Here is a 112,598-nt window from a genome sequence, read left to right as displayed (position 1 = left end):
CGTCGATGCCGCGGCAGGACGTCCGGTATAACGAACGCGCTGATGCTTGGCATCGATATGCGCCAGAACCCATTCCAGATAAGGATCGATAAAGGCCCAGGCACCCATGTTCTTGGGTTCTTCCTGACACCAGACCATTTCCGCATTGCGGAAACGGGACAGTTCCGTGATCAGCGCCTTGGCCGGGAATGGATAAAGCTGTTCCACGCGCAGCAGATAGACATCGTCAATACCGCGCTTCTCGCGTTCTTCGTAAAGGTCGTAATAGACCTTGCCGGAGCACAGGACGACCCTGCGGATCTTCGAATCCTTCTGCAGCTTGATGACCTGATCCTTCAGGAGCTGAGCATCATCCCACAGCAGACGATGGAACGAGGAATCGCCCGTAAAATCACTGATCGACGAGACAGCACGCTTGTGGCGCAGCAGTGATTTCGGCGTCATCAGGATCAGCGGCTTACGGAAGTCACGCTTCATCTGGCGACGCAGAATATGGAAGTAGTTAGCGGGCGTGGTGCAATTTGCCACCTGCATGTTGTCTTCAGCACACAGCTGCAGATAACGCTCGAGACGGGCCGAGGAATGTTCCGGACCCTGACCTTCATAGCCGTGCGGCAGAAGGCAGACGAGACCGGACATACGCAGCCACTTGCGTTCACCCGACGAGATGAACTGGTCGAACACCACCTGTGCGCCGTTGGCAAAGTCGCCGAACTGGGCTTCCCACAGGGTCAGAGCGCGGGGATCGGACAGCGAATAACCATACTCGAAGCCAAGCACGGCTTCTTCCGAAAGCATCGAGTTGATGACTTCGTAGATTGCCTGACCCTTTTGCAGGTTGTTCAACGGGATATAGCGCTGTTCAGTTTCCTGATCGTAGAGAACCGAGTGACGCTGGCTGAATGTGCCACGCTCGACGTCCTGACCCGACAGACGGATCGGATGACCTTCGATGGCCAGCGAACCGAATGCCAGAGCCTCGGCCATCGCCCAGTCGAAACCTTCGCCGGTTTCCACCATCTTGGCGCGGTTGTCCTGGAAGCGCTGGATTGTGCGGTGCACGTTGAAGCCAGCCGGAACTTCTGCAAGCTTTTTGCCGATTTCCTTGATCGTCTTCAGCGGAAGACCGGTCTTGCCCCGACGCTGTTCGTCAGCATTGTCAGCCGTACGCAGACCGCTCCAGGCACCATCCAGCCAGTCAGCCTTGTTGGGCTTGTAATGCTGACCTGCCTCGAATTCCTGTTCGAGATTGTCGCGCCATGCGGCCCGCATCGCGTCCACTTCGGCTTCAGTCAGCAGACCTTGCTCGATCAGCTTGGCGGAGTAGAGCTGGACCGTTGTCTTCTGACCACGGATGGTCTTGTACATCAGCGGCTGCGTGAACGCAGGCTCATCACCTTCGTTGTGACCAAAGCGGCGATAGCAGAACATGTCGATGACGACGGGCTTGTGGAACGTCATGCGATATTCCGTGGCAATCTTCGCCACATAGACCACAGCTTCAGGATCGTCACCATTGACGTGGAAAATCGGCGCCTCGATCATCTTCGCCACATCGGATGGATAAGGCGAGGAACGCGACAGGCGCGGATTGGTGGTGAAACCGATCTGGTTGTTGATAATGAAGTGCACTGTTCCGCCGACGCGGTGACCGCGCAGGCCCGAAAGGCCAAGGCATTCGGCAACCACGCCCTGACCTGCAAATGACGCATCGCCATGCAGCAGCAGCGGCATGATCTTGGCACGCTCGGAGAGCGGCACCATGTCGTCACGCTCACGTCCGGCAAGAATGTCCTGCTTGGCACGAGCCTTGCCCATCACGACCGGATTGACGATTTCCAGATGGGACGGGTTGGCTGTCAGCGACAGGTGAACCTTGTTGCCATCGAACTCGCGATCTGACGACGCACCCAGATGGTATTTCACGTCGCCCGAACCTTCAACGTCATCCGGCGCGTAGGAACCGCCCTTGAATTCGTGGAAGATCGCGCGGTGCGGCTTGCGCATGAACTGGCTGAGCACATTGAGACGGCCGCGATGCGCCATACCCAGGACAATTTCCTTGAGGCCCATGGAGCCGCCGCGCTTGACGATCTGCTCCAGCGCAGGGATCAGCGATTCGCCGCCATCCAGACCAAAACGCTTCGTGCCCTTGTACTTGACGTCGATGAACTGCTCGAAGCCTTCGGCCTCGATCAGCTTCGACAAAATGGCCTTCTTGCCTTCAGCGGTGAAGGCAACGCCCTTGTCGGGACCTTCGATGCGTTCCTGAATCCAGGACTTTTCCACTGGATCGGAAATATGCATGAACTCAACGCCGATGGTCGAGCAGTAGGTGCGCTGCAGGATGTCGAGCATCTGCGGGATCGTCGCGTATTCGAGACCCAGCACATTGTCGATGAAGATTTTGCGATCATAGTCCGCAGGCGAGAAACCATAGCTCTCTGGCGACAGCTCGTTATAGTCTTCCTTGACTTCGGCCAGACCCAGCGGATCAAGCTTGGCGTGCAAGTGACCGCGCATGCGGTAGGCGCGGATCATCATGATGGCGCGTACGGAATCGCGCGCCGCGTGTATGATGTCTGAATCCGATACTTTAGCGGCAACCGGTGCAGCGGCACCATTGCCAGTCTTGGCCTTCAGCTTGTCGGTGATGTGTTTTTCAACTTCACCCCAGTTGCCGTCGAGTGCTGAAACCAGCTCGCCATTACCGGCGATCGGCCAGTTTGGCTTCTCCCAGGATGCGCCCTGCGCATTCTTGATGACATCGGCTTTGGTATCATTGAGATTGACGAAGAATTCCTGCCATTCGGGATCAACCGACGTCGGGTCCTTCTCGTACTGGGCGTGCAGTTCCTCGATATAGTGGGCGTTGCCACCATAGAGAAATGATGTGAGCGCGAAAATGTCGTTGGCCTGTTCTTGACGTGCCATGTGTCTGACCGGAGCACCCGCTCCGTCTCCTTTGATGAGAGCGCCCGGGATCGTCGTGACCCGGGAACACTCTGGGTTGAGGTTCCCGGCCCTTGCCGGGAAATCCCCGTCGAATGATCAGGGCGGAAGCCGCCCCGATCGATCTTAGATTTCAATCAGGGCAAAAAACTGCCCTTCACCGGTTTCAGCCCTTGAGGACTTCAACCAACGTCTTGCCGAGCTGTGCCGGTGATGGCGAAACACGGATGCCTGCCGCTTCCATGGCAGCGATCTTGTCTTCCGCGCCGCCCTTGCCGCCCGAAATAACCGCGCCCGCATGGCCCATGGTGCGTCCGGGAGGAGCCGTGCGTCCGGCAATGAAACCGGCCATTGGCTTCTTGCGGCCGCGCTTGGCTTCGTCAGCAATGAACTGGGCAGCATCTTCCTCGGCCGAACCGCCGATTTCGCCGATCATGATGATCGACTTGGTCGCTTCGTCAGCAAGGAACATCTCCAGAATGTCGATGAATTCGGTGCCCTTTACAGGATCGCCGCCGATACCCACTGCAGTTGTCTGGCCGAGGCCTTCATTTGTCGTCTGGAACACTGCTTCATAAGTAAGTGTGCCGGAGCGGGATACAACACCCACCGAACCCTTCTGGAAGATATTGCCCGGCATGATGCCGATCTTGCATTCTTCAGGAGTGAGAACACCCGGGCAATTCGGGCCGATCAGACGCGATGCGGAACGGTCGAGGCGAGCCTTGACGCGAACCATATCGATGACCGGGATGCCTTCGGTGATGCAGATGATCAGCGGGATTTCCGCGTCAATCGCTTCGATGATGGCTTCAGCGGCACCTGCCGGCGGCACATAGATCACCGATGCGTTGGCACCGGTGCGGTCCTTGCCTTCGGCAACCGATGCGAAGATCGGCAGCTGGGCGCCAGCACCGGTCGGCAGCTTGCCTTCCCAGGTCTCGCCGCCCTTTTTTGGGTGAATACCGCCAACCATCTGGGTGCCGTAATAGGCCAGAGCCTGTTCGGTGTGAAATGTACCGGTCTTGCCAGTCAGGCCCTGAACGAGAACCTTGGTGTCCTTGTTTATAAGAATAGACATGCCTCAGTTCCCCTTCACAGCCTTGACGATTTTCTGCGCCGCATCATCGAGATCGTCCGCAGAAACGACATTCAGACCGCTTTCATTGATGATCTTCTTGCCGAGTTCGGCATTGGTGCCTTCAAGGCGGACAACCAGCGGCACCTTGAGACCCACTTCCTTGACCGCAGCGATCACACCTTCGGCAATCACATCGCACTTCATGATGCCGCCAAAGATATTGATCAGGATACCCTCAACCGCTGGATCGGCGGTGATGATCTTGAATGCAGCCGTTACCTTCTCCTTGCTGGCGCCGCCGCCAACATCGAGGAAGTTTGCAGGTTCTGCACCATACAGCTTGATAATGTCCATCGTTGCCATGGCGAGACCGGCACCGTTGACCATGCAGCCGATATTGCCGTCGAGGGCCACATAGGCGAGATCGTACTTGGATGCCTCGATTTCCTTGGCGTCCTCTTCCGAAGTGTCGCGCAGTTCAACCACGTCCGGGTGACGGAACAGAGCGTTGCCATCGAAGGAGACCTTGGCATCGAGAACGCGCAGACGGCCATCTTTCATGACGATCAGCGGGTTGACTTCCAGCAGGCTCATGTCCTTCTCGGTGAAGGCCTTATAGAGGATCGGGAACAGCGTCTCGCCGTCCTTGCGGGCTTCACCTGTCAGGCCGTAAGCGTCGCTGATCGTGGCGATATCCTGTGCAGTAACGCCCTTGTCCGGATCAATCGCCACGGTGATGATCTTTTCCGGCGTGTCATGCGCTACGGCTTCGATGTCCATGCCGCCTTCCGTGGAAACCACGAAAGCCGGACGGCCAACCGTACGGTCGACGAGGATCGAAAGATAAAGCTCGCGGTCAATGTCCGCGCCGTCTTCGATGTAGAGGCGGTTGACCTGCTTGCCAGCCGGGCCGGTCTGCTTGGTTACAAGCGTGTTACCCAGCATTTCTTTGGCGTTGGCGACAACTTCCTCGACCGACTTGGAAAGGCGAACACCGCCCTTTGCATCCGGGCCGAGCTCCTTGAACTTGCCTTTGCCGCGGCCGCCCGCATGAATCTGGCTCTTCACCACATAAAGCGGGCCGGGCAACGTCTTTGCCCATTCTTCCGCCTGTTCGACGGAGTAAACGGCAACGCCGTTGGCAATCGGCGCACCAAAAGAGTGCAGCAGACGCTTGGCCTGATATTCGTGAATATTCATAAGTTAACTTCCTCTACGAAAAATCCGGGCGTGAACGCTGGATCGTTTCAGAACGTTTCGAGCCGCCTTACTTAAGGTTCGGTGCGATTGCGATACAGGCTTCACAGAGACCGGCAACGGAAGCCACAGAGGCCTCGAACTGCTTCTCTTCTGCTTTGTTCAGGTCGATTTCGATGACGCGCTCAACGCCGCCGGCACCGATAATAACAGGCACGCCGACATACATGTCCTTGACGCCGTATTGGCCAGAGAGGTGCGCTGCAACAGGCAGAACGCGCTTCTTGTCCTTCAGGAAGGCTTCAGCCATCTGGACGGCGGAGGATGCCGGTGCGTAAAAGGCCGAACCGGTCTTCAGCAGACCGACGATTTCCGCGCCGCCATCACGGGTGCGCTGAACAATCTGGTCGAGCTTTTCCTGGCTGGTCCAGCCCATCTTGACCAGATCCGGCAGCGGAATGCCGGCAACAGTCGAGTAACGGGTCAGCGGCACCATCGAGTCGCCGTGACCACCGAGAACAAATGCAGTGACGTCTTCAACCGAAACCTTGAACTCGTCAGCAAGGAAATAGCGGAAACGGGCGCTGTCGAGGATGCCTGCCATGCCAACAACCATGTTCTTCGGCAGGCCGGAAAACTTCTGCAGGGCCCAGACCATCGCATCAAGCGGATTGGTGATGCAGATGACGAATGCGTTGGGGGCGTATTTCTTGATGCCCGCTCCAACCTGTTCCATGACCTTGAGGTTGATGCCAAGCAGGTCGTCGCGGCTCATACCGGGCTTGCGCGGCACACCTGCAGTGACGATGACCACATCCGAACCTCCAATTGCCGCATAGTCATTGGCGCCGACAAGCTTGGCATCGAAGTCATCCACCGGTGACGACTGGGCGATGTCGAGCCCTTTGCCCTGAGGCGTACCTTCTGCGATGTCGAAGAGCACAATATCACCGAGCTCCTTGAGTCCGATCAAATGTGCCAATGTGCCACCGATCATGCCTGAACCGATGAGGGCGATTTTGTTACGTGCCATGCTGGTTACTTCCCTGATCTGAAGTCTGGACGGACGCCAAAGGACATCGACGACGTTGGGCAGAGCCCATGACCATGCGCCTTTGCGTTGGGACGTTCGAATATTCCTCTTTCAAAAATAACTCAACCAAAAATTTTCACCTCAATAAATTCAATCGTTTAGATTTGATGGGATTTACGTAAACGTCAATTGAATTTAGCTTGGGGAAGGATTTTCTGGCGTTATCTAACATAGGCAACATATCAAAATGATGAAATAAGGGCGACCCGTATCACAGTCATTTGATAGCAGTTCAGGCCTCTGCCGGTTTCGGCTGGCCCGGAGCTTCCGTTGCTTCGGCCAGGTAATCCTCGCTCTGCATTTCAAAAAGGCGAGAGGCGGTGCGGTCAAACTCAAATGCTTCCGTACCAAGCTTCGCCTCATAGAGCTTATCTGGCGAAGCCGCTGCGGAAATCACCGCATGCACATGATGATCATACAAGATGTCGATCAAAATAATGAAGCGCTTCGCCTCATTGCGTCTGGCGTAATCGAGAATCGGCACATCATCGATAAAAATGGTCTGATAGCGCGATATAATGGCGGCATAATCCAGTGCACCAAGCGGCTTTGAGCAAAGATCGGCAAATGTGAACCGCGCCACATGCCGCGCGGCCTGCGGAACAATAACATTGCGCCCTTTCACCTTGAAACTGTCCGATGCCACCGCGGCACCATCGGTTGCGGCGTGCCAGGCATCATCCATCTTGCGCGTTGCTTCCTCACCCAGTGGCGAGAGATAGACGGGCATCCGGTTCAGCTTTTCCAGCCTGTAGTCGGTACGCGCATCAAGATTGACCACATCGACATGCACTTTCAGCAGATCGATGAACGGCAGGAACAGCTGGCGATTGAGCCCGTCGCGATAGAGATTGTCCGGCTCCACATTCGACGTGGCCACCAGAACCACACCGCGCTCGAACAGCGCCCGGAACAGTCGCGACAGGATCATCGCGTCGGCGATATCCGTCACCGTGAATTCATCAAAACACAACACCCACGCCTGCTCCGCCAAAGCATCGGCCACCGGAGGGATCGGATCATCCTGTTTGGTCTCGCCGTTCTTGTGCGCCTTGCGGTGCGCGTTGATGCGCTCGTGAACATCGGCCATGAAATCAAGAAAATGCGCGCGGCGCTTACGCTTGGCCGGAACGAGCTGGTGAAACATGTCCATGAGCATGGTCTTGCCGCGCCCAACCTCGCCAAAGATATAAAGACCCTTGATCACTTCATGCCGCGGCGACCGGCGGCTGAATAGCCAGCCCAGTGCACTCGATTTGGTGGCTAGACGCTTGGTCGCGAGCTCCCGGATCAAACGGTCAAAACGGTCGGCAAGCTGTCGTTGCGCTGGATCCGCATCGATATCCCCGGCCTGCACGAGCGAATCATAGCGCTCACGCACGGAGGGAAACACTTTCAGATTATCGTGCGACATGCGGACTGCAGTCTCCGGACGTGTGCAGCGGCAAAACTTCGCTGCACACTCCCATGTTTGGACTTAACGCGACAGGCTCACATTCTGTCCGCCGGAGGTCTGGCCGTCAAAACGCGAGGACCCTGATGAATAGAGCCGTGCGACTGTGCCGCCTGCTGCATCGTAAAGGGTAAGTTGCTTGCCGCTCACGGCCCAGGATGAAAGATTCGCGAGTTCACCCGGGCAACGTAGTGGACCGGCGCGATAACCCTGACCGAACTTTGTCTGCGGCGTCGCAATCTTGCAAGTCTGGCCAGCCAGCGAAGCATTCCACACACCTGCAACACTGCCGGCCGTAACATCAGGAGCATTCGCTGGCGGCAGCGACGCAACCTGAGTGCCCTGTGCACCGGGCGCAGCGCCATTACCGGTCGTTGGTGCGGTCGGAAACTGGCTGGCTCCGCCGGGTGGTGGCAGCTGGCTTTGTGTCACCGATCCAGATGGCGCAGACTGCAAGGGCGCTGGCCGAGGTGTCACGCGGTCCATGCCATCGTTGTCAAAGCGTGTACTCTGGCATCCTGCCAGAACCATACCGACAGCGGCAACGGCCAGCAAATTGACGTTCAAAGTCCCCATAGTCTTACTCTCCATCTACGCATCAAACAGAAAAAATGCGATTCGACTTGGCATTGCAGACCACGATACAAGGGATATCGCGGTCAAATTTCAACCCGCCAGGCGGCAAAACAGGCCTGTTTCCGGCTTGTCACCTTGGCAGAAGCAACAAAAACTCCCTGAACTGGCAATATCGCCACAGTATCCAGAGTCATTTCCGTTTGGCCGGAAGCCACATACTCACGCAAGTGAACCATTTTAAGGTGAATAAAGTCTTATGATGGCAATACAGGGTGATGACAGAAATGTGTGAAGTGCCCCATTGAAGTCCGTTAGCGGGAAAGGTATTTCTTGATAATGACACTCATAAATAAAACACCTCATAGAATCCGCCACGAAACCCGCCTACGCCTTCTGGAGGTACAGGACGTCAAACATCTGACGCCGCTGATGGTGCGCGTCACCCTTGCTGGCGACCAGCTGGAAGGGTTTGTCAGCGCCGGATACGGCGACCATATCAAGATTTTCTTTCCTCCTGCCGGAAGCGGGCCGATTGTTCCGGTTCTGGGCCCTGATGGCGTCAGCTTTCCTGAGGACAAACCACGTCCGGAAATGCGGGACTACACACCGCGCGCTTATCATCCTGCAACCAACACCCTTGATGTGGATTTTGTGCTGCATGGCGACGGGCCAGCATCCACATGGGCGGCACAGGTAAAACCCGGCCAGCAGATTGTCATCGGCGGACCACGTGGTTCGATGATCATTCCCGATGCCTATGACTGGTATTTCCTGGCCGGAGACGAGACGGCCCTCCCCGCGATCAGCCGACGTCTGGAAGAGTTGCCGGAAACGGCGCGGGTTGTCGCGGTGATCGAAGTTGCCGACAAATCTGAGGAACAGAACCTCAAGACCAGCGCCAGGGCCGACATAAAGTGGGTTCACCGCAATGGAGCGGAAGCGGGCAACAACGACCTTCTGCTGCGTACAGTTGAAAGCCTGACCTTGCCCGAGGGTGATTGCTACGCCTTTATTGCTTGCGAGAGCAACATATCGAAATCGATACGCAATTTTCTGGTCGAACAGCGCAGCCTGAACAGCGAATGGGTGAAGGCGGCCGGTTACTGGTTGCGTGGTGTGGCTGACGCTCACGAACCACACTGACAACAAGGCATTGTTGCTTTGAAATGGCTGGGATAGGGTCGCCATCTTCCGTATGAAGGAGCAGATCATGTCCCAGTCGCATAACACCCGCATCGTTCTGGCCTCACGTCCACAAGGCCGTGTGAAACCGGAAAACTTCCGCATAGAGGAACAGCCCATCCCCGTTCCCGGTAGCGGCGAACTGCTCCTGAAAATCCTGCTTCTGTCACTTGATCCCTATATGCGCGGCCGCATGGACGACGCGAAATCCTATGCCGCGCCCGTCGCCGTAAACGACGTCATGGAAGGTGGCACGGTTGCCGAAGTCGTGAAGAGCAATCACCCTGATTATGTCGCCGGTGATATCGTCCTCTCCCATTCCGGCTGGCAGAGCTATGCCATTTCCAATGGCGTTGGCCTGCGCAAACTCAACTCGGAGGCGGCGCCGCTTTCCACCGCCGTTGGCATTCTTGGCATGCCAGGCTTCACCGCCTATACCGGACTTTTGACCATCGGCCAGCCAAAACCCGGTGAAACGGTTGTCGTGGCTGCAGCCAGCGGCCCGGTTGGCGCAACCGTCGGCCAGATCGCTCGAATCAAGGGAGCGAGAGCCGTGGGTATTGCCGGAGGACCGGACAAATGCGCCTTCATCAAAAATGAACTTGGCTTCGACGTAGCTATCGATCACCGCGCACCCGACTTTGCCAACCAGCTGAAAGACGCTTGCCCCAACGGAATCGATGTCTATTTCGAAAATGTCGGCGGCCCGGTCTGGGATGCTGTTTTTCCGCTTCTCAATACCTTTGCACGCATACCGGTCTGCGGTCTAATCGCGCAGTATAATAGCCTCGATCTATCCGGCAATGATCGTCTGCCAGCCCTCATGCGCGATATTTTGAAAAAGAGTCTGACTGTGCGCGGCTTTATAAACAGAGAATTCGTCGATCAGCGCCCCGCTTTCTTCGAAGCCATGAATGCCTGGCTGCACAGCGGTGACGTGAAATACCGTGAGGACATTGTCGATGGACTTACCAATGCGCCCAAAGCTTTCATTGGCCTGCTCGACGGGCATAATTTCGGCAAGCTGGTGATCAAGGTAGCCTAATCGGTGGCCAGCGCGCGTGAATGACGCAGCTTTGACAAGGCTTTGCAGTGGCTGGCACTGGCAATTCTTCACCTTTTCCGCCATATAAGCCCTCTATCGACATGAAAACGGCAATACAGGCTGACGGAAGCATGGCAGAGCGCGCACAATTTGCGAAGATGAACGGGCTTGGCAACGAAATCATCGTTGCCGACATGCGTGGCCGTGTGGATCATATTCTTCCAGCCGCTGCCATTGCGCTGGATCACGATTCCGCCACCAAATTCGATCAGATCATGGCCATCCACGCCCCGCGCCGGCCCGACACAGAGGCATTCATCGAAATCATCAATTCCGACGGCACGCAGGCCCAGACTTGCGGCAATGGCATGCGTTGCGTTGTTCAGGCTCTAGCCTCCGAGACGGGCAAGCGCGAATTCACCTTCGAAACCATTGCCGGAATTCTGACGGCCCACGAACATCCGGATGGCCTTATATCTGTCGATATGGGTAAACCACGTTTCGACTGGCAGGAAATCCCGCTGGCCGAACCTTTCCATGACACGCGGCAGATCGAGCTGCAGATCGGCCCGATCGATGCGCCGGTGCTGCATTCTCCATCGGTTGCAAGCATGGGCAATCCGCACGCGATCTTCTGGGTCGATCAGGATGTCTGGACCTATGACCTGGAACGTTTTGGCCCGCTTCTGGAGAATCACCCGATTTTCCCCGAACGCGCCAATATCTCGATTGCCCATGTGACCAGCCGGAACGCGATTACTTTGCGCACGTGGGAGCGCGGCGCTGGCCTGACCCGCGCGTGCGGCTCGGCCGCCTGTGCCTCGGCCGTTTCAGCCGCCCGCACTGGCCGTACGGAACGAACCGTGACGGTGACCGTTCCCGGTGGCCCGCTCGTAATCGAATGGCTCGAAAATGATCACGTCCTGATGACTGGTCCAGCTGAATGGGAGTTTTCCGGCTCATTTGACCCTGCCACCGGCGCGTGGCAGCGCGATGAGAGCCAGCCTTCACAGGGAGTTGCCTGATGGCGGTTGATATTGTCACCTTTGGCTGCCGCCTCAACACCTACGAATCCGAGGTGATGAAGCGCGAAGCCGACGCCGCCGGACTTGGCACGCTGGAAAACGGCGCGATCATTTTCAACACCTGCGCTGTCACCAGCGAAGCTGTACGGCAGGCGCGGCAGGCTATCCGCAAGGCACGCCGCGACAATCCACAGGCACGCATTATCGTCACCGGCTGTGCCGCCCAGACCGGTGCTGATGAATTTGCCGCCATGGATGAAGTCGATCTCGTTCTCGGCAATGAAGAAAAGTTAAAATCCAACTCCTACCGCATGCTGCCGGATTTCGGCGTCAACCAGTTCGAAAAAGTCCGCGTCAACGACATTATGGAAGTGCGCGAAACCGCCTCCCACATGGTTGATGCCATCGAGGGCCGCGCACGCGCCTTTGTTCAGGTGCAGAATGGCTGCGATCATCGCTGCACCTTCTGCATTATCCCATATGGCCGCGGTAATTCCCGCTCGGTGCCCATGGGCGGCGTTGTCGAGCAGGTCAAGCGTCTGGTCGGGAATGGCTACAATGAAGTGGTTCTGACCGGCGTCGACATGACCAGCTATGGTCCCGACCTGCCGGGCTCCTTGCGTCTCGGCAAACTCGTCAAGACCATACTCGGTCAGGTGCCGGATCTGAAGCGCCTGCGCCTTTCCTCGATCGATTCCATCGAAGCCGATGAAGATCTGATGGAAGCACTCGCCAACGAGAGCCGCCTGATGCCGCATCTGCATCTTTCATTGCAGTCGGGCGACAACATGATCCTGAAACGCATGAAGCGTCGCCATCTGCGCGAGAATTCCATCGAGTTCTGTGAAAATGTCCGCAAGCTCAGGCCCGACATTGTGTTCGGCGCCGATATCATCGCCGGCTTCCCCACAGAGACCGACGAGATGTTCGAAAATTCCATCCGTATTGTCGAGGAATGCGGCCTGACACATCTGCATGTCTTCCCGTTCAGCCCGCGCGAAGGCACACCCGCTGCCCGCATGCCGCAGCTAAACCGTCAGATCGTCAAAGCCCGCGCTGCCCGATTGCGTGCCGCAGGCGATGCGGCGTATCGCTCTCATCTCGACCGTCTTGTCGGTTCGAGCCAGCGGATACTCGTCGAACGCGAGGGGCTTGGCCGATCCGAAGGCTTTACTCTTGTCGGCATCGAAGGCGGTGTGCCTGGCGAAATCATTGAACGGCCGATCAGCGGGCATGACGGCGACAAGCTGCTGGCCGCCCACAGCGACCGGCGCGCAGCGTAAACAGAACAAGCAAAGCAGCATTCATGGCTCTGGGTTTTATCAAAAAGATATTTTCTTTCGGCAAGAAGACTGTCGAAGAGGTGCCCGCGGAAACGCCAATACCTGCATTGGAAGCACCAGCGCTGGAAGCACCGGTCCATCAGACAACTGAGCAGGTCTATGAGGATACAACTGCACAGGAAGCCCTGACTGTACCAGCACAGGTTGAGCTCATTGAACCGGAACCAGTCGAAGCTGAACATATTGATGAGCCTGCGCCCGCAGTTGAAACGGTCATTGAACAGCCGGCAGAAACAGAGATTCTCGTTGAGGCTGAACCGGTTGTTGTTGAGCCTATCGCTGTTGAAGAATCCCCACCTGTTGTCATCGATCCAGAACCGGAGCCCATCGCGGAACTGCCGCAACAGGAGGCGCCGAAACCAGAACCGGTCGTACCTGCAGAACCGGAAACTGCATTGCCTGAACTCGAACCGGTCATCCCGCCGGTCGAGGAAGAGTACCCCATTCCGTTGAACGTTGCGGAAGAGCCGTTCGAACAGACTTTGGCTGAAGTCCTGACACCGCCTGTCCATGTGCGGGAACCCGAGCCTGCCGCCATCGATGTACCCGCGCCTGTTGAGCCGATTGCGCCCACAAAACCTGCCTCATCAAAAGTAACCGTCACCAAAACGGTTGAAGAGAAGAAGGTTGAAGACGCCGTTGAGGTCGAACCGGAGAAGCGACTCTCCTGGTTCGAGCGCTTGCGCAAAGGCCTCTCGCGCTCCTCCCAGCAGCTTGGCGACTCCATCGGCGGTATCTTTACCCGCCGCAAGCTTGATGAAGACACGCTGCAGGATCTCGAAGATGTGCTGATTCAAGCCGATCTTGGCATGGAGACCGCCATCCGCATCACCGGTTCCTTGAGCGCCACCCGTTATGGCAAGGATATCAGTTCGGAAGAAGTCAGGGCCATCATGGCGACGGAGATCGAAAAGGTGCTTGGGCCGGTTGCCAAACCGTTGGAGCTGGACCTTTCGCACAAGCCGCATGTCATTTTGGTTGTCGGCGTCAATGGTACGGGCAAAACCACCACGATCGGCAAGCTTGCAGCCAAACTCACAGCTGGCGGTCTCAGCGTTATGCTGGCAGCAGGTGACACCTTCCGCGCCGCCGCCATTGAACAGCTGCATATCTGGGGGCAGCGCACCGGCGCTCCGGTTGTTTCCTCCAAGCTCGGCGCCGATGCTGCGGGTCTTGCTTTTGATGCATGGCAACAGGCCAAGGAAGCCGGAAGCGACGTCCTGATCATCGACACGGCCGGACGTCTGCAGAACCGGACTGAATTGATGGACGAGCTTGCCAAGATCGTCCGCGTTCTAGGCAAGATCGATCCGGAGGCACCGCATACGGTGCTGCAGACACTTGATGCCACCACCGGCCAGAATGCACTCAATCAGGTCGAGATTTTCAAGAACATCGCTGGTGTCAACGGTCTGGTCATGACCAAGCTGGATGGCACGGCACGGGGCGGCATCCTCGTTGCCATTTCAGCCAAACACAAATTGCCAGTCTATTTCATCGGCGTGGGCGAGCAGGTCGAAGATCTCGAACCCTTCGCCGCCAAAGATTTTGCCAAAGCCATCGCAGGAGTTGCATGATGGACCAATCCGTATTCGAACGGGATCCATCGGACCCGGCCCACAAGACCGTCAATCCCTTGCTGAAATTGGCAATCGAGATGGGGCCCCTGATGGTATTCTTCTTTGCCAATGCCCGCGGTGAATGGCTGATCGAGCGTTTTCCCGTTCTGGCCCATATTGGCGAGCCGATCTTTCTTGCCACCGCCCTTTTCATGGCAGCAACAGTGGTGGCCCTTGTCGTGTCATGGATCATGCTGCGCAGTTTGCCGATCATGCCGCTCATCTCTGGCATCGTGGTGCTGGTGTTTGGCGGTCTGACGCTTTGGCTTCATGACGAAAACTTTATCAAGATCAAGCCGACCATTATTAATGCGCTGTTCGGCGTCATTTTGCTTGGCGGCCTCTATTTCGGCAAATCTCTGCTCGGCTATGTCTTCGACAGCGCCTTCAAGCTCGACGCCGAGGGCTGGCGCAAGCTCACCATGCGCTGGGGCATATTCTTCCTGTTTCTCGCCATATTGAACGAAGTGGTCTGGCGTAGTTTTTCGACGGATTTCTGGGTGGCATTCAAAGTCTGGGGCACCATGCCCATCACGCTGCTCTTCACGTTTGCACAGATGCCGCTGGTGATGAAACACTCGCTTGAACCTCTGGTCGACAAAGGCACGGCGAACAAGAAAAAGTAAGCGTTTCCCCCGCCACAATTGGGCTGAAAAGAACCGCAATTCCAGACAAATCGCGACGAAATCCCGCCGCGATCCAGGAACAAATATCGCGCTGACGGCAATCCCATTCCGAAAGAGCGCGCGCCATGAAAACGGCCCTCATTGTCATGACCCTGATGGGCTGCGACTGCGATGCAAAAATCTGCGAATACATCAAGACAACAGATGCCGGCTGGACAAGCGTGGAGAATTGTCGTGCCGATCTTGAAAACCAGATCCGCAAAACAGCTGGTGTGGACTATCCGTTGATAACGGCAACCTGCACCATCAAGGCTAAGCACCCATCGACGCTGGTCGCCCGGTCCTTTGCCATTCCCGAACCTGCACCCGACCGACCGATGGATACGATCGCGCTTGGCACTCCGGTCGATGTGCCCGTCACAGTCGGCAAAAAAACCTCGTTCGGCTACCGCATGATTGCTGTACCGTTGACCCATGCCTATGACAGCACGGCAGATGCCGCCTCGCGCGCCGCCGGGTGGGTTCGCCGCTATGCCATGCTGGACAGCGAATAAGCGTTTAAGGCTTTAGCGCTTTTTCAATGGCGGGCATCAAATCATCCCGGATCGAGGCTTCACTGAATGGCCCTACGTGCTTGTACAGAATGGTACCGTCACGGCCGACAAGAAATGTCTCCGGCACGCCGTAGACGCCCCATTCGATGCCGGCACGACCGCTTGCATCGATGCCCACCAGATCAAACGGGTTGCCAAGTTCGCCAAGGAATTTCAGCGCATTTTCATCCTTGTCCTTGTAGTTGAGACCGGCAAGGCGGAAACGCTTGTCTTTTGCCAGTTGCATCAATAGCGGATGCTCGGCACGGCACGGCACGCACCAGGAGCCGAAGATGTTCAGGAGAGTGAGCTGTCCTTTAAAAGAAGCAGGCTCGATTCCAGGAACCGCCTGTCCATCCTTGGTCAATCCGGACAGTGCCGGAAGTATCAGGTTTGGCGCTGGCTTGCCGATCAGAGCCGAGGGAATGACGCTTTCGTCCCGACCAAGCGCGAGCTGAAAGGCGAAGATGCCGGCCAGAACTACAAACAGCAGCAGGGGCAGGAAGGCAGACAGCGAGATACGTCGGCGCGGCGCCTGTTCAATCGTGTCTCGTTCACTCATGATGCGTTTTCCGTTCGCGCTTCAGAGCGGCGACGAACACCGCGCGTTTCCAGTTCCTGCAAAGCACGGCGCTGGGTTCGCTGATCAATCAGTATCCAGGCGACAAGGGCCACAAGGACAATGATGGATGCACCATAGGACGCAAGAACAAAACCGGTATGGGTCATCATTGTGTCCCCCTCCGCTCTGCACTACGGGCTGCGATACGGCGCATGGCCACCACGCGCCGGCGCCAGATTTCATTGCGCATAGCCATCATATGAAGTGTGAAGAAAAGCAGCGTGAAGCCGATCGCCATGACCAGTAGCGGCCAGAGCAGTGACGGATGAATGGTCGGCCCGCCCATGCGAATGACTGAGGCCGGCTGATGCAATGTATTCCACCAGTCGACAGAGAACTTGATAATAGGAATGTTGATAAATCCGACCAGCGTCAGAATTGCCGTCGCTTTGGTGGATTTTGCCGGATCGTCCATCGCACGCGTCAGTGCAATGATACCGAGATACATCAGGAACAGCACGAAAACCGAAGTCAGCCGTGCATCCCAAACCCACCACGTGCCCCACATGGGCTTGCCCCATAAAGAGCCTGTGATCAGAGCCAGGGCGGTAAAGGCGGCACCAATTGGGGCCGCCGCCTTGGCCGAGACGTCCGCGAGCGGATGCCGCCAGACCAGCGTTCCGATCGCAGAGATGCTCATGATCGTGTAGCACATCATCGACAGCCATGCGAAAGGCACATGGATGAACATGATCTTGACGGTCGATCCCTGCTGATAATCATCTGGCGCCTGAAATGACATCCACAATCCGGCCGCCAGAACCAGTAACGTGATACCGGCAAGCCACGGCAGGACGATACCCGCAAAATTAATGAACCGGGTTGGATTGGCCAGGTCGATCCAGCGGCCAGCTTTTGAAACTGCTTCACTCATAGTGATTTCTTAGCTTCCCGGGCGCTTTTTCGCAATTCACCATCGCATGATCCTCCCTAGCCCGAAAAGATCGTGCGCCGCGCTATCTATGTCAATCGGCCGACGATTTCAGTGCTGCCGCTGCTGCCAGTGGTCCAATGACCGTAAAGAACAGCGTAATTGCAATGAGTATAAGAAAGGGCGCGACAAATGGCGCAGGGTCTTCCACCGCGCCATAGGCCGCCGACACCCCGAAAATCAGCACCGGAATGGTGAGTGGCAGGATAATGACGGACACAAGCAAACCGCCACGCGGCAACGCCACGGCGACCGCCGCACCGACTGCTCCGATCAGCGTAATTGCCGGTGTGCCGACGAGCAGCGTCAGGGTTGTGGCGCCGATGGCGGAAGGTTGCATGTTCATGAAAAGCCCGAGTAGCGGCGAGGCGACAACAAGCGGCAGTACACTGGTTGTCCAGTGTGCAAGACATTTGACGAGAACGGTCAGAGCGAGCATATACCGCTCCGAGGCCATGACGAGCAGATCGAGAGAACCATCATCGCGATCCGCCTGAAAAAGACGATCAAGACCCAGCAGAGTTGCCAGCAGCGCGCCGATCCACAACATCGCGGGTCCGATTCGCCCCAGAAGTTTGAGATCCGGCCCGACACCGAATGGCACAACCGCGATAATCGCCAGAAAAAACAATATACCGACGAGCATGCCGCCACCGGCGCGCAGGCCCAATCTCGTATCACGGAGAAAGAGAGACAACATCAGGATCGGGCCTCCCAGCGTCTCGTACGGACGTGCCCGTTTCCTCCCATCACGAGCTCCTGTGGGTTGTCCAGCCCCAACGGCAGATGGGTCGCAGCAATCACGATACCTCCGCCTTTAAGGTGGTCACGCATCAAACCGGCGAATTGTTCTTCGGATGTCTTGTCGAGACCCGCCGTCGGCTCATCCAGCAGCCAAACCGGACGGTAGCTGATGAGAAGCCGCGCAATGCTCGCACGCCGTTTTTGTCCAGTGGAGAGATACGCAAAGGGCAAATGACCGATATCGCCCAGCTGGACACGCTCCAATGCTTCGGCAACCGTGATATGGGCAATCCCATGGAACAATTGCCAGAAGCGTAAATTCTCTTCTACGGTCAGAACCGGTTTCATGGCATTGAGGTGACCAAGGTAGTGACAGGCAGCATCAACGTTCTCGAAACCGGCTGGTGCACCGTCAAGCCTGATATGGCCTTCCGTCTTTTCCAGAAGTCCTGCAATGATTCGCAGCAGAGTCGATTTACCGGCACCGTTCGGTCCCGTAATCATCAACGCCTCTGTGCCAGAAAGGGCGAAGTTGAGCCCGGAAAATAAAATCTCCCCGCCCCGCCCCCCTGCCAGATTTTCGGCGACTAACCGCATGAAGTTCCCGCTCTTATTGATTCCGGACTGGCGCCCGGAATGACGTATGTGCATTTCGACGCAGCCCGTAATTTTGACGAATGTCGGTCTGGCACAGATCGATGAAAATCTCTATATACCAATCAACCATGCCAGCGGTCGGTGTGGAAACCATTTTTGGCCGATCTCCAATACGGGCGCCTTCTAGGACCTGTAGCGGGACGGACAGCGGAAATGACTGCACCCGCACCTTAGCGCGTCCTTGAAACGCGGCAAAGGCGTTCGTCCCGGGTGTAGGCCTGTAGCATAAGGACGACGCAACATGTCTCAAATTGACAGTTTCAAATGCCGTAAAACCCTATCCGTAGGGGACAAGGAATATGTCTATTACAGCTTGACCGAAGCTGAGAAAAACGGCCTCGAAGGCATTTCCAAACTTCCTTTCTCCATGAAAGTCCTTCTCGAAAACCTGCTTCGCTTTGAAGACAACCGCTCGGTTTTCAAGAAAGACATTGAAAACGTAGCTAAATGGCTTGTCGATCGCGGCAGCGCCGGCGCGGAAATCGCCTATCGTCCGGCCCGCGTTCTCATGCAGGACTTTACCGGCGTTCCGGCAGTCGTGGATCTTGCTGCCATGCGTGACGCCATGGTCAATCTTGGCGGCGACCCGGAAAAGATCAATCCGCTCGTCCCGGTTGATTTGGTCATCGATCACTCCGTGATCGTCGATGAATTCGGCAATCCGCAAGCTTTCAAACGCAACGTGGATTTGGAATATGAGCGCAATGGCGAGCGTTACCGCTTCCTGAAGTGGGGCCAACAGGCATTCAAGAACTTCCGCGTTGTTCCGCCCGGCACCGGTATTTGCCATCAGGTCAATCTGGAATATCTGGCCCAGGCTGTGTGGACCAACGAAGAAGACGGCGTTACCGTTGCCTATCCTGATACCTGTGTTGGCACTGATTCGCACACGACTATGGTCAATGGCCTTGGTGTTTTGGGTTGGGGTGTTGGCGGCATTGAGGCGGAAGCTTCCATGCTTGGCCAGCCGGTCTCCATGCTTTTGCCTGAAGTCATTGGCTTCCGCCTGACCGGTAAGGTCAAGGAAGGCGTAACGGCTACCGACCTTGTGCTCACTGTCGTTCAGATGCTGCGCAAGAAGGGTGTCGTCGGCAAGTTCGTTGAGTTCTTCGGACCCGGCCTCGAAAGCATGACCCTGGCTGATCGTGCCACCATCGGCAATATGGGTCCGGAATACGGCGCAACCTGCGGCTTCTTCCCCATCGACCGTGAAACCATCAACTACATGCATATGTCGGGCCGCGACGAAGACCGTCTGGCACTGGTCGAAGCCTATTCCAAAGCTCAAGGCATGTGGCGTGAACCCGGTTCGGCCGATCCGGTTTTCACCGATACGCTGGAACTCGAACTCAGTACTGTAGTCCCGTCGATGGCCGGACCAAAGCGTCCGGAAGGCCGCATCCCGCTGGAAGGCATTGCTACCGGTTTCCACGAATCGCTGCAGAAAGAATACAAGAAGACCTCACATCTTGATGTCCGCTATCCGGTTGAGGGCGAAGACTACGATCTCGGTCATGGCGACGTTGCCATTGCGGCGATCACCTCTTGCACCAACACCTCGAACCCAAGCGTGCTGATTGCTGCCGGTCTTCTTGCCCGCAACGCGGCTGCCAAGGGTTTGAAGTCCAAGCCTTGGGTCAAGACTTCACTGGCTCCCGGCTCGCAGGTTGTTGCTGCCTATCTTGAAAATGCTGGCCTGCAGGTTGAACTCGATAAGCTCGGTTTCAATCTCGTCGGCTTTGGCTGCACCACCTGCATCGGCAACTCGGGTCCGCTTCCTGCGCCGATTTCCAAGACCATCAATGATAAGGGACTGATCGCTGCGGCTGTTCTTTCCGGCAACCGCAACTTTGAAGGCCGCGTCTCGCCGGACGTTCAGGCGAACTACCTGGCATCACCACCACTGGTTGTTGCCTACGCTTTGGCTGGTTCGGTTACCAAAGATCTGACCACTGAGCCGCTGGGCGAAGACCAGAACGGCAATCCGGTGTTCCTCAAAGACATCTGGCCGTCCTCGCACGAGATCCAGGAATTCATCACCAAGAACGTCACCCGCAAGCTCTTTTCGGAAAAGTATGCGGATGTATTCAAGGGCGATCAGAACTGGCAGGACGTTAAGGTACCGGCTGGACAGACCTACGCATGGGACGACAATTCGACCTATGTGCAGAACCCGCCGTACTTTGTCGGCATGGGCAAGACACCCGGCACGGTCAACGATATTAAGGGCGCCCGCATCCTTGGTCTCTTCGGCGACAAGATTACCACCGACCACATTTCGCCGGCCGGTTCGATCAAGGCGGCCTCGCCAGCTGGCAAATACCTCACCGATCACGGTGTGGCACCGCTGGACTTCAACCAGTACGGCACGCGCCGCGGCAATCATGAAGTGATGATGCGCGGGACCTTCGCCAACATCCGCATCCGCAACCACATGCTCGGCGAAAACGGCCGTGAAGGCGGTTACACGATTCATTACCCCTCGAAAGAGGAAATGCCGATCTACGATGCGGCCATGCAGTACCGTTCCGAGAGTGTCCCGCTGGTCATCTTTGCCGGTATTGAATACGGCAATGGTTCGTCACGCGACTGGGCAGCCAAAGGCACCAACCTTCTCGGTGTTCGCGCGGTGATTTCCCAGTCCTTCGAGCGCATCCATCGCTCGAATCTGGTCGGTATGGGCATCGTGCCGTTCGTTCTGGAAGACGGCACAAGCTGGCAGTCGCTTGGTCTTAAGGGTGATGAGACGGTTTCGATCGAAGGTCTTGCCACGATCCAGCCGCGCCAGAAGACCCATGCCACGGTGACTTTCGCCGATGGCAGCGTCAAGCAGGTTCCGTTGATCTGCCGCATCGATACAATCGACGAACTTGAGTATCTGAAGAACGGCGGCATTCTGCAGTACGTTCTTCGCGATCTCGCTGCATAAATCAGCGAAACCTTGAGAAAACTGAAGGCCGCCGGGCAACCGGCGGTCTTTTTTGTGCGGTTTTGCCGATGTTTATACAGTTTTACCTGTAAACGTGATCGAATTCACCTCAAAGTGACTTCCTCTTGATATAACGCATCCCTATCAATTGTCTGGCAATTACTCTCATACAAGATCGAAGAAGAATTCGGGAAGAAAGCTCGCACCCTTGACCCTGCCCACTCTGTTCAAAGCCGTTCTGATCGCCGGTCCGCTTGTAGCGGCTGCAGCGTTCGCTTGCCCGGTTTATGCTCAGAATGTCGGCCAGAAACCGGATGGTGTTGTCGAGCTCTACACCTCGCAGGGCTGCGGCTCGTGCCCTCCTGCCGACGCCGTGCTCAAGCAGCTGGTTGCGGAAGGCAAGATCGTAGCTCTCGCCTTTCATGTTGATTACTGGGATTATCGTGGCTGGATTGACAATCTTGCGTTACCCGAAAATACCGCCCGCCAGAACGCTTATCGCAAGGCTCTCGGCCTGACCGGAGTTTACACGCCACAGGCGATACTCAATGGCCGCGAACATGTGAATGGTCAGGACGGCACGAAGATCCGTCGCCGAATCGACGAGATGCGCAATGGCGATTCTGGTCTGACAGTACCCGTCTCCATCGAAAAAACGGCGCCAGATCGGCTGATCATCAATATCGGCGAGGGTCCAGGAGCAAAAAATCCGGTGCGCGTTCTGCTTGCATATTTCAATAAGGAAACGATTGTATCCATACCGGACGGCGAGAACGGCGGACGCAACGTCAGTTACGCCAACAGCGTACGCGCCATGGAGACGGTCGGTATGTGGGATGGCAAGTCACAGAAGATCGAAATTCCGCTCACCGAGATCGCCAGCAAGAAAGCTTCAGGCTGCGCCGTTCTTTTGCAGGAAATGCTGGGTGAAGGCAAACCGGGCCCGATCATCGGCGCCTCAATCATGACAAAGCCTTGATTCGAAAGAGTATTCCGTAAAAAAGAAAAAAGGCTGGTAGAACCAGCCTGAAGTCTTGGGGCTTGTTGTCATTGGGAGACTGAATGGTTCGGCCAGAACAACCCGTTTGGGCGGGGGGCTTGGGGTATCGGACTGCTCAAGACCGAACCGTCTCAGACAACGGGCAGAAGGTGGGTCTGGAATCCGGCGGCAATGCGTAGGCAAAGTGGCGAAAATGTGATCCCCTATCACCAATCGAAACACCGCGTATTGCTTCGTGAAAACGGTGCTTGGATAACGATTTTATGTTCATTTGCAGGGAGCTTCTCACATACAGTCTTGTAAATAACAGCGGAACAGGTCACCCTTCTGTCATCCAATTGTCATGCAGCGAATCTTGAAGGCGGATTGATTGATGGACAGCAATGCAGGTGGCGACGAATCGCAACAGCAGGCAAAACTCATTTCACTCTCCAGCGCACGTGATCTCCCGGTTACTTTCAACCGGCGGGAACTTGATCAAATCCTCAGAATATATGGCTTCATGGTCTCGTCAGGCGAATGGCGTGATTATGCTATTGACCATTTAAACGATCGCGCTGTTTTCTCGGTGTTTCGCCGCACCAGCGAAGTGCCCATGTATCGCATCGAGAAAAATCCGCGACTGGCCCGCAAGCAGGGTGCCTACAGTGTCATTGCCGCCAGTGGCCTGATCCTCAAGCGGGGTACGGAACTTGACCGGGTTCTCAAGGTTTTCGATAAATCCTTGCGTATCGTGAAGAGCTGAGGAACCGTCACAACCGAGAGTACCGGTCAGCTTCTCAGAGGAGCTGGTCCTGGTAGGGTAGCCGTTCCGCCGTTCATCTCCAGCTGCATAAGAACCGTGTCGAGCCAGCAGCCGTGCTTGAAGCCAGATCCTTTGATCGTACCGGAAGGTTTGAAACCGCAACTCGTGTGCAGACGCACCGATGCCGAGCCATCATGACCATCTCCGATGACTGCAATGAACTGGCGAAAGCCAAGTGCAGTGCAATCAGTGATCAATCGCCGCAGCAGCGCCTTGCCGACGCCTTTTCCCTTGGCCTCCGGCGAAATGTAGATCGAATCCTCGACGCTCCACCAATAGGCCGGACGCGTGCGGAAATAGCTGGCATAGGCATAGCCACAAACCACGCCATTGATCTCCGCCACTGTATAAGGGAAGCCATCACTGGTGATCGCATGAAACCGGCGCGTCATCTCGGCCAAGTCAGGCGGTTCGATTTCATAGGTGGCGGTGCCATGCAGAACGGCATCGCGATAGATTGCGGTAATGGCCGGCAGGTCGGCGGGCTGGGCCGGGCGAATATGGATACTGGTCATGGGGGTGCGATCGATCTGCAAACATGGGATTGTACGTCTGAATACAACGCCGGCAAGAAAAAGGGCAGCGTTTCCGCTGCCCTTTTTTATTGATTCACGTCATCCAGGATCAGTTGCGGTTGCCCAGGAACTGCAACAGGAACATGAACATGTTGATGAAGTCGAGATAGAGACGCAGCGCACCCATGATTGCCTTGCGGCCGTAGGTGTCTGAGTTGTCGCCTTCGTAGTACATTTCTTTGATGCTCTGCGTGTCATAGGCAGTCAGGCCAGCGAAGACCAGAACGCCGATAGCAGAGATTGCAAACTGCAAAGCACTCGACTGCAGGAAGATGTTGACCAAACCTGCCAGTAGAATGCCGATCAAGCCCATGAACAGGAATGAACCCATTCCGGAGAGATCACGCTTCGTTGTGTAACCATAGAGCGACAGCGCACCAAATGATGCAGCCGTGATGAAGAACGTCTGAACGATGCTTCCGGATGTGTAGACAAGGAAGATCGATGACAGTGAAACGCCAACAAGCGCCGCATAAACCCAGAATGTTGTCTGGGCAGCCGAAACACTCATTTTCTCAATGCGGAAGCTCAAAAAGAACACGGCGGCGAGCGGTGCCAGCATAACAACCCAACGCAGTGGCGAGCCGTAAAGCGCCACGCCAAGACTTGTCAGCATCTTGCCATTCGGCAACTGAGCGGCGGCAAGCGATGCGTCATTGGTGGTTGCGAGATAAACGATTGCAAGCGCGGCAAGACCGGTCACTGCGAGACCGATCCCCATCAGATTGTAGACCTTCAGCATGTAGCTGCGTAGACCTTGATCGATCCCCGCGTCCACACGCACTCCGGCCGATGTACGGGCCTGGATGTTGCGATAGTCAGCCATGGTTTTCCTCATTGCTTCGTCCCGTCGGGTGTCGGGGGTGATTCCCAGGCGCCGCTGGCGGGACCCCAGCATGCCTTGCTGCGAATTATGGGGATTCATGCTGGCGATAACAAGAGCATATCAACTCAAGATTGCGTGTTTCATCCCCAAACAGCAGTAAAATACCCTCATATTACGCTTTTTTAACGATTTCAGAGCGTTCGCAGTATCGGCGCAGCTTTTTGACCAAGAATTCTCCACGTTCCTGCAAGGCCGAACCCGACCGTCAGAACCAGCGCCAGAACCAGCGTTGAAACCGCCACTTCCGGCTGAAACGATGCGGGCAATTTCATAACGCGCACGATCACATACCATGAGGCCATGCCGCCTGCGAAAAGGGCGAATGTCGCCGTTGCCAGACCAAGGATCACATATTCGTAGCTGAAAGCTTTGATAAGCGTCCGCCGCGTCGCGCCGAGGGTTTTCAGCACTACGGCGTCGTGCACGCGAGCGCGATTACCTGCCGCAAGCGCTCCGCCAAGCACCAGAATGGAGGCGATCAACGCCACAGACGCTGCAGCACGGATCGCCACGGCCAATTGGCCCACAAGTTCATTGGCAATAGAGATTGCATCCTTGACCCGCACTGATGTGACCGCCGGGAAGGCACGCGTCACATCCCGCATCACAGTGGCTTCCTGCTGCGTCGTCGCAGACGGGTCGGTTAAAGTGGCAAGCCAGGCATGCGGTGCTCCGGCAAACGCATTGGGTGAGAAAACCATGACAAAATTGATGGCCAGCGATTCCCATTCGACTTGGCGAAAATTGGCGATCCGAGCCGTAATATTGCGGCCCAGTGCGTTGACTGTAACGGTATCACCAAGCTTGAGGCCAAGATTACGGGCTTCCTCGGCTGAGAATGATACCAGCGGCTCGCCCGTATAATCCGCAGGCCACCAGTTGCCCGCCGTGAGGACAGAGTTTTCCGGTATGTTCCTAGCATAGGTAATACCGCGATCACCACGCAACACCCAGGCGCCTTCCGGCGGGATGGTCAGTTTGCCAATATCCGTACCGTTGAACGCAACGATACGTCCACGCAGCATCGGCGCGCTGACAATTTTGCCCTGGGGCGCAGCCTGTTGCAGGAGGGTGGTGAACTGATCAACTTGCGTGCTCTGAATATCGACAAAGAAGAAATTCGGCGCCCGCTCCGGCAAATTACCGGCAAGCTGCTGACGCAAGCTTCCATCTATCAGTGCCAGCGTCACCAGCAGTGTCAATCCCAGCCCAAGAGACAGGACAACCGAGGGTGTCAAGGCACCGGGCCGGTGGATATTGCCGATGGCAAGGCGCAGCGCTGTTGAGCGAACTCTAGGTGCCCGGCGCGCCAGCCACTGCACGAGAGCAGAAACGGCGCGCAGTACGAGAAATGAGAAAGCGACGGCGCCAATGAATGTAACGGCAATGCGCCTGTCATATGCGAAGAACACCGCCAACACGCAGAGGATCGCAACAAGTCCGACCGCAACCGCGATATAAACCGGCTTCGGCCAGCCCCGTTGATCAAATCCCTGTTCACGGAACAAAGCCGTCGCCGGAATGTCCCGCGCTCGGCCGAGAGGCAGAATGGCAAAAGCCAGCGTGGTCAAAAGGCCGAACAATGCGGCCCATGCCAATGCGCCGGGATAGAAACCGCCCTTGGCCGCGATGGGAAGCACGCTCTGCAGCGCATAGCCCGCGATGTAAGGAATGATGGCCGCCAGAACCAACCCTGCGGCAATGCCGATAAGGGCAATCAGCACGATCTGAATGAGATAGACCGCGATGACAAACCAGCCCGGAGCACCTAATGACTTGAAAGTCGCGATAACACCGCGCTTGCTGTCGAGGTAAGCACGCACCGCGTTGGCAACACCGACGCCACCCACGATGAGCGACGTCAATCCAACCAGGGTCAGAAACTGTGAGAACCGCTCAACATTCGCACTGAGCGATGGTGCTGCATTGTTACGGCTGCGGATAGTCCAGCCTGCCTGCGGGAATTTTGTTTGAGCTTCGTTGCGAATGGCGGTGATATCAGCCTCACTGGCACCAGCCGGAAGCGCCACCTTATAGCTGTGCTCGACAAGACTGCCCGGCTGAACCAGCCCTGCCGCTCGCAATCCTTCAAGTGACACCAGAAAACGCGGCGCAAACCCAAAACCGTCGGACAAAACATCCGGCTCGTTGTTGATCACGGCCCGCAATTCGAACGTGGCTGATCCAAGCAGCACCCTGTCACCGAGCTTGAGATTGAGCCGGTCGAGAAAAATTTGTGCAACAGCTGCACCAAATACACCGTCTTTTTCGCCTAGGAGTGCGCCCCTCTCCAGCATTGGCGCCGTATCGAGGGACCCGTAGAGTGGATAGGCGTTGTCTACCGCCTTCACCTCCACCAGAGATTGATCTGAACCGTCCGCCAGACGTGCCATGGAGCGCATGTTGGCACTGGTGGCAACGCGGCCCTTGCTTTCGACAAAGGCACGTTCATCCGGATTGACTTCACGCTGATTGAGTTGAAAGCGGATATCGCCGCCCAGAATGCTTTGTCCCTGCGTGGAAATGCCCGATGTGACCGAATTGGCGACAGAGTTAACCCCACCAATTGCCGCCACGCCAAGCGCGATGCAGGCAAGGAAAATGTAGAAGCCCGATAATCCGTTTCGCATCTCGCGAATGGCGAAACGCAACGCCAATCTCAAGGATGGCGATCTGGCAGAGCTGGCCGCACTCATGCGGTTTTCTTCAGTTGCGGGGCATCTTCATCCGCCTCGATCAGTCCGGAACGAACGCGAATTTCGCGATCGCAGCGGGCCGACAGCGCCGGGTCATGGGTAACAAGAACCAGAGTAAGACCCAGGTCTTTCTGTTTCTGGAACAAGAGATCGGCGATCTGCCGGCCGGTCGTCGTATCAAGATTTCCCGTCGGCTCGTCTGCGATCAGGATTTTCGGCGACGGTGCAAGCGCACGGGCAATGGCAACACGCTGCTGTTCACCTCCCGATAATTCGCCAGGATAATGGGTTACCCGGTCTGCCAGACCAACGGCCGCCAACTCGCGCTCGGCAATTCCGAACGCGTCAGGATGTCCCGCCAATTCCAGCGGAACGGCAACGTTTTCGAGCGCCGTCATGTTGGGAATGAGATGAAAGGACTGGAAAACAATCCCGATATTCTTGCCGCGAAATGCTGCTGTCGCATCTTCGCTCATCGTCTCCAGCTTTTGCCCCGCAATCTCGACCGAGCCGGAATCGATCCGTTCAAGCCCGGCAAGCACCATCAGCAAGGTCGACTTACCAGAGCCTGACGGGCCAACAATTCCAACCGATTGGCCGGCATTGATGGCAAGAGAAATGCCTTTGAGCACGTGCACGGAGGAGGCACCTGAGCCAAGTGTCAACTCAATGTGATCGAGCGTGATGACGGATTTAGTCACGAAAGCGGATCCTTTACGATATGGTCGACACTGACTTTAGTCGTGTCCGGTCAGATATGGGTACCCGAAGATGATATTCAAACCATTGATAAAGATCATTGTGTCGCTCGGCCTTGTTGCCCTGCCATCCCTGGCTTTGGCCAATCAAAATGCCGTGTCCGCTCATGCGCTGTCAGTTGTCGGATTTGGCGATAGTCTGATGTCAGGCTTCGAACTTCCGGTGCAGGATTCGTTTACCGCACAGCTGGAAAAATCCTTGAAAGACAAGGGTGTCGATATTTCGATCGCCAATGCTGGCGTTGCCGGCGATACCACGACAGGCGGTCTTGCGCGCCTTGACTGGTCCGTACCTGATGGCACTGATCTGGTCATTCTCGAGCTCGGCGCCAATGACGCCTTGCGAGGTATCTCGCCTGAGATCAGTGAGAAGAATCTGGCCGATATGATCGAGAAGCTGCAGAAGCGTAAAATTCAGGTCATTCTTGCCGGAATGCTTGCTCCGCCAAACATGGGCGGCGATTATGAGCAAAAGTTCAATGCAATCTTCCCGGATCTCGCCAAAAAATATGATGTCCCGCTCTATCCATTCTTCATGGACGGCATCGCGACAGAGACATCACTGCTGCAGGCTGACGGCATGCATCCGACAACGGAAGGCGTCGCTGTCATGGTGAAGGGTTTTCTTCCCATCATGCAGAAGACGATTAAACAACCAACGGTCACATCGGATACATCCGACAGCGCCGATCAGTAAACCGTAGAGCCCGGGGCAAACAATGGTTGCCCCCGGGGCAACACAGGTCGTGGGCCTACCTGATCATCCAGAAGCCCTTAACTTCAAGGGCAAACCATTCATATTGTTGTCATCATCACACCACATCTAGCGTGTCTTATTTGTCGCGGCGCAAAAGAATGTGAAATTGTGCCTTGCTCTTGGACTCATTCAATGATTCCCTGAGGTTACAACTCGATTCGGGGAGGATGCCTTATGCCGCGTCTCTTTACTGCCCTCGAGATCCCGAGGGACGCTGCTCTCTCACTGTCGCTCTTGCGCGGTGGTTTGCCCGGTGCCCGATGGATCGATGTCGAAAACTATCACATCACTCTGCGCTTTATTGGTGATGTTGAAGGCCACGTGGCTGACGAGGTCGCCAACGCGCTTGACCGTGTCAGGCGGCCGGAGTTCACGCTGCAGCTTTCGGGCGTCAACGCATTCGGCTCCAAGAAGCCCCACAGTGTTTTTGCGGCCGTTTCGCCCTCCCCTGATATTCAGGCACTGCATGGAGAGATCGAGCGCATTTGCCAGCGGCTGATGCTCCCGGCGGACCCTCGGAAATTCACCCCGCACGTCACCCTGGCGCGGTTGCGCAATGCCCGCAACGAAGAAGTGGCGCATTATCTCGCCTCACGCGGCAATTTTTCCACCATGCCCTTCACTATCGGGCGCTTCGTCCTGATGTCATCTCGCGATTCCGTGGGCGGCGGCCCTTATATCGTCGAAGAAGCCTGGCCACTGGAATCAGCACGTACCTATCAGAAGCGTTTCGAGAGGCCCCTGGAAGCCTTGAGGACCATCAGGTAAACCCGCTCGAAATCGACCCCGGTGCCGTAATAGGGATCGGGGATCTGGTTGTTCTCACCCAATGCAATCGTGCTTAACAGCCCCGTTTCTGCCGTTGCATTGGCTGGACGCCGCAGCTCGATCGCCGTCACATTGGCGCGATCCATCCCGAGGATCAGATCAAAATTCAGGAAGTCCTCAGGCTTCAGCTGTCGGCAGCGCTGACCTGAAATATCAATTCCGTGTTTCTCTGCTACAGAAACCGAACGGTCATCGGGCGCTTCGCCAGTGTGATAGCCATTGGTTCCGGCGGAATCAATCCGAACACTCTCTGCCTTTCCCTGTTCCGCAAGTACGGACCTGAATACACCTTCCGCCAGCGGCGAGCGGCAGATATTGCCGAGACAAACGAAAAGTACGGAGCGAAGCGGATGGGTTTTCATGGATCGTTACACTATGGTTGGTGAGGAACAGCTCGAACGTTTATGAGGAAACACACCATGGCACGCAATCGCTTAAAAGCCGAAGACCTCCACACGACTCTGCAGGAACTCACGGGCTGGTCGAAGACGGACGGTCGCGAAGCCATGAGCAAGACCTTCAAATTCAAGGATTTCAATGCCGCCTTTGGTTTCATGACCCGCACGGCGCTCGTTGCCGAGAAGATGGACCACCATCCGGAATGGTTCAACGTCTATAACCGGGTCGAGGTTACGCTTGCCACCCATGACGCCGACGGCATAACTGAACTTGATATTGCAATGGCCCGGGCCATGGACCACTTTGCTGCCCTCGAACGATAATCTGGGCACAACTCTTGTACCAGCGACCGACTCTTACCATGTTTTTCTTCGAGCCGGAGTTTATCAATCTGGTTCAACAACCCTGAAGGAAGAGGAATGGACGACGTCAAAATTGGTGAAATTCTGCAGCCCGGCAGTGAATATGAACAGCGCTCCCGCGAGGAAACTGTGCGTGCACGGTTCTGGAAGACTGCGCGCAGAGCTGCCAAATCCGTCCCTTTTCTTGACGAAGTCATTGCAGGCTATTACTGCGCCCTTGACCCTTCAACGCCCTTCCGGGTACGCGGCACCCTGCTTGCTGCACTTGCCTATTTTGTCATGCCGTTCGACGTCATTCCCGACTTCATTTTTGGCCTTGGATTCACCGATGACGTGGCAGTGCTGATGGCTGCGTTGAACGCCATCCGCAACCATATCACCCCCGCACACCGTGAAGCAGCAAAGAAGGCAATCGACGATCTCGACAGAGGTCATTGAGCCTGAATCCGTTGGAATCGGGCTGACTGGCGGCTGTTTTTGCATCACATCCCTGTGATGGGTGGAATTGTCAAAGTGTCGCCGCTTTTGTTGGGCTGGAGTTGCGTCGTGGGATTTTGCATAAATGACGTGATCTTCTCGCTTACAAAAATCGCTTTTTTGACCCTGTCTTCACCGTTTGGTAACCCAGATTAAGTCAAATTAAGAGAAAGCGAACTGGACAGTAGGGCTTAACGGCCCTTGCCGGTTCATAAGTTATGAAGTGAACGATAAAACTGGTAGGTAACATGTTTGGAAAATCAATCGTAGCGACCTCTGTGCTCATGCTTGGGCTGGCAGGGACGGCTCTTGCCCAGACCCCAAGTCAAATCAGCCAGTTTAACGCGTGGGGTGCCTATAGCTATCAGCAGGGGAAAGGCAAAGTTTGCTATGTCCTGTCGGTTCCTGTGGACAAGCAGCCTGCGAAGATCGATCACGGAGATAACTTCTTCATGGTCAGCCAGAAGCCTGGACAGAACGTAAGTTTTGAGCCGCAGTTCAAGGCGGGATATGATCTTCAGGTCAATTCTAAAGTCACCGTCAACATTGATGCGCGCAGCTTCTCCATGTTCACCAATGGCAGCCATGGCTGGATGGAAAACGCCGCGGAGGAGCCGCAGCTCGTTGCAGCTCTTCGCACTGGCCATACCATGTCCATCAATGCTGTTTCCAAGCGTGGAACCAAAACCAGCTATACCTATTCACTCAAGGGTGTATCGGCCGCACTCAAGGCAATAGCGACCTGCAAATAGGCCTATTGGCTCTTCCCCTATAGAAAGGCCGGACAGAACCTGTCCGGCCTTTTTTCATGTGGAGGTGACGGAACGGCCAGAACGTGTTATGAGCCGCGCTTCACGAAAGAACGTTAGAAAATACAATGTCCGTTTTGTCTGAGACACAGTCCTTTGCCCGGGATAAATCCCGTGATGCCATGCTTGCCGCCATGAATGGCAAGCCAACACTGATTGGCCTGTCGCGCGCCGAGATGGGCGAAGCGCTGGCAGAAATCGGTGTGGCCGAGCGTCAGGTCAAGATGCGTGTTGCCCAGCTTTGGCACTGGCTCTATGTGCGTGGCGTCTCGGATTTTTCTGACATGCTCAACATTTCCCGCGATATGCGGGAACTTTTGGACCGGCATTTCACGATTGCCCGTCCGGAGATCGTTGAGGAACAGATTTCCACCGACGGTACCCGCAAATGGCTTTTCCGGTTTCCGCCGCGTGGTGCAGGTCGTCCCGTTGAGATTGAAACAGTCTATATCCCCGAAGAGGGCCGCGGCACCCTTTGCATATCCAGTCAGGTCGGCTGCACGCTGACATGCTCCTTCTGCCATACGGGCACACAAAAGCTGGTTCGCAACCTGACTGCCGAGGAAATCCTCTCGCAGCTTCTGATCGCACGCGATCGGCTTGGTGATTTTCCGGATCGCGGCACCCCAGACGGTGCTATTGTTCCCGCTGAAGGGCGCAAGGTTTCAAACATCGTCATGATGGGCATGGGCGAGCCGCTGTATAATTTTGAGAATGTGAAGAAGGCGCTGTTGATTGCCTCCGATGGTGATGGGCTATCCCTGTCGAAGCGCCGTATTACCCTGTCCACCTCTGGCGTTGTGCCGGAGATTTACAAGGCAGGCGAGGAAATCGGGGTCATGCTGGCTATCTCGCTGCATGCGGTGAATGACGATCTGCGCGATATGCTCGTGCCGATCAACAAGAAGTATCCGCTCAAGGACCTGCTTGATGCCTGCCGTGCCTATCCCAGCCTGTCAAACTCCAAGCGGATCACCTTTGAATATGTGATGCTCAAGGGCGTCAATGACTCGCTGGAAGATGCCAAGGAACTGGTACGCATGCTCAAGGGCATTCCGGCCAAGATCAACCTCATACCGTTCAACCCATGGCCCGGCGTTAACTACCAGTGCTCGGAATGGGAACAGATCGAGAAATTTGCCGACTACGTCAACAATGCCGGTTATGCCTCGCCGATCCGCACACCGCGCGGTCGCGATATTCTGGCAGCCTGCGGGCAGTTGAAGTCTGAATCCGAGCGGATGAAGAAAACGGAGCGTTTGGCATTCGAGGCGGCCATGATCGCCGGGCACGGCGAAGATTGAGCCAGATCGCCTTCTATATCTTCCGCTTTACGCTGATCGTTTTCGGTTTCCTCTGCGCTATTTTCGCCGCATCGCTGTTTCTCAATCTTCTGTGGCTGGGCAGCACGGAAATGATCGGAAGCGACGGCCCATTCCTGTATTCCACAGTTCCGGTCTTTGCGGTGATGATCGGCTATAGTGTCTTCATTCCCGCTTGCATTCTTATCCTGTTTGCGGAGCTGACGGCGTGGCGGGACTGGCTGTTCTATGCCCTAGGTGGTGCAGCAACTGCCGTTGTCATCATCGTCTGGAAGTGGCGGCCGCAGACCGAAGATATCGATACATTTGCAGCCATTCTCGCCACCGGTGTGGTGGGTGGCTTTGTCTACTGGCTTGTATCGGGCCGCAGTGCCGGACTGACCCTACCGGCCCGCCCTACGGATCCGCGCACGTAGCGCTATTTTGCCTGCGCCATCAGGATTTTTGCGGCAAAGGCCGAGAACACGCCGGCGAACAACCAGTCGGTCACCCGCGTTACAGTCGGATTCTTTCGCAACAGCCCAGCAAACCGGTCGGCCGCGACAATCATCGGCGTGACCACGGGCAACGACAGCGGGATGAACAGCAGCCCGAGAAAGAACAGCTTTCCCGGTGCATGCGGATCACTTGCCGAAACGAACTGCGGCAGAAACGTCATGAAGAACAGGATGATCTTCGGGTTGAGCAAATTGATACCGATGCCAGTAAGCCAGTTCTGAAACAATGTATGGGTCGGACCACTCTTCTTTTCCGGAGAGAAGGCCGATCCTTTGCGGATCGCCTGAAAGGCAAGCCAGACGAGATAGCCGGCGCCGACAATCTTGAGGACGAGGAACGCTGTAGGCGAAGCAATAATCAATGCGGAAAGGCCAAGCGCGACCATTGTTGTATGCACCACAATCCCGCAATTCGCGCCCGCCAGACAGGCGAAGCCTGCAGCTTTGCCTTCGGAAAGGGCACGGCCGACGAAAAGCGTCATATCAGGTCCGGGTGTGATCGACAGGACGAAAGTAGCAATCGCAAATTGCACAATGATTGGCCAATCCGGAATGAAGGTCATGGGGTGCTCCGTCTAGAAAACGCGCGGAAACTAACGCGGAAGCAATGTTTTGACCACCGCATTCTGAAGGCTCTGAAAAGATTTCCGTGCGCGTCAGGCGCAGCGCCTTAAGTTATGGCCCGTTGTGAAACCACCATACGCTGCACAAGCCCGCGTAGCTGGGCAAGCGCAGGCGCGGGATGAGACTGGCGCATGGCTAGGAGCAATGGTGCTATAAGTTTCGAACTGCCGGCAACAGCTCTGTAGACAATGTCCTCGCCACCAAGCCGTTGCATGGAGGCTGGCACCAGCGAAATACCATACCCGGCTGCCACCAGACTGAGTGTTGCAGTCAAACGCGGCGCTTCCTGTGCCACGACAGGACTGAACCCTGCCTCACGGCATGCCGTCAGGATTGTATCGTACAGACCCGGTCCCGCAGTGCGCCGATAAAGAATGAATGGCTCCGTGGCCAATTCTGTCAGCAGCAGCCGTGATCGGGTATCGATTGCGAACCGGTGTCCCACTGGTAGCGCCACAAGCATCGGTTCTTCCAGCAGGGCATCAATCCGCAAACCCGGCGTGCGCCCGACCGGCGACCGAATAAAGGCAGCATCAAGCCGCTCATGCATCAGCGCATCCACCAGTTCGGCCGTCCCAGCTTCCTCCAGGGTAACAGAAACGTGCGGCAGGCTTTCGCGGAAGGCGCGCAATGCTTTCGGGACAAACGGATGAAGGGCCGCCGAACTGGTGAATCCGACGGCCAGACTTCCCAGCTCACCACGCGCAGCACGGTGAACCAGATCCGTAACACCATCGGCGCGGGCAAGGATGATCCGCGCCTCCTCGAGCAAGACTTTTCCCGCTTCTGTCAGCTGCACACCGCGCGGCAAGCGGTGCATCAGCAACACACCGAGTTCCGCCTCAAGCCCTTGCAGCAAACGTGTCAACGGTGGTTGTTGTATACCTAACCGCTCGGCGGCACGGGTAACATGGCCTTCTTCAGCCAGAACGATAAAAGCGCGGAGACGGCGCAGATCAATCAATGTCATACCTTAAAAGTATCAAAATTACTAAAACCATGCATTGGAAATCATAGTATTCCGGGCGTATTCTGCCAATACACTCCTTTCCAATATTTCTTGCGAGGTATCGCCCAATGTCCGGAAATCTGCCCTCCTCCTGCTGCCGTAATGGAGATGCGTTATGAGCTGGTCTGCCGAACAATATGTAAAGTTCGAAGACGAACGCACCCGCCCTGTTCGTGACCTGCTTGCAGCGGTCTCCCGCGATGACGCCCGATCAGTCATTGATATCGGTTGCGGACCCGGTAATTCCACCGAAGTCTTGATCGCGCGTTTTCCCAATGCAGCGGTCACGGGAATGGACAGCTCGGAAGACATGGTCAAAGCGGCTCGCGTGCGGCTCCCCGAAGTCGCGTTCGAAGTGGCAGACATCGCAAACTGGAACGGCACCGGGCCATATGATGTCATCCTTGCCAATGCGGTCATTCAGTGGCTTCCGGATCATGCCACGCTCTTGCCGAATCTCGTCGGCAAACTGACAACCGGTGGCAGTCTCGCGATCCAGCTACCCAACAACCTTGATGAGCCGACACACCGGTTGATGCGCGAGATCGCTGCTGACGGTCCGTGGGCGACCAAACTGGTCGGATCGGCAACCAAACGTGCACCACGCCAAAGCGCGGAATGGTATTATCGCACGCTTCGGTCGATTTCCGCCAAGGCAGATGTCTGGCAGACTACCTATTATCACCCGCTCGCAGACGGCGCGAATGGTGTGGTCGAATGGTTGAAGGGCACCGGTCTGCGGCCGTTCCTCGATCCTCTGGATGAAGCGGAACGTATCGCCTTCCTAGAAAGATATACCGCCGCGGTCGCACAGGCCTATCCGGCTTTGCCCGATGGCACAGTCCTGCTGCCCTTTCCGCGTCTTTTCATGGTGGCAACCCGGTAAGATCAAGAGGCCAATCAGCGGAAGCAAACATCAATGGCGGCCAATTGGCCGCCATTTATTTTGCAGCATCAAAATACCGACATTGAGCAGCCTTAATTAAATACTTTTCACCGGTCAGTTGAAAAACCCTCTCTGTAATGACGCTGCAATCATTGCACGCCAGAAGAGACCAGTGTTTCAGCCCAGAGAACCGTATGGTCTATTATCGAACAACATCTGCTGCATGCGGTAAGGCACCATACGGTTTTGGCGCTTGGAGCCAGCCGGCTCTTGCCCTTAGTCTGGCAGCATTTTGGGCAGCTTTGGCCATTATGTTCAACCGCGCGTCGGAGATAGACAAGGCCGTTACCTCTTTGTTTTTTCTCACTTCCGATTGTGTGACGACCGTTGGTAACGGTATTTGCGGTGATTTTCCTGCAACATCAGTTGCCTTCTTCAAGACTTTACGGAGAGCCTTTTATGCGCTTCCCATCGTGGCGGCGTCAGTGGTCGTTACGATTGCCCTGCGCGATCTTGCTTCCGGTTTGCGCTGGAACCATCAGAGAATCCGTATTTCAACGGTAGCCCTCGTCACGCTGGCTGTAGGGCCAGGGCTATTGGTCAATGCGTTCATGAAGGAGTTTATCGGAAGGCCCCGGCCAGCCAACACTTGGCTTTTTGGCGGTGAGCACCCTTTCGTGGCCGCGGCTGAGTGGTCGCATGCCTGTCAGCATAATTGCTCCTTTGTTTCCGGAGAGGCTGCGGGCATCGCCTGGCTGGTCTGCCTGCTGCCGCTCTGGCCGCATGAATTGCGAAAAAAAATGGCGTGGCCGATCGCCGGCATCATCATCGTGACCGATATCCTGCGGGTTGCATTCGGCCGCCACTATCTTTCCGATGTCGTGCTCGGTTCACTCTCCACCGTAGTTGTTTTCTGTATCCTGACTGCGTTGTGTGAAGCATGGTCAACGCGTAAGTACGGCCCGGCCGGTTCGTCCGGCGCTTAATGATCAGATTCACCATGCCATGCAAAGCCTTGGATCGCTACGATGAAACCCTTCTGACACCATGCGTCGAACACAGTGTTCAACGGGCTTATAACCAGAGGTAACCGCCCCTATATTCAGCGCTCCCGAGCAGCTGTTTTGCTCCTTTCAGGTGTGGATAGTCATGAAGAAAATCGGTTTCCTTTCGTTTGGTCATTGGGCGCCTTCACTGCAATCGCAAACACGTTCAGCAGGAGATGCCCTTCTTCAATCGATTGACTTATCCGTTGCCGCCGAGGAACTTGGTGTGGACGGCGCTTATTTTCGGGTCCATCACTTCGCCCGGCAACTCGCCTCACCGTTCCCACTATTGGCAGCAATTGGAGCGAAAACCCAAAACATCGAAATCGGCACAGCTGTCATCGATATGCGTTACGAGAATGCATTCTATATGGCCGAAGATGCAGGTGCGGCAGATTTGATCTCGAACGGCAGGTTGCAGCTTGGACTCAGCCGGGGCTCACCGGAACAGGTCATCGATGGCTGGCGCTATTTCGGCTATCAGCCGGAGGAAGGCACCACAGATGCTGACATGGGTCGTCAACACGCAGAAGCTTTCCTCGGCCTGCTCAAAGGCGAAGGCTTTGCTGAACCCAATCCGAGGCCGATGTTTCCCAACCCGCCCGGTTTGCTGCGCCTCGAACCACATTCTGAGGGCCTGCGAAAGCGTATCTGGTGGGGCGCAGGCTCCAACTCCACAGCCATCTGGGCGGCCAAGTTGGGCATGAACCTCCAAAGCTCCACATTGAAGAATGATGAGTCAGGCGAACCATTCCATATCCAGCAAGCTGCGCAAATACGCGCTTATCGACAGGCATGGAAGGAAGCGGGCCATAATTGGACACCGCGCGTTTCAGTCAGCCGCAGCATTTTCGCACTGATGAATGACCGCGACCGCGCCTATTTTGGAAATGCTGGCAGGGACGGAGATTCAATTGGCCATATTGATGAAAATACAAGAGCCATTTTTGGCCGCAGCTATGCAGCAGAGCCCGAAGCGCTCGTAAAAGAACTTGCTCAGGATGAAGCCATCAAGGAAGCGGATACGTTGCTGTTGACGGTGCCAAACCAGCTAGGCGTCGATTACAACACACATGTCCTTGAGGCGATCCTGAAGCACGTTGCCCCTGCTCTCGGATGGAGGTGACCGGACGCGCTGATTATAATGGGAGCTGATGGAGCATCACCCCCTGCAAAAGCTGATCTTGCCAACATTCCCTCAACTGATAAAAGAACCCCCATCTTCAGCAAACGATAGCGGGACTGCACAGCGGTCAGGGAAACAGAATGAACAAGTGGAAAGACGTCAAGAAAGTCGTGCTGGCCTATTCGGGCGGTCTCGATACATCGATCATCCTCAAATGGCTACAAACAGAACTCGGCGCAGAAGTTGTCACCTTCACCGCTGATCTGGGTCAGGGCGAAGAGCTGGAACCGGCGCGCAAAAAGGCCGAAATGCTGGGCATCAAGGAGATCTATATCGAGGACGTGCGCGAAGAATTCGTCCGAGATTTTGTGTTTCCGATGTTCCGCGCCAATGCCGTCTATGAAGGCGTCTACCTGCTCGGCACGTCCATCGCCCGCCCACTGATCTCCAAGCACCTCGTTGAAATCGCCGCGCGCACCGGCGCTGATGCCATCGCCCACGGCGCGACCGGCAAGGGCAACGATCAGGTGCGTTTCGAGCTTTCCGCTTATGCGCTGAACCCGGATATCAAGGTGATCGCGCCATGGCGTGACTGGACCTTCAAGTCACGCACGGATCTCATCGAGTTCGCCCGCGAACACCAGATCCCTATCGCCAAGGATAAACTCGGCGAAGCACCTTTTTCAGTCGATGCCAATCTTCTGCATTCCTCTTCGGAAGGCAAGGTTCTGGAAGACCCATGGCAGGAAGCCCCGGAATATGTGCACCAGCGCACCATTTCGCCAATGGATGCACCTGACAAGGTCACGGAAATCGAGATCGCCTTCGAAAAGGGTGACGCTGTCGCCATCGATGGCAAACCACTGTCACCGGCAACGCTGCTGAAAACCCTCAATGATCTCGGTCGCGACAATGGTATCGGCCGTCTTGATCTGGTCGAGAATCGTTTCGTCGGCATGAAGTCGCGCGGCGTTTACGAAACTCCGGGTGGTACGATCCTTCTGGCTGCGCACCGCGCCATGGAATCGCTGACGCTTGATCGCGGTGCAGCCCACCTCAAGGATGAATTCATGCCGCGCTATGCGGAACTCATCTACAACGGCTTTTGGTTCTCGCCTGAGCGCGAAATGCTGCAGGCGATGATCGACAAGAGCCAGGACGATGTGGAAGGCACGATCCGCCTCAAGCTCTACAAGGGCAATGTCATGGTCTCCGGCCGCAAGTCGAAGAAGTCGCTCTATTCCGACGCGCTGGTCACCTTCGAGGATGATCGCGGCGCCTACGACCAGAAGGATGCGGCAGGCTTTATTCGTCTGAACGCTTTGCGTTTACGCACGCTGGCAGCACGCAGGCGCAACAGCTGATCCAGCAATACGGACACGAAACGGGGCGCAAGCCCCGTTTTTGTTTGGGCGTTTGCTTTCCGACAACGCTTTCGGCTGGCAATTGACTTGTGGTCGTCCTGTTGCCGCCTTAGATGTTAGGTCAGAGTTCATCCCTCATGACGGAGTCTTCCCCCATGTCCTCACAGAAAACGGCCATCAACCCCGCACTGACGGACTGGACCGGACCACTTGGGCTTCCTGATTTCACTGCCTTTACCGATGATGACTTTGCTCCAGCCTTCGATGCGGCACTCGCAGCTGATCTTGCCGATGTTGATGCTATCATCAACCACCACGAGGCGCCGACCATAGAGAACACACTGAAGGCTTTGCAACTATCCGGCGAAGATCTGGATCGCGTCTCTTCCATTTTCTGGCTGCGTGCCGGCGCGCACACCAATGACACGATTCAGGCCCTCGAACGTGTCATCGCTCCCAAGATGTCGCGCCACTATTCGTCGATCATGATGAACCCGCAACTTTTTGCCCGTATCGATTCTCTATACGAGCAACGGGACTTCCTTGGCCTTGATGCGGAAACAGACCGCGTTCTTGAGAAAACCTGGAAAGGTTTCGTGCGCAGCGGTGCCCGGCTCGATGAGCAGGGCAAGATCCGCCTTGCCGATATCAACGAGAAGCTCGCCGGACTTGGCGCGCAGTTCGGCCAGAATGTTCTCAAGGACGAATCCGATTGGGCATTATTCATAACCGACGAAGTACAGCTGCAGGGCTTGCCGGATTTTGTCCGCACGGCCATGCGGGGCGCGGCCGAGGAACGTGATCATCCCGACGCGTGGGCTGTCACACTGTCTCGCTCGATCATAGAACCATTTCTCTCCTTCTCCGAAGACCGCTCACTGCGTGAAAAGGCGTTCCGCGCCTGGGCGGCGCGCGGCGAAAATGGCGGCACAACCGACAACCGCGCTATCGTTGCTGATATGGTCTCGTTGCGCGCGGAAAAGGCCAAGCTGCTAGGCTATAACAGCTTTGCCGCCTACAAGCTTGACGACACCATGGCCAAGACACCCAAGGCCGTCATGGACCTGCTTGAGCCGGTCTGGGACAAGGCCCGCAATCGCGCGGCCGAAGAGGAGGCCGATCTGGAGCGGCTGATCGCAGCGGAAGGCCGCAACCACAAGGTTGCACCATGGGACTGGCGTTTTTATGCGGAGAAGCTGCGCAATGAACGCTTTGCTTTCGATGAGGCCGAACTGAAGCCTTACCTGCAGTTGGAAAAGATCATCGAGGCCTGTTTCGACGTCGCTACCCGCCTGTTCGGTATCCGATTCGAGGAAAAGACCGGCATTCCCACATGGCATCCGGATGTACGGGTCTGGGAAGTGCAGAATCCGGACGGCAGCCGCCGTGGCCTTTTCCTTGGTGACTATTTCAACCGGCAATCCAAGCGCTCAGGTGCATGGATGAGCGCGTTGCAGTCACAGCATAAGCTCGACGGCGGCCAGAAGCCGATCATTTACAACGTCATGAATTTTGCCAAACCGCCCAAGGGTGAGCCGGCGTTGCTCTCATTGGATGGTGCTCGCACCCTCTTCCACGAGTTTGGCCATGCCTTGCATGGTCTTTTGTCCGATGTGACATGGCCAGCTGTATCCGGCACCTCGGTGTCGCGCGATTTCGTCGAACTGCCATCGCAGCTTTACGAACATTGGCTGACAGTACCGGAAGTGCTGGAAAAGTATGCCGTTCACTGCCGCACTGGCGAGGCGATGCCCAAGGCATTGCTCGATAAGGTGCTGGCGGCCGACAAGTTCAATGCTGGATTCAGCATGGTGGAATTTGCCTCATCGGCACTCGTCGACATGGCTTTCCATGCGGACGGCACACCGCCAACCGATCCGATTCAGTTCGAGGCAGACACGTTGAAAAGCCTGTCCATGCCTGATGCCATCATTATGCGCCACCGCACACCGCACTTCACCCACGTCTTCTCCGGCGATGGCTATTCCGCCGGGTACTATTCCTACCTATGGTCGGAAGTACTGGATGCAGATGCATTCAAGGCGTTTAAAGAGACTGGTGATGTATTCAATGCCGATCTCGCCAGGAAGCTTAAGCAGTACATTTATTCGGCTGGCGGCAGCCGAGATCCGGAAGAGCTGTACAAGGCTTTCCGCGGCAAGATGCCAACGCCCGATGCGATGATTGAAAAGCGCGGTCTTGCCTGACGCCACAGAACCCGCCGCGCTGAAAAGCACGGCGGGTTTTCCATGTCAGTAAATCAGGCCTTGGCGAAGGCCAGCAGATCCTTGTTGAGCTGATCCTTGTGGGTTGTTGCCAGACCGTGCGGCGCCCCCGGATAGATCGTAAGCTTCGAACCCTTGACCAAAGTCGTGGCAATCTTGGCGGAGTCGTCAATGGGGACGATCTGGTCGTCATCGCCATGGATGAACAGGGTCGGGATATCAAACTTCTTGAGGTCTTCAGTGAAGTCGGTTTCCGAGAAGGCCTTGATGCAATCGAGTTCGTTCTTCAGCCCGCCCTGCATGCCCTGAGCCCAGAATGCATCACGCACACCTTGTGAAACCTTGGCACCCGGCCGGTTCGCACCGTAGAATGGTGCCGTCAGGTCCTTGAAGAACTGCGAGCGATCGGCCGTGACACCGTCGCGGATACCGTTGAACACCTCGATTGGCAGACCACCAGGATTGGCAGCGGTTTTCAGCATCAGCGGTGGAACCGCACCAACCAGCACAGCCTTGGCCACACGCTTGGTGCCGTGGCGGCCGATGTAGCGGGCAACTTCGCCGCCGCCAGTCGAATGACCGACCATGATGGCCTCTTTCAAATCAAGCTTCTCGAAGAGTTCGGCCAGATCGTCTGCATAGGTATCCATGTCATTGCCATTCCATGGTTGGCTGGAACGGCCATGGCCGCGACGGTCATGGGCAATAGCACGGTAGCCATTCGAGGCGAGGAATACCATCTGGTCTTCCCATGCATCGGCATTCAGCGGCCAACCATGGCTGAATACGACTGGCTGTCCCTTGCCCCAGTCCTTGAAATAAATCTCGGTTCCATCCTTGGTGATAAACGTGCTCATGGCCTTGTGTCCTTTCGCGGTTTCCCTGGATTTGGTTTTGCTGCTCTTGTCTGTTGCGTCTGCGTCGCCGACCTTGAGGCTGACAGCTGCGGCGAACGCGGCGGTGGCTGTCAGGAAGGAACGGCGTGTTGTCAGTCCGGTCTTGCTCATGGTCTTCATTCCTGTTGCAACGCCCGGGTGTCTTAGTTGATCGAGAGGCGAACGTTCAGATTGCTGCGCGTAGCTTCCGAATAAGGGCAAACGATGTGCGCGCCATCAACGATCTCGCGGGCGACGGCTGCATCGATACCCGGAAGTGACACGGCCAAAGCCACGTCAAGGCCAAAGCCCTTGCCATCGTCGCGCGGGCCGATGCCAACTGTGGCTGTGACTGACGTATCATCAGACAGCTTGATCTTTTTCTGCGAAGCAACAAACTTCATTGCGCCGATAAAGCAGGCGGAATAGCCAGCAGCAAAGAGCTGCTCGGGATTTGTGCCATCTGCGCCGTTGCCGCCCAATTCCTTTGGCGTCGACAATGTCACTTTCAGGCGGCCATCTTCGCTCGATGCAGTGCCGTCACGTCCGCCAGTTGCTGTCGCTTTGGTTGTGTAGAGAATGCTCATGGTAGGCTCCTTGGGTTGAGTTAGGTTGTTCGATGCACATTAAATTGCACACAATTAAATTGTGCGCAATAGGAAATTACGTATGAGTTATGAAAAATTAAATGATGCGCAATTTAATTGCATTGTATGTTATATGGGGGAACACAGACGGAGTGATGACAATGGAAAAGACAGCCGCAAACAATCAGGAATCGCTGCTCAATCTGGAGAACTTCCTGTGCTTTGCCATCTATTCCACCGCCAATGCAGTGACGCGGGCCTATCAGCCTCGGCTCGCCGCGCTTGGTCTGACCTATCCGCAGTACCTTGTAATGGTGGTCCTCTGGGAACGGGAAAACCAGACCGTCAAGGCAATTGGGGAAAAACTCAGCCTGGATTCAGGCACGCTGACCCCTTTGCTGAAACGGCTCGAGACCGCAGGATTGATCACCCGCCGCCGTGATACGGTGGACGAGCGTCAGGTTTTAATCGCCCTGACTGCCGAAGGACAGGCAATGCGGGCGAAGGCCGAGGCGGTACCCGTCGCCATGGGGAAGGCTTTCGGCTGCACTATGGATGAGGCGACGGGGCTGAGAGCGGAACTGATGACCATGCGGGACAATCTGCTGGAGAGCATCGAAGAGGCGAAATGACCGGATAGGTCAGGCCGCCTTCTCCAATGGTAATTGCATGCGGATCCGGGCACCGGACCACTGCCCGATCAGGATATCGACGCGTCCCTCGTGCAGCCGGGCAATCTGTCGGGTGAGGTTAAGCCCAAGTCCGGCGCCGCTGGAACGCGGGCGCAAACGGTAGAAGGGCTCGAACACATGTTCATGCTCCTCTTCGGGGATGCCGGGCCCTTCATCGCGCACTTCGATACCACCGGAGTCGTCAACCAGAACGGTGATGTTCCCCGTGCCGTCACAATGTTCAATTGCGTTACGGATCAAATTGGCGACAGCTTGCTCGATCTGCAAGTTGTTGACCCGTGCGTAGACGGGTTTCAATGCCGGTTCAAACGAAAGATCGTACCCAGCAGCAATGGCCAATGGTGCAAAATCCGCAACGAGCCGACCCGTCAGTTCGACCAGATTGACCACCTCGCCCGGCCCCACGGGCTGATCCAGCAACTGCCGGTCGAGCAACTGCTGCGCCAGATGCGAAAGGCGCTCAATATCCTGCAGCAGACGCGCGCTTTGCGGATCCTCGGTCAGAAGTTCCGCGCGGGTACGCAGGATCGCAATGGGCGTGCGCAGCTCGTGGGCAGCATCAGTCAGAAAGCGGTTGTGCTGGTCATACCCTTGGCCAAGCCGGGCAAGTGCGTGGTTGAATGCCTGGACCAGTGGTGTGATTTCCAGCGGCACCTGTTCGATCGGTAATTGCATGGCGCGGTTATTGATGTCGATACGCCCCGCCTGAGTGGCTGTAGCAACCAATCCCGCCAAAGACCGGCGAACGACGGCCGGTGTTGTCACCAGTGTTGTCACGCCCATCACAATGATGATCGGCAGAAGCAGCGCTACAACAACAATGATAAGGACGGGAACAACCCTTATCCAGGCGGTCGTGCCGTCCGGATTTCGAGCCATATCGACTTGCATGTCGATATTGATTTCCAGACCCTCGTTTTCATCACGAGATGCCCGTGTCGAAGTGATGACCTGTATGGGACCAGCCCTGGTGTCAATCTTTGAGACGACGGCCTCTGGACGCAGATCCCCTTCGCGAAAGCCGAGCGTGGCATGGTCTACAGCTTTCAACAGATCGCTGGTGTCGTTGGCATAGCCGACAGGAATATCGCCCTGTTGCACGGCTTCACCGTTTGAATCGCGGGCAATGTACCAAAGCTTGGGGAACTCTTCACGAAACGCCTTCAATTCTTCTGTTTCATGCACGATCAGCTTGCCATTGGCATCTCGATCAATTGCGCTCTTGAGAATATCCACTGCGGCCTCGTTGTCGACGAGCAGCTTGGGATTGGCAACCCACAACACCAATGAGAATAAGCCAATAAAGATGAGCAGTGTCGCCGCCTGCAGCAAAATGAGCCTGCGCACCAGAACCCATTGCAGTGAACGCGGGCGAGTTTTCTTCATCCGGTTGCCCGCAACAGATAGCCAAGATTGCGTATAGCCCGGATCTCGACACCCGCGGCCACGTCTTCCAATTTACGCCGCAGACGCGATACATGGGCATCAAGGGCGTTGGAGCCAATTTCATCATCCATGGCATATACGGATTCTTCGAGCGTCCCGCGCAATACCGTTCGACCGGGCCGGCGGATCAATGTCTCAAGCACCAGCCTCTCCCGCCGCGGCAATTCAAGCGGTTGATCATCAATCAACGCCTCACGATGGCGGAAGTCATACGTCAGTCGGCCAACGACAGTCTGCTCCGCACGCAACGTGACCGGCCGCCGGTGCAATGCGCGCAGTCGGGCCATCAACTCTTCCGTTGCGAAGGGTTTGACCATGTAGTCGTCGGCTCCCGCGTCAAGTCCGGCGACACGGTCGCTCAGACTGCTCATGGCAGTCAGTATAATTACCGGAGCATCGACGTGCAGCGCCCGCAACCGCGGAATGAGGCTTAAGCCTTCGCCATCCGGCAATCGCCGGTCCAGTACTACGGCGTCGTAGGGGCCGAAATTTGCCATGGCCTCGGCATCGGCCAATGTCGACACATGATCGACGACCACATCGCGACGCTCCAGCGCGGCCTTCAGGACCGAAGCCATTTCTGGCTCGTCCTCAAGCAGCAAGATGCGCATTCAAATTCTCCGTTCGTAGAAAGTCGGCGCATTGGCCGATTGTGGCGGTAAAATCTCTATCATGCCTTGCAGCTAAAAACAGCGTCGCTCATTCGGCGCAGCCGCCAGAACAGGATCACTCACATTCCAGTTTTGGTTTGCGGAAATTGGTTATGTACCAGCGACCACCGGATGACCGCGCATAGAACGTGTAGAAACATTCCTTCTGCTCGACATAACCGGGTGTTTCAGTTTCGATAAACCGCCTGCCATGCCTTGTATCGCGGACCTCACCAGTGGATGTCCCGGACACCGCATTGGTCGAAATCTTGCGCCACTGATACGCGCGCTCCCCGTTTCCAAGCTCCAGAACTTCTGTTGGCGGGCCGTAATCGATAACAACCGATTCAAGCGGCTGACCGATATAGTTTTTCATGATATCGGATGCACATCCGGCCAGAGCCACTGCTGCGATCAGAAACACGGCTGCGACCGCCCGCTTGTGGGCATTGCGCATGAACATGTGGAAAACCCCCATCAATAAAATTCATGCTCGGAACTAGGCTGCGAAGATTGCACCGACATTACCGGAGGGTTACAGCGATATGACCTCGGCTTCACAAATCATTGCAGGCCGTATTGGCTGGCAGAAAATTTCGCAGAAAGCTTTCCTTCTTTGCTGAACTTGCGCTAAGGAACCGCCATCCCTTTCAAACGCTCCTAGAGGTATTCCCGAAATGGCATCGAAAAAGCTCCTTCTTCTTCCCGGCGATGGTATCGGACCAGAGGCAATGGCCGAAGTCCGCAAGATTATCGCCTATATGAATGCGGAACTCAAAAGCGGATTCGAACTGGAGGAAGGTCTTGTCGGCGGTTGCGCCTATGATGCCCACGGCAAAGCGATTTCCGATGCTGATATGGCCAAGGCTATGGCTGCCGATGCCGTTCTCTTCGGCGCCGTAGGTGGTCCAAAGTGGGACAGCGTTCCTTACGACGTGCGTCCGGAAGCTGGTCTCCTGCGCCTGCGCAAGGACATGGAGCTCTTCGCAAACCTGCGTCCTGCCATCTGCTATCCTGCACTTGCCGACTCCTCTTCGCTCAAGAAGGACGTTGTCGAGGGCCTCGATATTCTGATCGTGCGCGAATTGACCGGCGGCGTCTATTTCGGCGAGCCAAAGGAGATCGTTGATCTCGGCAATGGCCAGAAGCGTGGTATCGATACGCAGGTCTACGATACGTACGAGATCGAACGTATTTCGGGTGTTGCCTTCGAGCTGGCGCGCACGCGCCGCAACAAGGTTACATCGATGGAAAAGCGCAACGTCATGAAATCAGGTGTTCTGTGGAACGAAGTCGTTACCGCCAATCACAAGGCGCGCTATTCCGACGTCCAGCTCGAACACATGCTGGCGGATGCCGGTGGTATGCAGCTGGTGCGCTGGCCCAAGCAGTTCGACGTGATTGTCACTGACAATCTCTTCGGCGACATGCTGTCAGATATCGCCGCCATGCTCACGGGTTCACTCGGCATGCTGCCATCCGCCTCCCTCGGCGCTCCGGATGGCAAAACCGGCAGCCGCAAGGCACTTTACGAGCCGGTACACGGTTCCGCTCCGGATATTGCCGGGACAGGCGCTGCCAACCCGATCGCCATGATCGCATCCTTTGCCATGTGCCTGCGCTATTCTTTCAACATGGTGGAAGAAGCCGACCGTCTGGAAGCCGCGATTGCCGGTGTACTTGGCGATGGCATACGCACAGGCGATATCATGTCGGAAGGCAGCACCAAGGTCGGCACAACCCAGATGGGCGATGCAATCCTGGCCAAGTTCAAGGCACTTGCTGCCTGACCGCGAGAATTTGGACAAAGAAAAGCCCGGCGCGATTGCTCGCGCCGGGCTTTTTGTTGAGCGGCTGATTACTTGATGTCGTTCAGATCTTCACCCTTGGTTTCGCGGACGAAGATCAGGCCGATCACCAGCGTCATGGCTGCAATGACGATGGGGTACCACAGGCCATAGTAAATATCGCCCTTGGCCGCACTCATTGCGAAAACGATAGCCGGAACCAGGCCACCGAACCAGCCGTTGCCGATATGATAGGGCAGCGACATGCCGGTATAGCGGATACGGGTCGGGAACATCTCGACCAAGATCGCAGCAATCGGACCGTAAACCATCGTCACGTAGATCACGAGCACGAACAGGATCGCGATCGTCATCGGCCAGTTCACGGCTTTAGGGTCAGCAACCACGCTGAACAAGCCGCCATTGGGCACAGTGTAAACCGCCATATCAGTGGCACCGGCTGCCTGTTCTGCCGTGATCAGCTTCGCCTTGACGAGATCCGCAACCGGCGTGACAGCCTTTTCACCGGCACGAACAGCTGTTGCATCAAGGTTGAGCTCAGGATTGGCTTTGATGAAGCCATCCAGTTTCACATCCGGCACCTTCGCAGCAGCCCGCACCAGCGGGAAACCGGCCTTCTGCAAGGCAAGGTTGAGATCGTGCGTCAGCACGGCATTCTTGGCTGCAGCATCCGGACCGGCAGCAACAGCGTCGTAGGATGGGATGAGCGTATCACCGAGCTTGATCGTGGCTGGCTGTCCGGCAGGACCGCTGACCACTTCGTATGGTACCGAGCTCTTCGACAGGAACGATGTGGCAATATCGCACGAGCTGGTGAACTTGGCTGTACCGACCGGATTGAACTGGAATGTACAATCGCCGGGTGCTGCGGTTACCGTTGCACGTACCGTTGCTTCAGCCTGTGCCAGTGCCGGATTGGCAGCCTGCGTCAGACCCTTGAACAGCGGGAAGTAGGTAAGGATTGCCAAGGCAAGACCGGCCATGATGATCGGCTTGCGGCCGATCTTGTCTGACAGCCAGCCGAAGAAGACGAAGAAGCCGGTACCGAGCAGCAGCGCAATGGCGATCATGATATTGACCGTCTGGCCGTCCACTTTCAGCACGTTCTGCAGGAAGAACAGCGCATAGAACTGGCCGGAATACCAGACAACGGCTTGACCGGCGGTGAGGCCGAACAGGGCGAGCAGGGCAACCCGGGCATTCTTCCACTGACCAAATGCTTCCGTCAGCGGCGCCTTGGAGCCCTTGCCCTCCTCCTTCATCTTCTTGAAGGCAGGTGATTCACTCAAGGAGAGACGAATCCACACGGAGATGCCGAGCAATACGAATGATAGAATAAAGGGAATGCGCCAGCCCCAGGCAGCAAAAGCTTCCTTGCCGAGCCAGTTTTGCACAATAAGAACCACGACCAGTGATAGGAACAGACCGAGCGTCGCCGTTGTCTGGATCCATGACGTGTAATAACCACGCCGGTTCTTTGGTGCGTGCTCCGCCACATAAGTGGCCGCACCGCCATATTCACCGCCGAGTGCCAGTCCCTGTAGCATGCGCAGGGCGATCAGGATGATCGGTGCCGCGATGCCCCAAGTACCGGAGCCAGGAAGAATACCGACCAGGAAGGTCGACAGACCCATGATCAGGATGGTGACAAGGAACGTATATTTGCGCCCGACGAGATCGCCGACACGACCAAACACCAGCGCTCCGAACGGACGGACGAGAAAGCCTGCCGCGAAGGCCAGCAGCGCAAAGATATTGCGGGTTGCCTCGGGATATTCACCGAAGAAGGCTATGCCGATAAAACCAGCCAATGCACCGTACAAGTAAAAGTCGTACCATTCGAAAACAGTCCCGAGCGAAGAAGCGAAGATAACTTTCTTCTCTTCCCGCGTCATACCCCGGCTGGCATCACCAGCCACAGAAGTGGTCGCCATTTCATTTCCTCCCAGAAAACAGCATCTACGCCAGAGCGTCCGCGCCCCAAGGTCCGGTCACGCTCTTTAGTTTTGTCACTGCGTATGATCTGTCCGCCAAGCCCAGGCAATCAAACCGACCATACGCCGGTGAATGTCCTCCGGAACTCCCCCCAAAGGTCATGCACCCCATGCACCATCCAAGTGTTGAACAAATATTTCAGAAAGCAAAGACCGGTTTTTACGACGAAAGTTTAAAATTGTGCGTAACGCGACATATTCTTCTCTTTTGAATGGACAATTGACTCTTTTTGGAAAGCCGCTACAAGCGTGGCAGGTTAAGGAGACGCCCCCGTGAGCAGCGAATCAACTGCACACTTTTTGACGAGCGGTTCCGGCATTCATGCCGGATGCGCAGGCGCGTCTGTTCTTTCCACCAAAATGCCGGCCAAAACGACCACCAAAACGGTCTGATTTCCCTTGGCCTGCTCGCCCCCTCCCGGGTCCGGCCCGGGGGAAAAGACCCGCAGTGGCCAGCGGGTTTTTTGCAAAGAGCGGTGAGGGACAGGAGATAGCACAGATGAGTTTCAAGGTTGCGGTTGTAGGCGCCACGGGCAATGTGGGCCGCGAAATGTTGACAATACTGGAAGAGCGCGGCTTTCCGGTCAGTGAAGTTGTGGCGCTTGCCTCGCGCCGGTCACAGGGAACCGAAGTGTCGTTTGGCGACCGCACGCTGAAGGTCAAAAACCTCGAGACCTATGACTTTTCCGACACCGATATCTGCCTGATGTCGGCGGGCGGCAACGTCTCGAAGGAATGGTCGCCAAAGATCGGCGCGCAGGGTTGCGTCGTCATCGATAATTCCTCTGCATGGCGCTACGATTCAAACGTGCCTCTGATCGTGCCGGAAGTAAATCCGGACGCAATTGTCGGTTTTACCAAGAAGAACATCATTGCCAACCCGAACTGTTCCACAGCGCAGCTCGTCGTCGCCCTAAAGCCGCTGCACGACAAGGCGAAGATCAAGCGTCTCGTTATCGCTACCTACCAGTCGGTTTCCGGCGCTGGCAAGGACGGCATGGATGAGTTGTTCCAGCAGTCACGGGCGGTGTTCGTTGCCGATCCGGTGGAAGCCAAGAAGTTCACCAAGCGGATTGCCTTCAACGTCATCCCGCATATCGACGTGTTCATGGAAGACGGCTACACCAAGGAAGAGTGGAAGATGGTCGCCGAGACCAAGAAGATGCTCGACCCCAAGATAAAGCTGACAGCGACATGTGTCCGTGTACCCGTCTTCATTGGCCATTCGGAAGCTGTCAACATCGAGTTTGAAAGCCCCATGAGCGCAGAAGAGGCCCGCGAGATTCTCTCCAATGCACCTGGCTGTCTGGTTATTGATCGGCATGAAGATGGCGGGTACATCACGCCCTACGAAGCTGCTGGTGAAGATGCCACCTATATCTCGCGTATCCGCGAAGACATCACAGTCGAGAACGGTCTGTCGCTTTGGATTGTTTCGGACAACCTGCGCAAGGGTGCGGCCCTCAACACCATTCAGATCGCTGAACTTCTCGTCGCACGCGGGCTGATCCAGCCAAAGCAGCTTGCGGCCTGAAACACGCCACATCCTTAAAATTGAAAAGGGCGCAGTTTCTGCGCCCTTTTTCATTGAGCCAATCGACAGTATCGATGCGCTCTATTCCATAATTGACCACAAATCAGGCCCAGGGATGCCTTTCGGCATTGGCTGCCTCGAAACTGTCAATCTTCGACGCCTTTTCCATGGTTAGGCCGATATCATCAAGGCCATTCAGCATGCAATAGCGGCGGAACTCATCAAGATCAAAGCTGATTTGACCGCCATCCGGACCCCTGATTGTTTTCTCTTCCAGATCGATCGACAGCGTCGCGTTGGCACCGCGCTGCGCATCATCCATCAACTTGTCCAAATCCTCGTGGCTGACGCGGATTGGTAGGATACCGTTCTTGAAGCAATTATTGTAGAAAATGTCGGCAAAACTGGTCGAGATGACACAGCGGATGCCGAAATCAAGCAGCGCCCAAGGTGCGTGCTCACGACTGGAACCGCAGCCGAAATTATCGCCGGCCACCAGAATTTGCGCCTTGCGATAGGCTGGTCTGTTGAGGACGAAATCGGGATTCTCCGAACCATCGTCATTGTAGCGCATTTCGGCAAAGAGCCCAGTACCAAGTCCCGTGCGCTTGATCGTCTTCAGGTAATCCTTCGGAATGATCATATCCGTATCGATATTGATAATCGGCAACGGGGCGGCAACGCCGGTCAGCTTGGTAAACTTGTCCATAATCTCTGCCTATGGTGTTCGGTAAAGTCGGTATGTTGGCTTTACACCAGCTTGACGGTGAATCAAAGACTTTCCCCCTGTGGCAGATTGGGGCAGGCCAAAGCATGCTATAGCACTTGTCTTGGCTTGCCGTTCAATGCAAAAAAGTGACATGCGTAAAACCTTTCGCCCTCGCCGCTCTGTGCTCTACGTTCCCGCCTCGAATGCCAAGGCTCTCGCCAAGGTTGCAAGTCTTGATGCTGATGCGGTTATTTTCGATCTCGAAGATGCCGTCGCCCCAGATGCCAAGGACGACGCACGCGAAGCTCTGCGCCACTACTTCCGCGCCAATCTCTCAAGCAAGGCGGAACGGATCATCCGCATCAATGCGCTTGCGAGCGAATGGGGTGCTGAAGATCTTCTGGCCGCCCGCGCCTGCAAGCCCGATGCGATCCTGTTACCCAAGGTGGAGACACCACAGGATATAACCGGTGTCACCGAAATACTCGAAGAAACCGACGCATCCGAGAACGTTCGGCTGTGGGCAATGATCGAGACGCCGCGCGGCATTCTTAACGCGGACGAGATTGCTGAATTGGGCTTGCGCTCCACCGGCCGCCTGGACTGTTTCGTTGTTGGTACAAACGATATCGCCAAGGAAACGGGCACAAGCGCCGGTGATAACCGTGCCTATCTTGTTCCATGGCTGATGCAGATCGTTCTTTGTGCCAAAGCCGGAAGGCTGGATGTGATCGATGGCGTCTATAATGACTTTGCCGATATCGACGGTTTCACGGCAGAATGTACCCAAGGTGCGAAAATGGGTTTTGACGGTAAAACGCTGATCCATCCTGCGCAGATCGGTGCTGCGAACGGCGCCTTTCAGCCTGATGACGTTGCCATTGCCGATGCAAAGTCGATCATCGCTGCATTCGCCCTTCCGGAAAATGCAAACAGGGGCGTGATCGCCCTGCATGGGAAAATGATTGAGCGCCTGCATCTTGCCAACGCAGAGAAGATCATGGCCAAAGTACAAATGACAGGAGACAGACTATGAAACTGTACCGCTTCTTGACCGGTCCCGACGATGCCAGCTTCTGTCATAAGGTGACGGCAGCCGTGAACAAAGGCTGGCATATCTATGGTTCACCCACCTATGCATTCAATACCGTGACGGGCGTCATGCAGTGCGGTCAGGCGGTCGTGAAAGACGTCGACGGCGTTGATTACGAACCGGGGATTAAGCTCAGCGATTATTGATCCGCAACACCATTCAGGATCAGGCGCTCTTTGAGTTTTTGATATTGCTGTTCCGAGGTATCCACCATGGCATCTTCGCGCGAGGCTGGCTGGTCCTGGAAAGGAATGGGCCGGTCAAACTGGCTGATGGTAAGGTCCCATCGCACACCATCGATCAGATTGTAGAAATGCGTCCCGCCGTGCGTCTTGGTTTTCAGAATCAAGCCACCAAAGTAATCCTGAACCACAAGAGATGTGACACTGCACTGTCCCTTGGCGGGGTTTTCATGCGTCCATGAGCTTGAGCTTTCAAGACTCCACGCCGTTTTCAATACCTGATAGAGCTCAACAGGGGTTGGATAATCCGTCAAGTCACGCCTCCTCACGAATCAGAAAGAGTTGATGGAGAACGCATAACAGGGGTGTGCTGAAAACCATACACCGTTTTCAACGCATCTTTTATTCCACACTCGCCTCGATCCGATCCATATCCTCATCCGACAGGCCGAAATGGTGACCGATCTCGTGGATAAGAATGTGAGTCACGATATCCCCCAATGCTTCCTCATACTCCGCCCAATAATCGAGGACAGCACGACGGTAGATTGTGATGGTATTCGGCTTCTCGCCAGTTTGAAGTGAGAACCGTTCGCCTATACCCCTGCCCTCAAACAAGCCCAGTAAGTCAAAGGGCGATTCGAGTCCCATGTCCTCGACAATCTGGTCATCGGGAAATTCGGACACCTGAATGGTGATATCCATACACAAGGCGCGAAAATCTTCTGGCAAGTGCGCATAGGCCTCAATTGCGAGTGATTCAATCTCGCTTAGGGCAGGCGACAGGCGGTTCGCCCAATCTGCGGTTTGGTTACTTCTGGCCATTCAAACTCCTGGAGCACGTCACGGCCTCATATAGTGCTTTTGTGTCCATGATGCGAGCGCCGATACATCAGCCGCGAGTTGGCACCAACAACCGCTCCATCCGCCGAAAGCTCTCGGCCAGAACTGTCGGATCCTTCAGGCCATGAGCGAGCATGATGCCGCCCTGCCATTCGGCGAGCGCATTACGGGCGGTTCCCAGTGCAGCTGAAGGACGCAGCCCTGTTCGCCCGAGTTCCCGACCAATGAATCCGATGAGGAGACTGAAGACTTCTGCCGCTCGTTCGGCCGCTTCCGGCGATTCGTGGCGGAAATCCCGTATTCCCAATGCAATTGGACATCCATTTTCGACACGGCTTTTCAGGGAATGTACCAGCTTTTCAATGAGCAATAGCAGCCGTTTGCGCGGATCCTGATCCGCTTCGACAATTTCCGTCAGCATGTCTTCGGTTTCAGCCACAAAAATATCGGCAACCCCGCGCGCTAGCTCGGCCTTGGTCTTGAAGTAGTAGTAGATATTGCCGAGCGGGATGCCGGATTCTGTTGCTATATGAGCAAGACTTGTCACCGTGAAACCCTGACGCCAGAACAACCCGGCTGCCGTAGCAACGAGAATATCGCGCTTGTCGTTTCGTTTGGCCATGCAACCACTCCGAAGTATCAGTTGTTTAACTGACTCGCATTCTGGCAGTTTCCTGGAAAATTTGCAGAAAAATAACTACTCTTCGATTGTCCGCGCTTCGGATGGCAGCATGATCGGGATCCCATCCCGGATGGGGTAGGCAAGATGAGCCGATTTTGAAATCAGCTCCGACCTCTCCTGATCGTAAACAAGCGGTCCCTTGGTCAGCGGGCAAACCAGAAGTTCAAGCAACTTCCGATCAATAGCGGGTTCGTGTTTTGGTTCGATCACAGGTCGTTCCTTCAGAGTTACTGCAGGTTCGACTGAAAGTCGTCCTGATCTTTGGCCAGCATGATTTCGGTGATCGCAATCAAAGTCTCGGCTCTGGTTTTCAAATCAGCTGCTTCCAGTAGGGCCTGCTTTTCCGCAGCGCCAAAGGGCGACATCATGGCCAATGCATTCACCAAGGTTTCATTGCCCGCCCGGGAAATTCCGTCCCAATCCGCTTCAAGACTATTGGCATCAAGATAAGCCCGGAAAACGCGCAGAAGCGCAATTCGGTCCACTTCTGAATCATCGGCTTCGTCTAGGTCGGCCAGAAGCGGCGCAATCTTGCATTGACGGAACGGCATCCGGGTGGAGAGTTCCTTGACAATCCGGAAGCGGCAAATGCCTTGCAATGTGATCAGCAATCGCCCATCGCCTGTCTCGGCGAACGACGTAATACGCCCAAGGCATCCGACCTCGCATAATTCATCCGCGTCTTCGTCGCTCTGATCAAGGCGTGGCTGGATCATGCCAATCACCCGCTTGCCACTCAAAGCCGCGTCCACCATGGCCAGATAACGCAGTTCGAAGATGTTCAACGGCAACTGACCGCCTGGAAGCAACAGTGCTCCTGATAGCGGAAAAATCGGCACACTTTCCGGAATATTGTCCAGCGTCCGATAACGAACATTTCCTGCTTGCATTGCCAGCTCCGGTGATTGATCCAGCCCGTTGAGGGGGGGGGTCAATCGCTATTGTGCCCTATTTCACTCAGGAAAACAGCAGTGAAGACAGTTTTCGGCGCGCGGAGAGTGAAGCTGGGTCAGCCGGGCCCCACGCTTCGAAAAACTGTAACAACTGCTTGCGGGCGCCATCATCATTCCATGCACGATCGGCTTTCATGATGGCGAGAAGATGATCTGCCGCCTCGTCCCGCTGTCCGGTGGCGTTCAGGATCATGGCGAGATCGTAACGCGCCTGATGATCTTTCGGGTTTTCCTTGAGCTGTGCCTCAAGTGCGACAGGATCCCCGAGCTTGGTCACTTGATCGGCCAGGGCAATCTTTGCTTCTGCCGCACGCACGCCCGCATCTTCCTTCTTGTCCGCAGGAACCTGCTCCAAAACAGCCTTGGCCTGATCCAGATCACCCAGTTCAATCAGGCAATTTGCCAATCCGGCAAGTGCCACGACATGATCAGGCACCTCACCAAGAACGGCCGAATATATCTGTATTGCCTGTTCCGTGTCGCCTGCGGTCACCGCCTGGCCAGCCGCATCCAACGCCGATTGAATAGCCTCATCCTTGCCACCCTCCGGTGAGGCAATGCGATCGATGAACTCCTGTACCTTGGATTCCGGCAAGGCGCCCATGAAACCGTCGACAGGCTTACCGCCAGAAAAGGCGATCACAGCCGGTATCGATTGAATACCCAATTGGCCCGCTATGGACGGATGCTCATCAATGTTCATTTTAACCAGCTTCACGCGCCCACCCGCTGCGTTGACAACCTTTTCGATGATGGGTGTCAATTGCTTGCACGGACCGCACCACGGGGCCCAGAAATCCACCAGAACCGGTTGATTTTTTGATTCAGCAATTACATCAGCGGAGAATTCCGCGGTAGTCGTATCCTTGATCAAGGCGCCAACAGGCTTTGCGGGCGTAGGTGTGGCTGCGCTCCCGTAGGACACAGTTGTCGTGCCAGGCGCGCTGCCATAGCCGCCACTGAACGGGTTGTCTGTATTACTCATGAAATTTCTCCCGCATCCGCTGGTCAGCAAGTTCGCCTCGGCTGACTCTTAGCCTGCACTCAGGTTGGGTTCGTTTCGTCAATTTTCAAGATCAGAGGCTCATGCCCGGTTGCCTTGAGAAAACGTAGAAGGTCGTCCCGTCCGATGGATGTTGTCGCATCATTGCTCAACGGATGCGCATTGATGATGTCATTGCGCATAAGATCTTCGTCAAGCACCAGTTTCACCTGGTGCTCGTCGTCATTGATCACACCCAGAACACTCACGGAACCAGGAACAAGGCCAAGATACTCCAGCAGCTTTTCCGGCTTTCCAAAGGATACGCGGCTTGCCGCACCAATCTTCGTATGAATGGTCTTAAGATCGACCTGTGCCTCCTCTCCAACGGTAACAAGGAAGAAATTGTCTTTCTTGTCTTTAAGGAAAAGATTCTTGGTGTGGGCACCGGGAACCTGTCCGCGCAAATCCTGTGCCTCGGCGACGGTGAAAACCGGTGCATGGCGAATCGTTGACACATTGATCCCGAGATCGTCGAGTTTCTGCATCAGCTCGTCGTATGTCTTGGGCATTCTGGTTCTCACAACACCGGTGATCAGGAAATGTACTTTTCTTGTCCTAATAGCTTCGGCGCACGCTCTCAAGCGAAAACCCAATGATATCGCCATTAAAGGCGTGTTCAACCTTAAGGCAAACGCAACCATTCGAGAATTTTTTTGATTATCGTCATAAAGTCGAAAATTCACTGTTGCAATTGGCCCATGCTTGGGTCATATAGGCCCCGCTTCGCAAGACAAACTGGCGCATGCGGGAGTAGCTCAGGGGTAGAGCACAACCTTGCCAAGGTTGGGGTCGAGGGTTCGAATCCCTTCTCCCGCTCCAGTTTTTTTAATGATTTGAAGTATTTAAAAAGGCGTCCTTCGGGACGCCCTTTTAATTTGTGAAGCGAGCGACCAAATAGCTACCAGCCCGATTAGGTGGCCATGAGCTTGCCCCAGACGCGGGATCCGCCAATTTCTTTAGACCCGCGCGGGCACGGCAAGGTCTGTCGCCTCAAGTTTAAAGGGATGATCTAGTTGTACGTGTTCGGTCCGACCGCAGCAAATTCCCATGTCTACGGATCGACCCCAGTGTTCAATTCGCCATGTACTCGCAATGAAATGACCACCCGTAGTATACACGTCGTCTATCAAGACAATTCGTCCAGCTGGAAACTGGTACTCCTGAACCAGATGCGGAAACAACAGTTCGGGCCTTCGCGAATCGCCATCAGTGCTCCTAGGGCGCGCTGTATCCCACTTCAAATACGGTGCCACGACGGTAGGCGTGCTGCATGCTACCTTGATTGCCTGGGCAATGACCGCTGTTCGAAATGTATTAGGGCCGCCTACAACAGTTGAACTGTTAGGAATTGGCACTAAGACTGTGTTACTGTCGCAATTGGATGAACCATCAATTATGGTCGCAGCCCAAGCGCCGAACCATTTAAGCGCGTCGTCTTTGTTTGCTTCTTGAATGCGAACTGTTTTCCCGGAGATAGAGACGTTCGTGTAACCGTTTCCAACGGGATGACCTTTCACGGCCTTGACCAAAAGAATTGCATTATAGTCGGAACCACGCATGTGTCCGACGCCTTCAGTCAGGTATTGAGCCTTGCAATGGATTTGCATGTTATGCGTTACTCTAACGATTTGCGATCCGGCTTGTTATGTCGGACACCTTATCGAGAGGAACACAGGTTTCGTACTTAAGGAAGTTTGTCGGCCAAGTTAACTTAGAGTCATCAACAACAGAACGCGCGATAAACAACCATCTGCCTAACTTAGTGCAAGCAGCGGCCTGATGGAGTGTCCCTGAAGTGTCCGATGCTTCCATTACAACAGTCGCATCAGCGATAGTCGCCATCAGTTTATTTCTTAGAGGGAAGTTTGTGCGGAACGTCGGTTCCCCTACTTCAAACTGAGATAATAGGAGGTGTCGTCTGTAAATTTCCTCTTGAAGCGGCGCGTTCTCCGAGGGTGACGCGCGATCTAGCGGCGTACCGAGAACCGCGATAGTGCTTCCGCCAGAATCTATCGCAGTCTGATGCGCAACAGCGTCAACGCCATAGGCGAGCCCAGAGACAACTACCACGCCAGCCTTAACTAGCTCCCGGGCTAATCGTTGTGTTCTCAATCGGCCCGCGTCTGAGACCTGACGCGTTCCAACAATTGCAACACACGGCCTCTTCAACAGCGACAGGTCGCCCGTAAAATAAAGCTTCATATCCGCGATAGCGCGATCTGCCGCCTGTTTTTCGAGGAAGCTCATCTGTCGCTTTTCGGGAAATCTGCCCGTATCCTCCAGCGCATCCGACAACATCACTGTAGAAATATTATCAGGAGGGCTATAACATTTGCTGGCTGGAACTTTTGATTTTTGGTCGTCCAAATCGTTCCACCCGCGTGATGCTTTCAATTGAGATGCATGCATATCGTCATCCTTTGACGAGTCGGAATGGTTGCCTTTCGATTGTGCCCTTTTAATCCTCCAGCGTCAAGAGAAAAATGCTTTATGAGTCAATGGCTTAGTCACGCAAAACGGAGTCATTTATCAATAAGATAGCGGCGTTTCTTGAATCTAAACTCCCAGCAGTGCACAAGCTATTTTCTGCAAACCCTCGTAGGACGCACCCATAATGAAGTTACAGGATTTTTCCATTGGCACCGAATTCCTGACCGCAACTGGCCGCTGGCGAGTAACTGATGTTGGCACGCGCGTTATTGTGGCGATCAAGTTGGATAATGGCGACCCAACATGGAACGAAGGGCCGCCATACGCAAAAGCTGAGATTGTATTCGATGAAACGGACTTTGGCGGCTGCGAGCCTTTGTGAGTGAATGCAACGGACGGTAGCGCGGCGCGCATCAGCCTCTAGTTTTTGAACGAGTTGCTTCGACAATGAATTGGTCCAAGTCAGACTTCCGGTAAAAAATCTTCTTTCCGAGCTTCAGGTAAAGTGGACCACCGCCATATGTCCGCCACCGGGCTAGTGTGCTGGCCGACAAATGTAGATAAATTGCCCCCTCAGCCGGTGTCATAAGTTCCCTCCCGGCGTCTGTCGGTTCTCCGCTCATGCGAAGGAACTCAGGAGCAGATGCACGTCGTCTTCGGCCAACATCAGGTGCAACCCAACGTCCGTCCGCATCATGTATCCCAATTTTTCGCGGATACCTTCAAGCGAATCCACACTGTATGAAAGCAGGGCCTCACGGGCACGGTACTCGCGCACGCAAAGTCCGTCGAAGTATTCCGCCGCAATAGGATCATAGGCCGGGTCATTCGGGTCAGCCTGAGGGCAAAGATTTTCCAGTTGCGAGTATATGGACCAATGTTCTGCTATCAGAAGGGTGAGCGGCGAAGCTTTCGCTTGCGACGCGCTAGCGGTGCCAACGGCTAACAGCGCTACTGCAGGGATCAAATTGAAAAACGTGCGGCGTGTGGTATTAATGGACGTAGCCATAATCGAACCTCATATGTTCGGTTTCGGTAAGACCGTGCAAGTTGCTGCAAACAGCTTGTGCGGTCGTTTTGAATTAAGATCAATATTGGTGGAAAGTCAAAACTAAACACCAGTTCATATTACTTTATTTGTAGACACGTTTGCACTATGTAAACTTGAGTTATTATTGACAGTTATTTTGATGAAAATAGTCAACATGTTTACAACTTGAAAACATTCACTAATTCCGAAATTTTACTTTTGGCGTGACTGCCGCTGCAATATCACCGCGAATCATCTGACAACCCGACGGTGCGCGGGCCGGAACTACAAAGCCAGTGATAAGTAATTCAGCTTCCACGTTAAGCGCATCATTAATGATCGCTAGAACCTCGTGGGGCAGCTTCCGGACATAGAGCGCGCCGGTGCAGATACCGTAAGGATGGTTGACCTCGAAATTTACTAGAGTCCCGGTAGGGTGCGCGCCGTCGCTCGGCGATGTCGGTACAAGTGGCATGAACACGTCATCGACTACGACACGCACGGCACCCTGACCAATGTTGAATACGTCAGCGACGTCTCGCATAATCGCACCTAATCCGACAGAACTGACAGCGACTGTTGTCGCGCTGCTTCTGTGTGATTGCGTAATGCGGCTTCAACGGCCGCTTGCGTATCCGCAGGCGTTCCCTGTGCGCTCTGCACAACGATTGAACCGACATGCGTGCTTGCGTCGATAGATTGTGGCTGATGTACAAGGAGGGGCGACGGGGCAACGAAATTCGTCGCTTGGACAGTGCCAGCCTGCACGACACCGGTTTCAACAGTGCCAGTAGGCCCAGCTGTTGGGATTGGCGACGGCATCGATATGCTGGAGCCAATCGTTGCAGCGCTTGCGCCGACGGTTCGCGCAAGCGAATCTATCTCGGGCGATAGTGTTGCGCCCGATGCGCCGGTAGTCGTGACATTGAAACCGAGGCTTGTCTTCAAACTATCCGGCAACCATCCTATCAGGTCGTTTACGCTGTCCTTGAACCAAGAAACTACGCTTCCCCACATCGATTTAAGACCGCCGAGGAATGAGCCGATGGCATTCGCGCCGACTTCGAACAGCTTCAAGCCTAGCTCGGTACTGAACCTTTGGTATTCATCCATAAGGCTTTGAATCCAGCCCTGTACGGCGACAAGGCCCGAATTCATTCCATCGACAAAGGACGTGACAAGCTTCGTACCCTCATCAATCAAGCTGATGCCAGTGAAATACTCAAAGATTGCGTCAATGGCACGGGCGATATGTGTAGCAGGCGCAAACTCAACCAGTAGCTTTGTTATACCTTGGATAAACCCACCATCAAATGCCGATGTGATCGAAGCCCAAACACCAGTCAGATAGGATTTGAGCCCTTCCCACGCGGCTGAAATCCCGGCGACGACAGAATCCCAATTCTGATAAAGCATGTAGCCAGCGGCGACTAACGCGGCGATACCGGCGAGCATCCAGCCGATGGGAGTAGATAGGATTACAATTCCAAGGTTTACGAATGCGAGGCCAATCGTGGCAAGGGCGGAAATCAACGGCCCGCCGATCCACAATGCTATTCCAAGCATCGTCGCCTTGAATGGGCCGCCGACGAAGTCGACCACCGGACGTATCGCAGCAAGAAACGACGAGAAGCCTTCTGAGACACCCGCCAATTGAACGCGAATTTCAGATGCGGGGTCCGCAAGGTCACGCATAAATTTCGTGAGCCGCTTCACCCATTCGCCGATAGTGGAACGAATAAGCATTTTGTTCGCGTCGTACCATTCGGTAACGCCGAGAACCGCATCGTTGAATACCGGTAACAGTTGTACGGCAATGAACGTTTTCAGACCATTGAGCTTAATTAAAAGCCGGTCGATGTTGTCGCCGAAATCACCACTTAGATCGGCGGCACGTTGGCTCATGATGCTACCGGAGTCTCGCGCTTCGTTCAAAAGGTCGTCCAACCCTCTGCTACCGCTGGACAGCATCTTGACCATATCAACGCCGGACTTACCGAAAAGCTTGAAAGCCAACTGGTTACGTCGCAACGGGTCTTCGATCTTGGCAAGCTTCTTCATTGTCTGGTCCAAGACCGATTCCATGGGGCGCATTTTCCCGTGTGCATCCTTCAAGGAAACGCCCAGGCTCTTGAAGCCGATGGCTAGTCCCTTGTTGCCCCGGCTAGCTTCAGCGGCATTAATGCCGAGCTTTTGTATACCCTTGGCGAGGCTTTCACTTTCGACGCCAGATATCTTGGCAGCATATTGATATGCCTGCAGTTGTTCCGCGCCGATGCCTAATTTGAAACCAAGTTCCGATATCGCCGCACCAGTGTCAGCGACGCCTTTCACCATGCCAAACAGCGCGACGCTGATAGCGCCGCCGCCGACACCAATCATGCCAGCGAACAAGCCGAGTCGACCTGTTGTCCGCCCCAATGCAGATCCGAGACTGGTGATCCGATTGCCCAAATTGCCGACCGCCTTACTGATACGGTCGATACCAAGTCGGTTTGAAAGTGCAGCCATGCGGGCGGCGATGCGGCGGATACCGGCGGTGACGCGGTCAACAAGCGTAAGCTTGATTTCTGCAGTTGCCACTTGAGTCGCCATATTATGTGCCCTCCATGTTTATTCGCTAGAGAGCCGCCGCTTGCGACCAGAGGCCGTCGATTTCATCCGCCGATATATTGATCGCCGAACCAATCAAATCAAACAGCTGATCGGTACGCGAGTATTCCATCACGTTGACCCGTTTGCTCTTTGCGATTGTGCGGTCCGGCTCTGGTAGCGCTTCAATTGCTGCATCGATCTGGCTACGCAAATCAATTTGTTGCTGCTGCCCGTGAAGGTCAATAATCGCCTCAACACGCCACTTGGCTAAAGGGGGGAATAACTCTTCCCGCGTCAGCGGACGGGCAACTATCGCCGACCCGCTCCAAAGCTTGCCTAGTGCACTTTTTGCAGGAACACCATTTGCAATGGCGACTGAGCCAGGAAGATAACCAAAACTCTCATCAATGCCGAGGATTAGATAGCCGGGAACCTGTGATTGCGATGGGTCTTGCTCCATAGAGACAATCGTGCCCGCCCCATCCAGAGCGATATAGAAAGCACAGGAATATTGTGCAACGAGTTCTTGCCATAAAACACCGTTCGCATCGTACATCGCGATAACGGTTGTGCTGGAGATGACGTTTCCGTCACCATCCAGTGTGTCAAAGGTCTTTGGCCTTGCTTCTAACTTCCCGAAATTATGCATAGGAGTTTCCTTAGAATGGGAACGCTGCGAACCAGCCAACATTCGCGATGTACAACTGTGGCTGCCTGCTCGTTATTGTGACGCGCCAAGGCTCAGTCTTATTCATACCGGTGATGACATACGCCGAGTTTTCAATTGCTGAGCCCTGCCCGTCTTGGCCCATATTCATTAGGACTTGAACGGCACCGGCCATGCGTGATGCAGTGACAGCCTCATTGCGGCGGGCAATGGCGCGATCCTCAATCACGTTGCGGATGTGACCGCTTTGCGCAAATTTGTAATCCAGATGTGCGACGTTGAAGGGTCGTAGGTAATTATCCGCCCCCGAACCGATTGCATTCAACCCGACGAGATAAATGGTCGGCGTACCTTGATCTTGATACTCCGTTCGAAACAATCGCGCGGTGATGTCGCCCGAACTGTCGCGCACTGGAACCGTGCCACCGGTGGCAGCTACTGTGGGTACACCATAACGGTACTGCGTCCACACGTTGTAAACCTGCGATTTGTCCGCATTGTAAACAAACAGGCCATTCAGCGACCAGTTAGCGTGTAATGAGAACAAATCACCGCCATTACGCGCGACAAAAAGCGGATCGAGATAGGCTTTGAGCGCTGCCTTGATGTTGCCCCAGGTTGTCCAAAACGCGGTGGATGCACCCGCAAGGACGCCCGCGAACCGGTCGCCGTCGGCTGGAGTCGCAACACCATTTGCTCCCGCTAGCGCTGCACCAACAGTCGCTGTCGTAGTCAAGGCTGGTAGCTGTGCAACAGGTACTTTAGCCGATGCATCCAACCCCGGATAACCGCCCGCCGCTCCTTTTTGCGAAATAAGTTGACGATCCGTCAACGCCTGACTCAAGCCTTGGATATCGGTTATGGCATGCTGATGAGAACCAAGGGCCGATGACGCCGCCTGCGCAACCCATAATCCACTAGGCGTCTTGACTAAAACATATCCAGTCTGTGCGTCATTCGCGCCGTCGACGTCCGAAAGATCGTCCAACTTAAATACCCGGTCAGACGGCATCTTGTTTTCAAGCGCCAAGGACAAACCTTCGATGTCAGGTATTTGGTGATGATGTTCGGCCGGAGCTTTCCCGTTCAGCCCTTCCAATACCTGGGCGATGTCCCTATCAATCATAAGCGTCGCATATCGCGACTTCATGATAGCCTCAGTTACGCTTTCGGACGGATTGGCATTTTCATCCACTATCGGATAGTGACGATTATCGGTTGCGAGTGCCATTTGAAGCGTTCCTTTTTTGGGTATCTTGCGATTGTTTTGAACGTTTCATGACGACTTCGAAGCCCATAGATTTTGCGAGCGCGCAAAGATGGACAAGCGTTGGGGAGCGGAACCCTGATTGCCATGCGTACATAGTGTTCATGCTGACGCCGGAATGCTCTTCTAGGTCTATGAGCTTAACTTCGCGGCGCTTGCGTTCATCATTGAGTTTGCCAATGGCCACAGGATAATCGCTCAAATCAAACTCGGCGGTATCTATCTCAGATGGATCAAATGGCTTGCCGGGCAACTCACGCATGACGGCGACCGGCAGCGCGGCGTTCGTATTCAGTCCTAAGCTCAATCCATCGATAAACGGGATATCCCGCAATCTTTAGAAACCGAATAGCCTTGGTGATATCTATTCGACCAGTTGGGTCAAGTGGGAGTGGCAATAGCTGAGTAGTCAGAAACTTTCTTGATACACCAAGGAAGCGGGCGAACTGAAAAGGTGTCATTCCGATTTGATTGGTGCGCAGTTGATTAGCGCACAAGCGACTACTCGGCTTTATCACCGAAAAGTCAGCAACCACGGAACGTTTGATTGCAGTTTGATGATCATCAGTATTCACGTTGCATACTCCGCATAACAATAATTGATATCTGTCGCTAGATAAAGCTTGCGCGGCCGCGTCCCCCGCATAGGCACACCGTCGTCGGAGTACCTTTTAAATTCATAACTCATTGAATTTATTACTTATTGACCTTTTTGTCCTGAGGGTTCTCGGGAAAGCCTTTAAAGGATGGTGGCCCGCTCCGCATGATTGGGGATTGCACGGTACTAAGGCGGCGACGTCTCCGCATGCGCTTTGCCGGTGGCAGCGCTGCGGTCTGTGCCTGTGTTAAAGAGGCAAGCAAAGATCGGAGTATTTTCATCTGAAAACCCGCCCTGATTTCGATTTATTGGTATTACGACCGCCGGTAGCGTGCCAACGTACCGGCGGTCGCTCGGGATTACTCCCGACCCTGTGTCCAAGCAGGGAATTCATTGTGCTACAGCTTTCTTCCAGCATGCCTTGATCTGGTCAGCGCTTAGTTTTGACCGGCCGCCAGTTGCTGACGCAGTCGGTGCGGATCCGCTAGGAGCAACATCGCTGTGACCTTCACGCTTTAGTGCTTTCTTCCAAGCGGATTGCGTCTGTTCTTTTGAGAGAGTTTTCATAATCGTGACCTTGTGTGGACTTGTTGCCGAGTGGTTGCCGGCATCTACTTTCCCAAGAAGTTCATTTAACTTCGCTTCGTCGCGCCGTGCTTGGGCAGGCGATGGCTCAGGGTGCTTTTTCTTCGCGACGACTGGCTTACCGGTGTTGGCGGCATTCTTGGGCTGAGGTTTCAGCTTAAGTTGACGCCGCGCGTTGAAAGTAGCGTTAAGCTCCATTGCTGCGAGCGCGGTATCGCCATGCCGCAAAATCAGTTCTGCCATTCGTCGCGACATGGTTACAAATCCTCATCGTGCGCTAGGAAGGCAGCGGCGGCGGCATCCGCGCGGCGGGCCAATCGAATACCGACCTCGGCTGCTGTGCGAATGTAACGTTCTTCCGCACGCTCCAGAGTCAAGATTTCTGCGTCAAGGTCGGCGAGCTTCTTTGCCCTATCAACCGCGCTGATACCATTCCGAGTGCCAGCCGCCGATGCGCGTGCGATTAACGCTTCTCTCATTGAGGCCCTAGCGGCCGGAATAAATGCACAAATCGCGCCAAGCGTCTTGTCGGCACCACGGACCACGGTTGCCCCGGAAGGCAGGCCCATGACAGTGATAGAGAACAGTTCTGCAAACCTTTCGCCCAAGTTTGAGACAGGCGTTGCACTAACCAGCAACGAATCTGACCAATCAACGCCGCGTGCTGCGGCATCAAGCATCGCATCAATACGCACGACAGCCTCTTCGTGATCGATACGTGCATTCTCGACAGCGCTTCGCTCTAGAACCAGCGCAGCGCGTTGTTCCCGGATCGCATCAAGATCACTGCGAATGCTGCCCACCGCAATTTTGTTGCGCTGTAGCGTGGCTGCAAGCTTATCGATAATCTTGGACATTATTGTCTCTCCAATTCCGCCGGAAGCTGTCCAAGCGAGCGCGCGAGATCGCGGCCTGCTTCTGCAAGCTGGTTCAGCGATGCAGCCTCGGCCTGCAATCCATCGATTTCGATTTCGAGATCATCGACGCGCTTTATCAGAACGTTAAGTTCGGCACGCAATTTGGACCGTTCCTTTTCGTTCTCGGAAAATCGTGGGTGGGGCTTCGGCCCATCTTGGCCAAAGACGCGATAATGGGGATCAAGCGCGTTTTTTACATCGCTGATCTCTTTCATAAGCGCGTTCCGCTTATCTTTCAGCGGATACGTGGCGACGCGGGCGGCGTCTGCCTCGGCAACGATTGTTCTCAGTCTGACTTGGTCGATTCTCATCATGGTTCCTCTGTTGGAAACCAATGTGGCTCAATGCGCCGGTGAATTTCGCGTTGATCTTTTTCAAATCATCAAAATCGAATTATCCGGGGATTTTCACCACTTCGCGGATGTAGCCACGAACGGTATCGTGACACGGGAAGACACCGCCATTCAGTCGCTTAATGCTAGCAAGGGAAATCTGCGGCTCCTGCTTGTACGCGGTTTCCACGTTGATACGGCTGGCATCACGCACCATTGCGTCGGCAACAGCACGAACACTTCCTAGTGACCGGTAGCGTTCGCTTCGTGCCAGTGCCTGGACGATACGCTTACGTTCGGCACCTGCTTTCCGTCCTGTCGGGTTCGCGATAGCCCTTGCAGCGGCGATATCGGCGGCACGCTGCTTATGCTCTGCCTTTTCACGCGCTTCCCGTGCCTTCGCATCGGCTTTAGCACGGACGTTTGCCTCGGCCGCCAAAAGCTTGAGTAGGAACCGCTCTACTTCCTGATGTACCGACGACTCCTCGGTACCGATGACATGGCCCGCCACAATCCTATTTTTGACGATGACCGACATAATGGGCGAAACTGGTTTCGTGGGGCACGTCTGCAACACCTTTGCGCACCTCACCTCGTCACTCGCCACGGACCCGCCGCGCACCTCTCCGCACCCCCTTACAGAGGGTGGTGCGCGGAAGGATTCGTATGCCGGTTTTTCCGCACCTTGCGCACCTTTGCACACTTCATTTTTCATTGTGCGCAAGCCCAATTTCCGACCACAATTACCTTCACAGGACGCCTGTTTCTGTCGTCAAATATCTCTCTCTCAACGAGCATCTCAGTGGAAATCCAAGTTTTTAGACAACGCTTGATCTTGGTCTTACCGGGCTCGCTACGGGCATCGATTCCGATGGCATCCCCAATGGCGTAACCAGCCCATTCCGTGGCCTGTGAACTGGATTTGAGATCCCTGCCGTCAACCGCGCGCTGTGCTTTCAGGAGGTCTTCCCCGGTCACGTCGTCCATGACGTCGGGCGGAGTCCAAGGTTCGGAGACGGCTACGGAATCCTCCGGGTCGTCGTCGGTGCCATTACCCAGAAAAACCGAAACCAGTTTAAACCACTTCGCAGCGCCGAGAGGTGCCAAGTTAGCTTTTGCACCGTCGACCCGTACGTAACTTTTCCTCTCATTTGACGGTATTCCGAGTTCCTTTGCTACTTCCATCGTCATCGGGTTGAGGACCCGGGCTGCACGAACGGCCCCCGCTATTGCGGAGCCACCACGGGCGCTGTCAATATCGGCCTCTGCACCGTTTAGTTTTCTAGAATGGTGGACGAGTTCGATAGCGCAATTTGTGCGGTTCGCGATGGCGGCAAAGGTTTTCACAACCCGATCCATCGCGCCGTTATCATTTTCCGGCGTTGAGTGGACCGATACAAATGGGTCAATGATAAGGACATCAATATTTCTGGCTTTTATTTCGGCCTCTAGCGCGTCGACAACAGGCGTGGCTATCTCAATTGAGCCCTTCGATACCTCGGCAACGCGAATAACGGTGTCGCGACCATTGTCGAGGAACAAGCGGTCGCCAACGTCATCCGGGGCAATGTCGAAGTGCATAAAGATTGCGATCATTCGACGCTCAAGTTCCTCTTGATCGTCTTCGCCATTCCAAATCCATACCCTCAACGGACCCCGTGGCTTGTCGTGTAAGAGCTTGCGGCCCGAGGCTAGTGCTACCGCGTCGGTCATTGTCTTTGTGGATTTCCCCATGCCGCCCGGTGCGATTGTAGCTGAGACGTATCGTCGGGCTAGATGATGCCCGTACAACCAAGGGCGCGGAGGTATGGAGCGCGGGTCACGCCATAGGAAAGGGGTTGCTTTGAGCTTGAATCCTTGCCTTTGCTCGTCATCTGCCGGAAGCGGCGTAGCATCCGGGCGAGGCCCTGCATCCCGGTTCGAAAATGCCGATTGAAAACCACCATCGGCATCCGTCCAGCTATTTGATTGACGGTCGCCCCAATCCTCGCCGGGATATGAGGACAAATCATCAATCGGCGGTGGATTTCGCTCATCGATTGCTTTGTAATTGATCTCGTTCATCGGGATGAGCGCCCATCCTGCAGCCATTTGGATAGACGAGATACGCTCTCGGGTAGTTGTTCGCAGTGAAGGTGCGCATATAGCGACGTAAGGCCGACGTTGCAGATCCAGCAATCGCTAGTGCCAGAAGTTCCGACCCAATTGTCCTTTCCATCGACGCGGATGAAGTTTGTGTCCCAAGTCATCTCGAACGCATCTTCCGTCCACGTCGCAGTCGCGACCAACTCTTTCGCGCGGGCATTGAGAAACTCTTTACGACGCTGATGCAAAGCCCCGTCAATCCGCCAAACAGGTTCAAAGTCGGCAAGACTGGCAATCATGGCGAGTTCTTCTCGCCCGCTGTCTTCGATTTGGTTATGGGCCGCTTCAACGGCATGTTTTCCGCCAACGCACTCGCCGTTCGCAAGTTTTTCCATAGCATCGTTAAGCAGATCAAGAGCACCAATCAAGTTCAACCGGGCATGGTTCATGCGACCGAACGTCGATTCGCCTACTTGCAATCTGAAGCGTGTTTTTGTAGTCATTTCATGCATTCCTAAAGAAAAGTCCCTTTGTGATTGGTCGTCGCGGGGGCTTTTTTTATGCGAATTTTGAGGGGGCTGATTCAAGCTGCGATGCCTGCGTAGGCACGCAAATCGGCAACCGGATACAAAATACGGCGACCGATTTTTATATAGCGTGGGCCATCGGATTTGACGCAACGCCAGATTGCCAACGTCATCGGTGCGATGGGGACACCGTGCGCAATTAAGAATTCTGATGCTTGAGGCGTTGTGAGACGTGCAGTATTGGGGAGGGTTTGCAGTAGCTCAAGTTTTGCTCCGATGTCTTCGAAGGACAGTGCGGCGGTCTGAGAGGATGCCTTGGCGGGCTTTTGCTGCGTATGCATTCTTTTCGCTCCATTTTGATAATGAAGCGTAGTTTTCAATTAGATTATCGGTTCGGCTATCACGGAAAAGAGAAACTCATTTCACGCACGGTGGCGTTTGCGCTGAAGTGAATGCTTACAGTCATGTTTGATAACTGCTAGCAACGCCACGGGGGCGCGGTGACCAAAATTAGTTCACAAAAAAAGCCCGCGCGATCCGAGATCAACACGGGCTATCGCCTTTACCGCCCTCAGTACTACTCGTTCACAGCTGGCGGAAAGGGAATCACTTCACCGGATTTCCGTCCTGCCAGTGCCGCTGCAATCGTGTCGCCAACCTTATTTGCTGCCACCTGTGAAGGATCACGATCAATGTGCGCATAAATTTGCGTTGAGCGGGCATTAGAGTGGCCGAGCAAACTGCCGACGATCAGCAATGCCTCACCGGAGGAAGCTGCGATACTGCCAAGGCTATGCCGGAGTGTGTGCGGTGTCACGCCAATAAGCTTGGCCTTCTTAGTGGCCATTGGCCAAATGCGCTTTGTGCCAGAATAGAAGGAGTCGCCGCGTTCCGCCGGGAATACCCATGGCGATTTCCTGTTTCGCGTCTTATGTCGGGCCGACAGCAAAGTGCGCGCTGCTGTGCCGAGCGGCCGAAGGCTTTTCCCTGTCTTCGAGTCTTCGAGCCGCAGGAAACCGGACTGTAGATCCACTTCTGCCCATTTTAATCCGGCGATTTCGTTGCGACGCGCGCCTGTTAGCGCCCATAAGCGCGCTATGTCTAATGCCTTCGAATTTATACCCTCGGCCTCCAATGCGTCAAATGCCGCACCAAGACGTTTAATTTCTTCAATGGCAAGGAACCGCTCCCGCTTATTGTCGGATTTTCGTACGGACGCGGTTTCCACCGGGTTTGCCGTGACGATGCCATTTCTCTTAGCGAAGCTAAATACGGCCGATAAATCGCGAACGACTTTTCGAGCGGCTCCATCACCACCGCGAACGATAATCCGGCGTTCTTTGCCTTTTTCGTCTTTTACCTTTTCGTCGCGAGCAGTTTTTCCTTTGGTAACGTCGCGCGCAAATCGCTCGATATCGCCCGCCGTAACCGCCTTACACTTCATAGGTCCTAGCAGAGGAACTACGTGATGGCGAAGACGCGCAACCGTGTAAGCCGCCGTAGTTGGCTTCATCGCTTCCCCCTGCCTGATGCCACGCTGGATGAACAATCCTTCTGTTTCATAGAAGTCTATCAATTGCGTCATCGTTTCAGCCTTGCGAGCGGCTTGCTTTTCGGCGGCCGGGTCTTGTCCCTTCGCGACCGCGCCACGCGCCTTTTGTGCTTCGTCACGGGCCTCATCTAGCGTCAGCGCTCCTACGCGACCAATCGTCAGCCATCGGACCTGTCTGTCAGCATTTCTATACTTTAGGATATATGTCCGCGCGCCACCGGCCCAGACACGCACGCCAAAACCAGCAATGCTTGAGTCCCAGAAAATATCGCTCCCACTCTCTGGCGATTCCATCGCGGCGATCAGTGCTTTTGTTAGTTTTGGCATGTACCCGAGCCCTCTATCTTTCTGGCCGACATTCGGCGAGCTACCTTTTAGCTACCAAAATCGCTGAAACGACGGTAATCGACATCAATCTACATAAATGAAGCGCAACGTGTAAAGCCGTTTAAAAACAATAATTTAGTTGCCAGACGTGGCCAAACGTTATCAGTCGTGATTAGTCGTTATCGCAAAATTACAACCTTGCCAAGGTTGGGGTCGAGGGTTCGAATCCCTTCTCCCGCTCCAGTTGTCCGAAGTTCAAAAGGCCCGGTTTTTACCGGGTCTTTTTGCTGTCGGAGTTCTTCTCGATGGGTATTCGCCGCATCGGTAGAGACCCGCCTGCACATGTGAAAACCGCTTCACTCTATGGTGCACAATTGCAATCCTCGTTCAATGCGCTAAACCCTTAAACCATGGCACAGAAGAAAGCGCATGAGGTTGATTCCTTCCTGAAGAGGCTCGATCGGGCCTATCCGATTGTGCTTCTCTACGGCCCCGACAAAGGGCTCGTGAGTGAAAGAGCAGGGGTTTACATAAAACTGACGGGCCTCACTCAAGACGACCCTTTTGCCGTTATTCGTCTCGATGCAGATGATATTCAGGCGGAACCAGGCCGACTATCCGATGAAGCAAATACTATTTCCATGTTCGGTAGCGAACGCCTCATCTGGGTTCGGAACGCAGCCGGGCAAAAAGGGCTGGCCGATGCCGTAACGCATCTGACAAAGACACCGCCTATCGATACTTTCATTCTCATAGAAGCTGGCGATCTTAAAAAGGGTGCCGGCCTGCGTGGCATTGTGGAGCAGAGCGCGGTCGCCATGGCGCTCCCATGCTACAGCGACGACGCCAAGGGAGTGGATGCAACCATTGACGATATGCTCGCCAGGAATCAGCTGCAGATAACGCTGGACGCGCGCAATCTCCTCAAGGAAAGCCTTGGCGGCGACCGGCTGGCAACACGCGCGGAACTGGAGAAAATTTGCCTGTACGCGCATGGCCGCGAACGCATAACCATTGAGGATGTGCGCGATGTCATAGGGGATGTCAGCGCGACATCCTATGAGGCGATCATTGATGCGTTGATGACCGGCAATCTCAACGATTTCACCCATGCATTCGACCGGGTCATCGGCTCGGGATCGTCGAGTTTTCTTATTTTAAGTTCGGCCATCCGGCAGTTCCAGACCCTGCAGTCCTTGCGTTACGGCATGGAAACCGAAGGCAAGAATGCCGGCTCTGCAGTGGCAGCCGCTCGCCCGCCAGTATTCTTTTCCCGACGAAGACTGGTGGAAACGGCTTTGCAACGCTGGACAACGCAGACTTGTGCAAGGGCCATTGAGCGGCTGCAGAAAACCGTCCTCGAAAGCCGCCGGAACGCGACCCTGTCGATTCCGGTTATTCGCCAGTCATTGATTGCACTGGCCGCTGAAGCCGCGCGGGCGGGCCGCAGCGGGCGTTAATATTCTCCCCGCCGCCCTGCTCACGCTCAAATTGATGTAAATATTTGAATTATAAGTATAATTTACCGTTACGTAACATCAGTTCTGGAGCCGGCGGCAAATCTCGTCCAGCTGTTCCAATGTGGTGTAATGAATACGCACATCGCCACCTTTCGCCTGATGATTGACCGTAACGCGCATTCCCGTCACATCGGACAGCAACTTTTCCAGCGCCCGCGTGTCGGCATCCTTGCTTTCGTCATTATCGGCTTTGACTTTTGGCGTTGCAGGCTTGTTTCCGCCACTTTGCGCCAAAGCTTCTGCCTGCCGGACCGAGAGGCCATCGCGAATAATGCGCTCTGCGAGAATCTCCGGATTTTCGGCGGTAATCAGCGTCCGTGCGTGCCCGGCTGATAGAGCACCGTTTGTGATGTGATCGCGTACCAGCTCCGGCAACTTTAGCAAACGCAGTGTATTGGCCACGTGACTGCGGCTTTTGCCGATCACTTGCGCCAAATCTGCCTGGGTGTATTCATGGTCATCGATAAGCTGCTGATAGCCCATGCCTTCTTCAATCGGATTGAGGTCCGCGCGCTGCACGTTCTCGATAATGGCGAGTTCAAGCGCAACACGATCATCCACTTCGCGAATGATAACAGGAACAGTCGCGAGACCCGCACGCTGCGCGGCCCGCCAGCGGCGCTCACCTGCAATCAGCTCATAACGATCCGGCGCATCCTTTGCGGGACGAACCACAACAGGCTGAACAATTCCGTGCTCGCGGATCGACTGAGTCAGATCTTCCAGGTCCGCTTCCGTAAACAGGCGGCGAGGATTGCGTGGATTACGGCTCACAAATTCTATGGGCACCTGACGATCCAGCGTGGCGATATGTGGAGACACGCTTTCTTCCGGCAACCGGTCCATCTCTCCAATGAGCGCTGCGAGACCACGGCCGAGGCGCTTTTTTGACGGATCTTCATTCATTGTCATAGGCTCTCATAAATGTTTCGTATTCGAATCGATCAAGCAGCGCGCAAATGCCGCTCTCTTTGAATGACTTCAGAAGCAAGTTGCAAGTAGGCTTGGCTACCCGCACACTTCAAATCATAAAGAATAGCGGGCGTTCCGTACGAGGGGGCTTCGGACACGCGGACGTTGCGGGGAATAACAGTCCGATATACCTTGTCGCCCATGAAAGAGCGCACATCATCGACAACTTGTGTCGCCAGATTGTTGCGCCCGTCAAACATGGTCAGAACAATTCCCTGAATCGTCAAGGTAGGATTGAGGGCAGTGCGGACCTGATTGACGGTCTCCAGCAGCTGACTCAAGCCCTCCAGAGCAAAGAACTCGCATTGGAGGGGAACAAGAACTGAATCAGCCGCAGCCATCGCATTCATCGTCAAGAGGTTAAGAGAAGGAGGACAATCAATCAAAATGTAGGTAAAAGGCGAGACCGCATTATCACCGCGAAAAGCCTTGCGCAAACGCGTGGCCCGATCACCGGAGCCAGCAATTTCCATTTCGACGCCAAGAAGATCAAGTGTCGACGGAATGAGGGAAAGGTTGGGTACCGCCGTAGCAATGGCAGCATCTTCCACAGAAGCTGTCTGCATCAGCACATCATAGGAGGAAAGCTCACGATTCTTGCGATCAATTCCAAGCCCGGTACTGGCATTGCCCTGCGGATCCAGATCAACAATGAGGACATTCTCGCCAATGGCAGCAAGAGCCGTCGCCAGATTGATAGCAGTCGTGGTCTTACCCACACCGCCCTTTTGATTGGCTATGGTAATGATACGAGTCTGGCTGTTCATCACTGTTTTCCCGAGCAAATCATCATTATCGGCAACCGAAACCTGAAAGTGATCTACTTTATCGCTTGTTACGCCGCACGTTTCTGATTTGCAGCACAACCGACTCATTGTCGACCACACTTGCATGTTGTACCAGATCAAACGTCCAACCGTCACGGCTTTCCTCGATCTCACGCCGGTAATCCCGCCCTTTTTGAAAAAGCGCCGTTGCGCCAGCTGACAACCAAGGCTCTGTAAGTGCAAAAAGCTCATTCAATGGCGCGAGCGCACGCGCCGTTATCACGTCCGGCGTTGGAATTTTACCCCACATTGCATCAATTCGAGCGGGGTAGATCGTGCCGGGGGTCGAGAACTGCGCCAAAGCGGTTCGAAGAAATGCCGCTTTCTTACCATTGCTCTCTACAAGATCAATCCGGCCACCGCCGGTTTCTTTGAGCAAAATAGCCAAAATGACACCCGGAAAACCGCCGCCAGAACCAAGATCGAGCCAGCGCTTGGCATTGGGAAGAAGGGGATATAGCTGCACACTATCGATAATGTGACGTTCCCACAGCTCGTCCAGCGTTGCCGGTGACGCAAGATTAATGGCTTTTGACCATTTTCGGAACAGATCCTCGAAGCCAATAAGCTGTGTCACTGTTTCACGTGAAACAGTTGGTAGGACTTGACGCAGGCGTTTTTCGCGCCAATCACTCACGCGACATCTCGCGCAACGGAAGCTCGGCGGATTTGGGCAATAATAAGTGCCAGTGCAGCAGGGGTCATACCATCGATACGCTGCGCCTCTGCAATTGATCGCGGCTGTCGTTGCTTAAGCTTCTGCTTCAATTCGTTGGACAAGCCAGAAACAATAGAGAAATCGATGTTCGAAGGAATGAGCAATGCTTCCTCCCGATCCATTGCAGCTACGTCCATTTTCTGCCGCTCGAGGTAAACCGCGTACTGGGCTTCAATCTCCAGAGCTTCCGCCACGCGTCCTTTCACAGACTCAAGTTCAGGCCAGATACTCCGCAGACGCGCGAGATCAATATCAGGGAATGCGAGCAACTCATAGGCTGAGCGTCGGACACCATCCTGATTCAGATGCAGATCCATGGACGCTGCCGCATTTGGAGTAATGGACAAGCGCTTGGTCATATCCCGCGCTGCGTCCAGTTCCAAGGTACGCTGCTCGAACCGTACCCTGCGGTCCAGGCCGAGAATTCCGAGGCGATCGGCCATCGGGGTCAAACGCTCATCAGCATTGTCAGCACGAAGCGACAGTCGAAACTCTGCACGCGAGGTAAACATGCGGTAGGGCTCACTGACACCGCGCGACGTCAGATCGTCGACCATGACCCCTATGTAGGCCTCCGTGCGCTGTATAATGACGGGCTCGCCACCACTCGCAAGTCTTGCGGCATTGAGCCCGGCCAATAGCCCCTGCGCCGCGGCCTCTTCATAGCCTGTGGTTCCATTAATTTGTCCAGCCAAAAACAGACCAGCAATACGCCGCGTTTGAAGGCTCCGATCCAACTCGCGAGGATCAATGTAATCATATTCAATGGCATATCCGGGCTGCAGCATAGTCGCATGCGCAAGGCCAGGTATCGTCTTGAGGATCTCCAACTGCACATCTTCAGGCAGGGATGTCGATATTCCATTCGGATAAACCGTATGATCATCCAATCCCTCCGGTTCAAGGAATATCTGATGTCCATCACGGTCACCGAACTTGACAACTTTGTCCTCCACAGACGGGCAGTATCGCGGGCCGATACCCTCAATTGATCCGGAGTACATCGCAGAGCGATGTAGATTCGCTCGGATTATGGCATGCGATTCCAGTGTGGTGCGGGTGATTCCGCAATCGATCTGCTTGTTGGTAATACCATCTGTCATCAAGGAAAACGGTAAAGGCTCCTCGTCGGCGGACTGTACCTCAAGTGCTTTCCAATCAATCGTCCGTCCATCGAGTCGGGGAGGTGTACCGGTTTTCAGGCGACCGAGAGCGAAACCATGTTGAGCCAATGTATCCGACAATCCGAGCGCAGGGGCTTCACCCATGCGTCCGGCGGGTATCTTCTTCTCACCTATATGGATCAATCCGCGCAGGAATGTTCCAGTTGTCAGAACAACAGACCCGCATAACAACACACGGCCATCCATCAGCTGCACCCCGGAAACCATTCCATCGTGAATAACCAGGTTGTTTGCGCCGCCCTCAACAACAGTCAAGTTTGGTTGCGCAGCAATAGCCGCTTGCATAGCCAACCGATAAAGTTTTCGGTCCGCCTGCGTCCGAGGTCCGCGAACAGCAGGACCCTTGCGCCGATTGAGCAGTCTGAATTGAATACCCGCTGCATCAGCGACGCGACCCATAAGACCGTCCAGGGCATCAATCTCGCGGACGAGGTGACCCTTTCCAAGCCCGCCAATGGCAGGATTGCAGGACATAACGCCGATTGTGTCTGCCTTGTGGGTTACCAATGCCGTTCGAGCACCATAGCGTGCAGATGCCGCCGCTGCTTCACAGCCGGCATGTCCACCGCCAATAATGATGACGTCAAAATTGTCTTCCACGAGCCAAACTTTCCGAGATTCGATTTAAGAGCCTTGATGGGCAAATCGCCGCCCTGAGTCAAGTGTGAGTCAGAGAACAATGTTTCACGTGAAACAATCTGTGGTATCAGTCCCGATTATAATCTCAATGTTTCACGTGAATCATTTGCCAATACAGAACTCGGAGAATACCACATCAAGAATGTCTTCGACATCCACGTCGCCAGTTATACGCCCCAGCGCGTGAGAGGCTCTACGTAAATACTCAGCACGAACTTCCAGAGGTGCGCCGATATCGCTCACCGCACGATTGATTTCGCGGCTCGTCTCACCAAGCAACTCCATATGGCGCCGGCGAGTGGGAAGGGGATCTGACAGGTTTCCGGCGGCATGTTCGGCCCTCAATTTCAAAAGGCCCAGCAAGTCATCAATGCCGTCTTTTGATACGGCCGAGATTCCCAGATCAAAACTGCTAAGAGCGTTCTTTCCGTTCGAGATATCCGTCTTTGTTGCGACGCGAAGGACATCATTTGCTCCAACATCCACCAGAGGTGCCGGTATCGGATTGGAAATATCTGTCAACGACAATATCAGATCGGCGGATTGTGCCCGCTCAAGGGCGCGTTCAATACCGATTTTCTCCACCTTGCCCTCAGTGTGTCGCAGGCCCGCTGTATCTGTAATCAATACCGGCAGGCCACCCAGATCGAGCTTGATCTCTATCAGGTCTCGCGTCGTGCCTGGTTCATCAGAAACAATCGCCACATCGGTTCCTGCCAAGGCGTTGAGGAGGCTTGACTTGCCAGCATTTGGCGCACCCATTATAACGACGCGAAAGCCGTCGCGCACAATCGCTCCTCGCTTCCCATCCGCCACATGAAGTTCAATCTTCTCCGCGAGATCTTGCATCGCGAACCACACTTGATCCGAGACAGAACCAGGCACATCGGCTTCATCGGCAAAGTCCAACTCTGCTTCGATCAGCGCGCGCGCACGGATCATGTCTGTACGCCAGGAGGAATACAGCTCAACCTGGGATCCAGACGCGATCTGCAAAGCAAGGCGGCGCTGGCCGTCCGTCTCAGCCGCAATTAGATCCGCAAGGCCCTCAGCTACTGTCAGATCAAATTTGGCGTTTGCGAACGCACGACGTGTGAACTCTCCTGCCTCCGATAGGCGGCAATCGTCAAATGTGTAAAGCAGAGATATCATTGAATCTACAACGGCTCTTCCGCCGTGGAGGTGGAACTCACCACAGTCTTCGCCGGTAAAACTGTTTGGATTTGGGAAGAACAGAACCAAACCACGATCAACGGGGTTGGCTAGGCGATCACGAAATGTTCGCAATTCGGCCTGACGCGGTATGGGGAGACCACCGCAAATTGTTTCGATAACGAATCGAGTCTTTGGTCCAGAAATACGGACTACAGCCACACCGGACGGCAGGCGCCCGCTCGACAGGGCAAATATTGTTTCACTGAAATTCTGGTTCTGTTTCATTTGCATTTGTCCACGGCTACACTTGATGCCTTGATAACCCTCATGCAGGCATTCGGGAAGAGCGGAGCAATGTATGAATCAGCCAATCAATCTACTCGGAAACGAATCCAGCCCCTATCTTCGCCAGCATGCAGACAATCCTGTTCACTGGAGACCGTGGGGGAAATCGGCAATCGATGAAGCACAGCGCGCGGGCAAGCCCATCTTGCTTTCAGTAGGTTATGCCGCATGTCACTGGTGCCATGTGATGGCGCACGAATGCTTCGAAGACCAAGAGGTCGCAGACCTGATGAACAGTTGCTATGTGAATATCAAGGTTGATAGGGAAGAAAGACCCGATATCGACCAGATTTACATGGCCGCTCTGGGCGCGATGGGAGAGCAGGGCGGTTGGCCACTGACGATGTTTCTGACACCGGAAGGCAAACCTTTCTGGGGAGGGACTTACTTTCCCAAGAATTCGCGGTATGGCCGACCCGGTTTCGTCGATGTGTTGCAGTCCATTGACAGGGTGTGGCGTGACGATCGCGATCGCGTGGTTCAGAATGTCGACGCGTTAACCAGCCATGTCAGGAATCGTCTAGACGCTCAGGCAAACCCTGTGGCACTGGACAGACAGCTCTTTGATCAGTTTGCCGCCAATATAACCGGCATGATCGACATCGAAAAAGGTGGTTTGACGGGTGCGCCGAAATTTCCGAGCGCGCCCTTTATGGATACGCTTTGGCTTTCCTGGCTACGCAATGGCAATATTCAGCATCGGGATGCCTTTATCAAAAGTCTACGGATGATGCTGCAAGGTGGAATTTATGATCATCTTGGTGGCGGGTTATCCCGATATTCCGTTGACGATCGCTGGCTTGTCCCACATTTTGAAAAGATGCTCTACGACAATGCGCAGTTCATACGCCATGCGACCTACGCCTATGCGGAAACCAAAGATGAATTGTTCCGCTTACGAATCGAAGAGACGATAGATTGGCTGAAGCGTGAAATGCTGGCGAATGGACAATGTTTCGCCTCGAGCTTGGATGCGGACAGCGAGGGAGAAGAGGGGCGGTTCTATGTATGGGCTGCAAACGAGATCGCAGACACGCGCGGTTCTGATCTTTTTTGTGCAACCTATGACGTCACCCCGGAGGGAAATTGGGAAGGCAAAACAATTCTGAATCGTCTGAAGTCACCTGACCTGCTGGATTCAGGTGCTGAAGAAAGTTTAAAGAAAACGCGCAGCATCCTTTTCAACCGGCGTGAGGCCCGCATTCATCCTCAACGCGACGACAAGTCTCTTACCGACTGGAATGGACTGATGATCCGTGCACTTGCGGAAGCTGCCCGGTTGCTTGAGCGCGATGATTGGCTTGGGCTGGCATTGGCATCATATCGTTCCATATCCGAATCGATGGTTGATGGACGTTTGCCCCACTCCGTCCTTGAAAAATCTCGCCTTTTTCCATGCCTCTCTTCAGATTATGCATCCATGATCAATGCCGCGATCTCTCTTTATGAGGCAACATACGAGAAAGCATTCCTCGACGACGCAGCCCGTTGGCTCCATTCTCTTGATCTTTGGCATCTTACAGAAGATGGCAATCATGCGCTGAGCGCCTCAGACAGTACCGACGTGATCATCCGCGTACGTGGTGACCAAGATGAAGCCATACCAAGCGCCACTGGACAAATCATTGAGGCCATCACACGGCTTGCAACCGCAACAACGGATCATACTTTGCAACAGCGCGCAGAACAATTGGCAGAGAATGCGCTCGGACGCGTTCTCGAACAGCGCTACGGCCAAGCTGGCGTTATCAACAGCGCAAGCTTGTTGCTCGAACCCATGAAGCTTGTCCTTGTCGCCCCGGACAAGGACCACCCGCTCCTTCGCCTAGCGGCCAGATATCCAGACCCGCGCCGTATTGATATCTGGATCAAGTTCAAGGAGGCTGCCACAATCGAACTGGTGCCCGGTAGTGGTGAAATCACCATAAAAAAACCCGCGGCCTATCTGTGCCGCGGGTTCATTTGTCTGGCTCCTGTGGAAACGGCCGAGGCGCTGGAAGCACTACTCAAACCACAACCCTAGGGCTGTTATGTATTCATCGAATCGAAGAATTCGCCGTTTGTTTTGGTCTGCTTCAACTTATCGATAAGGAACTCGATTGCGTCTGTCGTGCCCATCGGTGCGAGAATTCGGCGCAGAACAAAAATCTTCTGCAGATCCTGACGCGGTACCAACAGGTCTTCCTTGCGCGTACCGGATTTCAGAATATCCATGGACGGGAAGATACGCTTGTCTGCAACCTTGCGATCGAGCACGATTTCCGAATTGCCCGTACCCTTGAATTCTTCAAAGATCACTTCATCCATACGACTGCCGGTATCGATAAGGGCTGTCGCAATAATTGTCAGCGATCCGCCTTCTTCAATATTACGAGCGGCACCGAAAAAGCGCTTGGGGCGCTGAAGCGCATTGGCATCCACACCACCGGTCAGAACCTTGCCGGATGACGGCACGACTGTGTTGTAAGCGCGACCAAGACGCGTGATAGAATCAAGCAGAATGACTACGTCGCGGCCGTGTTCAACAAGGCGCTTTGCTTTTTCGATGACCATTTCGGCCACTTGAACGTGACGGGATGCTGGCTCGTCGAATGTGGAAGAAACAACTTCACCCTTCACGGAACGCTGCATATCCGTGACTTCCTCCGGACGTTCATCAATTAGAAGAACGATCAAATAGCATTCCGGATGGTTTGCGGTGATGGAATGAGCAATATTCTGCAGGAGAACAGTCTTACCGGTACGCGGCGGAGCGACGATCAAACCACGCTGGCCTTTACCAAGGGGCGCCACCAGATCAATAACGCGCGCAGACAAATCCTTGGTGGTTGGATTTTCCAGCTCCATCTTGAAACGCTCATTCGGATAGAGCGGTGTCAAATTGTCGAAGTGGATCTTGTGGCGGATCTTTTCCGGGTCTTCAAAATTGATGGTGTTGACTTTAAGGAGGGCAAAATAACGTTCGCCTTCCTTGGGGCCGCGGATCGGGCCCTCTACGGTATCGCCGGTCTTCAATGAAAACCGCCGGATCTGCGATGGTGAGATATAGATGTCGTCGGGGCCAGGGAGATAGTTTGCATTGGCAGAACGCATAAAGCCGAAGCCATCCTGCAATATCTCGACCACGCCTTCGCCGATAATTTCGACATCCTGGGAAGCCAGTTTTTTCAAGATCGCAAACATCAGTTCCTGTTTGCGCATGACACTGGCGTTTTCGACTTCCAGTGTTTCGGCAAACGCCAGAAGATCAACCGGCGTTTTGTTCTTGAGTTCTTGTAGTTTCATTTCCTGCATGTGTGCGGAACTCTTAATTTTATAGGTTTGAAATGGGGAAGGGAAATGACGATGCCGGAATGCAGTGCCATGTATGAATGGCTGAAGATCGCTATGGCGGTATTTCCAGAGAAGAGCCCCTATCTAGCCAATCATGACTGCAAGGGCAAGAGGTTTCATGAGTGGTATTGATTTCAGGCAGAAAATAAATTGATGAGTCAAAATGGCTTTATGATGACCATGATCACAATAATGATCATCAGAACTGTTGGTACTTCATTCATCATCCGCCAGAAGCGGGCAGGCTTTTCGTTTCTGTCCTCGGCAAACATGCGTACCGCCTTCGAAAAGTATCCGTGAATGCCGGAAAGGATCAGGACGGCCAGAAATTTTACATGAAACCAGCCATCCAAATAGGCAACCGTCCGCCATGCAAGCCAAAGGCCGGCAGCCCACGTCACAAGCATCGCCGGATTGATGATGGCCTTGAGTAGCCGGCGTTCCATGACCTTGAAGGTCTCCGACTGAACGGATCCCTTTTCTGCCGCACAGTGATAGATGAACAATCGTGGCAGATAGAGCATTCCTGCCATCCAGGAAATGACGGCAATCACATGCAATGCCTTTACCCAGAGATAGGCATTGTCCGGATAGAGATACACCAGAGTTACAACAACCAGTGCGAAAACAATACCGACCGCCCTTGCTGTTGATACGGTCCTGTTTGAACTTTGAGCCGGTATCTGGTTGTTGCTCATAATCAGTCCCCAGTCATTTCGATGTTTCAGCTTTTGACTTTAGCCTGCCGGACGCGGGCAACCATCTGTTCCACATGGGAAACAGGTGCATCCGGTGTGATGCCATGCCCCAGATTGAAAACCAGCGGACCATGGCCCAATCCGTCCAGGATTGCATCCACGCCCTCATCCAGAGCCCGGCCACCCGCTACCACGCGCAAGGGATCGAGATTGCCTTGAACAGCTCCGCTCCCCTGAAGTGAGGATGCCAGCGAAAGCGGCACGGTCCAGTCCAATCCCAAAGCAGTAACACCTGTGCGCTCGCGATAATTGACATACAATGCCCCGGCCCCCTTGGGGAAACCAATAATCGGTACGTCAGGGTGAGACGCACGCACCTTTTTGACGATTCTGGCGACGGGAGCAACACAGAACTGCTCGAAACAGGCTTCGTCCAGAACACCCGACCAGGAATCAAATATCTGCACGGCGTCAGCACCCGCATCGATCTGCCGGATCAAATAGTCCGCCGAAACGTCAGCAAGCTCATCCAGCAGTTTCTGGAAAGCTTCGGGATTGCGATAGGCAAACAGTCGCGCCGGTGCTTGGTCTGGGGTTCCATGACCGGCTATCATATAGGTCGCCACGGTCCATGGAGCCCCGCAGAAGCCGAGCAGCGTGGTTTCCTGTGGCAGTTGCTGTCGGAGCAGTCGAACTGTCTCGTAGACCGGCTCCAGGCGTTCCACAGCCCCATTGGGTTCAAGCCAGAAAATACCATCTGCATCAATCGGCGTCATTAATGGGCCTCTGCCCTCCTCAAAGCGAAGATCACGTCCAAGCGCATGCGGTACGACCAGAATGTCTGAAAACAAAATCGCCGCATCGAAACCAAAACGGCGGATCGGTTGCAGTGTAACTTCGACAGCGAGATCCGGTGAATAACAGAGATCCAGAAAGCTTCCGGCGTTTTTTCTCACTTCCCTGTATTCAGGAAGATAACGTCCGGCTTGGCGCATCATCCAGATGGGAGGCGGAAAGACAGTCTCGCCTCTAAGGACTTTCATCACTTTGCGAACCATTCCGCCTCTCTCCAGCTTTGTCTTACAAAAAAGAAAATTTGATATTTTCTGATTTTCTGATTCTAAGAGTCTGTTTGTATCGGGAATTACCACATTGCCAGTATTTTCCCACAGGCTTGCGTATGAAAATCAGTTAGGGAAAATCATAAGGCAAAACGCAGGAAAAACGGTAACAAACTGAAATATTTTTAAATTTCAATGGTTTACGATTATATTACTTGTGGATTTCTCTGTGGGTAAACAATGAATGATGGACGAAGAGTCGCAATAATCCCCAGATCACAGCAAGGCTACGAAGAGTCATCCACATGGGGGCTCGCTGTGGATGACTTGCCAATGATTCACATGGCTGCCATTGCTTGTTCAAAACCGGGAGAATTGTCCCCAGTCATCAACAGGGAGTGGAGTTTTCTGTGACAAAGCCAGTCAACTACTTCCATCTTCATATGATTTCTGATGCGACTGGAGAGACTCTCTTGGCAGCGGGTCGCGCCGCTGCCGCACAATATGTACATGCACGTGCGATTGAACATGTTTATCCGCTTATTCGCACGGAAAAGCAGATCAAAAAGGTACTCGAAGGTATCGACGCTGAACCGGGTATTGTTCTTTACACCATCGTGGATAAACGGCTGGCGGCGATGATCGATGAGAGTTGCGCAACCCTCGGTGTTCCCTGCGTTTCCGTTCTTGAACCGGTTCTCAGTATATTCCAGTCTTATCTCGGAGCTCCGGCAGGAAGACGTGTGGGTGCCCAGCATGTGCTCAACGCGGAGTATTTCCGGCGCATCGATGCGTTGAATTTCACCATGGAACATGATGACGGTCAGCTGCCGCTCGATATCGAAGAAGCGGATGTCATTCTGATCGGCATTTCGCGAACGTCAAAAACACCGACAAGCATTTATCTAGCCAATCGCGGCATCAAGACCGCCAATGTGCCTATCGTTCCCGGTGTGCCAATTGCCGATGTAATTATCAATGCGGAACGACCGCTGATTGTAGGACTGATTGCCTCGGCGGAGCGTATCTCACAGGTACGCCAGCATAGAATTCTTGGTGCAACCCCGGGTTTTGATACGGATCATTATCTGGATCGGGCTAATATTATCGAAGAACTCTCCTATGCGCGGCAGATTTGCCACCGTTATAATTGGCCCATGATCGATGTGTCCCGCCGTTCCATCGAAGAGACAGCGGCGGCTGTTCTTGCCCTGCGCTCGCAGGGACGCTAACCATTTCAGGTATAAAGAAGAAAGTTCATGCAGATCATCCTCGCATCCAAAAGCCCGTTCCGGGCGATGTTACTGAACAATGCCGGTGTTCCTTTTTCTACGGAAGCCGCTGATATCGATGAGCGCGCGGTGGAAACACCTCTTTATAAAAGTGGTGCAACGCCTGAGGATGTTGCACTCGTACTGGCTGAGGCAAAGGCACTGGATGTCAGCGAGCATCATCCGGACGCACTGGTGATCGGTTCTGATCAAACTCTGTCACTCGATGATGAAGTGTTGCATAAACCTGCCGATATGGATGCCGCCCGCCGGCAACTGCTCAAACTGTCCGGAAAAACCCATCACCTGAACAGCGCGATAGTTCTGGCCAAGGGCGGACAGACGCTATGGCGCCATGTTTCGGTGGCGCGCATGACATTGCGTGACCTTGATCCGGCTTTCATCGGCCGTCACCTTTCAAGGGTTGGCCCTGTCGCTTTGCAAAGCGTTGGAGCTTATCAATATGAAGGTGAGGGCGTGCAGCTCTTCGAGAAAGTCGAGGGAGACTATTTCACCATTGTCGGCCTTCCACTGCTGCCACTGCTGAATGAATTGCGCCGCGAGGGAGCCATCGATGGTTGATTATCCACGCGCTTTCGTCACGGGCTATCCGATCCGTCATTCACGCTCCCCCCTGATTCATGGCTACTGGCTCAGGCAATTTGGATTGGAAGGCTCCTATCAGGCGGTTGAAGTCACACCGGATGCATTTTCCGGTTTTATCCTCACTGCACGAGACAATGGTTTTGCTGGCGGGAATGTTACCATCCCGCACAAGGAGATGGCTTTCTCCCTCTGTGAAAAGCGAGATTCTGCTGCCGAGGAGATTGGAGCGGTCAACACGCTCTGGTTCGAAAATGGCATTCTCCATGGCGGCAACACAGATGCTTACGGGTTTCTGGCAAATCTGGATTCGTTGAGCCCTGGGTGGAGCAACCGCAAGAGCGCCTTGGTGCTGGGCGCGGGCGGAGCAAGCCGGGCGGTGGTTTTTGCGCTTAAAGAGCGCGGTTTTACAGATATTAGAATCGTCAATCGAACCATCGAACGGGCTCGTGAACTGGCAGACCGGTTTGAGGTTTCCGGGGGTGCCCATGGATGGGACGCCATGCCGGAACTGCTGCTGGGTGCATCGCTCATTGTAAACACCACGTCGCTCGGAATGTCGGGCAAGGATGAACTGGCTATCGATCTGACAGGGGCTGACTCAGATGCGCTGGTGACCGATATTGTCTACGTACCTCTGGAAACACCGCTGTTGCAAGCAGCGCGTTCCCGGGGTCTTGAAACCGCTGATGGGCTTGGCATGTTGCTGCATCAGGCTGTGCCGGGATTTGAACGCTGGTTCGGGAAACGACCCGAAGTAACCGCGGAACTGCGAAACATTGTTCTGGCGGATATGGCCGCGATGGGGAAAGAGAAATGATCGTGCTGGGACTGACCGGGTCAATCGGTATGGGTAAATCGACTGCCGCCCAGATGTTCATTGATGCCGGCGTTCCGGTGTATTCAGCTGATGAAACGGTACATCGGCTTTATTCCGGGGTAGCTGCACCTTTGATTGAAGCAGCATTTCCGGGAACCTCCGAGAATGGTGCCGTTGATCGCACCAGGCTATCGAAGGCAGTCATCGGCAATCCCAAGGCGCTGAAAAAACTGGAATCCATCGTTCATCCGCTGGTCCGATCGGAAGAGAACGCGTTTCGCGACAAGGCCAGATCGGCGGGTGCAAAGCTTGTTGTGATTGATATTCCGCTCCTGTTTGAAACAGGCGGCGATAGCAGGGTGGATAAGATCCTCGTTGTCAGCGCGCCAGCAGACGTGCAGAAAAAGCGTGTATTGGCGCGACTGGATATGACCCCAGAAAAGCTTGAAGCGATTCTCATGCGCCAAACTCCCGACACTGAGAAACGCAGCCGTGCGGATTTTATCGTCAACACCGATCAGACATTCGATGCGACGAGAGCCGATATCAACGATATAATCCGCATTCTCACGAAGTCATGATCGGGAGAAGGCGGGGAAACTGCTGTCCTGATCTTGCGTTGGCTGGTCAATTCGTGAAATTTGAGCCAAAGGGATGAATCCATGCGCGAGATCATATTCGATACGGAAACAACAGGGCTGGACCGGCTGGACGATCGCGTGATCGAAATTGGCGGTGTGGAGATGGTCAATCGTTTTCCGACCGGCAATACATTTCACGTGTTCATCAATCCGGAGGGTAAACAGGTCCACCCGGATGCTCTTGCTGTTCATGGTATCAGCAATGACCGTCTGAAAGATGAACCGGTCTTTGCCGGGATTATCGACCGGTTTCTCGAATTCATCGACGGGGCAAAGCTGATCGCCCACAATGCCACGTTCGATATGGGCTTTATCAATGCCGAGCTGAATCGGCTTGGGCATCCTCCCATTAGCAATGACCGGGTTATCGATACGCTGGCACTTGCCCGCCGCAAACATCCGATGGGGCCAAACTCGCTGGATGCATTGTGCCGCCGTTATGGAATCGACAACAGCCACCGCACAATGCACGGAGCGTTGCTCGATTCGCAGCTGCTTGCGGAAGTTTATATCGAGCTGATTGGTGGAAAGCAGGCTGCTCTGGGGCTGACCGTTGCCGAACAATCTGACAGTAAGCAATCCACCAATACAGACACGGTTGTTGTGATCGCCCGTCGTGCCGTGCCGCTCGCACCCCGCTTGACTGATGCAGAAAAACAGGCCCACGAAATACTGGTTGAGAAGATTGGCGAGAAAGCCATCTGGAACGAGCGGATAGCGGCTCTCTGAAAATCAAGGCAACAAAAAACCCGGGTCAAGCCCGGGTTTTTGCTGTCCTGTAAGACAATTGGTTAGCTGACCATAGACTTGGCCTGTTCTTCAGCCATACGCTGCTGGAACATCTGCGCGAAATCAATCGGGTCAATCATCAGCGGCGGGAAGCCGCCATTACGGGTCGCCTCGGCAATGATCTGACGAGCGAACGGGAAGAGCAGGCGCGGGCATTCAATGAAAAGCAGCGGCAGAAGATGTTCCTGCGGGAAACCTTCCAGACGGAAAACACCGCCATACACGAGTTCTGCGTTGAACAGGACTTCCTTGCCTTCGCCAGCACGTGCTGTGAGGGTCAGAACAACATCGAAGTCGTTCTCGGCAATCGGATTGGCGTTGACATTCACGTTGATGCTGATGCCGGGAGCTTTATCGCGCGGGCGCAGCGACAATGGTGCACCAGGACTTTCGAAGGAAAGATCCTTCACATACTGAGCGAGGATGTTCAGTGTCTGCTGCTGGACGCTCCCATTGCCATTGGTCGCTTCATTGCCGTTTTCGGCCTTTTCATCAGGCTTTTGAGCCATTGTCTGGAAACCTTCTCTCGTTGCGTCCGCTTTGGCGGTTATCGAATGAATGATGGCTGGCTAGCATGAGAGCCACAGCGAGGCAAGCCGCGAGCGTTCATCCTATCGTCCTAGTGCTATTCTTTCGGTTTCCACGGAGTATTGGGATCAGATTTTCTGGAGTAGTCTTCCGGGTCAAGCTCTATGACACGGTCCGCAGGGCTGGAAGAACCGGAACGCGAATAACCAGGAGTACCAGAATTGACTACGACCACCCGGCTTTGGACAAAACGCCAGCCGATGTCACGCACGGCCGGGATGAACAGCAGCAGACCGATGATATCCGTGATGAAACCGGGGATGATCAGCAGGAATGCCGCAAAGAACAGCATGACACCATGCACCAATTCCCGGCTCGGTGTACGCCCCGCCGCTGTTTCGGATCGGATTTTCTGCACAATACCAAAACCCTGCAGGCGCAGTAGGAAAACGCCGAGGAACATCGATAGGATGATCAGACCGAGAGTCGCCAGGACGCCGATCTTGCTGCCGACCACAATGAAACCGGCAATTTCCAGAAACGGAAGCGCAAGCAGCAGCAGGGGTATAAAAGAGGATCGCAACTAATTTACCTTTCAAATGACATATCCGGTTATAATCCATACCCGGCGTCGATTTCATGCCTATATATAGGGAGTGAACATGAGCATTTGTATGATTGCCTTCCGCAATCTATATGTTTTTGGTAATTCGACAAAACCGTGATGGCCGCAAAATCAATGGCCGACTGAATTTAGGGATGAATGGCAGGCGACATGGAATATCTGGACTTCGGAACGATTTTCTTCTTCGTGGCAGCGGTGGTAATCTTTTTACAGCTGCGCAAGGTCCTTGGTCGTCGCACTGGCAGCGAGCGTCCACCGTTCAACCCTTACACGTCGTCGCGTACGACAGAGGTCGACGACAAGGCCAAACCCGGCGACAATGTCGTGTCATTGCCACGTCGTGGCGAACCAAAAGAAAACCAGTTCGAGAAGGTGGATACGCTGGCCAAGCCGGGTACGCCGCTCAACGATGGTTTGAGAGCTATCCAGAATGCCGATCCGGCATTCGATCCGGTCAAGTTCCTTGAAGGCTCGAAAATGGCCTACGAGATGATTGTGATGTCTTTTGCTGACGGAGATCGAAAGACATTGAAGTCGCTTCTGTCCCGGGAAGTGTTCGATGGGTTTGTCTCAGCCATTTCCGATCGCGAATCACGTGGTGAAAAAGTGCAGTCCTCGTTTGTCGGTATCAACAAGGCCGAAATAACAGGTGCAGAGATGAAAGGCAGCGAAGCCCATATCACTGTCCGCATCGTCAGCGAGCTGATTTCCGCAACGCTCGATAAGGACGACAATGTTATCGACGGCGACAAGGAAGCAGTTGCGGAAGTCAAGGATGTCTGGACCTATTCGCGCGATACGCGCTCGAAGGATCCAAACTGGAAGCTTGTTGCGACCGAAGCCGAAGATTGATTCTCCTGTCGCGAGCGCACCACGATGCTTTCCCCTCTCTTCAAACCGGTGGCATTCACCGAGTGCCCCGGCTGGGGAAAAGACCACCAGCTCGAAGCCTTTCATGCCTTTCGGCGTTCCGCATCAAGGGTTTCCGAGAAGCCCTATAAAAGCGGCTCCCTTGGCATAACATTTGCCGCCCTGGCACCCATTTTCACTGATTCACGTGAAACATTGGTCGAAAATGACGAGCAGGCACGACAGTTTTTCGAGAAGTGGTTCCATCCGGCACGCATCGAAAGCACGGAAACCGGACATGGTTTTGTCACGGGCTTTTACGAGCCGGAGGTTGTTGCTTCGCCTGTTCGAACGGGGCGTTATACGGTTCCGTTCCTCAGCCGCCCGGGTGATCTGGTAGATGTGGATGATGGCAACAGACCCGACGGTTTTGATCCCTACTTCGCTTTTGCCAGGCAAACCGGGACAGGACTGGTCGAATATTTTGACCGGGCTGCCATTGAGAGCGGAGCACTCAACGGACAAAATCTGGAAATTGCCTTCGTTGAAAGTCCGGTAGATGCGTTTTTCATCCACGTTCAGGGAGCCGCCAGATTGAAGATGACTGACGGCCGCCTGCGTCGTATCACCTATGCCGCAAAGACAGGTCACCGTTTTACCGGTGTTGGAAAAATCCTTTTGGACCGTGGTGAAATACCGCTGGATGAGATGTCCATGCAGGCTATCCGGGCATGGCTTGCCAACCATCCCGAACAGATTCAAAACCTGCTGTGGAACAACCGATCCTATATTTTCTTTCGCGAGGCTGCTGTTGACGATGCATCACTCGGGCCAATTGCCGCCGCCAAGGTCCCGCTGACGGGAGGGCGTTCCCTTGCCGTTGACCATCTGCTGCATACATTCGGCACACCTTTTTATATCGCAGCCCCATCCTTGAAGGCTTTCGGCGGAGAGAGCTTTGCCCGGTTGATGATTGCCCAGGATACCGGATCGGCCATTGTCGGGCCTGCGCGCGGCGATCTTTTTGCCGGGTCCGGAGATGCAGCAGGTGAAATCGCCGGACACATTCGTCATGATGCTGACTTTTTTGCGCTTGTACCTCGGTCCTTGTTCACGAGCCCGGCATGAAGCGGCCCAAAGATGAATTTTCTAACATTGAAGACCGTATTCTTTGGGAGAAAGTTGCGAAATCCACCCGGCCCCTGAAGGGTAAGGACAAGATGGAATTCCTGCTTGATGAGTTGCAAGATCAAGCGGCAGTCAATCCATCTGCGCCAGAGAAAATCAAGTCAAAGGCAATGCCGGTACCGTCTCCAGCAAAACCATCCGTACCCGTTCATCGCCTCCATCCGATTGACCGTCCGACCCACAAGAAAATTTCCCGAGGGCGAGTGGTCATAGAAGGTCGGATCGATCTGCATGGCCTGACGCAGAGCGAAGCCTATGGGCTGCTGCTCGGTTTTCTTCGCCGTGCGCATCAGCGTGAATTGCGGCATGTGCTTGTCATCACCGGGAAGGGGTCATCCCTGGGAAGCGATGGAGTTTTGCGTCAGGCTGTACCCCTGTGGTTCACGACGCCACCGTTCCGCACCCTTGTGAACGGCTACGAAGACGCTGCTCGCAATCACGGCGGAACCGGTGCCATCTATGTGCGTATGCGCAGGATACCGGAGGTATCATGACGCCGTTCGGTGAGAGATTGCGTCAGCTGAGGGACCAGCGCGGCGTTTCGCAGAAGGACATGGCGAAGGCCATCGGTGTTTCAGCCGCTTATCTTTCGGCACTTGAGCATGGAAGGCGTGGACAGCCAACCTGGGATAAGCTCCAGCGGATTATTCAGTATTTTAACATCATCTGGGACGAGGCTGAGGAGCTGCAACGCCTCGCGATGATATCCCACCCGCGTATCACGATTGACACAGGTGGCCTTTCACCTGCAGCAACTGAACTAACCAATTTGATCTCGGCCCATATTCGCGAGCTAGACGCCGAGGCGGTTCAGTCGTTGATCGACCAGCTCAAACGAGCAGCCGGCAAACGCCGACGTTAGAACAAAGCCTTCAATTGATCGAGCTTGTTGTTGACCAGCCAGCCATAGTAGTTTTCTTCCGGCAATTGCGGCTGCTGTCCCGCAGCCGTCCGGGTTGCATTCGCATTGGCAAGCGCGCGAGCCCGTGCATCAGCTCCACCGGTGTTATAAAGTGTTGCCGTAATGCCGGGGTTTTTCGAAATGTCGAAATCCGCCACACGCCGGTAGACATCAATGGATTCCTTGATGGTTGCTGCCATATAAGGGAGGGTGAAATCCGGATCCATGATGGTCTTGTAGACATCCGCCGCATGATCGGCATCAAGTTTTGGCAAACCTGAATAGCGATTGACCATGTCGGTCATCTGCAGGGCTGTCAAAGGGCTGAGCTGGCCAAGGCCAAAGGTCTGCCCAGCATAGAAGGGCTGGAAGAATACAGCCGCAAACCGGTTCTCAGGGAAACGCTTGCCACCGACCGTTTTGCCGCGGAAATCCGTTTCCCAGACACCTTCCCGGCACGTCCAAAGGCGAAGACTGTCTTTGTACTGTGCGCATTCGGAAAACTGCGGGCGTTTGATGAAATCACTGATATTTTCTCCCTGATAATCAAAACTAATCCCTTGTTTTACATAGGAAATGGCCTTCACATAGTAGGTCTGAAGCCGGTCATAGGCATCAACGTTATACGTATGCTCACCCACAAGGGCGCCTACGATATGAACCGGATCAATGCCGTAAGTTCTGGCAACGCTCGAAATTTTAGAACGTAGCTTCGAATCGGATTTCAAGAGATTGTAGATCTTCTGATATTTCGCTTCATGCGTTGTATTCAGATCACCTGTTCGTTTAATCGAGGCAAGGGGAATACTGGGTTGAGTCGCATTGCGATTGCCTTCCGGCACGACAGTGACTGCAGCTGCGGGCTGAAGGGCTGCGGACAGTGAAAGAAGGCAGGTGGTCGCGATAATGATCAGATGTCGTTTCATTGTCAGTCCAGAATTTCGATCAAGTCATACGAACGGACGCATGTTCCGGGAGATGGTTAAACACAACTTCCCTTAACAGGTTCCGGCCAGAGCTGCGCGAAAATAAAAAATGCCCCCTCATAAGTCGAGGGGGCATCGGTAATAAGCTCGAAACGGTGCTTATCTGTCACACGACTAGAGAATGAACCGCGACAGATCGGTGTTTTTCGCGAGATCTCCGACCGTTTCGCGCACATACTTGGCGTCGATTGTGTATTCCGCGCCGGCCTTATCAGGCGCATTGAACGAAATATCGTCGAGCACACGTTCCATCACCGTCTGCAGGCGACGCGCACCGATATTCTCGACCGTTGAATTGAGGTCAACGGCGATATCGGCCAGCGCATCAATTGCGTCGTCCGTGATCTCCAGCTTCACCTCTTCCGTCGCCAGCAGGGCGATGTACTGCTTGAGCAAGCTGGCTTCTGGTTCGGTCAGAATCCGGCGCATGTCATCGCGCGTCAGGGCACTCAGCTCTACGCGGATCGGCAAGCGGCCCTGCAGCTCCGGCAGAAGGTCAGATGGCTTGGAGACGTGGAAAGCACCTGACGCGATGAACAGGATATGGTCCGTTTTGATTGGGCCGTATTTTGTTGCAACGGTGGTGCCTTCGACGAGTGGCAACAGATCGCGTTGCACGCCCTCGCGCGAAACACCGGCACCCATACCGCCATCACGGGCGGCAATCTTATCAATCTCGTCGAGGAAGACGATGCCGTCATTTTCTGCCGAGCGCAGTGCTTCCTGGGTGATCTGATCCTGATCAAGCAGTTTGTCGGACTCGTCATTGATCAGAACGCCATAGGATTCCTTGACCGTCGTCTTGACGGTCTTGGTACGGCTGCCCATGGCTTTGCCGAGCATATCGCTGAGATTGAGGACGCCGATATTGGCACCCGGCATGCCTGGCAGCTCGAAATTGGGCATGCCTGATCCGGAATCGGCAATTTCGACTTCAATTTCCTTGTCGTCGATCAAGCCGTCGCGCAGTTTCTTGCGGAACGAGTCCCGCGTTGCCGGGCTGGCAGTCTTGCCGACCAGCGCATCGAGCACCCGTTCCTCTGCATTGAGATGGGCTTTGGCCTTCACGTCTTCGCGTTTCTTTTCGCGAACGAGACCGATCGCGACCTCGACGAGATCGCGGATGATCTGTTCGACATCACGGCCGACATAGCCGACTTCCGTGAATTTGGTGGCTTCAACCTTGATGAACGGTGCGCCTGCCAAACGGGCGAGGCGGCGGGAGATTTCCGTCTTGCCAACGCCGGTGGGCCCGATCATGAGGATGTTCTTGGGCATGACTTCTTCACGCATCTGCCCTTCGAGCTGCTGGCGGCGCCAGCGGTTGCGCAGGGCAATAGCAACAGCACGTTTCGCGTCTTTCTGACCGATAATGAACCGGTCGAGTTCAGAGACGATTTCGCGGGGAGAAAATGTTGTCATTATGGTCTCATTTCATCTGGATTGTCCCGTGCCATCATCAGGGCAGGGCCGTAAATGGAGGTGCGGGTACCGAAAGGGATAAAACCCGCATTCGTGTAAGCTTTGATTGCGCGCGCATTGGCCGGATCGGGGTCAAGGATCACGCGTGGCACGCCTTCGTCGAAGAGTGCGGAAACAAACTCATCGATCAGGCGTGACCCGTGCCCTGCATTGACCAGCCCCGGTACTCCGATGAACTGATCAAGGCCAAGTGTGCCGGTCGGCTGATCCTGATAGGGGTGATCGTCCTCAAGATGCGGATCATAGGTCTGCATATAGCCGATTGGTCTTTCATCCAGCGTGATGATGAAGGGCTCGACGGATATGCTGTCCATATGCGCCGCAATGGCGTTGAACTCTTCCTTGGGATCGTCGCCCCACCATTCGGCCACATGCGGCTCAGCCAGCCAGTCTGAAATCAGATCCAGATCGTCCGGCTCCAGCGGCCTGAAGCGGTAGGATGGTTCACTCGGCATCGATCGTCTCGAGCGTCACACTCGTATTGGTGAAAATGCAGATATCAGCGGCGATTTCCATGGCTTTGCGGGCGATCTCCTCCGCATTCTTGTCCGTATCGACGAGCGCACGTGCCGCAGCCAGCGCAAAATTGCCGCCGGATCCAATGGCCATGACACCGTGTTCTGGTTCCAGAACGTCGCCATTACCGGTAAGCGCGAGTGTAACCGACTTGTCGGCGACCAGCATCATGGCTTCAAGGCGGCGCAGATAACGGTCCGTGCGCCAGTCCTTGGCAAGCTCGACACAGGCACGCATCAACTGGTCGGGATATTGCTCCAGCTTGCTTTCAAGCCGTTCTAAGAGGGTAAAGGCGTCGGCAGTTGCACCGGCAAATCCCGCAATAACATTGCCTTTGCCGATACGGCGCACCTTGCGCGCGTTGCCTTTCATGACGGTATTGCCGAGGCTCACCTGGCCGTCGCCGGCAATGACGACTTTTCCACCCTTGCGGACAGTAACAATCGTGGTCCCGTACATTGTGGAGGGATTGTGTTCTTGCATTCGAATCTCCTTCAAGCAGGTCCGACTATGCCCCAAATGGCGGCAGATCGAACCCCTTCTATGCAACTTATGTATGATGCCGCTTCGGAATTGCAAATCTGTCGTTTAACCCGCGCCATCAAAGCATTTGGAGATTCGGCATTCCTGATCTAGAAGGCCAGCACCAGTGGAACGGATTTGACATTCGCATCCCATTTGACGTCGCGCAGGGTAAGCGAATGTCAAATTCAAAGTTCCACTGGAATCATGCACTTGCTAGTGGTCCTTTGATTCTGACATTTGCCTGAATGGCTTGTATCAAAGGGGTGCAAATGCCAGAATCGGACCACTAGTGCCGTTTTTGAGAAACCCAGACGACGGGAAACAGGGATGACCAGTGCCAGCACACGGACTGCGAAAGTAGAACGGACCACCAAGGAAACCAGCATTGCCGTTTCGGTCGATCTGGATGGAACGGGTGCGTTTGACATTTCCACCGGAGTGGGTTTTTTCGATCATATGCTGGAACAGCTTTCCCGCCATTCCCTGATCGACATGGATATCAAGGCTGAGGGTGATCTGCATATTGATGACCACCACACGGTTGAAGATACGGGCATTGCCATTGGCCAGGCGATTGCCAGGGCACTCGGTGATCGGCGCGGCATCAACCGCTACGCTTCGCTTGATCTAGCCATGGATGAAACTTTGACGCGGGCTGCGCTGGATGTCTCCGGACGCCCTTTCCTGATCTGGCAGGTGGAGTTTTCCGCCCCGAAGATCGGCACGTTTGATACGGAGCTGGTGCGGGAGTTCTTTCAGGCCCTTGCACAGAATGCAGGGGTCACGCTGCACGTGTCGAATATCTACGGTGCAAACAACCACCATATCGCCGAAACGTGTTTCAAGGCGGTCGCGCGCACCTTGCGAACTGCCATCGAGGCAGACCCGCGTCAGAAGGGTGTTATACCTTCGACCAAAGGTTCGCTGAACGGCTGAGAAGAAGGACTGGGATATGGCCAGTTACATTGTTTTGGTACCGCCATCGCAAGACAACCAGGTTCAAGGTGACAGGACCGTCTTCATCCGCGATGGTTTTGCGATCATCGCTTTCGTCCTGCCCGTTCCCTGGCTGTTGTTCAATCGATTGTGGTTTGAAGCGGCGCTGGTTTTTGCGGCTGTTACAGCCATCTCTATTGTTGGTTCCTATACGGGCCACGGCAATCTGGCGGAAATTGTTGCTGCACTGCTTGCGCTTCTGGTGGCGTTTGAAGCCAGCAATTGGCGCATCAAGGCATTTGAACGGCGCGGCTTTTATCCCGCTGCGATCATAGATGCTCGCTCTGCCGCCGATGCGGAGACTGCCTATTTCCATGGCGATCAATTTGCTGTGGCTCCGGCGCCTGCTCTGCCTGACATTCCGCGCGTGGCTCCAGCGGTGATGACAACGGAGGGTAAACCCGTTGCAGGGGGCATGCTCGGTCTCGTCGGCTATCGGGGAGAACGTTGAGTATGCGGGTGGCCATTATTGACTACGGGTCGGGCAATCTTCGTTCTGCCACAAAAGCTTTTGAACGGGCAGCACAGGAAAGCGGCATCAATGCCACCATCGATCTGACCAACGATGCCGAACGGGTACGTACGGCCGATCGCATCGTGTTGCCCGGGGTCGGTGCCTATGCGGATTGCCGCCGGGGGCTACACGCAGTGCCGGGTATGCCTGAAGCGATCCATGAGGTCGCGGTGGAAAAAGCACGCCCGTTTCTTGGGATCTGCGTCGGCATGCAGCTCATGTCGTCACGTGGGTTGGAAAAGACCATTTCGACTGGCTTTGACTGGATAAAGGGCGACGTTCGCGAAATGGTACCGTCTGATCCCACCCTGAAAATTCCCCAGATCGGCTGGAACACGATTCGCCTCAACCGGCCGCATCCGCTGTTCGATGGCATCAAGACCGGCCCTGATGGGTTGCATGCTTATTTCGTTCATTCTTATTTCCTCGATGCCGAAATTGAGAATGATGTTCTGGCTGTTACCGATTACGGCGGGCCAGTAACGGCAGCCGTTGCCAATGACAATATGGTGGGCACGCAGTTTCACCCGGAAAAGAGCCAGGCTCTGGGTCTTGCTCTCATCGCCAATTTCCTGAGGTGGCAACCATGATTTTATTCCCCGCAATTGATTTGAAAGACGGTCAATGCGTACGATTGAAGCTTGGTGATATGGATCAGGCAACAGTCTATAACGAAGATCCGGCGGCACAGGCGAAATCCTTTGAAGATCAAGGATTTGAATGGCTTCATGTGGTCGATCTGAATGGCGCTTTCGTTGGGCAGTCCGTCAACGGCGCGGCCGTTGAATCGATCCTGAAGGCAACGAAAAATCCCGTTCAATTAGGCGGCGGTATCAGAACCCTGGGCCATATTGAAAGCTGGTTGGCCAAAGGCCTTTCCCGCGTCATCCTCGGGACAATTGCCGTGCGTAACCCGCCGCTTGTTATAGAAGCATGCAAAAAGTTTCCGGGCAAAGTGGCCGTCGGTATTGATGCCAAGGGAGGCAAGGTGGCCGTTGAAGGGTGGGCCGAAGCTTCAACTCTAGGTGTTGTCGAGCTGGCGAAGAAATTCGAAGGGGCTGGTGTTGCAGCGATCATATACACGGATATTGATCGGGACGGTGTTCTGGCCGGAATCAATTGGGAGTCGACTTTGCAATTGGCTGAAGCAGTATCGATACCGGTGGTTGCGTCAGGTGGTCTTGCTTCCATAGCTGATATTGTCCGCATGACCATGCCGGATGCACGCAAACTTGAAGGCGCTATCTCAGGCCGGGCACTTTATGACGGCCGTATCGATCCGCATGAGGCGTTGCAGGTATTGCGTGAAGCCAGGGAGCGTGCCGCATGACTCTCAAAGCCCGCGTTATTCCCTGTCTCGACGTAAAAGATGGACGTGTTGTCAAAGGCGTCAACTTTGTCGATCTCATCGATGCCGGCGATCCCGTGGAAGCAGCCAAGGCTTATGACGCAGCAGGTGCTGACGAACTTTGCTTCCTCGATATCACCGCCTCATCCGACGACCGCGAAACCATCTTTGACATAGTCGCGCGCACGGCTGAGCAATGTTTCATGCCGCTGACCGTCGGCGGTGGTGTTCGTACGGTTGCCGATATCCGCAAGCTGCTGCTCGCGGGGGCTGACAAGGTTTCAATCAACACGGCAGCGGTGAAAAATCCTGAGTTCATCGCCGAAGCGGCTGACAAGTTCGGCAACCAGTGCATCGTTGTGGCAATTGATGCCAAAAAGGTATCAAAAGTGGGTGAGGTCGATCGCTGGGAGATTTTCACCCATGGTGGCCGTCAGGCAACTGGCATTGATGCGCTTGAATTTGCCCGCAAGGTCGTTGATCTTGGTGCTGGCGAAATCCTTCTGACGTCGATGGACCGCGATGGTTCCAAGATCGGTTACGACATTCCGGTAACTCGCGCCATCGCCGACGCAGTGCGCGCCCCTGTTATTGCTTCCGGCGGCGTTGGTAACCTCGATCACATGGTTGAAGGCATTCTCGAAGGCCATGCCACGGCGGTATTGGCCGCATCCATCTTCCATTTTGGCACCTATACGATTGGCGAGGCCAAAGCCCATATGGCCGCAGCGGGTATTCCGATGCGACTTGACCCCATTCGCCCATCCAGCGGAGTTGCGCGATGACAGCATTTACCCTTACCGATCTCGAAAAGATCGTGGCCGAACGCGCCGCCTCTTCCGACACCAAATCCTATACGGCCAGCCTCTACGCGAAGGGTATCGGCAAGGCGAGCCAGAAGCTTGGTGAAGAGGCCGTTGAAACCGTCATCGCTGCCGTATCCGGTGACACACAGGGTGTTGTTTCCGAAACTGCCGATTTGCTCTATCATCTTCTTGTTGTTCTTGGACTTTCCGGCGTCAGTCTTGATGACGTTCTGACGGAACTCGAACGGCGCACGGTACAGACCGGGCTTGAAGAAAAAGCCGCCCGTGGACATGGTTGAACATAGTCATGTTTAAAGCACAGGCGTTGGAACGGCAAAGGGACGGGGACGTCATGGATCAGCTGGCACCCAGCGAATTTTCGCCCTACCGGTTTTACAGTGCCGAGCGCTGGGCGGAGTTTCGTGCCGACACGCCCATGACGTTGACCTATGACGAGGTCAAACGTTTGCGTTCGCTTGGCGACCCCATCGATCTTGATGAGGTGAACCGGATTTACCTTTCGCTGTCGCGCCTTCTGTCTGCTCATGTCGAGGCCAGTCAGCTTCTGTTCTATCAGCGGCGCCAGTTCCTCAATACGGGTGACGCCTTCAAGACGCCCTTCATCATCGGGATTGCCGGTTCTGTTGCCGTTGGGAAATCGACGACAGCGCGTATCCTCAAGGAACTCCTTGCCCGCTGGCCTTCGAGCCCGAAGGTTGATCTGGTGACCACAGACGGTTTCCTTTATCCGAATGAGGTTCTGCGCTCCAAAGGCCTGATGGAGCGTAAAGGTTTCCCGGAGAGCTATGATGTCGGTATGCTTTTGCGCTTCCTGTCGCAGATCAAGGCCGGGCAGCGCAATGTCAATGCGCCGCTATACTCACATTTGACCTATGATGTGCTGCAGGGCAAATACCAGACCGTCGACGCACCGGATATCCTGATCTTCGAAGGCATCAACGTTCTGCAGGTTCGCGACCTGCCGGAAGACGGCAAAATGGTGCCGTTCGTATCTGACTTTTTTGATTTCTCGATCTATATCGATGCAGACGAAGGACAGATCCACACATGGTACATCAACCGTTTCATGCGTCTGCGGGAAACGGCGTTTAAAGATCCCAGCTCTTTCTTCCATCGCTATTCCACGATTTCAGATGATTCGGCACTCGCAATCGCCGAAAATCTCTGGACCAACATCAATTTGAAGAATTTGAAGGAAAACATCCTGCCGACACGGCCGCGCGCTGATCTGATCTTGCGCAAGGGCGGCAATCACCTCATCGAGGAAGTGGCGCTCAGGAAGCTGTGACGCGCCTGAGTGTCAGATTGATACGGCCGGTGTTTTTCAGAAGCGTTGACGTGCCGGGATAAATCCTGTCCACCCCATGGAAAGCCAATCGTCCTGCATCGCCCAGCACAATCACATCGCCGCTTTTCAGCTTGATGGATTGGGTTTTGTCATTGCGTTCCGTTCCACCAAAACGGAAAAGGCAGGTATCACCCAAGGATATGGACACGACCGGAGCAGCGAGATTCTGTTCGTCCCGATCTTGATGCAAACCCATTTTTGCCGTTTCCGCATAAAAGTTGACCAAGCAGGCTTCAGGAGGAAGCGTGAAATCACTAACTTTCTCCCACAAGGCGAGCAAGCGTTGCGGTATGTCAGGCCAAGGCTTTTGCGTAGCGGGGTGCATAGGCTGATAGCGGTAGCCACGCTCCTTGTCAGTCACCCAGCCGAGCGAGCCGCAATTGGTCATCCGTACGCTCATTTCTTTCCCGGTTTTCGGCATTGCGGGAATATAGAGCGGAGCGTCAGCAACGATGGCTCTGATTTCTTCTATCAGCGCAGACTGCTCGGTCAGATCGAGATAATCGGGGAAATAGCGAATGCCGGGCGCAAGCAGAAGCATGACATGACCTGATTGTTGAAAAACAAAGACCCGGACATCAAGAGAAGGCCGGGTCTCTGTATGAAATGGCGCTATCAGTCGATGGACGGAATGCGCAGAACCTGACCGGGATAAATCTTGTCAGGGCTCGTCAGCATCGGTTTATTGGCTTCAAAGATAGCTGTGTTCTTCACACCCTTGCCTTTGCCATAGACTGCTTCTGCGATCTTCCACAGATTATCGCCTTTTTTGACGGTGTAGAAGACAGGATCCTTGGCTACAGAACCAGTGGTTGTGTTGTCGACAGTCAGGCCGCCAGTGTCGACTTTCGACACGCCGAGTGAATTACCCACGGCAATGATGGCTTTCTCCAGGATTTCCTGGTCGGTGACGCTTCCCTTGAGGATAGCTTTGTCACCTTCAACGACGACATCGACTTTGCCCGTGCCGAGGTTGTGTGAATCGAGCTCTTTCTTCAGATCGCCCGCCTGAGGCTCGTCATCGCCGATACCGACTTTCTTGCCGACTGATTTAACAAAATCAAATAGTCCCATGTCTGGCTCTCCTTGTTGATTGTTCAAACCGACAATCTAGGTTGTTACATTCCCTATCGAGCTTGAAAAGCAAAGATTAACGACCTTCAGTCACGTTCTGTTCCCAACACTAATCTCCTTTGACCCGCCCGCGCATCTTCTTCACATCGGATCGACCCGCTTTTACTTTGAGACGGCGCTCGATAGACCCTTTTGTCGGTCTGGTTTTCTTGCGGGGCGGCGGCGGCGGTTCGGCGGCCTTGGCAATCAAGGTGATCATGCGTTCGCGGGCGTCTTCGCGGTTGCGTTCCTGCGTGCGAAAGCGACTGGCCTCGATCAACACGTCACCGTCCTTGGTGCCCCTTTGTCCTGCCAGTTTCAAGAGGCGTCCCAACACCTCTTCTGGCAACCCTGCCCGCGCTGCAAAAAACCGCAGCTGCACGGCCGTGGATACTTTGTTGACATTCTGTCCGCCTGGACCGGCCGAGCGAATAAAGCTCTCTTCCAGATCATCCTCATGGATGTAGATCCGGTTGGTGATTTTGATCTGGTTGCGGTTTTCTTCCATGGTGGGATTGGTAACCTAATCTTTTCCGGCCGGAAAGCATCTTCGAGCAAATGGAAAAGCAAAAAGCCCCGCTTTTTCAAGCGGGGTTTCAATGTGAGACGCAGTTCGATTATTCGGCAGCGACCGGTGTCTGTGGCGCAGCCGCGCGAATATCGCTATCCACATGGCTTTCAAACTTGCCGAAATTGGTGACAAACATATCCACCAGCTTCTTGGCTTGGGTGTCGTACGCCTGCTTGTCGGCCCATGTCGAGCGTGGATCCAGGATGGATTCATCGACGCCGGGCACGGCAACCGGAACGGCAAAACCGAAGTTTGGATCCGTGCGGAACTGTGCGTTCTTGAGCGAGCCATCTAGCGCAGCAGTCAGAAGCGCGCGGGTTGCCTTGATAGGCATGCGTTTGCCGGTACCATAGGCGCCGCCGGTCCATCCGGTGTTCACCAGCCAGCAATCCACGCCATGCTCAGCAATCAGCTGACGCAGGAGATTGCCATATTCGGAGGGGTGGCGCGGCATGAATGGTGCGCCGAAGCACGTTGAGAACGTGGCTTCCGGCTCCGTGACGCCACGTTCTGTCCCGGCGACCTTAGCAGTGTAGCCGGAAAGGAAGTGGTACATGGCCTGTGCCGGTGTGAGCTTGGCAATGGGAGGCATCACGCCGAAGGCATCCGCTGTCAGCATGATGATGTTCTTTGGATGGCTCGCCTTGCCGGTCTTGGACGCATTCGGAATGAAATCCAGGGGATAGGCGCAACGGGTATTTTCGGTCAGGGAACCATCGTTGAAATCGGGTTCCCGATTTTTATCAAGCACAACGTTCTCAAGCACGGTGCCGAAGCGCTGGGTCGTTGCGTAGATTTCCGGTTCTGCTTCGGCCGAAAGCCGGATCGTTTTGGCATAGCAGCCGCCTTCGAAGTTGAAGACGCCATGCTCGCCCCAGCCATGTTCATCATCGCCGATCAGCGTGCGCGCAGGGTCCGCCGAAAGTGTTGTCTTTCCGGTACCCGAAAGACCGAAGAAAACAGCTGCATCGCCCTCCGGGCCTTCGTTGGCCGAGCAATGCATGGGCATGACGCCCTTTGCCGGCAGAAGGTAGTTCAGGGCGGTGAAAACCGATTTTTTCATTTCGCCGGCATAGGCGGAGCCGCCAATAAGCACGATCATGCGCGTGAGGTCTACGGCAATCACGGTCTCAGTGCGGGTTCCGTGCCGTTTGGGATCAGCGCGGAAGGATGGCAGATCGATAATCGTCATCTTGGGGACAAAGCTTGTCAGCGCATCCCGATCCGGACGGATGAGAAGATTGCGGATGAACAGCGAATGCCATGCGAATTCTGTAATCACGCGGGTATTCAAGCTGTAATCGGTGTCCGCGCCGCCGATAAGGTCCTGCACGAACACTTCCTTGCCCTTGGCGTGTTCGGCAAAGTCCGCATAAAGCAGCTCGAATGCCTCAGGTGTCATCGCGGCGTTGTTGTCCCACCAGACATGAGCTTCCGTCGATGCATCACGTACGACAAACTTGTCCTTGGGCGAACGTCCCGTGTGCTGACCAGTCCGGGCGACTAGCGCACCCTGCGCCGTCAGCTGTGCTTCACCGCGCCGCAACGTCTCTTCATAGAGCTCAGCGGCCCCGAAATTATAGTAGACCGCCGAAAGCTCCTTCAAGCCTGAGGTGCCGAGCGCGATCGACGCGTTATGGATACCGGTCTCTCTAGTCATGTGTCCGCCGTTGTTTAAGAAGGTTCAGGGTCAATATTGGTATGCGCCGCCTCATACATCTTCCAGCATGAATGCGGCTACATCTGATCAAAAGCAGAAAAAATGAATAGTATCAAATGTTTAATCGATTTAAAGAATTTAAAAAATATCTAAATCGTTTTAAATGAACAAAATCCACAGGGCGGCGTTTGCCTCCGGAATTAGGGCAAAACCATCAAGGATGACATGACTTGTGATCTGTGCCACATTTTGTACCTAATTTGTCCGGCACAAGCACGATCGGATTTAACCTTTGAAACAAGGAAAAGCAGGGCATGAGGGAAGTACCCGCAATGCAGACCATCGCGCTCGTTGATGACGATCGCAATATTCTGACATCCGTATCGATTGCGCTTGAATCGGAAGGTTATCGTGTCGAGACCTATACGGATGGCGCTTCTGCGCTCGACGGTTTGATGGCCCGTCCGCCAAATCTGGCAATTTTCGATATCAAGATGCCGCGCATGGATGGTATGGAACTTCTCCGCCGTCTGCGTCAAAAATCCGATCTGCCCGTTATCTTCCTGACATCCAAGGATGACGAGATTGATGAGCTTTTTGGCCTGAAGATGGGCGCCGATGACTTCATAACGAAGCCGTTCTCACAGCGACTTCTGGTTGAGCGTGTCAAAGCAGTATTGCGCCGGGTTGCAGCACGCGAAGGCGCTGCCAAACCGGGCAGTCCTCAGGCCAAATCACTGGAACGTGGTCAGCTTGTTATGGATCAGGAGCGGCATACCTGCACCTGGATGGGCGAGCCTGTGACGTTGACCGTGACGGAGTTCCTTATTCTCCATTCCTTGGCGCAGCGTCCGGGGGTTGTCAAAAGCCGCGATGCGTTGATGGATGCCGCATATGACGAACAGGTCTACGTGGATGATCGGACGATCGACAGCCACATCAAGCGGTTGCGCAAGAAGTTCAAAGTCGTCGACGATGACTTCGATATGATCGAGACATTGTACGGTGTTGGATACCGCTTCCGCGAAACGTGATGCTGTTTGTCGCTGTTGTTTGCGTACAAATGGGCTAAAGATCACGCATAGGAATGACACGCATGCGTGATCCCTTGTAGAATAAGATTGTCTCTGCGCGTTTTGAATGCGATGAGGCAGCCCATTTACGATGTTCTGAGGCAGAAATGGTGGCCGGACTCCAAGGCAGCAATCTTACGCGCAAGAGTGCCGTCATGCGCCGGAAGCGGTCGCTTGCCCTCAGGCGGTTCCTGCAGCCGCTCAACCGGCTGTTTGGCAATTATCTTTTTTCGAGCTTGACCCGGCGTATCCTGTTTCTGAATCTCGCCGGTCTTGCTGTGCTTCTGTCAGGCATCATGTACCTCAATCAGTTCCGAGACGGGCTGATTGATGCGCGTGTGGAAAGCCTGATGACGCAGGGGGAAATCATTGCGGCCGCGATAGCCTCGGAAGCCACCGTTGATACGAACTCCATAACGGTCGATCCCGAAAAGCTCCTGGAACTCCAGGCCGGGCAAAGCATAACGCCGTCGCCTGATGTGCTTGATAATCTCGATTTCCCGATTAATCCCGAGCGTGTGGCACCTGTCTTACGGCAGCTTATCCAGCCAACGCGAACCCGCGCACGCATATATGACCGCGATTCCAACCTGCTGCTGGATTCGCGCCACCTCTATTCCCGCGGTCAGGTGCTGCGTTATGAACTGCCGCCCATAGAGGGTGATCAGCCTACGTTTCTGGAACGGCTAACCAATCGCATGACGCGGCTGCTTCGCCGGAGCGATTTGCCGATCTATCAGGAACAGCCCGGCGGCAACGGTGCGTCCTTCCCCGAAATCGTCAAGGCTTTGACCGGACAGCCTGCCACCTTCGTCCGCATGACGGAGAAGGGCGAACAGATCGTGTCTGTTGCCGTTCCGATCCAGCGCTTCCGCGCCGTCCTTGGCGTCCTGCTGCTTTCGACCGAAGGCGGCGACATCGACAAGATCGTGCAGGGCGAACGGTATGCCATTATTCGTGTGTTCACTGTCGCTGCGCTGGTCATGGCCATTCTGTCGCTGTTCTTGGCATCAACGATTGCCAATCCGCTTCGCCGTCTTGCAGCCGCAGCCGATCGTGTTCGCCACGGCGTGAAAAACCGCGAGGAAATACCGGATTTTTCCGAACGCCAGGATGAGATCGGTCATCTTTCCACGTCTATCCGCGACATGACCAACGCGCTCTATGCGCGCATTGAATCGATCGAGAGCTTTGCAGCCGATGTCAGCCATGAATTGAAAAACCCGCTCACATCGTTGCGCAGCGCAGTGGAAACGCTGCCGCTCGCCAAGAATGACGATTCGCGCAAGCGGTTGATGGACGTCATCCAGCATGACGTACGGCGTCTGGATCGCTTGATCACCGATATTTCCGATGCGTCACGCCTTGATGCGGAACTTGCGCGCGAAGACTCCGAACATGTGGACCTCAAGTTCCTGCTGGGCAATCTCGTGACCGCTGCCCGCGAAGTGCGGCGCAACAAGAAAGATACGCAGATCGAATTTGTCGTGGGCAAGCTTCCGCAGAACAAGAAAGGTTTCTTCGTCGTTGGCCATGACCTGCGACTTGGCCAGGTCGTTTCCAATCTGATTGAAAACGCCCGTTCTTTCGTGCCGGAAGAACACGGGAGTATCACTGTCTCCCTGCAGCATATGGGCGACCGCGTTCGGATCCTCGTGGAAGACAACGGCCCTGGCATTCGAGTCGAGCAGATCGACCGTATTTTTGAGCGATTCTATACGGATAGGCCCTCAGGTGAGGCATTTGGTCAGAATTCCGGCCTTGGTCTTTCCATCAGCCGTCAGATTATCGAAGCCCACGGCGGTACATTGAATGCGGAGAACATCCTTGATCCGAATGATCCCGAGAACTATCTCGGTGCCCGGTTCACCGCAATCCTGCCGGCCGAGATCTGATGCGGGACGAACCCGATGAACTGATCCACGCCAGCGCTGTAATTGTTGGTGATCGTGGTGTTGTTATCCGCGGGGGCTCCGGCTCCGGTAAATCCTCGATCGTCCGAGCGTTAATGGATCGCGCTGCATATAAAGGGGTATTTGCAATTCTTGTCAGCGATGACCAGTGCCATATTCGCGATGAAGCGGGACGTTTGCTTTGCACTGCCCCGGCAGCCCTGCGTGGCGGTCTGGAAGTGCGTGGCTCCGGTCTGCACCGGTCGGATTTCGAAGAAAGGGCTATCATTCACCTGGTGGTTGATCTGGTCGAACCGAACCAATCGGTTCGTTTTGGCGAAGACGCTGTTACGGTTCTTCACGACGTCGCAATCGCGCATCTTGTTTTGCCGAAATTGGGGATAGATTCGGCCTGCCGCGCCATTGAAGCCAGGCTTTTTACGCCTCAATGGAAAAAATAGTATATATAAGTCAAATGGTTGCGTTATTGGCCTGCGATAAAATGACTAACAGTCGTGCTCAAGTCATTTTTCCGCTTGCCTTCGCGATTCGTCCTGCCAAAATGCGACACCTGCCAAGTGGGGCATTCAATGCGCAGAAAAAAGCCTGAACCCAATGGGCTGGCGCAACAGGAGCAGTTTCAGAATGATCGGACTCGTGCTTGTGACGCACGGAAGACTGGCTGAAGAATTTCATCATGCCGTTGAGCATGTTGTCGGCCAGCAGGAATATTTGGAAACCGTCTCAATCGGTGCCGACGACGATATGGAGCAACGCAGGCGCGACATTGTCGATGCCGTGGCGCGTGCTGATAGCGGCAATGGCGTCATCATTTTGACAGATATGTTTGGCGGAACTCCATCCAATCTGGCAATTTCAGTGATGGAGTCAGGGCGGATCGAGGTCATAGCCGGTGTCAACCTGCCCATGCTGATCAAGCTTTCCAGCGTGCGTGTGACCAATGATATGGCCGCTTCGCTGCGCGAAGGACAAGATGCCGGACGCAAGTACATCAATGTGGCCAGTCAGGTGCTGACAGCCAAATAGAGGTTGAATGAGCATGCGCCTGACAGGAGAAACCACCGGTACATTTGATCCGGACAATGCGCTGGTGGCATCTTTCGAGATTATCAACCGGCGCGGGTTGCATGCGCGGGCCTCGGCCAAATTTGTCCAACTCGTGGATGGCTATGATGCGCATGTGCGTGTTGAGAAAGATGGAATGACCGTTGGTGGAACCTCCATCATGGGATTGATGATGCTAGCCGCGTCACCGGGCTGCTGCATCAAGGTCAGCGCATCCGGGCGTCAGGCCAGCGACGTCATGATGGCGCTCAGTGCGCTTATAGCTGACAAGTTCGGCGAAGAAGCCTGATTTGACACTCGTACAACCGATTGCTGTGTTCGACGCAGGAATTGGCAGTTACGCGGTCGTCGATCTGATTCGGCGCAGGCTCCCGCGCCAGGACATTCTCTATTTCGCGGATCGGGCAAGTTTCCCCTATGGAAGAAAGTCCCGGGACGAATTGCTCTTTGTCATGGATCGCACGATGCGTTTCCTGACGTCGCACCATCCCTCGGCCATCATCGTCGCTTCGAATGTACCGTCAATTACAGTGATGGATGATCTGAAATCCATGGTGAGCGTTCCGCTCTTCGGTGTGTTGCCGCCCCTTGCTGAAGCTGTGGCGCAAACACGAACCGGCAAGGTCGGCATTATGGGCGTGCAATCCATGATCGGGAGCCCGCAACTTGTACAATTTGTCGCAAAACATACCAACCATCCTGATAGCGTGGCGTTGATCAACGCGTCGTCCATGGTTGATCTTGTCGAGAATGGCGACTTCCTTTTCGATCCGGCTGGAACGCAGCAGAAGGTCGATGCTTTCCTGCGCGAGGTTTTCCTGAGGCATCCGGATATTGATGTACTCACCTTGTCGAGCACACATCTGCCATGGCTCCTGTCTTATTTTGAGGCCAGCCATTCCTCGTGCCAGTTTCTCGATCCGGCTGAGGCCATTGTGCAGACGATTGGTGCGGGAAAATCAGGTACCGGGCAAACGCGCGCATATGTGACCGAAAGTGCCGAATATCCGGTGGGTGCCTTTCGGGCAATGCTGGCGAAACTTCAGATCGACATTCCTGTCAGCGTCGTCACGCTCGCTTTTTGACGCAGTGGATATGCCTCGGATATGCACGCATAAGGATTTCTTTATATCCCATTGTGTGATCCCCCCTTATCTGATAGTCAACAGCAACCTCCGGTCGCCTCGGAATGGCGGCCAGACCGAAAAACAAAGACGGAGCTGACAAACAGATGGCCGATAAGCAGGATTTTATAGTCAAAGACCTTGAGCTGGCCGCATGGGGCCGCAAGGAAATTGAAATCGCCGAAACCGAAATGCCGGGCCTGATGGCCAGCCGTGAAGAGTTCGGCACCTCCAAGCCGCTCAAGGGCGCGCGCATCACCGGTTCGCTTCATATGACGATCCAGACGGCAGTGTTGATCGAAACATTGCAGGCTTTGGGCGCCACCGTCCGCTGGGCATCGTGCAACATTTTCTCGACGCAGGACCATGCTGCAGCTGCAATCGCAGCCACCGGCACACCGGTTTTCGCCGTCAAGGGCGAGTCGCTGGAAGAGTACTGGACCTACACGGACAAGATTTTCCAGTGGCCGGATGGTCAGCCTTCCAACATGATCCTCGATGATGGCGGCGACGCCACCATGTATATCCTGATCGGTGCACGTGCAGAAGCCGGCGAAGACGTTCTGTCCAATCCGGGCAGCGAAGAAGAAGAAATTCTCTTTGCCCAGATCAGGAAGCGCATGAAGGAAACACCCGGGTTCTTCACCAAGCAGCGTGAAGCCATCAAGGGTGTTACAGAAGAAACAACGACCGGTGTTAACCGTCTGTACCAGTTGCAGAAGAAGGGCCTCCTGCCGTTCCCGGCAATCAACGTCAATGACAGTGTTACCAAGTCGAAGTTCGACAACAAGTACGGCTGCAAGGAATCGCTGGTTGACGGTATCCGCCGCGCCACCGACGTCATGATGGCTGGCAAGGTTGCAGTGGTTTGCGGCTACGGTGACGTGGGCAAAGGCTCGGCACAGTCGCTCCTCGGTGCGGGTGCACGTGTCAAGGTGACGGAAGTTGATCCGATCTGCGCGTTGCAGGCCGCCATGGACGGTTTCGAAGTGGTCACGCTTGAAGATGCCGCTCCAACGGCTGACATCATCATCACCACAACTGGCAACAAGGATGTGATCAAGCTCGATGACATGCGCCGGATGAAGGACATGGTCATCGTTGGCAATATCGGCCACTTCGACAATGAGATCCAGGTCTCTGCGCTGCGCAACCTCAAGTGGAACAACATCAAGCCGCAGGTCGACATGATCTCGTTCCCGGACGGCAAGCGCATGCTGCTTCTCTCCGAAGGCCGCCTGCTCAATCTGGGCAATGCAACCGGTCATCCAAGCTTCGTTATGTCCGCCTCGTTCACCAACCAGGTTTTGGCTCAGATCGAGCTCTACAGCCGTGGCGAACAGTACAAGAATGAGGTTTATGTTCTGCCAAAGCACCTCGATGAAAAGGTCGCGCGCCTGCATCTCGACAAGCTTGGTGCGAAATTGACGACCCTTTCGGACGAACAGGCCGCCTATATCGGTGTCACACCGACCGGTCCTTTCAAGTCGGACCACTACAGATATTAATCTGTTAACCAATACACACAACATATGGAAGCCGAAGGATTGACAAATTCTTCGGCTTTCTTTTTTGCGCTGAGTTCTTCCCGTCGATTCGCCAAGGGTTTATTGTAGTGATTCGGGATAGCTTTCTTCCAGATGGGCCAAATGGTTGGATCAATCAGATGGGTTGGAACATGAGATATCCGTCAGAATGGGGCGATGACGGTTGATATGAAGATTGCTGATGAGGATGTTCGCGGAAAAGATGCAGCACGCGGAAAACGAGTGCTGAAGAAACTGCGGACTGCACTGGCGGGAGCCGGATCGACCCTCTCAATTCTTGGCGCTTCGTCCTTTGCTGCCCATGCGGAGGATCCGCTAGGCAAGATCAACACACCCTTCGGTGTTGCTTTCGGCACATTCGAAGTCATTCAGTTTGCGATGTTCCTGGGTGCGATGGGGGCCGCTCTGTTGTCGGCCGGATGGCTGATTCGCGAACGTAGCCGCATTGCCAATGAAAACCGCCAGCTGCGCGATAAGGTCGCCGATCTCAATGTTGCCGTTCAGCGCAGCGAAGCACTGCTTAATCTGAAAGATCAGCGGGTCGTTGTCTGGGAAGGCAGCTCCACGACCCCCAATCTTGTCGGAAGTCTGCCGCAGGAAATCGGGGTTCCCGAAGACCGCTCTCTCTTTTTGGCTTTTGGCCGCTGGTTGCGCATTGATTCTGCGACATTACTCGATCGCTCTATCGAGGCTTTGCGTGGCAAGGCGCGTCCTTTCGATATCGTTGTCGAGACATCGAAAGGCACACCCCTCGAAATCCAGGGCCGCACGTCGGGCAGCTATGCCATTGTCCGTTTCATCAGCCTTGGTGAGGCTCGCGCCACCCAGGCGCTGCTCAAGACTGAAAACTACCAGCTCAATGAAGCGCTGACGACGTTACGCGGACTGCTGGAACAGCTTGATATGCCCGCCTGGAGCCGCGACAGGAGCGGTAAGCTGAACTGGGTCAATGTGGCTTACGCCAAGGCGGTTGACATCAATGACACGCATATTGCTGTTGCGGAAACACGAGAACTGTTCGGTGTTCAAGCGCGGGAACGGATTGAACGGGAGAAGGCTGTAAACAGCGCATTTCGCGATGAACTGTCGACAGTTGTTGGCGGTGACCGCCATGTATTCAAGGTCACGGATGTTGCGAGCAGCGCGGGTTCCGCCGGTCTCGCCAATGATGTGAGCGACATTGAATTGGTGCGGGAGGA

General features: G+C 54.7%; 119 protein-coding genes, 1 tRNA gene and 1 pseudogene (2 of these 121 only partly in view). 55 read left to right on the top strand and 66 right to left on the bottom strand.

Features of this window, described 5'->3' with window-relative positions; all coding sequences use genetic code 11:
* The 6 genes from FHW16_RS07990 to FHW16_RS07965 form a co-directional block, all read right to left on the bottom strand.
* Positions 1-2,934, bottom strand: partial view of a 2-oxoglutarate dehydrogenase E1 component gene (locus FHW16_RS07990; RefSeq protein WP_182548537.1) — the 5' portion only. 69 nt of this gene lie to the left of the window's left edge; only the first 2,934 of its 3,003 coding nucleotides appear in the window; it begins with the start codon at positions 2,932-2,934; its stop codon lies beyond the left edge, outside the window.
* Positions 2,935-3,118: 184 nt separating this feature from the next.
* Entirely contained in the window at positions 3,119-4,033 is a 915-nt protein-coding gene (sucD, locus tag FHW16_RS07985; protein WP_182548536.1) for a succinate--CoA ligase subunit alpha, read from the bottom strand.
* A gap of 3 nt (positions 4,034-4,036) precedes the next feature.
* Positions 4,037-5,233 (bottom strand): ADP-forming succinate--CoA ligase subunit beta, encoded by a 1,197-nt coding sequence (gene sucC / locus FHW16_RS07980; RefSeq protein WP_182548535.1) that lies wholly within the window; start codon positions 5,231-5,233, stop codon positions 4,037-4,039.
* A 67-nt stretch (positions 5,234-5,300) separates the two neighbouring features.
* Positions 5,301-6,263, bottom strand: coding sequence for a malate dehydrogenase (mdh, locus tag FHW16_RS07975; protein WP_182548534.1), 963 nt, complete (start codon positions 6,261-6,263; stop codon positions 5,301-5,303).
* A 292-nt stretch (positions 6,264-6,555) separates the two neighbouring features.
* Positions 6,556-7,737 carry a cell division protein ZapE gene (zapE, locus tag FHW16_RS07970; protein WP_182548533.1) on the bottom strand — a complete coding sequence of 394 codons (1,182 nt, stop codon included), beginning with the start codon at positions 7,735-7,737 and terminating at the stop codon, positions 6,556-6,558.
* 63 nt (positions 7,738-7,800) lie between these two features.
* On the bottom strand, positions 7,801-8,352 hold the full coding sequence (locus FHW16_RS07965) for a protease inhibitor Inh/omp19 family protein (protein WP_182548532.1): 552 nt from the start codon (positions 8,350-8,352) through the stop codon (positions 7,801-7,803).
* A 336-nt stretch (positions 8,353-8,688) separates the two neighbouring features.
* On the opposite strand from FHW16_RS07965, the gene FHW16_RS07960 reads away from it, so the two are divergent.
* The 7 genes from FHW16_RS07960 to FHW16_RS07930 all read left to right on the top strand — a co-directional run bounded on the left by FHW16_RS07960 (position 8,689) and on the right by FHW16_RS07930 (position 15,746).
* Positions 8,689-9,495, top strand: coding sequence for a siderophore-interacting protein (locus FHW16_RS07960; protein ID WP_182548531.1), 807 nt, complete (start codon positions 8,689-8,691; stop codon positions 9,493-9,495).
* 67 nt (positions 9,496-9,562) lie between these two features.
* Complete coding sequence (locus FHW16_RS07955; RefSeq protein ID WP_281410095.1) at positions 9,563-10,579, top strand: NADP-dependent oxidoreductase; 1,017 nt, start codon at positions 9,563-9,565, stop codon at positions 10,577-10,579.
* Between the two features lie 131 nt (positions 10,580-10,710).
* Positions 10,711-11,604: a diaminopimelate epimerase gene (dapF, locus tag FHW16_RS07950; protein ID WP_182548529.1), complete on the top strand. Its 894-nt coding sequence runs from the start codon at positions 10,711-10,713 to the stop codon at positions 11,602-11,604.
* On the top strand, positions 11,604-12,887 hold the full coding sequence (gene mtaB / locus FHW16_RS07945) for a tRNA (N(6)-L-threonylcarbamoyladenosine(37)-C(2))-methylthiotransferase MtaB (RefSeq protein ID WP_182548528.1): 1,284 nt from the start codon (positions 11,604-11,606) through the stop codon (positions 12,885-12,887). Before dapF ends, mtaB begins: the two co-directional genes overlap by 1 nt.
* Before the next feature lie 23 nt (positions 12,888-12,910).
* Positions 12,911-14,524 (top strand): signal recognition particle-docking protein FtsY, encoded by a 1,614-nt coding sequence (gene ftsY / locus FHW16_RS07940; protein WP_182548527.1) that lies wholly within the window; start codon positions 12,911-12,913, stop codon positions 14,522-14,524.
* Complete coding sequence (locus FHW16_RS07935) at positions 14,524-15,192, top strand: septation protein A (RefSeq protein ID WP_182548526.1); 669 nt, start codon at positions 14,524-14,526, stop codon at positions 15,190-15,192. The genes ftsY and FHW16_RS07935 overlap by 1 nt, the downstream gene beginning before the upstream one ends.
* A 125-nt stretch (positions 15,193-15,317) precedes the next feature.
* On the top strand, positions 15,318-15,746 hold the full coding sequence (locus tag FHW16_RS07930) for a hypothetical protein (protein ID WP_182548525.1): 429 nt from the start codon (positions 15,318-15,320) through the stop codon (positions 15,744-15,746).
* 4 nt (positions 15,747-15,750) lie between these two features.
* Here the strand turns inward: FHW16_RS07930 and FHW16_RS07925 are convergent, their stop codons facing one another.
* From FHW16_RS07925 to ccmA, 5 genes are all read right to left on the bottom strand, one after another.
* The gene (locus tag FHW16_RS07925; RefSeq protein WP_182548524.1) at positions 15,751-16,347 is read right to left on the bottom strand and encodes a DsbE family thiol:disulfide interchange protein; all 597 of its coding nucleotides are present in this window, start codon (positions 16,345-16,347) and stop codon (positions 15,751-15,753) included.
* Positions 16,344-16,517 (bottom strand): heme exporter protein CcmD, encoded by a 174-nt coding sequence (ccmD, locus tag FHW16_RS07920; protein ID WP_182548523.1) that lies wholly within the window; start codon positions 16,515-16,517, stop codon positions 16,344-16,346. The genes FHW16_RS07925 and ccmD overlap by 4 nt, the downstream gene beginning before the upstream one ends.
* Positions 16,514-17,281: a heme ABC transporter permease gene (locus FHW16_RS07915; RefSeq protein WP_182548522.1), complete on the bottom strand. Its 768-nt coding sequence runs from the start codon at positions 17,279-17,281 to the stop codon at positions 16,514-16,516. The genes ccmD and FHW16_RS07915 overlap by 4 nt, the downstream gene beginning before the upstream one ends.
* Before the next feature lie 91 nt (positions 17,282-17,372).
* Positions 17,373-18,038: a heme exporter protein CcmB gene (gene ccmB, locus FHW16_RS07910; RefSeq protein WP_182548521.1), complete on the bottom strand. Its 666-nt coding sequence runs from the start codon at positions 18,036-18,038 to the stop codon at positions 17,373-17,375.
* Entirely contained in the window at positions 18,038-18,679 is a 642-nt protein-coding gene (gene ccmA, locus FHW16_RS07905) for a heme ABC exporter ATP-binding protein CcmA (RefSeq protein WP_182548520.1), read from the bottom strand. Before ccmA ends, ccmB begins: the two co-directional genes overlap by 1 nt.
* Positions 18,680-18,980: 301 nt before the next feature.
* On the opposite strand from ccmA, the gene acnA reads away from it, so the two are divergent.
* The 3 genes from acnA to FHW16_RS07890 all read left to right on the top strand — a co-directional run bounded on the left by acnA (position 18,981) and on the right by FHW16_RS07890 (position 23,413).
* Positions 18,981-21,668, top strand: coding sequence for an aconitate hydratase AcnA (acnA, locus tag FHW16_RS07900; RefSeq protein WP_182548519.1), 2,688 nt, complete (start codon positions 18,981-18,983; stop codon positions 21,666-21,668).
* A gap of 208 nt (positions 21,669-21,876) precedes the next feature.
* Positions 21,877-22,647 carry a DUF1223 domain-containing protein gene (locus FHW16_RS07895; RefSeq protein ID WP_246711633.1) on the top strand — a complete coding sequence of 257 codons (771 nt, stop codon included), beginning with the start codon at positions 21,877-21,879 and terminating at the stop codon, positions 22,645-22,647.
* 394 nt (positions 22,648-23,041) lie between these two features.
* Positions 23,042-23,413 (top strand): DUF2794 domain-containing protein, encoded by a 372-nt coding sequence (locus FHW16_RS07890; protein ID WP_182548518.1) that lies wholly within the window; start codon positions 23,042-23,044, stop codon positions 23,411-23,413.
* Positions 23,414-23,439: 26 nt separating this feature from the next.
* Here the strand turns inward: FHW16_RS07890 and FHW16_RS07885 are convergent, their stop codons facing one another.
* The 4 genes from FHW16_RS07885 to FHW16_RS07870 form a co-directional block, all read right to left on the bottom strand.
* A complete protein-coding gene (locus FHW16_RS07885; protein ID WP_182548517.1) occupies positions 23,440-23,988 on the bottom strand; it encodes a GNAT family N-acetyltransferase in 549 nt (182 codons plus the stop codon).
* A gap of 109 nt (positions 23,989-24,097) precedes the next feature.
* Positions 24,098-24,874 (bottom strand): Bax inhibitor-1/YccA family protein, encoded by a 777-nt coding sequence (locus FHW16_RS07880; RefSeq protein WP_182548516.1) that lies wholly within the window; start codon positions 24,872-24,874, stop codon positions 24,098-24,100.
* 191 nt (positions 24,875-25,065) lie between these two features.
* Entirely contained in the window at positions 25,066-27,630 is a 2,565-nt protein-coding gene (locus tag FHW16_RS07875) for an ABC transporter permease (protein WP_182548515.1), read from the bottom strand.
* Positions 27,627-28,331 (bottom strand): ATP-binding cassette domain-containing protein, encoded by a 705-nt coding sequence (locus tag FHW16_RS07870; RefSeq protein WP_182548514.1) that lies wholly within the window; start codon positions 28,329-28,331, stop codon positions 27,627-27,629. Before FHW16_RS07870 ends, FHW16_RS07875 begins: the two co-directional genes overlap by 4 nt.
* Before the next feature lie 70 nt (positions 28,332-28,401).
* Here FHW16_RS07870 and FHW16_RS07865 point away from each other — a divergent pair, with 70 nt between their 5' ends.
* Both FHW16_RS07865 and thpR read left to right on the top strand, forming a co-directional pair.
* Positions 28,402-29,085, top strand: coding sequence for an arylesterase (locus FHW16_RS07865; protein WP_182548513.1), 684 nt, complete (start codon positions 28,402-28,404; stop codon positions 29,083-29,085).
* A 234-nt stretch (positions 29,086-29,319) separates the two neighbouring features.
* Entirely contained in the window at positions 29,320-29,913 is a 594-nt protein-coding gene (gene thpR / locus FHW16_RS07860) for an RNA 2',3'-cyclic phosphodiesterase (RefSeq protein WP_182548512.1), read from the top strand.
* Here thpR and FHW16_RS07855 read toward each other — a convergent pair.
* Positions 29,865-30,335: a low molecular weight protein-tyrosine-phosphatase gene (locus FHW16_RS07855; protein WP_182548511.1), complete on the bottom strand. Its 471-nt coding sequence runs from the start codon at positions 30,333-30,335 to the stop codon at positions 29,865-29,867. The genes thpR and FHW16_RS07855 overlap by 49 nt on opposite strands.
* 42 nt (positions 30,336-30,377) lie before the next feature.
* Here FHW16_RS07855 and FHW16_RS07850 point away from each other — a divergent pair, with 42 nt between their 5' ends.
* The 5 genes from FHW16_RS07850 to FHW16_RS07830 all read left to right on the top strand — a co-directional run bounded on the left by FHW16_RS07850 (position 30,378) and on the right by FHW16_RS07830 (position 33,758).
* Positions 30,378-30,695, top strand: a complete 318-nt coding sequence (locus FHW16_RS07850; RefSeq protein WP_281410094.1) for a 4a-hydroxytetrahydrobiopterin dehydratase — start codon at positions 30,378-30,380, stop codon at positions 30,693-30,695.
* A gap of 96 nt (positions 30,696-30,791) precedes the next feature.
* Entirely contained in the window at positions 30,792-31,172 is a 381-nt protein-coding gene (locus FHW16_RS07845; protein ID WP_182548509.1) for a YkvA family protein, read from the top strand.
* 287 nt (positions 31,173-31,459) lie between these two features.
* Positions 31,460-31,963 (top strand): invasion associated locus B family protein, encoded by a 504-nt coding sequence (locus FHW16_RS07840; protein WP_182548508.1) that lies wholly within the window; start codon positions 31,460-31,462, stop codon positions 31,961-31,963.
* A gap of 179 nt (positions 31,964-32,142) precedes the next feature.
* Positions 32,143-33,324: a 23S rRNA (adenine(2503)-C(2))-methyltransferase RlmN gene (gene rlmN, locus FHW16_RS07835; protein WP_246711691.1), complete on the top strand. Its 1,182-nt coding sequence runs from the start codon at positions 32,143-32,145 to the stop codon at positions 33,322-33,324.
* Positions 33,321-33,758, top strand: coding sequence for a hypothetical protein (locus tag FHW16_RS07830; RefSeq protein ID WP_182548506.1), 438 nt, complete (start codon positions 33,321-33,323; stop codon positions 33,756-33,758). Before rlmN ends, FHW16_RS07830 begins: the two co-directional genes overlap by 4 nt.
* A gap of 2 nt (positions 33,759-33,760) precedes the next feature.
* Here the strand turns inward: FHW16_RS07830 and FHW16_RS07825 are convergent, their stop codons facing one another.
* Positions 33,761-34,402 (bottom strand): LysE family translocator, encoded by a 642-nt coding sequence (locus tag FHW16_RS07825; protein WP_182548505.1) that lies wholly within the window; start codon positions 34,400-34,402, stop codon positions 33,761-33,763.
* 107 nt (positions 34,403-34,509) lie between these two features.
* Complete coding sequence (locus FHW16_RS07820; protein WP_182548504.1) at positions 34,510-35,433, bottom strand: LysR family transcriptional regulator; 924 nt, start codon at positions 35,431-35,433, stop codon at positions 34,510-34,512.
* A gap of 154 nt (positions 35,434-35,587) precedes the next feature.
* Between FHW16_RS07820 and tam the strand changes: the two genes are divergently transcribed.
* The 5 genes from tam (at position 35,588) to FHW16_RS07795 (ending at position 42,101) form a co-directional block, all read left to right on the top strand.
* Entirely contained in the window at positions 35,588-36,358 is a 771-nt protein-coding gene (tam, locus tag FHW16_RS07815) for a trans-aconitate 2-methyltransferase (RefSeq protein ID WP_182548503.1), read from the top strand.
* 137 nt (positions 36,359-36,495) lie between these two features.
* Positions 36,496-37,344, top strand: a complete 849-nt coding sequence (locus FHW16_RS07810; protein WP_182548502.1) for a phosphatase PAP2 family protein — start codon at positions 36,496-36,498, stop codon at positions 37,342-37,344.
* Positions 37,345-37,507: 163 nt separating this feature from the next.
* Positions 37,508-38,530 carry an LLM class flavin-dependent oxidoreductase gene (locus FHW16_RS07805; protein ID WP_182548501.1) on the top strand — a complete coding sequence of 341 codons (1,023 nt, stop codon included), beginning with the start codon at positions 37,508-37,510 and terminating at the stop codon, positions 38,528-38,530.
* A 140-nt stretch (positions 38,531-38,670) separates the two neighbouring features.
* Entirely contained in the window at positions 38,671-39,894 is a 1,224-nt protein-coding gene (locus FHW16_RS07800; RefSeq protein ID WP_182548500.1) for an argininosuccinate synthase, read from the top strand.
* 155 nt (positions 39,895-40,049) lie between these two features.
* Positions 40,050-42,101: a M3 family metallopeptidase gene (locus tag FHW16_RS07795; protein ID WP_182548499.1), complete on the top strand. Its 2,052-nt coding sequence runs from the start codon at positions 40,050-40,052 to the stop codon at positions 42,099-42,101.
* Positions 42,102-42,154: 53 nt separating this feature from the next.
* Here FHW16_RS07795 and FHW16_RS07790 read toward each other — a convergent pair whose 3' ends face one another.
* Together FHW16_RS07790 and FHW16_RS07785 are read right to left on the bottom strand one after the other, a co-directional pair.
* Entirely contained in the window at positions 42,155-42,976 is an 822-nt protein-coding gene (locus FHW16_RS07790; RefSeq protein ID WP_348643870.1) for an alpha/beta fold hydrolase, read from the bottom strand.
* Positions 42,977-43,158: 182 nt separating this feature from the next.
* Positions 43,159-43,581, bottom strand: coding sequence for an organic hydroperoxide resistance protein (locus FHW16_RS07785; RefSeq protein ID WP_182548497.1), 423 nt, complete (start codon positions 43,579-43,581; stop codon positions 43,159-43,161).
* Between the two features lie 161 nt (positions 43,582-43,742).
* Between FHW16_RS07785 and FHW16_RS07780 the strand changes: the two genes are divergently transcribed.
* Positions 43,743-44,213, top strand: a complete 471-nt coding sequence (locus FHW16_RS07780) for a MarR family winged helix-turn-helix transcriptional regulator (protein WP_182548496.1) — start codon at positions 43,743-43,745, stop codon at positions 44,211-44,213.
* A 9-nt stretch (positions 44,214-44,222) separates the two neighbouring features.
* Here the strand turns inward: FHW16_RS07780 and FHW16_RS07775 are convergent, their stop codons facing one another.
* From FHW16_RS07775 to FHW16_RS07765, 3 genes are all read right to left on the bottom strand, one after another.
* A complete protein-coding gene (locus FHW16_RS07775; protein WP_182548495.1) occupies positions 44,223-45,659 on the bottom strand; it encodes a sensor histidine kinase in 1,437 nt (478 codons plus the stop codon).
* A complete protein-coding gene (locus tag FHW16_RS07770; protein ID WP_182548494.1) occupies positions 45,656-46,330 on the bottom strand; it encodes a response regulator in 675 nt (224 codons plus the stop codon). Before FHW16_RS07770 ends, FHW16_RS07775 begins: the two co-directional genes overlap by 4 nt.
* Positions 46,331-46,445: 115 nt before the next feature.
* A complete protein-coding gene (locus tag FHW16_RS07765) occupies positions 46,446-46,832 on the bottom strand; it encodes a hypothetical protein (RefSeq protein WP_182548493.1) in 387 nt (128 codons plus the stop codon).
* A 214-nt stretch (positions 46,833-47,046) separates the two neighbouring features.
* Here FHW16_RS07765 and leuB point away from each other — a divergent pair, with 214 nt between their 5' ends.
* Entirely contained in the window at positions 47,047-48,159 is a 1,113-nt protein-coding gene (gene leuB / locus FHW16_RS07760) for a 3-isopropylmalate dehydrogenase (protein ID WP_182548492.1), read from the top strand.
* Between the two features lie 68 nt (positions 48,160-48,227).
* Here the strand turns inward: leuB and FHW16_RS07755 are convergent, their stop codons facing one another.
* Positions 48,228-50,111, bottom strand: coding sequence for an MFS transporter (locus tag FHW16_RS07755; protein ID WP_182548491.1), 1,884 nt, complete (start codon positions 50,109-50,111; stop codon positions 48,228-48,230).
* 559 nt (positions 50,112-50,670) lie between these two features.
* On the opposite strand from FHW16_RS07755, the gene FHW16_RS07750 reads away from it, so the two are divergent.
* On the top strand, positions 50,671-51,705 hold the full coding sequence (locus FHW16_RS07750; protein WP_182548490.1) for an aspartate-semialdehyde dehydrogenase: 1,035 nt from the start codon (positions 50,671-50,673) through the stop codon (positions 51,703-51,705).
* Positions 51,706-51,808: 103 nt separating this feature from the next.
* On the opposite strand, the gene leuD is transcribed toward FHW16_RS07750, so the two are convergent.
* A complete protein-coding gene (gene leuD, locus FHW16_RS07745; protein ID WP_182548489.1) occupies positions 51,809-52,414 on the bottom strand; it encodes a 3-isopropylmalate dehydratase small subunit in 606 nt (201 codons plus the stop codon).
* A gap of 151 nt (positions 52,415-52,565) precedes the next feature.
* On the opposite strand from leuD, the gene FHW16_RS07740 reads away from it, so the two are divergent.
* Together FHW16_RS07740 and FHW16_RS07735 are read left to right on the top strand one after the other, a co-directional pair.
* Positions 52,566-53,450 (top strand): HpcH/HpaI aldolase/citrate lyase family protein, encoded by an 885-nt coding sequence (locus FHW16_RS07740; protein WP_182548488.1) that lies wholly within the window; start codon positions 52,566-52,568, stop codon positions 53,448-53,450.
* Positions 53,447-53,653 (top strand): DUF1737 domain-containing protein, encoded by a 207-nt coding sequence (locus FHW16_RS07735; RefSeq protein WP_182548487.1) that lies wholly within the window; start codon positions 53,447-53,449, stop codon positions 53,651-53,653. The genes FHW16_RS07740 and FHW16_RS07735 overlap by 4 nt, the downstream gene beginning before the upstream one ends.
* On the opposite strand, the gene FHW16_RS07730 is transcribed toward FHW16_RS07735, so the two are convergent.
* The 7 genes from FHW16_RS07730 to FHW16_RS07700 all read right to left on the bottom strand — a co-directional run bounded on the left by FHW16_RS07730 (position 53,647) and on the right by FHW16_RS07700 (position 57,721).
* Positions 53,647-54,003 carry a YunG family protein gene (locus tag FHW16_RS07730; RefSeq protein WP_182548486.1) on the bottom strand — a complete coding sequence of 119 codons (357 nt, stop codon included), beginning with the start codon at positions 54,001-54,003 and terminating at the stop codon, positions 53,647-53,649. The two genes, FHW16_RS07735 and FHW16_RS07730, sit on opposite strands and share 7 nt — an antisense overlap.
* Before the next feature lie 88 nt (positions 54,004-54,091).
* Positions 54,092-54,514 carry a metallopeptidase family protein gene (locus tag FHW16_RS07725; protein ID WP_182548485.1) on the bottom strand — a complete coding sequence of 141 codons (423 nt, stop codon included), beginning with the start codon at positions 54,512-54,514 and terminating at the stop codon, positions 54,092-54,094.
* A 67-nt stretch (positions 54,515-54,581) separates the two neighbouring features.
* Positions 54,582-55,154, bottom strand: coding sequence for a TetR/AcrR family transcriptional regulator (locus FHW16_RS07720; protein ID WP_182548484.1), 573 nt, complete (start codon positions 55,152-55,154; stop codon positions 54,582-54,584).
* 75 nt (positions 55,155-55,229) lie between these two features.
* On the bottom strand, positions 55,230-55,424 hold the full coding sequence (locus FHW16_RS07715; protein ID WP_348643860.1) for a Trm112 family protein: 195 nt from the start codon (positions 55,422-55,424) through the stop codon (positions 55,230-55,232).
* A 17-nt stretch (positions 55,425-55,441) separates the two neighbouring features.
* Positions 55,442-56,104: an LON peptidase substrate-binding domain-containing protein gene (locus tag FHW16_RS07710; RefSeq protein ID WP_182548483.1), complete on the bottom strand. Its 663-nt coding sequence runs from the start codon at positions 56,102-56,104 to the stop codon at positions 55,442-55,444.
* Between the two features lie 67 nt (positions 56,105-56,171).
* On the bottom strand, positions 56,172-57,152 hold the full coding sequence (gene trxA, locus FHW16_RS07705) for a thioredoxin (protein ID WP_182548482.1): 981 nt from the start codon (positions 57,150-57,152) through the stop codon (positions 56,172-56,174).
* Positions 57,153-57,211: 59 nt separating this feature from the next.
* On the bottom strand, positions 57,212-57,721 hold the full coding sequence (locus tag FHW16_RS07700) for a prolyl-tRNA synthetase associated domain-containing protein (RefSeq protein WP_182548481.1): 510 nt from the start codon (positions 57,719-57,721) through the stop codon (positions 57,212-57,214).
* A 235-nt stretch (positions 57,722-57,956) separates the two neighbouring features.
* On the opposite strand from FHW16_RS07700, the gene FHW16_RS07695 reads away from it, so the two are divergent.
* Positions 57,957-58,031: transfer RNA gene (locus FHW16_RS07695), tRNA-Gly, on the top strand.
* Between the two features lie 801 nt (positions 58,032-58,832).
* On the opposite strand, the gene FHW16_RS07690 is transcribed toward FHW16_RS07695, so the two are convergent.
* A complete protein-coding gene (locus tag FHW16_RS07690; protein ID WP_246711632.1) occupies positions 58,833-59,621 on the bottom strand; it encodes a DNA-processing protein DprA in 789 nt (262 codons plus the stop codon).
* A gap of 205 nt (positions 59,622-59,826) precedes the next feature.
* Between FHW16_RS07690 and FHW16_RS07685 the strand changes: the two genes are divergently transcribed.
* On the top strand, positions 59,827-60,024 hold the full coding sequence (locus FHW16_RS07685; protein WP_182548480.1) for a hypothetical protein: 198 nt from the start codon (positions 59,827-59,829) through the stop codon (positions 60,022-60,024).
* A gap of 31 nt (positions 60,025-60,055) precedes the next feature.
* Here the strand turns inward: FHW16_RS07685 and FHW16_RS07680 are convergent, their stop codons facing one another.
* From FHW16_RS07680 to FHW16_RS07610, 15 genes are all read right to left on the bottom strand, one after another.
* The gene (locus FHW16_RS07680) at positions 60,056-60,229 is read right to left on the bottom strand and encodes a helix-turn-helix transcriptional regulator (RefSeq protein WP_210278033.1); all 174 of its coding nucleotides are present in this window, start codon (positions 60,227-60,229) and stop codon (positions 60,056-60,058) included.
* Positions 60,230-60,261: 32 nt separating this feature from the next.
* Positions 60,262-60,651 carry a hypothetical protein gene (locus tag FHW16_RS07675; protein ID WP_182548478.1) on the bottom strand — a complete coding sequence of 130 codons (390 nt, stop codon included), beginning with the start codon at positions 60,649-60,651 and terminating at the stop codon, positions 60,262-60,264.
* A 220-nt stretch (positions 60,652-60,871) separates the two neighbouring features.
* Entirely contained in the window at positions 60,872-61,216 is a 345-nt protein-coding gene (locus tag FHW16_RS07670) for a hypothetical protein (RefSeq protein WP_182548477.1), read from the bottom strand.
* Between the two features lie 8 nt (positions 61,217-61,224).
* Complete coding sequence (locus FHW16_RS07665; protein WP_182548476.1) at positions 61,225-63,183, bottom strand: phage tail tape measure protein; 1,959 nt, start codon at positions 63,181-63,183, stop codon at positions 61,225-61,227.
* A 109-nt stretch (positions 63,184-63,292) separates the two neighbouring features.
* Positions 63,293-63,916, bottom strand: coding sequence for a hypothetical protein (locus tag FHW16_RS07660; protein WP_182548475.1), 624 nt, complete (start codon positions 63,914-63,916; stop codon positions 63,293-63,295).
* 10 nt (positions 63,917-63,926) lie between these two features.
* Positions 63,927-65,165: a hypothetical protein gene (locus tag FHW16_RS07655; RefSeq protein ID WP_182548996.1), complete on the bottom strand. Its 1,239-nt coding sequence runs from the start codon at positions 65,163-65,165 to the stop codon at positions 63,927-63,929.
* Complete coding sequence (locus FHW16_RS07650; RefSeq protein ID WP_182548474.1) at positions 65,146-65,535, bottom strand: helix-turn-helix domain-containing protein; 390 nt, start codon at positions 65,533-65,535, stop codon at positions 65,146-65,148. The genes FHW16_RS07655 and FHW16_RS07650 overlap by 20 nt, the downstream gene beginning before the upstream one ends.
* A gap of 654 nt (positions 65,536-66,189) precedes the next feature.
* Positions 66,190-66,627, bottom strand: a complete 438-nt coding sequence (locus FHW16_RS07645) for a hypothetical protein (RefSeq protein ID WP_182548473.1) — start codon at positions 66,625-66,627, stop codon at positions 66,190-66,192.
* A gap of 14 nt (positions 66,628-66,641) precedes the next feature.
* Positions 66,642-67,241, bottom strand: a complete 600-nt coding sequence (locus FHW16_RS07640; protein WP_182548472.1) for a hypothetical protein — start codon at positions 67,239-67,241, stop codon at positions 66,642-66,644.
* A complete protein-coding gene (locus FHW16_RS07635; protein ID WP_210278032.1) occupies positions 67,241-67,615 on the bottom strand; it encodes a hypothetical protein in 375 nt (124 codons plus the stop codon). The genes FHW16_RS07640 and FHW16_RS07635 overlap by 1 nt, the downstream gene beginning before the upstream one ends.
* Before the next feature lie 79 nt (positions 67,616-67,694).
* A complete protein-coding gene (locus FHW16_RS07630) occupies positions 67,695-68,171 on the bottom strand; it encodes a hypothetical protein (RefSeq protein WP_182548470.1) in 477 nt (158 codons plus the stop codon).
* 173 nt (positions 68,172-68,344) lie between these two features.
* Positions 68,345-69,697, bottom strand: a complete 1,353-nt coding sequence (locus FHW16_RS07625; RefSeq protein ID WP_182548469.1) for an AAA family ATPase — start codon at positions 69,695-69,697, stop codon at positions 68,345-68,347.
* Positions 69,694-70,221: a hypothetical protein gene (locus tag FHW16_RS07620; RefSeq protein ID WP_182548468.1), complete on the bottom strand. Its 528-nt coding sequence runs from the start codon at positions 70,219-70,221 to the stop codon at positions 69,694-69,696. Before FHW16_RS07620 ends, FHW16_RS07625 begins: the two co-directional genes overlap by 4 nt.
* 80 nt (positions 70,222-70,301) lie before the next feature.
* Positions 70,302-70,586 (bottom strand): hypothetical protein, encoded by a 285-nt coding sequence (locus FHW16_RS07615; protein ID WP_182548467.1) that lies wholly within the window; start codon positions 70,584-70,586, stop codon positions 70,302-70,304.
* 236 nt (positions 70,587-70,822) lie between these two features.
* Positions 70,823-72,124 carry a site-specific integrase gene (locus tag FHW16_RS07610; RefSeq protein WP_182548466.1) on the bottom strand — a complete coding sequence of 434 codons (1,302 nt, stop codon included), beginning with the start codon at positions 72,122-72,124 and terminating at the stop codon, positions 70,823-70,825.
* 410 nt (positions 72,125-72,534) lie between these two features.
* Between FHW16_RS07610 and holA the strand changes: the two genes are divergently transcribed.
* Positions 72,535-73,584 carry a DNA polymerase III subunit delta gene (gene holA / locus FHW16_RS07605; RefSeq protein ID WP_182548465.1) on the top strand — a complete coding sequence of 350 codons (1,050 nt, stop codon included), beginning with the start codon at positions 72,535-72,537 and terminating at the stop codon, positions 73,582-73,584.
* Positions 73,585-73,662: 78 nt separating this feature from the next.
* On the opposite strand, the gene FHW16_RS07600 is transcribed toward holA, so the two are convergent.
* From FHW16_RS07600 to mnmE, 5 genes are all read right to left on the bottom strand, one after another.
* Positions 73,663-74,550 (bottom strand): ParB/RepB/Spo0J family partition protein, encoded by an 888-nt coding sequence (locus FHW16_RS07600; RefSeq protein ID WP_182548974.1) that lies wholly within the window; start codon positions 74,548-74,550, stop codon positions 73,663-73,665.
* 38 nt (positions 74,551-74,588) lie between these two features.
* On the bottom strand, positions 74,589-75,383 hold the full coding sequence (locus FHW16_RS07595; protein WP_182548973.1) for a ParA family protein: 795 nt from the start codon (positions 75,381-75,383) through the stop codon (positions 74,589-74,591).
* Positions 75,384-75,441: 58 nt separating this feature from the next.
* The gene (rsmG, locus tag FHW16_RS07590; protein WP_182548464.1) at positions 75,442-76,080 is read right to left on the bottom strand and encodes a 16S rRNA (guanine(527)-N(7))-methyltransferase RsmG; all 639 of its coding nucleotides are present in this window, start codon (positions 76,078-76,080) and stop codon (positions 75,442-75,444) included.
* A complete protein-coding gene (mnmG, locus tag FHW16_RS07585; protein WP_182548463.1) occupies positions 76,077-77,945 on the bottom strand; it encodes a tRNA uridine-5-carboxymethylaminomethyl(34) synthesis enzyme MnmG in 1,869 nt (622 codons plus the stop codon). Before mnmG ends, rsmG begins: the two co-directional genes overlap by 4 nt.
* A gap of 141 nt (positions 77,946-78,086) precedes the next feature.
* Positions 78,087-79,424 (bottom strand): tRNA uridine-5-carboxymethylaminomethyl(34) synthesis GTPase MnmE, encoded by a 1,338-nt coding sequence (mnmE, locus tag FHW16_RS07580; RefSeq protein WP_182548462.1) that lies wholly within the window; start codon positions 79,422-79,424, stop codon positions 78,087-78,089.
* 73 nt (positions 79,425-79,497) lie between these two features.
* On the opposite strand from mnmE, the gene FHW16_RS07575 reads away from it, so the two are divergent.
* Complete coding sequence (locus tag FHW16_RS07575) at positions 79,498-81,507, top strand: thioredoxin domain-containing protein (RefSeq protein WP_182548461.1); 2,010 nt, start codon at positions 79,498-79,500, stop codon at positions 81,505-81,507.
* 5 nt (positions 81,508-81,512) lie between these two features.
* Here the strand turns inward: FHW16_RS07575 and rho are convergent, their stop codons facing one another.
* From rho to hemE, 3 genes are all read right to left on the bottom strand, one after another.
* Positions 81,513-82,778, bottom strand: a complete 1,266-nt coding sequence (gene rho / locus FHW16_RS07570; RefSeq protein WP_091879370.1) for a transcription termination factor Rho — start codon at positions 82,776-82,778, stop codon at positions 81,513-81,515.
* 197 nt (positions 82,779-82,975) lie between these two features.
* Complete coding sequence (gene hemJ, locus FHW16_RS07565) at positions 82,976-83,515, bottom strand: protoporphyrinogen oxidase HemJ (RefSeq protein ID WP_182548460.1); 540 nt, start codon at positions 83,513-83,515, stop codon at positions 82,976-82,978.
* A gap of 26 nt (positions 83,516-83,541) precedes the next feature.
* Positions 83,542-84,573, bottom strand: a complete 1,032-nt coding sequence (gene hemE, locus FHW16_RS07560; RefSeq protein WP_182548459.1) for a uroporphyrinogen decarboxylase — start codon at positions 84,571-84,573, stop codon at positions 83,542-83,544.
* A 413-nt stretch (positions 84,574-84,986) separates the two neighbouring features.
* On the opposite strand from hemE, the gene FHW16_RS07555 reads away from it, so the two are divergent.
* The 5 genes from FHW16_RS07555 (at position 84,987) to dnaQ (ending at position 88,640) form a co-directional block, all read left to right on the top strand.
* On the top strand, positions 84,987-85,808 hold the full coding sequence (locus tag FHW16_RS07555) for a pyruvate, phosphate dikinase/phosphoenolpyruvate synthase regulator (RefSeq protein ID WP_182548458.1): 822 nt from the start codon (positions 84,987-84,989) through the stop codon (positions 85,806-85,808).
* 27 nt (positions 85,809-85,835) lie between these two features.
* The gene (locus tag FHW16_RS07550) at positions 85,836-86,429 is read left to right on the top strand and encodes a Maf-like protein (RefSeq protein WP_182548457.1); all 594 of its coding nucleotides are present in this window, start codon (positions 85,836-85,838) and stop codon (positions 86,427-86,429) included.
* Complete coding sequence (locus FHW16_RS07545) at positions 86,422-87,270, top strand: shikimate dehydrogenase (protein ID WP_182548456.1); 849 nt, start codon at positions 86,422-86,424, stop codon at positions 87,268-87,270. Before FHW16_RS07550 ends, FHW16_RS07545 begins: the two co-directional genes overlap by 8 nt.
* Positions 87,267-87,851, top strand: coding sequence for a dephospho-CoA kinase (gene coaE / locus FHW16_RS07540; RefSeq protein ID WP_182548455.1), 585 nt, complete (start codon positions 87,267-87,269; stop codon positions 87,849-87,851). The genes FHW16_RS07545 and coaE overlap by 4 nt, the downstream gene beginning before the upstream one ends.
* A gap of 81 nt (positions 87,852-87,932) precedes the next feature.
* Positions 87,933-88,640 carry a DNA polymerase III subunit epsilon gene (gene dnaQ / locus FHW16_RS07535; RefSeq protein ID WP_182548454.1) on the top strand — a complete coding sequence of 236 codons (708 nt, stop codon included), beginning with the start codon at positions 87,933-87,935 and terminating at the stop codon, positions 88,638-88,640.
* 62 nt (positions 88,641-88,702) lie between these two features.
* Here dnaQ and secB read toward each other — a convergent pair whose 3' ends face one another.
* Together secB and FHW16_RS07525 are read right to left on the bottom strand one after the other, a co-directional pair.
* Positions 88,703-89,209: a protein-export chaperone SecB gene (gene secB / locus FHW16_RS07530; RefSeq protein WP_091879362.1), complete on the bottom strand. Its 507-nt coding sequence runs from the start codon at positions 89,207-89,209 to the stop codon at positions 88,703-88,705.
* Between the two features lie 116 nt (positions 89,210-89,325).
* Complete coding sequence (locus FHW16_RS07525) at positions 89,326-89,811, bottom strand: FxsA family protein (protein WP_182548453.1); 486 nt, start codon at positions 89,809-89,811, stop codon at positions 89,326-89,328.
* 192 nt (positions 89,812-90,003) lie between these two features.
* Here FHW16_RS07525 and FHW16_RS07520 point away from each other — a divergent pair, with 192 nt between their 5' ends.
* The 4 genes and pseudogenes from FHW16_RS07520 to FHW16_RS07505 all read left to right on the top strand — a co-directional run.
* Positions 90,004-90,705 carry a Tim44/TimA family putative adaptor protein gene (locus FHW16_RS07520; protein WP_182548972.1) on the top strand — a complete coding sequence of 234 codons (702 nt, stop codon included), beginning with the start codon at positions 90,004-90,006 and terminating at the stop codon, positions 90,703-90,705.
* A gap of 24 nt (positions 90,706-90,729) precedes the next feature.
* On the top strand, positions 90,730-91,830 hold the full coding sequence (mltA, locus tag FHW16_RS07515; protein WP_182548452.1) for a murein transglycosylase A: 1,101 nt from the start codon (positions 90,730-90,732) through the stop codon (positions 91,828-91,830).
* Positions 91,827-92,384, top strand: coding sequence for a Smr/MutS family protein (locus FHW16_RS07510; RefSeq protein WP_182548451.1), 558 nt, complete (start codon positions 91,827-91,829; stop codon positions 92,382-92,384). Before mltA ends, FHW16_RS07510 begins: the two co-directional genes overlap by 4 nt.
* Positions 92,381-92,663: pseudogene (locus tag FHW16_RS07505) on the top strand (helix-turn-helix domain-containing protein); the annotation flags it as partial. The gene FHW16_RS07510 and the pseudogene FHW16_RS07505, both read left to right, overlap by 4 nt.
* An 85-nt stretch (positions 92,664-92,748) precedes the next feature.
* Here the strand turns inward: FHW16_RS07505 and FHW16_RS07500 are convergent.
* From FHW16_RS07500 to hslV, 4 genes are all read right to left on the bottom strand, one after another.
* On the bottom strand, positions 92,749-93,717 hold the full coding sequence (locus FHW16_RS07500) for a DUF1402 family protein (protein WP_182548449.1): 969 nt from the start codon (positions 93,715-93,717) through the stop codon (positions 92,749-92,751).
* 174 nt (positions 93,718-93,891) lie between these two features.
* The gene (gene hslU, locus FHW16_RS07495) at positions 93,892-95,199 is read right to left on the bottom strand and encodes an ATP-dependent protease ATPase subunit HslU (protein WP_182548448.1); all 1,308 of its coding nucleotides are present in this window, start codon (positions 95,197-95,199) and stop codon (positions 93,892-93,894) included.
* Positions 95,199-95,714 carry a GNAT family N-acetyltransferase gene (locus tag FHW16_RS07490; RefSeq protein ID WP_182548447.1) on the bottom strand — a complete coding sequence of 172 codons (516 nt, stop codon included), beginning with the start codon at positions 95,712-95,714 and terminating at the stop codon, positions 95,199-95,201. The genes hslU and FHW16_RS07490 overlap by 1 nt, the downstream gene beginning before the upstream one ends.
* Positions 95,704-96,258 carry an ATP-dependent protease subunit HslV gene (gene hslV, locus FHW16_RS07485; protein WP_112522767.1) on the bottom strand — a complete coding sequence of 185 codons (555 nt, stop codon included), beginning with the start codon at positions 96,256-96,258 and terminating at the stop codon, positions 95,704-95,706. The genes FHW16_RS07490 and hslV overlap by 11 nt, the downstream gene beginning before the upstream one ends.
* 369 nt (positions 96,259-96,627) lie before the next feature.
* Between hslV and hisB the strand changes: the two genes are divergently transcribed.
* Genes hisB through coaA form a run of 7 tightly spaced genes read left to right on the top strand, consistent with a single transcriptional unit; the run spans position 96,628 to position 101,273 of the window.
* The gene (gene hisB, locus FHW16_RS07480; RefSeq protein ID WP_182548446.1) at positions 96,628-97,236 is read left to right on the top strand and encodes an imidazoleglycerol-phosphate dehydratase HisB; all 609 of its coding nucleotides are present in this window, start codon (positions 96,628-96,630) and stop codon (positions 97,234-97,236) included.
* Positions 97,237-97,252: 16 nt separating this feature from the next.
* A complete protein-coding gene (locus tag FHW16_RS07475; RefSeq protein WP_182548445.1) occupies positions 97,253-97,747 on the top strand; it encodes a DUF2628 domain-containing protein in 495 nt (164 codons plus the stop codon).
* Between the two features lie 2 nt (positions 97,748-97,749).
* The gene (gene hisH, locus FHW16_RS07470) at positions 97,750-98,400 is read left to right on the top strand and encodes an imidazole glycerol phosphate synthase subunit HisH (protein WP_182548444.1); all 651 of its coding nucleotides are present in this window, start codon (positions 97,750-97,752) and stop codon (positions 98,398-98,400) included.
* Positions 98,397-99,140 carry a 1-(5-phosphoribosyl)-5-[(5-phosphoribosylamino)methylideneamino]imidazole-4-carboxamide isomerase gene (hisA, locus tag FHW16_RS07465; protein WP_182548443.1) on the top strand — a complete coding sequence of 248 codons (744 nt, stop codon included), beginning with the start codon at positions 98,397-98,399 and terminating at the stop codon, positions 99,138-99,140. Before hisH ends, hisA begins: the two co-directional genes overlap by 4 nt.
* Positions 99,137-99,943, top strand: a complete 807-nt coding sequence (gene hisF, locus FHW16_RS07460; protein ID WP_182548442.1) for an imidazole glycerol phosphate synthase subunit HisF — start codon at positions 99,137-99,139, stop codon at positions 99,941-99,943. The genes hisA and hisF overlap by 4 nt, the downstream gene beginning before the upstream one ends.
* Positions 99,940-100,263: a phosphoribosyl-ATP diphosphatase gene (locus tag FHW16_RS07455; RefSeq protein WP_182548441.1), complete on the top strand. Its 324-nt coding sequence runs from the start codon at positions 99,940-99,942 to the stop codon at positions 100,261-100,263. Before hisF ends, FHW16_RS07455 begins: the two co-directional genes overlap by 4 nt.
* A gap of 53 nt (positions 100,264-100,316) precedes the next feature.
* Complete coding sequence (gene coaA / locus FHW16_RS07450; RefSeq protein WP_182548971.1) at positions 100,317-101,273, top strand: type I pantothenate kinase; 957 nt, start codon at positions 100,317-100,319, stop codon at positions 101,271-101,273.
* Here the strand turns inward: coaA and FHW16_RS07445 are convergent.
* From FHW16_RS07445 to FHW16_RS07430, 4 genes are all read right to left on the bottom strand, one after another.
* Complete coding sequence (locus FHW16_RS07445; protein ID WP_182548440.1) at positions 101,260-101,874, bottom strand: alpha-ketoglutarate-dependent dioxygenase AlkB family protein; 615 nt, start codon at positions 101,872-101,874, stop codon at positions 101,260-101,262. The two genes, coaA and FHW16_RS07445, sit on opposite strands and share 14 nt — an antisense overlap.
* A 74-nt stretch (positions 101,875-101,948) precedes the next feature.
* Positions 101,949-102,407, bottom strand: a complete 459-nt coding sequence (lysM, locus tag FHW16_RS07440) for a peptidoglycan-binding protein LysM (RefSeq protein ID WP_182548439.1) — start codon at positions 102,405-102,407, stop codon at positions 101,949-101,951.
* Between the two features lie 109 nt (positions 102,408-102,516).
* The gene (arfB, locus tag FHW16_RS07435; RefSeq protein WP_182548438.1) at positions 102,517-102,954 is read right to left on the bottom strand and encodes an alternative ribosome rescue aminoacyl-tRNA hydrolase ArfB; all 438 of its coding nucleotides are present in this window, start codon (positions 102,952-102,954) and stop codon (positions 102,517-102,519) included.
* A 109-nt stretch (positions 102,955-103,063) separates the two neighbouring features.
* Positions 103,064-104,677: a phosphoenolpyruvate carboxykinase gene (locus FHW16_RS07430; RefSeq protein ID WP_182548437.1), complete on the bottom strand. Its 1,614-nt coding sequence runs from the start codon at positions 104,675-104,677 to the stop codon at positions 103,064-103,066.
* 314 nt (positions 104,678-104,991) lie between these two features.
* Here FHW16_RS07430 and FHW16_RS07425 point away from each other — a divergent pair, with 314 nt between their 5' ends.
* From FHW16_RS07425 to FHW16_RS07390, 8 genes are all read left to right on the top strand, one after another.
* The gene (locus FHW16_RS07425) at positions 104,992-105,711 is read left to right on the top strand and encodes a response regulator transcription factor (protein WP_162700334.1); all 720 of its coding nucleotides are present in this window, start codon (positions 104,992-104,994) and stop codon (positions 105,709-105,711) included.
* A 146-nt stretch (positions 105,712-105,857) separates the two neighbouring features.
* Positions 105,858-107,645: a sensor histidine kinase gene (locus FHW16_RS07420; RefSeq protein WP_182548436.1), complete on the top strand. Its 1,788-nt coding sequence runs from the start codon at positions 105,858-105,860 to the stop codon at positions 107,643-107,645.
* Entirely contained in the window at positions 107,645-108,103 is a 459-nt protein-coding gene (locus tag FHW16_RS07415; RefSeq protein WP_182548435.1) for an HPr kinase/phosphorylase, read from the top strand. The genes FHW16_RS07420 and FHW16_RS07415 overlap by 1 nt, the downstream gene beginning before the upstream one ends.
* A 184-nt stretch (positions 108,104-108,287) precedes the next feature.
* The gene (locus FHW16_RS07410; protein WP_091879322.1) at positions 108,288-108,689 is read left to right on the top strand and encodes a PTS sugar transporter subunit IIA; all 402 of its coding nucleotides are present in this window, start codon (positions 108,288-108,290) and stop codon (positions 108,687-108,689) included.
* 13 nt (positions 108,690-108,702) lie between these two features.
* Positions 108,703-109,017, top strand: coding sequence for an HPr family phosphocarrier protein (locus FHW16_RS07405; RefSeq protein WP_182548970.1), 315 nt, complete (start codon positions 108,703-108,705; stop codon positions 109,015-109,017).
* A gap of 1 nt (position 109,018) precedes the next feature.
* Positions 109,019-109,813, top strand: coding sequence for a glutamate racemase (locus FHW16_RS07400; RefSeq protein ID WP_182548434.1), 795 nt, complete (start codon positions 109,019-109,021; stop codon positions 109,811-109,813).
* Positions 109,814-109,959: 146 nt separating this feature from the next.
* A complete protein-coding gene (gene ahcY, locus FHW16_RS07395) occupies positions 109,960-111,360 on the top strand; it encodes an adenosylhomocysteinase (protein ID WP_182548433.1) in 1,401 nt (466 codons plus the stop codon).
* Positions 111,361-111,555: 195 nt separating this feature from the next.
* Positions 111,556-112,598 carry the start of a sensor histidine kinase gene (locus FHW16_RS07390; protein ID WP_246711631.1) on the top strand. 1,501 nt of this gene lie beyond the right edge of the window, so 1,043 of the gene's 2,544 nt are visible here — the first part of the coding sequence; it begins with the start codon at positions 111,556-111,558; its stop codon lies beyond the right edge, outside the window.

This window comes from Phyllobacterium myrsinacearum, assembly GCF_014138285.1.
GTDB classification, from domain to species: domain Bacteria; phylum Pseudomonadota; class Alphaproteobacteria; order Rhizobiales; family Rhizobiaceae; genus Phyllobacterium; species Phyllobacterium myrsinacearum_A.
Note: the sequence above shows the minus strand (reverse complement) of the source record. Positions and strands in the feature narration are given on the sequence as shown.

Coding starts and splice junctions, on each gene's coding strand:
- FHW16_RS07825 (WP_182548505.1), bottom strand. CDS start 34,402: ATGACCTTCATTCCGGATTGGCCAATCATTGTGCAATTTGCGATTGCT.
- hisF (WP_182548442.1), top strand. CDS start 99,137: ATGACTCTCAAAGCCCGCGTTATTCCCTGTCTCGACGTAAAAGATGGA.
- dapF (WP_182548529.1), top strand. CDS start 10,711: ATGGCAGAGCGCGCACAATTTGCGAAGATGAACGGGCTTGGCAACGAA.
- FHW16_RS07785 (WP_182548497.1), bottom strand. CDS start 43,581: ATGAGCATTCTCTACACAACCAAAGCGACAGCAACTGGCGGACGTGAC.
- zapE (WP_182548533.1), bottom strand. CDS start 7,737: ATGTCGCACGATAATCTGAAAGTGTTTCCCTCCGTGCGTGAGCGCTAT.
- hisA (WP_182548443.1), top strand. CDS start 98,397: ATGATTTTATTCCCCGCAATTGATTTGAAAGACGGTCAATGCGTACGA.
- FHW16_RS07885 (WP_182548517.1), bottom strand. CDS start 23,988: ATGACCAGTATCCATATTCGCCCGGCCCAGCCCGCCGACCTGCCGGCC.
- FHW16_RS07620 (WP_182548468.1), bottom strand. CDS start 70,221: ATGACTACAAAAACACGCTTCAGATTGCAAGTAGGCGAATCGACGTTC.
- FHW16_RS07655 (WP_182548996.1), bottom strand. CDS start 65,165: ATGGCACTCGCAACCGATAATCGTCACTATCCGATAGTGGATGAAAAT.
- FHW16_RS07675 (WP_182548478.1), bottom strand. CDS start 60,651: ATGGCTACGTCCATTAATACCACACGCCGCACGTTTTTCAATTTGATC.
- FHW16_RS07780 (WP_182548496.1), top strand. CDS start 43,743: ATGGAAAAGACAGCCGCAAACAATCAGGAATCGCTGCTCAATCTGGAG.
- trxA (WP_182548482.1), bottom strand. CDS start 57,152: ATGAGTAATACAGACAACCCGTTCAGTGGCGGCTATGGCAGCGCGCCT.
- FHW16_RS07750 (WP_182548490.1), top strand. CDS start 50,671: ATGAGTTTCAAGGTTGCGGTTGTAGGCGCCACGGGCAATGTGGGCCGC.
- FHW16_RS07430 (WP_182548437.1), bottom strand. CDS start 104,677: ATGACTAGAGAGACCGGTATCCATAACGCGTCGATCGCGCTCGGCACC.
- ccmD (WP_182548523.1), bottom strand. CDS start 16,517: ATGATGACCCATACCGGTTTTGTTCTTGCGTCCTATGGTGCATCCATC.
- FHW16_RS07865 (WP_182548513.1), top strand. CDS start 28,402: ATGATATTCAAACCATTGATAAAGATCATTGTGTCGCTCGGCCTTGTT.
- FHW16_RS07615 (WP_182548467.1), bottom strand. CDS start 70,586: ATGCATACGCAGCAAAAGCCCGCCAAGGCATCCTCTCAGACCGCCGCA.
- hisH (WP_182548444.1), top strand. CDS start 97,750: ATGCGGGTGGCCATTATTGACTACGGGTCGGGCAATCTTCGTTCTGCC.
- mnmE (WP_182548462.1), bottom strand. CDS start 79,424: ATGAAACAGAACCAGAATTTCAGTGAAACAATATTTGCCCTGTCGAGC.
- FHW16_RS07670 (WP_182548477.1), bottom strand. CDS start 61,216: ATGCGAGACGTCGCTGACGTATTCAACATTGGTCAGGGTGCCGTGCGT.
- sucD (WP_182548536.1), bottom strand. CDS start 4,033: ATGTCTATTCTTATAAACAAGGACACCAAGGTTCTCGTTCAGGGCCTG.
- leuB (WP_182548492.1), top strand. CDS start 47,047: ATGGCATCGAAAAAGCTCCTTCTTCTTCCCGGCGATGGTATCGGACCA.
- coaA (WP_182548971.1), top strand. CDS start 100,317: ATGGATCAGCTGGCACCCAGCGAATTTTCGCCCTACCGGTTTTACAGT.
- hslU (WP_182548448.1), bottom strand. CDS start 95,199: ATGACAACATTTTCTCCCCGCGAAATCGTCTCTGAACTCGACCGGTTC.
- FHW16_RS07720 (WP_182548484.1), bottom strand. CDS start 55,154: ATGGCCAAACGAAACGACAAGCGCGATATTCTCGTTGCTACGGCAGCC.
- FHW16_RS07850 (WP_281410094.1), top strand. CDS start 30,378: ATGAGGAAACACACCATGGCACGCAATCGCTTAAAAGCCGAAGACCTC.
- FHW16_RS07810 (WP_182548502.1), top strand. CDS start 36,496: ATGACGCTGCAATCATTGCACGCCAGAAGAGACCAGTGTTTCAGCCCA.
- rho (WP_091879370.1), bottom strand. CDS start 82,778: ATGCAGGAAATGAAACTACAAGAACTCAAGAACAAAACGCCGGTTGAT.
- ccmB (WP_182548521.1), bottom strand. CDS start 18,038: ATGTTGTCTCTCTTTCTCCGTGATACGAGATTGGGCCTGCGCGCCGGT.
- acnA (WP_182548519.1), top strand. CDS start 18,981: ATGTCTCAAATTGACAGTTTCAAATGCCGTAAAACCCTATCCGTAGGG.
- FHW16_RS07925 (WP_182548524.1), bottom strand. CDS start 16,347: ATGAGTGAACGAGACACGATTGAACAGGCGCCGCGCCGACGTATCTCG.
- FHW16_RS07595 (WP_182548973.1), bottom strand. CDS start 75,383: ATGAACAGCCAGACTCGTATCATTACCATAGCCAATCAAAAGGGCGGT.
- FHW16_RS07855 (WP_182548511.1), bottom strand. CDS start 30,335: ATGAAAACCCATCCGCTTCGCTCCGTACTTTTCGTTTGTCTCGGCAAT.
- FHW16_RS07875 (WP_182548515.1), bottom strand. CDS start 27,630: ATGAGTGCGGCCAGCTCTGCCAGATCGCCATCCTTGAGATTGGCGTTG.
- FHW16_RS07415 (WP_182548435.1), top strand. CDS start 107,645: ATGCGGGACGAACCCGATGAACTGATCCACGCCAGCGCTGTAATTGTT.
- FHW16_RS07550 (WP_182548457.1), top strand. CDS start 85,836: ATGCAGATCATCCTCGCATCCAAAAGCCCGTTCCGGGCGATGTTACTG.
- FHW16_RS07445 (WP_182548440.1), bottom strand. CDS start 101,874: ATGCTTCTGCTTGCGCCCGGCATTCGCTATTTCCCCGATTATCTCGAT.
- FHW16_RS07405 (WP_182548970.1), top strand. CDS start 108,703: ATGCGCCTGACAGGAGAAACCACCGGTACATTTGATCCGGACAATGCG.
- FHW16_RS07845 (WP_182548509.1), top strand. CDS start 30,792: ATGGACGACGTCAAAATTGGTGAAATTCTGCAGCCCGGCAGTGAATAT.
- FHW16_RS07880 (WP_182548516.1), bottom strand. CDS start 24,874: ATGGCTGACTATCGCAACATCCAGGCCCGTACATCGGCCGGAGTGCGT.
- FHW16_RS07965 (WP_182548532.1), bottom strand. CDS start 8,352: ATGGGGACTTTGAACGTCAATTTGCTGGCCGTTGCCGCTGTCGGTATG.
- FHW16_RS07915 (WP_182548522.1), bottom strand. CDS start 17,281: ATGAGTGAAGCAGTTTCAAAAGCTGGCCGCTGGATCGACCTGGCCAAT.
- arfB (WP_182548438.1), bottom strand. CDS start 102,954: ATGGAAGAAAACCGCAACCAGATCAAAATCACCAACCGGATCTACATC.
- tam (WP_182548503.1), top strand. CDS start 35,588: ATGAGCTGGTCTGCCGAACAATATGTAAAGTTCGAAGACGAACGCACC.
- FHW16_RS07420 (WP_182548436.1), top strand. CDS start 105,858: ATGGTGGCCGGACTCCAAGGCAGCAATCTTACGCGCAAGAGTGCCGTC.
- FHW16_RS07805 (WP_182548501.1), top strand. CDS start 37,508: ATGAAGAAAATCGGTTTCCTTTCGTTTGGTCATTGGGCGCCTTCACTG.
- sucC (WP_182548535.1), bottom strand. CDS start 5,233: ATGAATATTCACGAATATCAGGCCAAGCGTCTGCTGCACTCTTTTGGT.
- leuD (WP_182548489.1), bottom strand. CDS start 52,414: ATGGACAAGTTTACCAAGCTGACCGGCGTTGCCGCCCCGTTGCCGATT.
- mtaB (WP_182548528.1), top strand. CDS start 11,604: ATGGCGGTTGATATTGTCACCTTTGGCTGCCGCCTCAACACCTACGAA.
- FHW16_RS07640 (WP_182548472.1), bottom strand. CDS start 67,241: ATGTCCAAGATTATCGATAAGCTTGCAGCCACGCTACAGCGCAACAAA.
- ftsY (WP_182548527.1), top strand. CDS start 12,911: ATGGCTCTGGGTTTTATCAAAAAGATATTTTCTTTCGGCAAGAAGACT.
- FHW16_RS07600 (WP_182548974.1), bottom strand. CDS start 74,550: ATGAATGAAGATCCGTCAAAAAAGCGCCTCGGCCGTGGTCTCGCAGCG.
- FHW16_RS07455 (WP_182548441.1), top strand. CDS start 99,940: ATGACAGCATTTACCCTTACCGATCTCGAAAAGATCGTGGCCGAACGC.
- ahcY (WP_182548433.1), top strand. CDS start 109,960: ATGGCCGATAAGCAGGATTTTATAGTCAAAGACCTTGAGCTGGCCGCA.
- FHW16_RS07685 (WP_182548480.1), top strand. CDS start 59,827: ATGAAGTTACAGGATTTTTCCATTGGCACCGAATTCCTGACCGCAACT.
- mdh (WP_182548534.1), bottom strand. CDS start 6,263: ATGGCACGTAACAAAATCGCCCTCATCGGTTCAGGCATGATCGGTGGC.
- FHW16_RS07710 (WP_182548483.1), bottom strand. CDS start 56,104: ATGCAAGCAGGAAATGTTCGTTATCGGACGCTGGACAATATTCCGGAA.
- hisB (WP_182548446.1), top strand. CDS start 96,628: ATGACCAGTGCCAGCACACGGACTGCGAAAGTAGAACGGACCACCAAG.
- FHW16_RS07500 (WP_182548449.1), bottom strand. CDS start 93,717: ATGAAACGACATCTGATCATTATCGCGACCACCTGCCTTCTTTCACTG.
- FHW16_RS07520 (WP_182548972.1), top strand. CDS start 90,004: ATGGAATATCTGGACTTCGGAACGATTTTCTTCTTCGTGGCAGCGGTG.
- FHW16_RS07625 (WP_182548469.1), bottom strand. CDS start 69,697: ATGAACGAGATCAATTACAAAGCAATCGATGAGCGAAATCCACCGCCG.
- FHW16_RS07740 (WP_182548488.1), top strand. CDS start 52,566: ATGCGTAAAACCTTTCGCCCTCGCCGCTCTGTGCTCTACGTTCCCGCC.
- rlmN (WP_246711691.1), top strand. CDS start 32,143: ATGCTTGCCGCCATGAATGGCAAGCCAACACTGATTGGCCTGTCGCGC.
- FHW16_RS07610 (WP_182548466.1), bottom strand. CDS start 72,124: ATGCCAAAACTAACAAAAGCACTGATCGCCGCGATGGAATCGCCAGAG.
- FHW16_RS07680 (WP_210278033.1), bottom strand. CDS start 60,229: ATGACACCGGCTGAGGGGGCAATTTATCTACATTTGTCGGCCAGCACA.
- FHW16_RS07630 (WP_182548470.1), bottom strand. CDS start 68,171: ATGTCGGTCATCGTCAAAAATAGGATTGTGGCGGGCCATGTCATCGGT.
- FHW16_RS07935 (WP_182548526.1), top strand. CDS start 14,524: ATGGACCAATCCGTATTCGAACGGGATCCATCGGACCCGGCCCACAAG.
- FHW16_RS07665 (WP_182548476.1), bottom strand. CDS start 63,183: ATGGCTGCACTTTCAAACCGACTTGGTATCGACCGTATCAGTAAGGCG.
- FHW16_RS07575 (WP_182548461.1), top strand. CDS start 79,498: ATGAATCAGCCAATCAATCTACTCGGAAACGAATCCAGCCCCTATCTT.
- FHW16_RS07645 (WP_182548473.1), bottom strand. CDS start 66,627: ATGGCAGAACTGATTTTGCGGCATGGCGATACCGCGCTCGCAGCAATG.
- FHW16_RS07890 (WP_182548518.1), top strand. CDS start 23,042: ATGGACAGCAATGCAGGTGGCGACGAATCGCAACAGCAGGCAAAACTC.
- lysM (WP_182548439.1), bottom strand. CDS start 102,407: ATGGGACTATTTGATTTTGTTAAATCAGTCGGCAAGAAAGTCGGTATC.
- FHW16_RS07820 (WP_182548504.1), bottom strand. CDS start 35,433: ATGACATTGATTGATCTGCGCCGTCTCCGCGCTTTTATCGTTCTGGCT.
- FHW16_RS07955 (WP_281410095.1), top strand. CDS start 9,563: ATGTCCCAGTCGCATAACACCCGCATCGTTCTGGCCTCACGTCCACAA.
- FHW16_RS07510 (WP_182548451.1), top strand. CDS start 91,827: ATGAAGCGGCCCAAAGATGAATTTTCTAACATTGAAGACCGTATTCTT.
- FHW16_RS07770 (WP_182548494.1), bottom strand. CDS start 46,330: ATGCGCATCTTGCTGCTTGAGGACGAGCCAGAAATGGCTTCGGTCCTG.
- coaE (WP_182548455.1), top strand. CDS start 87,267: ATGATCGTGCTGGGACTGACCGGGTCAATCGGTATGGGTAAATCGACT.
- dnaQ (WP_182548454.1), top strand. CDS start 87,933: ATGCGCGAGATCATATTCGATACGGAAACAACAGGGCTGGACCGGCTG.
- FHW16_RS07800 (WP_182548500.1), top strand. CDS start 38,671: ATGAACAAGTGGAAAGACGTCAAGAAAGTCGTGCTGGCCTATTCGGGC.
- FHW16_RS07490 (WP_182548447.1), bottom strand. CDS start 95,714: ATGCCGAGTGAACCATCCTACCGCTTCAGGCCGCTGGAGCCGGACGAT.
- FHW16_RS07425 (WP_162700334.1), top strand. CDS start 104,992: ATGAGGGAAGTACCCGCAATGCAGACCATCGCGCTCGTTGATGACGAT.
- mltA (WP_182548452.1), top strand. CDS start 90,730: ATGCTTTCCCCTCTCTTCAAACCGGTGGCATTCACCGAGTGCCCCGGC.
- FHW16_RS07735 (WP_182548487.1), top strand. CDS start 53,447: ATGAAACTGTACCGCTTCTTGACCGGTCCCGACGATGCCAGCTTCTGT.
- FHW16_RS07775 (WP_182548495.1), bottom strand. CDS start 45,659: ATGAAGAAAACTCGCCCGCGTTCACTGCAATGGGTTCTGGTGCGCAGG.
- holA (WP_182548465.1), top strand. CDS start 72,535: ATGGCACAGAAGAAAGCGCATGAGGTTGATTCCTTCCTGAAGAGGCTC.
- secB (WP_091879362.1), bottom strand. CDS start 89,209: ATGGCTCAAAAGCCTGATGAAAAGGCCGAAAACGGCAATGAAGCGACC.
- FHW16_RS07795 (WP_182548499.1), top strand. CDS start 40,050: ATGTCCTCACAGAAAACGGCCATCAACCCCGCACTGACGGACTGGACC.
- FHW16_RS07960 (WP_182548531.1), top strand. CDS start 8,689: ATGACACTCATAAATAAAACACCTCATAGAATCCGCCACGAAACCCGC.
- FHW16_RS07930 (WP_182548525.1), top strand. CDS start 15,318: ATGAAAACGGCCCTCATTGTCATGACCCTGATGGGCTGCGACTGCGAT.
- FHW16_RS07840 (WP_182548508.1), top strand. CDS start 31,460: ATGTTTGGAAAATCAATCGTAGCGACCTCTGTGCTCATGCTTGGGCTG.
- FHW16_RS07410 (WP_091879322.1), top strand. CDS start 108,288: ATGATCGGACTCGTGCTTGTGACGCACGGAAGACTGGCTGAAGAATTT.
- FHW16_RS07765 (WP_182548493.1), bottom strand. CDS start 46,832: ATGTTCATGCGCAATGCCCACAAGCGGGCGGTCGCAGCCGTGTTTCTG.
- hemJ (WP_182548460.1), bottom strand. CDS start 83,515: ATGAGCAACAACCAGATACCGGCTCAAAGTTCAAACAGGACCGTATCA.
- FHW16_RS07725 (WP_182548485.1), bottom strand. CDS start 54,514: ATGGCCAGAAGTAACCAAACCGCAGATTGGGCGAACCGCCTGTCGCCT.
- hemE (WP_182548459.1), bottom strand. CDS start 84,573: ATGGTTCGCAAAGTGATGAAAGTCCTTAGAGGCGAGACTGTCTTTCCG.
- FHW16_RS07475 (WP_182548445.1), top strand. CDS start 97,253: ATGGCCAGTTACATTGTTTTGGTACCGCCATCGCAAGACAACCAGGTT.
- ccmA (WP_182548520.1), bottom strand. CDS start 18,679: ATGCGGTTAGTCGCCGAAAATCTGGCAGGGGGGCGGGGCGGGGAGATT.
- FHW16_RS07790 (WP_348643870.1), bottom strand. CDS start 42,976: ATGAGCACGTTTATCACCAAGGATGGAACCGAGATTTATTTCAAGGAC.
- FHW16_RS07545 (WP_182548456.1), top strand. CDS start 86,422: ATGGTTGATTATCCACGCGCTTTCGTCACGGGCTATCCGATCCGTCAT.
- thpR (WP_182548512.1), top strand. CDS start 29,320: ATGCCGCGTCTCTTTACTGCCCTCGAGATCCCGAGGGACGCTGCTCTC.
- FHW16_RS07660 (WP_182548475.1), bottom strand. CDS start 63,916: ATGCATAATTTCGGGAAGTTAGAAGCAAGGCCAAAGACCTTTGACACA.
- hslV (WP_112522767.1), bottom strand. CDS start 96,258: ATGCAAGAACACAATCCCTCCACAATGTACGGGACCACGATTGTTACT.
- FHW16_RS07635 (WP_210278032.1), bottom strand. CDS start 67,615: ATGATGAGAATCGACCAAGTCAGACTGAGAACAATCGTTGCCGAGGCA.
- FHW16_RS07690 (WP_246711632.1), bottom strand. CDS start 59,621: ATGCATGCATCTCAATTGAAAGCATCACGCGGGTGGAACGATTTGGAC.
- FHW16_RS07700 (WP_182548481.1), bottom strand. CDS start 57,721: ATGCCCAAGACATACGACGAGCTGATGCAGAAACTCGACGATCTCGGG.
- FHW16_RS07755 (WP_182548491.1), bottom strand. CDS start 50,111: ATGGCGACCACTTCTGTGGCTGGTGATGCCAGCCGGGGTATGACGCGG.